107 protein-coding genes and 1 riboswitch (1 of these 108 cut by a window edge) are annotated in these 111,619 nt (G+C 59.9%); of the genes, 46 read left to right on the top strand and 61 right to left on the bottom strand.

Going from position 1 to position 111,619, the window contains the following annotated elements:
• On the bottom strand, positions 1-299 hold the 5' portion of the coding sequence (gene yihA, locus ACJ8IJ_RS23070; protein WP_004931258.1) for a ribosome biogenesis GTP-binding protein YihA/YsxC. Its footprint begins 346 nt before the window's first position; only the first 299 of its 645 coding nucleotides appear in the window; the start codon lies at positions 297-299; its stop codon lies off the left edge, out of view.
• Between the two features lie 734 nt (positions 300-1,033).
• Here yihA and yihI point away from each other — a divergent pair.
• Both yihI and hemN read left to right on the top strand, forming a co-directional pair.
• Positions 1,034-1,576: a Der GTPase-activating protein YihI gene (gene yihI, locus ACJ8IJ_RS23065; protein ID WP_015379455.1), complete on the top strand. Its 543-nt coding sequence runs from the start codon at positions 1,034-1,036 to the stop codon at positions 1,574-1,576.
• Between the two features lie 182 nt (positions 1,577-1,758).
• The gene (hemN, locus tag ACJ8IJ_RS23060; RefSeq protein WP_049187757.1) at positions 1,759-3,132 is read left to right on the top strand and encodes an oxygen-independent coproporphyrinogen III oxidase; all 1,374 of its coding nucleotides are present in this window, start codon (positions 1,759-1,761) and stop codon (positions 3,130-3,132) included.
• A 34-nt stretch (positions 3,133-3,166) separates the two neighbouring features.
• Here hemN and ACJ8IJ_RS23055 read toward each other — a convergent pair whose 3' ends face one another.
• From ACJ8IJ_RS23055 to glnA, 4 genes are all read right to left on the bottom strand, one after another.
• Positions 3,167-3,289, bottom strand: a complete 123-nt coding sequence (locus tag ACJ8IJ_RS23055; protein WP_004931250.1) for a YshB family small membrane protein — start codon at positions 3,287-3,289, stop codon at positions 3,167-3,169.
• Between the two features lie 112 nt (positions 3,290-3,401).
• Positions 3,402-4,814 (bottom strand): nitrogen regulation protein NR(I), encoded by a 1,413-nt coding sequence (gene glnG, locus ACJ8IJ_RS23050; RefSeq protein WP_015379452.1) that lies wholly within the window; start codon positions 4,812-4,814, stop codon positions 3,402-3,404.
• Positions 4,815-4,822: 8 nt separating this feature from the next.
• Positions 4,823-5,872: a nitrogen regulation protein NR(II) gene (gene glnL, locus ACJ8IJ_RS23045; RefSeq protein ID WP_004931246.1), complete on the bottom strand. Its 1,050-nt coding sequence runs from the start codon at positions 5,870-5,872 to the stop codon at positions 4,823-4,825.
• Between the two features lie 194 nt (positions 5,873-6,066).
• Positions 6,067-7,476 carry a glutamate--ammonia ligase gene (glnA, locus tag ACJ8IJ_RS23040; protein WP_004931244.1) on the bottom strand — a complete coding sequence of 470 codons (1,410 nt, stop codon included), beginning with the start codon at positions 7,474-7,476 and terminating at the stop codon, positions 6,067-6,069.
• 370 nt (positions 7,477-7,846) lie between these two features.
• On the opposite strand from glnA, the gene typA reads away from it, so the two are divergent.
• The 5 genes from typA (at position 7,847) to fabY (ending at position 12,775) form a co-directional block, all read left to right on the top strand.
• Positions 7,847-9,670: a ribosome-dependent GTPase TypA gene (gene typA / locus ACJ8IJ_RS23035; RefSeq protein WP_004931243.1), complete on the top strand. Its 1,824-nt coding sequence runs from the start codon at positions 7,847-7,849 to the stop codon at positions 9,668-9,670.
• 166 nt (positions 9,671-9,836) lie between these two features.
• Positions 9,837-10,427 (top strand): glucose-1-phosphatase, encoded by a 591-nt coding sequence (gene yihX, locus ACJ8IJ_RS23030; RefSeq protein WP_004931242.1) that lies wholly within the window; start codon positions 9,837-9,839, stop codon positions 10,425-10,427.
• A 51-nt stretch (positions 10,428-10,478) separates the two neighbouring features.
• Complete coding sequence (locus ACJ8IJ_RS23025) at positions 10,479-11,372, top strand: virulence factor BrkB family protein (protein ID WP_004931239.1); 894 nt, start codon at positions 10,479-10,481, stop codon at positions 11,370-11,372.
• Positions 11,369-11,806 (top strand): D-aminoacyl-tRNA deacylase, encoded by a 438-nt coding sequence (gene dtd, locus ACJ8IJ_RS23020; protein WP_025304712.1) that lies wholly within the window; start codon positions 11,369-11,371, stop codon positions 11,804-11,806. Before ACJ8IJ_RS23025 ends, dtd begins: the two co-directional genes overlap by 4 nt.
• Positions 11,807-11,827: 21 nt before the next feature.
• The gene (gene fabY, locus ACJ8IJ_RS23015) at positions 11,828-12,775 is read left to right on the top strand and encodes a fatty acid biosynthesis protein FabY (protein ID WP_004931235.1); all 948 of its coding nucleotides are present in this window, start codon (positions 11,828-11,830) and stop codon (positions 12,773-12,775) included.
• A gap of 37 nt (positions 12,776-12,812) precedes the next feature.
• On the opposite strand, the gene ACJ8IJ_RS23010 is transcribed toward fabY, so the two are convergent.
• Positions 12,813-14,474 (bottom strand): AsmA family protein, encoded by a 1,662-nt coding sequence (locus ACJ8IJ_RS23010; RefSeq protein ID WP_442518941.1) that lies wholly within the window; start codon positions 14,472-14,474, stop codon positions 12,813-12,815.
• Between the two features lie 128 nt (positions 14,475-14,602).
• Complete coding sequence (locus ACJ8IJ_RS23005; RefSeq protein WP_049278597.1) at positions 14,603-16,003, bottom strand: nucleobase:cation symporter-2 family protein; 1,401 nt, start codon at positions 16,001-16,003, stop codon at positions 14,603-14,605.
• Between the two features lie 240 nt (positions 16,004-16,243).
• On the opposite strand from ACJ8IJ_RS23005, the gene gltS reads away from it, so the two are divergent.
• Complete coding sequence (gltS, locus tag ACJ8IJ_RS23000; protein ID WP_131165377.1) at positions 16,244-17,455, top strand: sodium/glutamate symporter; 1,212 nt, start codon at positions 16,244-16,246, stop codon at positions 17,453-17,455.
• 46 nt (positions 17,456-17,501) lie between these two features.
• Here gltS and recG read toward each other — a convergent pair whose 3' ends face one another.
• The 6 genes from recG to ACJ8IJ_RS22970 all read right to left on the bottom strand — a co-directional run bounded on the left by recG (position 17,502) and on the right by ACJ8IJ_RS22970 (position 24,192).
• Positions 17,502-19,583, bottom strand: a complete 2,082-nt coding sequence (recG, locus tag ACJ8IJ_RS22995; protein ID WP_049240868.1) for an ATP-dependent DNA helicase RecG — start codon at positions 19,581-19,583, stop codon at positions 17,502-17,504.
• Positions 19,580-20,275, bottom strand: a complete 696-nt coding sequence (gene trmH / locus ACJ8IJ_RS22990) for a tRNA (guanosine(18)-2'-O)-methyltransferase TrmH (protein ID WP_442518940.1) — start codon at positions 20,273-20,275, stop codon at positions 19,580-19,582. The genes recG and trmH overlap by 4 nt, the downstream gene beginning before the upstream one ends.
• 5 nt (positions 20,276-20,280) lie before the next feature.
• A complete protein-coding gene (gene spoT, locus ACJ8IJ_RS22985) occupies positions 20,281-22,392 on the bottom strand; it encodes a bifunctional GTP diphosphokinase/guanosine-3',5'-bis pyrophosphate 3'-pyrophosphohydrolase (RefSeq protein WP_004931224.1) in 2,112 nt (703 codons plus the stop codon).
• Positions 22,393-22,410: 18 nt separating this feature from the next.
• Complete coding sequence (gene rpoZ / locus ACJ8IJ_RS22980; RefSeq protein WP_004931221.1) at positions 22,411-22,686, bottom strand: DNA-directed RNA polymerase subunit omega; 276 nt, start codon at positions 22,684-22,686, stop codon at positions 22,411-22,413.
• Between the two features lie 54 nt (positions 22,687-22,740).
• On the bottom strand, positions 22,741-23,364 hold the full coding sequence (gene gmk / locus ACJ8IJ_RS22975) for a guanylate kinase (protein WP_004931218.1): 624 nt from the start codon (positions 23,362-23,364) through the stop codon (positions 22,741-22,743).
• A gap of 210 nt (positions 23,365-23,574) precedes the next feature.
• Positions 23,575-24,192, bottom strand: a complete 618-nt coding sequence (locus ACJ8IJ_RS22970; protein ID WP_025304704.1) for a trimeric intracellular cation channel family protein — start codon at positions 24,190-24,192, stop codon at positions 23,575-23,577.
• Between the two features lie 253 nt (positions 24,193-24,445).
• Here ACJ8IJ_RS22970 and ACJ8IJ_RS22965 point away from each other — a divergent pair, with 253 nt between their 5' ends.
• Entirely contained in the window at positions 24,446-24,883 is a 438-nt protein-coding gene (locus ACJ8IJ_RS22965) for a DUF3574 domain-containing protein (RefSeq protein ID WP_049240852.1), read from the top strand.
• A gap of 34 nt (positions 24,884-24,917) precedes the next feature.
• Here the strand turns inward: ACJ8IJ_RS22965 and ACJ8IJ_RS22960 are convergent, their stop codons facing one another.
• Positions 24,918-26,102, bottom strand: coding sequence for a NupC/NupG family nucleoside CNT transporter (locus ACJ8IJ_RS22960; RefSeq protein WP_004931212.1), 1,185 nt, complete (start codon positions 26,100-26,102; stop codon positions 24,918-24,920).
• 371 nt (positions 26,103-26,473) lie between these two features.
• On the opposite strand from ACJ8IJ_RS22960, the gene ACJ8IJ_RS22955 reads away from it, so the two are divergent.
• Positions 26,474-26,863 carry a hypothetical protein gene (locus ACJ8IJ_RS22955; protein ID WP_049187748.1) on the top strand — a complete coding sequence of 130 codons (390 nt, stop codon included), beginning with the start codon at positions 26,474-26,476 and terminating at the stop codon, positions 26,861-26,863.
• Between the two features lie 55 nt (positions 26,864-26,918).
• Here ACJ8IJ_RS22955 and ACJ8IJ_RS22950 read toward each other — a convergent pair whose 3' ends face one another.
• Positions 26,919-27,782: a YicC/YloC family endoribonuclease gene (locus ACJ8IJ_RS22950; protein WP_015379441.1), complete on the bottom strand. Its 864-nt coding sequence runs from the start codon at positions 27,780-27,782 to the stop codon at positions 26,919-26,921.
• A 126-nt stretch (positions 27,783-27,908) separates the two neighbouring features.
• On the opposite strand from ACJ8IJ_RS22950, the gene rph reads away from it, so the two are divergent.
• Positions 27,909-28,625 (top strand): ribonuclease PH, encoded by a 717-nt coding sequence (gene rph, locus ACJ8IJ_RS22945; RefSeq protein WP_025160305.1) that lies wholly within the window; start codon positions 27,909-27,911, stop codon positions 28,623-28,625.
• A gap of 96 nt (positions 28,626-28,721) precedes the next feature.
• The gene (pyrE, locus tag ACJ8IJ_RS22940; protein WP_004931204.1) at positions 28,722-29,363 is read left to right on the top strand and encodes an orotate phosphoribosyltransferase; all 642 of its coding nucleotides are present in this window, start codon (positions 28,722-28,724) and stop codon (positions 29,361-29,363) included.
• Between the two features lie 31 nt (positions 29,364-29,394).
• Here the strand turns inward: pyrE and slmA are convergent, their stop codons facing one another.
• From slmA to coaBC, 3 genes are all read right to left on the bottom strand, one after another.
• On the bottom strand, positions 29,395-29,991 hold the full coding sequence (gene slmA, locus ACJ8IJ_RS22935; RefSeq protein WP_004931203.1) for a nucleoid occlusion factor SlmA: 597 nt from the start codon (positions 29,989-29,991) through the stop codon (positions 29,395-29,397).
• A 251-nt stretch (positions 29,992-30,242) separates the two neighbouring features.
• Positions 30,243-30,701, bottom strand: a complete 459-nt coding sequence (gene dut, locus ACJ8IJ_RS22930) for a dUTP diphosphatase (protein WP_049187746.1) — start codon at positions 30,699-30,701, stop codon at positions 30,243-30,245.
• Positions 30,679-31,896 carry a bifunctional phosphopantothenoylcysteine decarboxylase/phosphopantothenate--cysteine ligase CoaBC gene (gene coaBC, locus ACJ8IJ_RS22925; RefSeq protein WP_442518939.1) on the bottom strand — a complete coding sequence of 406 codons (1,218 nt, stop codon included), beginning with the start codon at positions 31,894-31,896 and terminating at the stop codon, positions 30,679-30,681. Before coaBC ends, dut begins: the two co-directional genes overlap by 23 nt.
• 183 nt (positions 31,897-32,079) lie before the next feature.
• Here coaBC and radC point away from each other — a divergent pair, with 183 nt between their 5' ends.
• From radC to mutM, 4 genes are all read left to right on the top strand, one after another.
• The gene (gene radC, locus ACJ8IJ_RS22920; RefSeq protein ID WP_025304698.1) at positions 32,080-32,763 is read left to right on the top strand and encodes a RadC family protein; all 684 of its coding nucleotides are present in this window, start codon (positions 32,080-32,082) and stop codon (positions 32,761-32,763) included.
• 262 nt (positions 32,764-33,025) lie between these two features.
• A complete protein-coding gene (rpmB, locus tag ACJ8IJ_RS22915) occupies positions 33,026-33,262 on the top strand; it encodes a 50S ribosomal protein L28 (RefSeq protein WP_004931195.1) in 237 nt (78 codons plus the stop codon).
• A gap of 11 nt (positions 33,263-33,273) precedes the next feature.
• A complete protein-coding gene (gene rpmG, locus ACJ8IJ_RS22910) occupies positions 33,274-33,441 on the top strand; it encodes a 50S ribosomal protein L33 (RefSeq protein WP_002442576.1) in 168 nt (55 codons plus the stop codon).
• Between the two features lie 81 nt (positions 33,442-33,522).
• On the top strand, positions 33,523-34,332 hold the full coding sequence (gene mutM / locus ACJ8IJ_RS22905) for a bifunctional DNA-formamidopyrimidine glycosylase/DNA-(apurinic or apyrimidinic site) lyase (RefSeq protein ID WP_442518938.1): 810 nt from the start codon (positions 33,523-33,525) through the stop codon (positions 34,330-34,332).
• A 3-nt stretch (positions 34,333-34,335) separates the two neighbouring features.
• Here mutM and coaD read toward each other — a convergent pair whose 3' ends face one another.
• From coaD to waaA, 3 genes are read right to left on the bottom strand one after another with little or no spacing between them, the layout of a single operon-like run.
• A complete protein-coding gene (gene coaD / locus ACJ8IJ_RS22900; RefSeq protein WP_004931181.1) occupies positions 34,336-34,821 on the bottom strand; it encodes a pantetheine-phosphate adenylyltransferase in 486 nt (161 codons plus the stop codon).
• 3 nt (positions 34,822-34,824) lie between these two features.
• Positions 34,825-35,598, bottom strand: a complete 774-nt coding sequence (locus ACJ8IJ_RS22895; protein ID WP_015379437.1) for a glycosyltransferase family 2 protein — start codon at positions 35,596-35,598, stop codon at positions 34,825-34,827.
• On the bottom strand, positions 35,599-36,876 hold the full coding sequence (gene waaA, locus ACJ8IJ_RS22890) for a lipid IV(A) 3-deoxy-D-manno-octulosonic acid transferase (RefSeq protein ID WP_049187741.1): 1,278 nt from the start codon (positions 36,874-36,876) through the stop codon (positions 35,599-35,601).
• A gap of 125 nt (positions 36,877-37,001) precedes the next feature.
• Here waaA and ACJ8IJ_RS22885 point away from each other — a divergent pair, with 125 nt between their 5' ends.
• Positions 37,002-38,015: a glycosyltransferase family 9 protein gene (locus tag ACJ8IJ_RS22885; protein ID WP_442518937.1), complete on the top strand. Its 1,014-nt coding sequence runs from the start codon at positions 37,002-37,004 to the stop codon at positions 38,013-38,015.
• A 41-nt stretch (positions 38,016-38,056) separates the two neighbouring features.
• Here the strand turns inward: ACJ8IJ_RS22885 and ACJ8IJ_RS22880 are convergent, their stop codons facing one another.
• Genes ACJ8IJ_RS22880 through rfaQ form a run of 3 tightly spaced genes read right to left on the bottom strand, consistent with a single transcriptional unit; the run spans position 38,057 to position 41,369 of the window.
• Positions 38,057-39,160, bottom strand: coding sequence for a glycosyltransferase (locus ACJ8IJ_RS22880; RefSeq protein WP_131165381.1), 1,104 nt, complete (start codon positions 39,158-39,160; stop codon positions 38,057-38,059).
• Positions 39,161-39,162: 2 nt separating this feature from the next.
• Complete coding sequence (locus tag ACJ8IJ_RS22875) at positions 39,163-40,290, bottom strand: glycosyltransferase family 4 protein (RefSeq protein ID WP_004931172.1); 1,128 nt, start codon at positions 40,288-40,290, stop codon at positions 39,163-39,165.
• Positions 40,287-41,369 (bottom strand): putative lipopolysaccharide heptosyltransferase III, encoded by a 1,083-nt coding sequence (gene rfaQ / locus ACJ8IJ_RS22870; RefSeq protein ID WP_442518936.1) that lies wholly within the window; start codon positions 41,367-41,369, stop codon positions 40,287-40,289. Before rfaQ ends, ACJ8IJ_RS22875 begins: the two co-directional genes overlap by 4 nt.
• A 210-nt stretch (positions 41,370-41,579) precedes the next feature.
• On the opposite strand from rfaQ, the gene ACJ8IJ_RS22865 reads away from it, so the two are divergent.
• A complete protein-coding gene (locus ACJ8IJ_RS22865) occupies positions 41,580-42,536 on the top strand; it encodes a polysaccharide deacetylase family protein (protein WP_004931169.1) in 957 nt (318 codons plus the stop codon).
• An 8-nt stretch (positions 42,537-42,544) separates the two neighbouring features.
• On the top strand, positions 42,545-43,639 hold the full coding sequence (locus ACJ8IJ_RS22860; protein ID WP_171454984.1) for a glycosyltransferase family 9 protein: 1,095 nt from the start codon (positions 42,545-42,547) through the stop codon (positions 43,637-43,639).
• Positions 43,640-43,675: 36 nt separating this feature from the next.
• On the opposite strand, the gene ACJ8IJ_RS22855 is transcribed toward ACJ8IJ_RS22860, so the two are convergent.
• Genes ACJ8IJ_RS22855 through rfaD form a run of 6 tightly spaced genes read right to left on the bottom strand, consistent with a single transcriptional unit; the run spans position 43,676 to position 50,049 of the window.
• Entirely contained in the window at positions 43,676-44,653 is a 978-nt protein-coding gene (locus ACJ8IJ_RS22855; RefSeq protein ID WP_442518935.1) for a glycosyltransferase, read from the bottom strand.
• Positions 44,650-45,891 (bottom strand): O-antigen ligase family protein, encoded by a 1,242-nt coding sequence (locus ACJ8IJ_RS22850; RefSeq protein WP_442518934.1) that lies wholly within the window; start codon positions 45,889-45,891, stop codon positions 44,650-44,652. The genes ACJ8IJ_RS22855 and ACJ8IJ_RS22850 overlap by 4 nt, the downstream gene beginning before the upstream one ends.
• Before the next feature lie 28 nt (positions 45,892-45,919).
• Positions 45,920-47,086 carry a glycosyltransferase gene (locus ACJ8IJ_RS22845; RefSeq protein ID WP_442518933.1) on the bottom strand — a complete coding sequence of 389 codons (1,167 nt, stop codon included), beginning with the start codon at positions 47,084-47,086 and terminating at the stop codon, positions 45,920-45,922.
• Positions 47,083-48,048, bottom strand: coding sequence for a lipopolysaccharide heptosyltransferase RfaC (gene rfaC, locus ACJ8IJ_RS22840; protein ID WP_171454981.1), 966 nt, complete (start codon positions 48,046-48,048; stop codon positions 47,083-47,085). Before rfaC ends, ACJ8IJ_RS22845 begins: the two co-directional genes overlap by 4 nt.
• Before the next feature lie 2 nt (positions 48,049-48,050).
• Positions 48,051-49,097, bottom strand: coding sequence for an ADP-heptose--LPS heptosyltransferase RfaF (gene rfaF, locus ACJ8IJ_RS22835; protein ID WP_075684472.1), 1,047 nt, complete (start codon positions 49,095-49,097; stop codon positions 48,051-48,053).
• A gap of 22 nt (positions 49,098-49,119) precedes the next feature.
• Complete coding sequence (gene rfaD / locus ACJ8IJ_RS22830; RefSeq protein WP_442518932.1) at positions 49,120-50,049, bottom strand: ADP-glyceromanno-heptose 6-epimerase; 930 nt, start codon at positions 50,047-50,049, stop codon at positions 49,120-49,122.
• A 240-nt stretch (positions 50,050-50,289) separates the two neighbouring features.
• Between rfaD and kbl the strand changes: the two genes are divergently transcribed.
• Both kbl and tdh read left to right on the top strand, forming a co-directional pair.
• Positions 50,290-51,486, top strand: a complete 1,197-nt coding sequence (gene kbl, locus ACJ8IJ_RS22825; protein WP_033645197.1) for a glycine C-acetyltransferase — start codon at positions 50,290-50,292, stop codon at positions 51,484-51,486.
• A 9-nt stretch (positions 51,487-51,495) separates the two neighbouring features.
• Entirely contained in the window at positions 51,496-52,521 is a 1,026-nt protein-coding gene (gene tdh, locus ACJ8IJ_RS22820) for an L-threonine 3-dehydrogenase (RefSeq protein ID WP_004931152.1), read from the top strand.
• A gap of 41 nt (positions 52,522-52,562) precedes the next feature.
• Here tdh and ACJ8IJ_RS22815 read toward each other — a convergent pair whose 3' ends face one another.
• The 3 genes from ACJ8IJ_RS22815 to gpmM are packed head-to-tail and all read right to left on the bottom strand — an operon-like array spanning position 52,563 to position 56,407.
• The gene (locus ACJ8IJ_RS22815; RefSeq protein WP_442518931.1) at positions 52,563-53,516 is read right to left on the bottom strand and encodes a divergent polysaccharide deacetylase family protein; all 954 of its coding nucleotides are present in this window, start codon (positions 53,514-53,516) and stop codon (positions 52,563-52,565) included.
• A gap of 2 nt (positions 53,517-53,518) precedes the next feature.
• Positions 53,519-54,853: a murein hydrolase activator EnvC gene (gene envC / locus ACJ8IJ_RS22810; protein WP_028128084.1), complete on the bottom strand. Its 1,335-nt coding sequence runs from the start codon at positions 54,851-54,853 to the stop codon at positions 53,519-53,521.
• Between the two features lie 9 nt (positions 54,854-54,862).
• The gene (gene gpmM / locus ACJ8IJ_RS22805) at positions 54,863-56,407 is read right to left on the bottom strand and encodes a 2,3-bisphosphoglycerate-independent phosphoglycerate mutase (protein WP_440484849.1); all 1,545 of its coding nucleotides are present in this window, start codon (positions 56,405-56,407) and stop codon (positions 54,863-54,865) included.
• Between the two features lie 297 nt (positions 56,408-56,704).
• Here gpmM and ACJ8IJ_RS22800 point away from each other — a divergent pair, with 297 nt between their 5' ends.
• From ACJ8IJ_RS22800 to cysE, 5 genes are all read left to right on the top strand, one after another.
• Positions 56,705-57,139: a rhodanese-like domain-containing protein gene (locus ACJ8IJ_RS22800; RefSeq protein ID WP_004931146.1), complete on the top strand. Its 435-nt coding sequence runs from the start codon at positions 56,705-56,707 to the stop codon at positions 57,137-57,139.
• Between the two features lie 28 nt (positions 57,140-57,167).
• Positions 57,168-57,416: a glutaredoxin 3 gene (gene grxC / locus ACJ8IJ_RS22795; RefSeq protein ID WP_004931142.1), complete on the top strand. Its 249-nt coding sequence runs from the start codon at positions 57,168-57,170 to the stop codon at positions 57,414-57,416.
• A 57-nt stretch (positions 57,417-57,473) separates the two neighbouring features.
• Positions 57,474-57,944: a protein-export chaperone SecB gene (gene secB / locus ACJ8IJ_RS22790; RefSeq protein ID WP_004931139.1), complete on the top strand. Its 471-nt coding sequence runs from the start codon at positions 57,474-57,476 to the stop codon at positions 57,942-57,944.
• Positions 57,944-58,963, top strand: coding sequence for an NAD(P)H-dependent glycerol-3-phosphate dehydrogenase (gpsA, locus tag ACJ8IJ_RS22785; RefSeq protein WP_442518930.1), 1,020 nt, complete (start codon positions 57,944-57,946; stop codon positions 58,961-58,963). Before secB ends, gpsA begins: the two co-directional genes overlap by 1 nt.
• Positions 58,964-59,069: 106 nt before the next feature.
• Positions 59,070-59,891 (top strand): serine O-acetyltransferase, encoded by an 822-nt coding sequence (gene cysE / locus ACJ8IJ_RS22780; RefSeq protein ID WP_004931135.1) that lies wholly within the window; start codon positions 59,070-59,072, stop codon positions 59,889-59,891.
• A gap of 61 nt (positions 59,892-59,952) precedes the next feature.
• On the opposite strand, the gene ACJ8IJ_RS22775 is transcribed toward cysE, so the two are convergent.
• From ACJ8IJ_RS22775 to cpxR, 5 genes are all read right to left on the bottom strand, one after another.
• A complete protein-coding gene (locus ACJ8IJ_RS22775) occupies positions 59,953-60,624 on the bottom strand; it encodes a DUF3313 domain-containing protein (protein ID WP_004931134.1) in 672 nt (223 codons plus the stop codon).
• A gap of 104 nt (positions 60,625-60,728) precedes the next feature.
• Positions 60,729-61,502 (bottom strand): CHAD domain-containing protein, encoded by a 774-nt coding sequence (locus ACJ8IJ_RS22770; protein WP_049187719.1) that lies wholly within the window; start codon positions 61,500-61,502, stop codon positions 60,729-60,731.
• 50 nt (positions 61,503-61,552) lie between these two features.
• Positions 61,553-62,026, bottom strand: a complete 474-nt coding sequence (trmL, locus tag ACJ8IJ_RS22765) for a tRNA (uridine(34)/cytosine(34)/5-carboxymethylaminomethyluridine(34)-2'-O)-methyltransferase TrmL (RefSeq protein ID WP_004931130.1) — start codon at positions 62,024-62,026, stop codon at positions 61,553-61,555.
• A 43-nt stretch (positions 62,027-62,069) separates the two neighbouring features.
• On the bottom strand, positions 62,070-63,464 hold the full coding sequence (cpxA, locus tag ACJ8IJ_RS22760) for an envelope stress sensor histidine kinase CpxA (protein WP_442518929.1): 1,395 nt from the start codon (positions 63,462-63,464) through the stop codon (positions 62,070-62,072).
• Positions 63,461-64,159: an envelope stress response regulator transcription factor CpxR gene (gene cpxR / locus ACJ8IJ_RS22755; RefSeq protein WP_004931124.1), complete on the bottom strand. Its 699-nt coding sequence runs from the start codon at positions 64,157-64,159 to the stop codon at positions 63,461-63,463. The genes cpxA and cpxR overlap by 4 nt, the downstream gene beginning before the upstream one ends.
• Positions 64,160-64,307: 148 nt before the next feature.
• Here cpxR and cpxP point away from each other — a divergent pair, with 148 nt between their 5' ends.
• The 4 genes from cpxP to ACJ8IJ_RS22735 all read left to right on the top strand — a co-directional run bounded on the left by cpxP (position 64,308) and on the right by ACJ8IJ_RS22735 (position 68,192).
• Complete coding sequence (cpxP, locus tag ACJ8IJ_RS22750) at positions 64,308-64,787, top strand: cell-envelope stress modulator CpxP (RefSeq protein WP_004931122.1); 480 nt, start codon at positions 64,308-64,310, stop codon at positions 64,785-64,787.
• 132 nt (positions 64,788-64,919) lie between these two features.
• On the top strand, positions 64,920-65,822 hold the full coding sequence (gene fieF, locus ACJ8IJ_RS22745) for a CDF family cation-efflux transporter FieF (RefSeq protein WP_004931119.1): 903 nt from the start codon (positions 64,920-64,922) through the stop codon (positions 65,820-65,822).
• Positions 65,823-66,053: 231 nt separating this feature from the next.
• Entirely contained in the window at positions 66,054-67,016 is a 963-nt protein-coding gene (gene pfkA / locus ACJ8IJ_RS22740) for a 6-phosphofructokinase (protein WP_004931116.1), read from the top strand.
• Positions 67,017-67,202: 186 nt separating this feature from the next.
• Positions 67,203-68,192 carry a sulfate ABC transporter substrate-binding protein gene (locus ACJ8IJ_RS22735; protein ID WP_049187718.1) on the top strand — a complete coding sequence of 330 codons (990 nt, stop codon included), beginning with the start codon at positions 67,203-67,205 and terminating at the stop codon, positions 68,190-68,192.
• A 65-nt stretch (positions 68,193-68,257) separates the two neighbouring features.
• Here ACJ8IJ_RS22735 and tpiA read toward each other — a convergent pair whose 3' ends face one another.
• Positions 68,258-69,025 (bottom strand): triose-phosphate isomerase, encoded by a 768-nt coding sequence (tpiA, locus tag ACJ8IJ_RS22730; protein ID WP_004931113.1) that lies wholly within the window; start codon positions 69,023-69,025, stop codon positions 68,258-68,260.
• Between the two features lie 127 nt (positions 69,026-69,152).
• Positions 69,153-69,737 carry a DUF1454 family protein gene (locus ACJ8IJ_RS22725; protein WP_021504458.1) on the bottom strand — a complete coding sequence of 195 codons (585 nt, stop codon included), beginning with the start codon at positions 69,735-69,737 and terminating at the stop codon, positions 69,153-69,155.
• Positions 69,738-69,936: 199 nt separating this feature from the next.
• Here ACJ8IJ_RS22725 and ACJ8IJ_RS22720 point away from each other — a divergent pair, with 199 nt between their 5' ends.
• Positions 69,937-70,356 carry a DUF805 domain-containing protein gene (locus ACJ8IJ_RS22720; RefSeq protein WP_004931108.1) on the top strand — a complete coding sequence of 140 codons (420 nt, stop codon included), beginning with the start codon at positions 69,937-69,939 and terminating at the stop codon, positions 70,354-70,356.
• An 8-nt stretch (positions 70,357-70,364) separates the two neighbouring features.
• Here the strand turns inward: ACJ8IJ_RS22720 and fpr are convergent, their stop codons facing one another.
• Together fpr and ACJ8IJ_RS22710 are read right to left on the bottom strand one after the other, a co-directional pair.
• On the bottom strand, positions 70,365-71,111 hold the full coding sequence (fpr, locus tag ACJ8IJ_RS22715; protein WP_004931107.1) for a ferredoxin--NADP(+) reductase: 747 nt from the start codon (positions 71,109-71,111) through the stop codon (positions 70,365-70,367).
• A gap of 3 nt (positions 71,112-71,114) precedes the next feature.
• On the bottom strand, positions 71,115-71,726 hold the full coding sequence (locus ACJ8IJ_RS22710) for a helix-turn-helix transcriptional regulator (protein WP_004931104.1): 612 nt from the start codon (positions 71,724-71,726) through the stop codon (positions 71,115-71,117).
• A gap of 297 nt (positions 71,727-72,023) precedes the next feature.
• Here ACJ8IJ_RS22710 and emrD point away from each other — a divergent pair, with 297 nt between their 5' ends.
• Entirely contained in the window at positions 72,024-73,208 is a 1,185-nt protein-coding gene (gene emrD / locus ACJ8IJ_RS22705; protein WP_004931102.1) for a multidrug efflux MFS transporter EmrD, read from the top strand.
• Positions 73,209-73,402: 194 nt separating this feature from the next.
• On the opposite strand, the gene glpX is transcribed toward emrD, so the two are convergent.
• The 3 genes from glpX to ACJ8IJ_RS22690 form a co-directional block, all read right to left on the bottom strand.
• Positions 73,403-74,413: a class II fructose-bisphosphatase gene (glpX, locus tag ACJ8IJ_RS22700; protein ID WP_016929713.1), complete on the bottom strand. Its 1,011-nt coding sequence runs from the start codon at positions 74,411-74,413 to the stop codon at positions 73,403-73,405.
• Between the two features lie 128 nt (positions 74,414-74,541).
• Entirely contained in the window at positions 74,542-76,050 is a 1,509-nt protein-coding gene (glpK, locus tag ACJ8IJ_RS22695; RefSeq protein ID WP_004931097.1) for a glycerol kinase GlpK, read from the bottom strand.
• A gap of 42 nt (positions 76,051-76,092) precedes the next feature.
• Entirely contained in the window at positions 76,093-76,938 is an 846-nt protein-coding gene (locus tag ACJ8IJ_RS22690; protein ID WP_015379417.1) for an MIP/aquaporin family protein, read from the bottom strand.
• Positions 76,939-77,461: 523 nt separating this feature from the next.
• Between ACJ8IJ_RS22690 and zapB the strand changes: the two genes are divergently transcribed.
• Entirely contained in the window at positions 77,462-77,701 is a 240-nt protein-coding gene (gene zapB / locus ACJ8IJ_RS22685) for a septal ring assembly protein ZapB (RefSeq protein WP_004931092.1), read from the top strand.
• A 60-nt stretch (positions 77,702-77,761) separates the two neighbouring features.
• Here the strand turns inward: zapB and rraA are convergent, their stop codons facing one another.
• The 7 genes from rraA to priA form a co-directional block, all read right to left on the bottom strand.
• Positions 77,762-78,247 carry a ribonuclease E activity regulator RraA gene (gene rraA, locus ACJ8IJ_RS22680; RefSeq protein ID WP_004931090.1) on the bottom strand — a complete coding sequence of 162 codons (486 nt, stop codon included), beginning with the start codon at positions 78,245-78,247 and terminating at the stop codon, positions 77,762-77,764.
• 75 nt (positions 78,248-78,322) lie between these two features.
• Entirely contained in the window at positions 78,323-79,240 is a 918-nt protein-coding gene (locus tag ACJ8IJ_RS22675; RefSeq protein WP_049187716.1) for a 1,4-dihydroxy-2-naphthoate polyprenyltransferase, read from the bottom strand.
• Between the two features lie 82 nt (positions 79,241-79,322).
• The gene (gene hslU / locus ACJ8IJ_RS22670; RefSeq protein ID WP_004931086.1) at positions 79,323-80,657 is read right to left on the bottom strand and encodes an HslU--HslV peptidase ATPase subunit; all 1,335 of its coding nucleotides are present in this window, start codon (positions 80,655-80,657) and stop codon (positions 79,323-79,325) included.
• Between the two features lie 12 nt (positions 80,658-80,669).
• Positions 80,670-81,200: an ATP-dependent protease subunit HslV gene (hslV, locus tag ACJ8IJ_RS22665; RefSeq protein WP_004931085.1), complete on the bottom strand. Its 531-nt coding sequence runs from the start codon at positions 81,198-81,200 to the stop codon at positions 80,670-80,672.
• A gap of 102 nt (positions 81,201-81,302) precedes the next feature.
• Positions 81,303-82,238 carry a cell division protein FtsN gene (ftsN, locus tag ACJ8IJ_RS22660; RefSeq protein ID WP_131165394.1) on the bottom strand — a complete coding sequence of 312 codons (936 nt, stop codon included), beginning with the start codon at positions 82,236-82,238 and terminating at the stop codon, positions 81,303-81,305.
• A 65-nt stretch (positions 82,239-82,303) separates the two neighbouring features.
• The gene (cytR, locus tag ACJ8IJ_RS22655) at positions 82,304-83,332 is read right to left on the bottom strand and encodes a DNA-binding transcriptional regulator CytR (RefSeq protein ID WP_004931082.1); all 1,029 of its coding nucleotides are present in this window, start codon (positions 83,330-83,332) and stop codon (positions 82,304-82,306) included.
• 291 nt (positions 83,333-83,623) lie between these two features.
• Complete coding sequence (gene priA, locus ACJ8IJ_RS22650) at positions 83,624-85,819, bottom strand: primosomal protein N' (protein ID WP_442518928.1); 2,196 nt, start codon at positions 85,817-85,819, stop codon at positions 83,624-83,626.
• Between the two features lie 200 nt (positions 85,820-86,019).
• On the opposite strand from priA, the gene rpmE reads away from it, so the two are divergent.
• Positions 86,020-86,235: a 50S ribosomal protein L31 gene (rpmE, locus tag ACJ8IJ_RS22645; protein ID WP_004931078.1), complete on the top strand. Its 216-nt coding sequence runs from the start codon at positions 86,020-86,022 to the stop codon at positions 86,233-86,235.
• Positions 86,236-86,312: 77 nt separating this feature from the next.
• Here the strand turns inward: rpmE and metJ are convergent, their stop codons facing one another.
• A complete protein-coding gene (gene metJ, locus ACJ8IJ_RS22640; RefSeq protein ID WP_004931076.1) occupies positions 86,313-86,630 on the bottom strand; it encodes a met regulon transcriptional regulator MetJ in 318 nt (105 codons plus the stop codon).
• Positions 86,631-86,934: 304 nt separating this feature from the next.
• Between metJ and metB the strand changes: the two genes are divergently transcribed.
• From metB to metF, 3 genes are all read left to right on the top strand, one after another.
• The gene (metB, locus tag ACJ8IJ_RS22635) at positions 86,935-88,095 is read left to right on the top strand and encodes a cystathionine gamma-synthase (protein WP_325962833.1); all 1,161 of its coding nucleotides are present in this window, start codon (positions 86,935-86,937) and stop codon (positions 88,093-88,095) included.
• Positions 88,096-88,097: 2 nt separating this feature from the next.
• Complete coding sequence (locus ACJ8IJ_RS22630) at positions 88,098-90,533, top strand: bifunctional aspartate kinase/homoserine dehydrogenase II (protein ID WP_004931073.1); 2,436 nt, start codon at positions 88,098-88,100, stop codon at positions 90,531-90,533.
• 228 nt (positions 90,534-90,761) lie between these two features.
• On the top strand, positions 90,762-91,658 hold the full coding sequence (gene metF, locus ACJ8IJ_RS22625) for a methylenetetrahydrofolate reductase (RefSeq protein ID WP_019452242.1): 897 nt from the start codon (positions 90,762-90,764) through the stop codon (positions 91,656-91,658).
• Positions 91,659-91,761: 103 nt separating this feature from the next.
• On the opposite strand, the gene ppc is transcribed toward metF, so the two are convergent.
• Entirely contained in the window at positions 91,762-94,398 is a 2,637-nt protein-coding gene (gene ppc / locus ACJ8IJ_RS22620; RefSeq protein ID WP_004931070.1) for a phosphoenolpyruvate carboxylase, read from the bottom strand.
• 257 nt (positions 94,399-94,655) lie between these two features.
• Positions 94,656-95,801, bottom strand: a complete 1,146-nt coding sequence (gene argE / locus ACJ8IJ_RS22615) for an acetylornithine deacetylase (protein WP_004931068.1) — start codon at positions 95,799-95,801, stop codon at positions 94,656-94,658.
• A 216-nt stretch (positions 95,802-96,017) separates the two neighbouring features.
• Here argE and argC point away from each other — a divergent pair, with 216 nt between their 5' ends.
• The 4 genes from argC to argH all read left to right on the top strand — a co-directional run bounded on the left by argC (position 96,018) and on the right by argH (position 100,504).
• Positions 96,018-97,022 carry an N-acetyl-gamma-glutamyl-phosphate reductase gene (argC, locus tag ACJ8IJ_RS22610; protein WP_442518927.1) on the top strand — a complete coding sequence of 335 codons (1,005 nt, stop codon included), beginning with the start codon at positions 96,018-96,020 and terminating at the stop codon, positions 97,020-97,022.
• Positions 97,023-97,042: 20 nt separating this feature from the next.
• Complete coding sequence (gene argB / locus ACJ8IJ_RS22605; RefSeq protein ID WP_015379408.1) at positions 97,043-97,816, top strand: acetylglutamate kinase; 774 nt, start codon at positions 97,043-97,045, stop codon at positions 97,814-97,816.
• 25 nt (positions 97,817-97,841) lie between these two features.
• Positions 97,842-99,062 carry an argininosuccinate synthase gene (locus ACJ8IJ_RS22600; RefSeq protein WP_004931061.1) on the top strand — a complete coding sequence of 407 codons (1,221 nt, stop codon included), beginning with the start codon at positions 97,842-97,844 and terminating at the stop codon, positions 99,060-99,062.
• Between the two features lie 68 nt (positions 99,063-99,130).
• A complete protein-coding gene (gene argH, locus ACJ8IJ_RS22595; protein ID WP_015379406.1) occupies positions 99,131-100,504 on the top strand; it encodes an argininosuccinate lyase in 1,374 nt (457 codons plus the stop codon).
• Between the two features lie 36 nt (positions 100,505-100,540).
• Here the strand turns inward: argH and ACJ8IJ_RS22590 are convergent, their stop codons facing one another.
• The 4 genes from ACJ8IJ_RS22590 to ACJ8IJ_RS22575 form a co-directional block, all read right to left on the bottom strand.
• On the bottom strand, positions 100,541-100,867 hold the full coding sequence (locus tag ACJ8IJ_RS22590) for a type II toxin-antitoxin system HicB family antitoxin (RefSeq protein ID WP_033652204.1): 327 nt from the start codon (positions 100,865-100,867) through the stop codon (positions 100,541-100,543).
• Positions 100,854-101,114 carry a hypothetical protein gene (locus ACJ8IJ_RS22585; RefSeq protein ID WP_004931055.1) on the bottom strand — a complete coding sequence of 87 codons (261 nt, stop codon included), beginning with the start codon at positions 101,112-101,114 and terminating at the stop codon, positions 100,854-100,856. The genes ACJ8IJ_RS22590 and ACJ8IJ_RS22585 overlap by 14 nt, the downstream gene beginning before the upstream one ends.
• Positions 101,115-101,275: 161 nt before the next feature.
• On the bottom strand, positions 101,276-102,724 hold the full coding sequence (locus ACJ8IJ_RS22580) for a dihydrolipoyl dehydrogenase (protein ID WP_131165396.1): 1,449 nt from the start codon (positions 102,722-102,724) through the stop codon (positions 101,276-101,278).
• A 72-nt stretch (positions 102,725-102,796) separates the two neighbouring features.
• Positions 102,797-103,528 (bottom strand): glutathione peroxidase, encoded by a 732-nt coding sequence (locus ACJ8IJ_RS22575; protein WP_004931051.1) that lies wholly within the window; start codon positions 103,526-103,528, stop codon positions 102,797-102,799.
• A gap of 151 nt (positions 103,529-103,679) precedes the next feature.
• On the opposite strand from ACJ8IJ_RS22575, the gene oxyR reads away from it, so the two are divergent.
• Positions 103,680-104,597 (top strand): DNA-binding transcriptional regulator OxyR, encoded by a 918-nt coding sequence (gene oxyR / locus ACJ8IJ_RS22570; protein ID WP_004931048.1) that lies wholly within the window; start codon positions 103,680-103,682, stop codon positions 104,595-104,597.
• On the opposite strand, the gene sthA is transcribed toward oxyR, so the two are convergent.
• On the bottom strand, positions 104,580-105,977 hold the full coding sequence (gene sthA / locus ACJ8IJ_RS22565; RefSeq protein WP_004931047.1) for a Si-specific NAD(P)(+) transhydrogenase: 1,398 nt from the start codon (positions 105,975-105,977) through the stop codon (positions 104,580-104,582). The genes oxyR and sthA overlap by 18 nt on opposite strands.
• A gap of 218 nt (positions 105,978-106,195) precedes the next feature.
• Between sthA and fabR the strand changes: the two genes are divergently transcribed.
• Both fabR and ACJ8IJ_RS22555 read left to right on the top strand, forming a co-directional pair.
• Complete coding sequence (gene fabR, locus ACJ8IJ_RS22560; RefSeq protein WP_004931044.1) at positions 106,196-106,828, top strand: HTH-type transcriptional repressor FabR; 633 nt, start codon at positions 106,196-106,198, stop codon at positions 106,826-106,828.
• Between the two features lie 15 nt (positions 106,829-106,843).
• Positions 106,844-107,215, top strand: coding sequence for a YijD family membrane protein (locus tag ACJ8IJ_RS22555; protein WP_004931042.1), 372 nt, complete (start codon positions 106,844-106,846; stop codon positions 107,213-107,215).
• A 34-nt stretch (positions 107,216-107,249) separates the two neighbouring features.
• Here ACJ8IJ_RS22555 and trmA read toward each other — a convergent pair whose 3' ends face one another.
• Positions 107,250-108,353 (bottom strand): tRNA (uridine(54)-C5)-methyltransferase TrmA, encoded by a 1,104-nt coding sequence (trmA, locus tag ACJ8IJ_RS22550; RefSeq protein ID WP_044030092.1) that lies wholly within the window; start codon positions 108,351-108,353, stop codon positions 107,250-107,252.
• Between the two features lie 122 nt (positions 108,354-108,475).
• Positions 108,476-108,688: riboswitch (cobalamin riboswitch) on the top strand.
• 69 nt (positions 108,689-108,757) lie between these two features.
• Here trmA and btuB point away from each other — a divergent pair.
• Positions 108,758-110,650, top strand: coding sequence for a TonB-dependent vitamin B12 receptor BtuB (gene btuB, locus ACJ8IJ_RS22545; protein ID WP_442518926.1), 1,893 nt, complete (start codon positions 108,758-108,760; stop codon positions 110,648-110,650).
• Positions 110,595-111,458 carry a glutamate racemase gene (gene murI / locus ACJ8IJ_RS22540; RefSeq protein ID WP_033631312.1) on the top strand — a complete coding sequence of 288 codons (864 nt, stop codon included), beginning with the start codon at positions 110,595-110,597 and terminating at the stop codon, positions 111,456-111,458. Before btuB ends, murI begins: the two co-directional genes overlap by 56 nt.
• The last annotated feature ends 161 nt before the right edge of the window (positions 111,459-111,619 follow it).

Below are 111,619 nucleotides of genomic sequence, written 5' to 3'. Positions count from 1 at the left end.
GCGCGTTGCCATTTGCGCTTCATTTCTTCCGGCACTTCGGCGTAGCCATAACCTGGCAGGTCGACCAGACGAATGCCGTCTTCCACTTCGAACAGGTTGATCAGCTGGGTGCGCCCCGGCGTCTTACTGGTGCGCGCCAGGCTTTTTTGGTTGGTCAGCGTATTCAGCGCGCTGGATTTACCGGCGTTGGAACGGCCGGCAAAGGCGACTTCAATTCCTGCATCCCCCGGCAGATGGCGAATATCGGGTGCGCTGGTGACGAAATGGGTCACATGATAGTTGTAGTTCTTGCTGGTCAAAATTTTTCGTCTCCGTGAGGATGGCTAACTGGTTGGCGATTATAACTGCATCAGCGGTAAAAATGGCGTGTTTCTCCGTTTTTAAGCGGCGGGGCGCGATAAAACGACAGTTAAGCCGACCGTACGTTGTGAGACATTTGCCATTCGAATCGCGGGTAATGTCGCTTTATTCGAAAGTAATATTTCTGTTTTTATTTTAAAAACAACATGTTGTTTTTTCGTTGTGTGGAAATGTCAGTCAAATCGGCGTCAGGTGCCTTGAGCCTTCGCAACAATAACGTAAAGTACTCGTTAACGCAGGGTTGCGCAGGATTAGGGAACATCCGGGAAGGATGACAAATCTCAGGGAATGCACAGGGTGTGCAATGAGTGCCAGGATGAACGCAAAAGGAAGTGACCCTTTCGCACCGGAATAGGCGGCAGGCACATCGGATGGTGAAGTATCGGCAGTTTGGATGCCCGCAGGAAGCGCGCTCGGGAAGAGCGGATGCGAATGGATTGCGCCATGGACGATTTTCCTTTCAGGATGAAGGACGTAGTGGCAGGGAATGCGGTTATAGCAGAAGGAAAAACCGGGATGTTGCATGTACGCAAGGAGCGCGTAACAGGAATACCCTTCGCAAGAAGGTGCGAAATAGGCGGCAGGTTTAACCTGCCGCCTTTTTTCTTTGTCCGCTTTCTGCTAGATTCCGCCGCAATTCTATACTGAATCTACATACCTAAGAGCACACGCTATGAACCAGCCATCAAAAGCACCTCGCGGCAGCGCGGCGAAGTCAAAAACGAAAAAGAAAAGCCGTATGGAGCTCGATCAGGAAGCGCGCGAGCGCAAACGCCTGAAAAAACGCCGCGGCCACGCTTCCGGTTCACGCACCCAGGTTGAGTCCGGCAGCCAGAAAAACAAATCGGCGGCGGAAGCCAAAGATCCGCGTATCGGCAGTAAAGTGCCGGTTGCGCTGGTGGTCGACGAAACCAAAGTGAAGGCCAAACCGCAGCCGAAGCCAAAGGCCGAAGCGAAACCGCGCCTGTCGCCGGAAGAAGAGCTGGCGAAGCTGGAAAATGACGAACGCCTGAACGCGCTGCTGGATCGCATCGACGATGGCGAAACGTTGAACGCGCAAGAGCAGGCGTATGTCGACAAGACGCTGGATCGTATCGATGTGCTGATGGACGTGCTGGGCATCGAGCTGGGCGATGAAGACGACGAGGAAGAAGAAGAGAAGCAGGAAGATATTCTGAAGCTGCTGAAAGGCGGTAACCCGAAGGACGCCTTTTAACGCGCCATGTGGCTGATCCCGACAATAGCCCTACTCTTGATGTGTTATCTGCTGTGGTTATTCGGTAAACTATGGCGGCTGTCTAAGCGCAAAGCGCGTTTTCGCAGCGCTTCCGTGGCCAGACAGCGCAGACAACCGCCTCTCTCCCGGCCCGGTAGAAAAAGATATCGGAAGGAGTGAGCATGTCAGAGCAGACGATTGTCTGGGATTTGGCCCTGATCCAAAAATATAACTACTCAGGGCCGCGTTATACCTCATACCCCACGGCGCTCGAGTTTAACCAGCGCTACGACGAAGCGGCGTTTCAACGCGCCGCGGTGCGCTACCCTGAGCGGCCGCTGTCGCTGTACGTGCATATCCCTTTCTGCCATAAGCTGTGCTATTTCTGCGGCTGCAACAAGCTGGTGACGCGCCAGACGCACAAGGCCGACGAATACCTGAACGTTTTGGCGCAAGAGATCGCCAGCCGTGCGCCGCTGTTCGCCGGCCGCAAGGTTGGCCAGATGCACTGGGGCGGCGGTACGCCAACCTACCTGGACAAAGCGCAAATCAGCCGGCTGGTGGCGCTGCTGCGCGAACATTTTGATTTTCTGCCCGATGCGGAGATGTCGATCGAAGTCGATCCGCGCGAGATAGAGCTGGATGTGCTCGATCATTTACGCGCCGAAGGCTTTAACCGTTTGAGCATGGGGGTGCAGGATTTCAACAAGCAGGTGCAGCAGTTGGTCAATCGCGAGCAGGATGAAGCCTTCATTTTCGCCCTGATCGAGCGGGCCAAAGCGCTGGGCTTCCGCTCGACCAATATCGATCTGATCTACGGCCTGCCGAAACAGACGCCGGAAAGCTTCGCCTTCACCCTGCAGCGGGTAGCTGAACTGAATCCCGATCGCCTCAGCGTGTTCAACTACGCGCATATGCCGAATTTATTCGCCGCCCAGCGCAAAATCAAAGACGCCGATCTGCCCAGCGCGCAGCAGAAACTGGATATCCTGCAGCAGAGCATCGCGTTCCTGACTGACGCCGGCTATCAGTTTATCGGCATGGATCACTTTGCACGTCCGGACGATGAGCTGGCGATTGCGCAACGAGAAGGCAAGCTGCACCGCAATTTCCAGGGCTACACCACCCAGGGCGACAGCGATCTGCTGGGGTTGGGCGTGTCGGCCATCAGCATGCTCGGCGACAGCTATGCGCAGAACCAGAAAGAGCTGAAGCGTTACTATGACAGCGTACCGGCGCAGGGCAACGCCCTGTGGCGCGGGCTGGCGCTGACGGACGACGATTGCCTGCGGCGCGATCTGATCAAAACGCTGATCTGCAACTTCCGGTTGGCGTATCAGCCGCTCGAACGGCAATACGGCATCAATTTCACCGCTTACTTCGCCAAAGACCTGCAGCTGCTGGCGCCGTTTGAACGCGATGGGCTGGTGGAGCGCGACGAGCAGGGCATTCGCGTGACGCCGCGCGGGCGCTTGCTGATCCGCAATATCTGCATGTGTTTTGACCGCTATCTGCGGCAACAGGCGCGCAGCCAGCAGTTCTCACGGGTGATCTGAGGATGAAAAAACAGCCGCTGATGCGGCTGTTTTTTTAACTGAAGAAGTTAATCAGCGCGGCGCACAACACCGCGGCAACCGCCGCCTGCGGGGTGTGGCTGGCGGCGGAGCCCAGCTCCGCGCCCTGAGAAATGAATGCGATGAATGAGTCCAGCATCGTCAACCTCCAGAGTGTGCGACACGATCATACTGCGCCCGCACCGGCTGTAAAGCCTGAGGTTGGCGTTTTTTTGTGCGCCGGACTGCGTTTTTCATCATCCACCCCGTTCCTATTCCATGCCCAGTTCTTTAAGCTTGCGGGTCAGGGTATTGCGCCCCCAGCCCAGCAGGCGCGCGGCTTCCTGTTTGTGCCCTTGGGTGTGGCGCAGGGCGGTGGTGAGCAGCGTGCGCTCCATTTCCGGCTGCGCTTCCGACAGCAGATTTTGATGACCGGAACGCAGCGCGCGATCGGCCCACTGCGCCAGCAGCGTGGCCCAGCTGTCCGGCAGACTGTGGCTGGGGCTTTCCGGCGCGGCGGTTTCGAACAGTTCGCCCGGCAGATCCTGAATCAGCACCTCTTGCCCGGCGGCCATCACCGTCAGCCAGCGGCAGGTGTTCTCCAGCTGGCGCACGTTGCCCGGCCAGGGCAGGCGGGTCAGCGCGGTTTCGGTTTCCGGATGCAGGTTCTTGGCCTCGACGCCCAGCTCCTTGGCGGCGATCTGCAGGAAGTGGCGCGCCAGCCGCGGGATGTCTTCACGGCGTTCGCGCAGCGGCGGCAGGTGTACGCGGATCACGTTCAGGCGGTGGAACAGATCCTCGCGGAACTTGCCTTCTTGTACCCGCAGCTCCAGGTTCTGGTGCGTGGCGGCGATGATGCGTACGTCGACCTTCACCGGCGCATAGCCGCCGACCCGGTAGAACTGGCCGTCCGCCAGCACCCGCAGCAGGCGCGTTTGCACGTCGAGCGGCATATCGCCGATCTCGTCGAGGAACAGCGTGCCGCCGTCGGCCTGTTCAAAGCGCCCCTGACGGATTTGGTTAGCGCCGGTGAAGGCGCCTTTCTCGTGGCCGAACAGCTCGGACTCGATCAGATCCTTGGGAATAGCGGCCATATTCAGGGCGATGAACGGTGATTTGGCGCGCGGGCTGTGGCGGTGCAGCGCATGTGCCACCAGCTCTTTACCGGTGCCGGATTCGCCGTTGATCAGCACGCTGATCGACGAACGCGAGAGCCGGCCGATGATGCGAAACACGTCCTGCATCGCCGGCGCTTCGCCGATGATGTCCGCCGCCGGATCGCTGGCCGGCTGGCTGCGCACCGGCTGCTGCTGTTCCTGATAATGGCTGATGGCGCGCTCGACCAGCGCCACCGCTTCGTCGATGTCGAACGGTTTCGGCAGGTAGTCGAAGGCCCCTTGCTGATAGGCGCTGACGGCCGCGTCCAAATCCGAATGCGCGGTCATGATGATCACCGGCAGCATCGGGTGGCGCTGTTTGATCTGCTTGAGCAGCGCCAGACCATCAATGCCCGGCATGCGGATATCGGACAGCAGCACGTCGGGGGTTTGCGTGGCCAAGGCTTCCAGCACGTCATTGCCGCCTTCGAAGGTGGCGCAGCTCAGGCCCGCGCCGGTGAGCGCGCGCTCAAGCACCCAGCGGATGGAGCTATCGTCATCGACGATCCAGACTATCCCTCGTTGCATTGCAAACCTCACTGGCGAATGGGCAGGTAGACCGAGAATTCGGTATGACCTGGCCAACTGTTGAACTCAATTTTTCCGCAATGCTGATCGATCAGATTGCGGGCGATGGATAATCCCAGGCCGGTACCGCCTTCACGGCCGCTGACCATCGGGTAGAACAGCGTGTCCTGCAGCTGCGCCGGCACGCCGGGGCCGTCGTCTTCGACGTCGATGCGCGCCGCCAGGCGGTAGCGGGTGCCGTGCAACGTAATCTGAAACGCGGTGCGGGTGCGCAGCGTGATGGTGCCGCCCGCCTCACCCAGCGCCTGCAGCGCATTGCGGGTGATGTTCAGCAGCACCTGTTCTATCTGATCCGGGTCGTGGGCCATTTCCGGCAGGCTGGGATCGTAGTCGCGCACCAGCGTGACGTTATCCGGCATTTCCAGCGACACCAGCTGGCAGACGCGCTCTGCGACCTGATGGATGCTCTGGGTGATGTGCTGGCCGGGCCGCTGCGGCCCGAGCAGACGATCCACCAGATTGCGCAGCCGATCGGCCTGCTCAATGATCACCTTGGTGTATTCGGTCAGCGCCGGATCGGGCAGCGCTTTGGCCAGCAGCTGCGCCGCGCCGCGCAGGCCGCCCAGCGGGTTTTTAATTTCGTGCGCCAAACCGCGCACCAGATCGCGGGCCGCCACCTGTTGGGCATGCTGCAGCTGTTCCTGGCTCAGGCGGCGCTGATTGTCCATCGGTGCCAGTTCGACCAAGATATAGCCTTCCGGCAGCGCCTGAGCGGTCAGGGAAAGGATATGCGCGCGGCCGTCGACCACCAGAGTCACTTCGTTGTCGGTGAAGCCCTGTCCGGCGCGCAGGCTTTCGCGCATCAAAGAGACGTTCAGCGAAAAATAACCGAGCAAATCGGGCAGCGGCGTGCCGAACAGCTTGCGGGAGCTTTGCGCCAGCAACTGCTGTGCCGCCGGGTTGGCGTAGTGAACCGCCAGTGAGTCATCCAACAGCAGGATGCTGTTGATGAGTGAATTGAGGATCTGCCCAGCATCGGGCAGCTTGCCAGTTGCCATACAGCAGACTCCTGCACCTTTTTAGTGCATCTATCCTACTCCATCCGGGATCGGCGCGGTATGGAATAGTTTTGCAGAAAATACGGTGGAGAAAAAAACCCATCCGAAGATGGGCTGAAAGTTTCCACGGCAACAAAAAAGCGATAACAAAAATTGTGGGCGCCGTCCGCCAGGGCAGACGGCGCGGGTAGAACTTAGACGCTGTAGTACAGTTCGAACTCAACCGGGTGTGGCGTCATGCGAATGCGGTCCATCTCTTCTTTGCGCAGTTCGATGTAGGCATCGATCGCATCGTCGGTGAACACGCCGCCACGGGTCAGGAACTCGCGGTCTTCGTTCAGTGCGGCCATCGCCTCGTCCAGCGAGCCGGCCACTTTTGGGATCTCGGCTTCTTCTTCCGGCGGCAGGTCGTACAGGTTTTTGTCCATGGCGTCGCCAGGATGGATCTTGTTGATGATGCCGTCCAGGCCGGCCATCAGCAGCGCGGCGAAGCACAGGTATGGGTTAGCCGCCGGATCCGGGAAGCGGGCTTCGATGCGGCGCGCTTTCGGGCTGGCGACCACCGGGATACGGATGGACGCGGAGCGGTTACGGGCGGAGTAAGCCAGCATCACCGGCGCTTCGTAGCCTGGCACCAGACGTTTGTACGAGTTGGTGGTCGGGTTGGCCAGCGCGTTGATCGCCTTGGCGTGCTTGATGATGCCGCCGATGTAGAACAGTGCGGTTTCAGACAGGCCGCCGTATTTGTCGCCGGCGAACAGGTTGGTGCCGTTCTTGGACAGCGACATGTGGCAGTGCATGCCGGAACCGTTGTCGCCGAACATGGGTTTCGGCATGAAGGTCGCGGTCTTACCGAAGGCGTGCGCCACGTTGTGCACCACGTACTTGTAGATCTGAATTTCGTCGGCTTTCTTGGTCATGGTGTTGAAGCGGGTCGCCACTTCGTTCTGACCGGCGGTCGCCACTTCGTGGTGGTGCGCTTCAACCACCAGGCCCATCTCTTCCATGGTCAGACACATGGTGGAACGCAGATCCTGCGAAGAGTCGACCGGTGGAACCGGGAAGTAACCGCCTTTCACCGCCGGACGGTGGCCTTTGTTGCCGCCGTCGTATTTTGTGCCGGAGTTCCAGGCGCCTTCGATATCGTCGATCGCCACGTGGGAACCGCGGATGCTGCTGCCGAAGCGGATGTCGTCGAACAGGAAGAACTCAGGCTCTGGCCCGAACAGCACGGTGTCCGCGATGCCGGAGGAGCGCAGGAAGTCTTCGGCGCGTTTGGAGATGGAACGCGGGTCGCGATCGTAGCCTTGCATGGTGCCCGGCTCGAGAATGTCACAGCGAATGATCAGCGTAGGTTCTTCGAAGAACGGATCCAGAACCGCCGTGCTGGCGTCCGGCATCAGCACCATGTCAGATTCGTTGATGCCCTTCCAACCACCGATAGAGGAGCCGTCAAACATTTTACCTTCTTCGAAGAAGTCGGCGTTTACCTGGTGAGCCGGGATAGTCACGTGCTGTTCCTTACCCTTGGTGTCAGTGAAACGCAGGTCTACGAATTTCACTTCATGCTCATTCAGCATCGTCAAAACGTGTTCAGCGGACATACTTAACTCTCCCGGTTTATCATTGTCGTCGTCGTGGAACGAATCTGTGGAACTGGCTTTTTTTCGCCTTGAAAAGACTAAAGCGAAAAGCGTGCCAACTTTTAAAAAAGGCTTTCATCGCCTTTCTGTGCGGGTTTTACCCAACCACAGTATGCACCATCAGTGATAAATTGCACTGAAATGGTGCAATTGGGGTGAGTGTGGGCACTGAAATGGTGCAAAAGTGCAACGATTGCGGCTTTTTGCACCGTGAAAGGGATCACAAACTGACCGGTACGCGGTTGTTTATAAGAGATGGTTGTGATCTTGTTTAGTCCCTCGCTTAATACGTGTACAATAGCGCGCTATTTCTAATGCCCGAGGCAAAGCTGTGATCGAAAATTTGCGTAACATCGCCATTATTGCCCACGTTGACCATGGTAAAACCACCCTGGTTGATAAGCTGCTGCAACAATCCGGTACTTTCGGAGAGCGTGCGGAAGCCACCGAACGCGTAATGGACTCCAACGATTTGGAGAAAGAGCGTGGGATTACCATCCTCGCAAAAAACACCGCCATTAATTGGAACGGTTACCGTATCAACATCGTGGATACCCCGGGACACGCCGACTTCGGCGGCGAGGTAGAGCGCGTGATGTCGATGGTTGACTCGGTGCTGCTGGTTGTGGATGCAATGGATGGCCCTATGCCGCAAACCCGCTTCGTGACCAAGAAGGCCTTCGCCAACGGTCTGAAGCCGATCGTGGTCATCAACAAGGTTGACCGTCCTGGCGCGCGCCCTGACTGGGTTGTGGATCAGGTGTTCGACCTGTTCGTGAACCTCGACGCGACCGACGAGCAGCTCGACTTCCCGATCATCTACGCTTCTGCGTTGAACGGCATCGCCGGCGTCGACCACACCGACATGGCGGAAGACATGACCCCGCTGTATCAGGCTATCGTCGACCACGTGTCTGCGCCGCAGGTTGAGCTGGAAGCGCCATTCCAGATGCAGATCTCCCAGTTGGACTACAACAACTACCTGGGCGTTATCGGCATCGGCCGCATCAAGCGCGGTAAAGTGAAGCCGAACCAGCAGGTCACCATCATCGACAGCGAAGGCAAAACTCGCAACGGTAAAGTGGGTAAAGTGCTGGGTCACCTGGGTCTGGAGCGTATCGACAGCACCCTGGCGGAAGCGGGCGACATCATCGCCATCACCGGCCTGGGCGAGCTGAACATCTCCGACACCATCTGCGACACCAACGCCGTAGAAGCGCTGCCGGCGCTGTCCGTCGACGAACCGACCGTAACCATGTTCTTCAACGTCAACACCTCGCCGTTCTGCGGTAAAGAAGGCAAGTACGTGACGTCGCGTCAGATCCTTGACCGTCTGAACAAAGAGCTGGTGCACAACGTGGCGCTGCGCGTCGAAGAAACCGACGATGCGGATGCCTTCCGCGTATCCGGTCGTGGCGAGCTGCACCTGTCGGTGCTGATCGAAAACATGCGTCGCGAAGGTTTCGAGCTGGCGGTTTCCCGTCCGAAAGTTATCTTCCGCGAAATCGATGGCCGCAAGCAGGAGCCATTCGAGAACGTAACGCTGGATATCGAAGAGCAGCATCAGGGTTCCGTGATGCAGGCGATGGGCGAGCGTAAAGCCGACCTGAAAAATATGGATCCGGACGGTAAGGGCCGCGTGCGTCTCGACTACGTGATCCCAAGCCGCGGTCTGATCGGCTTCCGTAACGAATTCATGACCATGACTTCGGGTACCGGCCTGCTGTACTCCACCTTCAGCCACTACGACGACGTGCGTCCGGGCGAAGTGGGCCAGCGTCAGAACGGCGTGCTGATCTCCAACGGCCAGGGCAAAGCGGTCGCGTTCGCGCTGTTCGGCCTGCAGGATCGCGGCAAGCTGTTCCTGGGCCACGGTGCGGAAGTGTATGAAGGCCAGATCATCGGTATTCACTCACGTTCCAACGACCTGACCGTAAACTGCCTGACCGGTAAGAAGCTGACCAACATGCGTGCTTCCGGTACTGACGAAGCGACTACCCTGGTTCCGGCCATCAAAATGACCCTGGAGCAAGCTCTGGAGTTCATCGATGACGACGAACTGGTAGAAGTAACGCCAACCTCGATCCGTATCCGTAAGCGTCACCTGACGGAAAACGATCGTAAGCGTGCCAGCCGCGGTCCTAAAGACGCTTAATCGCTGATTGAGTGTCTCATGCTTAGGGCGCGGTTCTCGCGCCCTGAGTTTTTTCCTCTGTTGTTCCCCGTTTGTGCGGCGCGCTATGCGCTTTTCCGTTCGCTCCCTGTTCAGCTGTTCCTTTTCCCGCTACAGTGAAATCTCACCGGCCCATCAGGAGAGGACTATGCTGTATATCTTTGATTTAGGTAATGTGATCGTCGATATCGATTTCAAGCGTGTGCTGGGCGTGTGGAGCAATTTGAGCGGCACGCCGTTGGCGGTGCTGTCCGATCGTTTCGCCATGGGTGAGGTGTTCCAGCAACATGAGCGCGGTGAAATCAGCGATGAAGACTTCGCCGGCAAGCTGTGCGATGAAATGGGCATTGCGCTCAGCTTCGAACAATTCGCCACCGGCTGGCAGGCGGTATTTGTCGCGCTGCGCCCGGAAGTGATCGACATCATGCAGCGCCTGCGCAACGAAGGCCACCGGGTGGTGGTGCTGTCGAACACCAACCGTCTGCACTGCAACTACTGGCCGCAGCACTATCCTGAAGTGGCCGCCGCCGCCGATCATCTCTATTTGTCGCAAGATCTCGGCATGCGCAAGCCGGAGGCCGATATCTATCAACATGTGCTGGCCGCGGAAAACACCGCCGCCGCCGACGCGGTGTTCTTCGACGATCACCCGGCGAACGTCCTCGCCGCGCAGGCGCTGGGGATCAAGACGGTGCACGTCACCGATCGCGACGTGGTGCCGGCCTATTTTGCTCAATGAGCGCAGGGCGCGTTAAGCTTAAGGCGTATCAACGGACATCAAGGAGTGACCATGTCGTTTTTCCGCCGCAAGAAGCTGCCCTCTGCGATTAAGCCCGGCGTCACCTTCGGACGGCTGCTGTACCAGCGTATCGATCATGATGGCCTGACGATGTTGGCGGGCCATCTCGCCTATGTTTCCCTGCTGTCGCTGGTGCCGCTGGTCACCGTGGTGTTCGCGCTGTTCGCGGCTTTCCCGATGTTTTCCGACATCAGCGAGCAGCTGAAGAGCTTTATCTTTTCCAATTTCGTGCCGGCCGCCGGCAACGTGATCCAGAACTACCTGGAACAGTTCGTCGCCAATTCCAACAAGATGACCGCCGTCGGCACCTGCGGGCTGATCGTCACTGCGCTGTTGCTGATTTCCTCGGTGGACAGCGTGCTGAACACCATCTGGCGCAGCAAGAACAAACGGCCGATCGTCTTCTCCTTCGCCGTGTACTGGATGGTGCTGACGCTGGGGCCGCTGCTGGTGGGCGCCAGCATGGCCATCAGTTCTTACCTGCTTTCGCTCAACTGGCTGGCGCAGACCGGTGTCAATGGCCTGGTGGATCAGGTGCTGCGCATCTTCCCGTTGATTTTGTCGTGCATCTCCTTCTGGCTGCTGTATTGCATCGTGCCGACGGTGCGCGTGCCGCCCAAAGACGCGCTGATTGGCGCGGTGGTGGCCGGATTGCTGTTTGAGCTGGGCAAGAAGGGATTCGCGCTGTACGTCACCATGTTCCCTTCCTATCAGCTGATTTACGGCGTGCTGGCGGTGATCCCGATTTTATTCCTGTGGGTCTACTGGAGCTGGTGTATCGTGTTACTCGGCGCGGAAATTACCGTGACCATCGGCGAATACCGCGACTACCGCCGGCAGAAGGCGGAGCAACAGGAACCAAAACCAGAAGGGCAGCAGGAATGATTGCGTTAATTCAACGGGTGTTAAACGCCAGCGTCACGGTGGGTGGCGAGACGGTAGGCAAAATTGGCCCCGGTTTGTTAGTGTTATTGGGCGTGGAGCAGGGCGATAACGAGCAAAAAGCGCAGCGCCTGTGCGAACGCGTGTTGGGATACCGCATTTTCGGCGACGAGAACGACAAGATGAACCTCAACGTCCAGCAGGCCGGGGGCAGCGTGCTAGTCGTTTCGCAGTTCACCCTGGCGGCGGACACCCAGAAAGGCATGCGGCCCAGCTTCTCGCGCGGCGCCGCGCCGCAAGAAGCCGATCGGTTGTATCAATATTTTGTTGGCCAGTGCCGCGAACGCGGCGTAGAGACCCAGACCGGCGAGTTCGCCGCCGACATGCAGGTGGCGCTGGTCAACGATGGTCCGGTGACATTCTGGCTACAGGTCTAAGCATTCGGAGAACAGGCGTCTATGTATCACCTACGAGTACCCGTAACAGAGCAAGAACTGAAAGAGTATTACCAGTTTCGCTGGGAAATGCTGCGCAAGCCGCTGCACCAGCCGGTGGGTTCGGAAAAGGATGCCTATGACGCCATGGCCCATCACCAAATGGTGGTGGACGAGGCCGGTAAAATCGTCGCCATCGGGCGGCTGTACATCAATGCCGACAACGAGGCGGCGATCCGTTTTCTGGCGGTAGACCCGACGCTGCAGGATAAAGGGCTGGGGACGCTGGTGGCGATGACGCTGGAGTCCGTCGCGCGGCAGGAAGGCGTGAAGCGGGTGGTGTGCAGCGCCCGTGAAGATGCGGTGGATTTCTTTGCCAAGCTGGGGTTCGTTAATCAGGGCGAGATCACTGCGCCGCAGACCACCCCGATCCGCCACTTTTTGATGATCAAACCGGTAGCGACGCTGGACGATATCCTGCATCGCCCCGACTGGTGCGGCCAATTGCAGCAGGCCTGGTATGAACATATCCCCCTGAGCGAAAAGATGGGCGTGCGCATCAGCCAGTACACCGGCCAGCGCTTCGTCACCACCATGCCGGAGATCGGCAACCAGAACCCGCACCATACGCTGTTTGCCGGCAGCCTGTTCTCGCTGGCGACGCTGACCGCCTGGGGGCTGATTTGGCTGCTGCTGCGCGAGCGCCATCTCGGTGGCACTATCATTCTGGCGGACGCGCACATTCGCTACAGCAAACCGATCACCGGCAGGCCGCGGGCGGTGGCGGATCTCGGTTCGCTAAGCGGTGATTTGGCGCGTCTGGCGCGAGGCCGCCGCGCGCGCGTGCACGCCGAAGTGCATCTGTTCGGCGATGAGGATAAGGGCGCGGTGTTCGAAGGCACTTACATGGTGTTGCCGGCCGAGCCGGATGTGCCGCTGGATCAGGGCGGTTCCGAAGCGCTGGAAGAGTAAAACGGCGGCCTTGCCTGGCGGCGGGCCGCGCGATAGATTACGGCAGCTGTTGGTTCACCGTCTGGCCGTCGCCGGCGGTGGCTTGCAGAGTCCCCTTCAATGAAGCTTTGAACGGCCCGTCGCTGTTCAGCAGCCCTTTCAACTGCAGCTCAAGGTTGCCGTCACCCGTCAGCGGCACCGGCTGCCATCCCCATTGCTGCAAGGTGTTGATCGGTACTGAACGGCCGTGCAGCGTCAGCTGGAACGGCTTGCCCGGCAGCTGATCGACGGTCGCTTTGGCCTCAAGCAACCCATTGGGCATAAAGGCGCTGAGCTCGGTGACGGCGATCTGGTTGGCGTCGGCGTTCAGCGCCAGCGAAGGGCGCCGCACGTCGATTTTGTTGAAGGTGGCCTCGCTGCCGTTCAGGTTTAGCGAACCGGACCAAATGCCCCACTGGTGGTCGCGCGCCAGCAGCAGGTTGCTGCCGTAACCGTCCAGCGCGGTGATCTGGAACGGGAATGCCGGGTTGATATCGATAATCAGATTGCGGTTGGTGGTCAGCTTGGTGACGTACACCTCCGCCAGCCAGTCCGGCAGCGGTTTCAGCCACAGCTCGCGCCAGTCGATAGGCAGGGGGTACTCCAGCGCCGCCATGGCCACTTCATCCAGCTGCAGGCGTTTGCCGGCGCGCAGCCAGTTGCCGGAGGTGCGCAGCAGCCCGCCTTCCCAGCGGGTGGTGAACTGCTGAATGGCGATGCCGGCGGAGGAGAGTCGCAGGGTGGCTATCGGATCGATCAGGTGGAAACCGCCGTTGACCACATCGCTGGCGTTGAAGTTGAGCGAGCCGTCTTCACTGCGCCAGTCGCCTTTTTCGATGCTGACGTTTTGCAGCGACAGGTCGAGATCGTTAACCGCCCACGCCTTGCCTTCCAGGCGCGCATCGATCAGATCGAAACGCTTGAGGGTGACCGGCGGCAGAGCGGTGAAGCGCCGCATGAATTCCGCCAACGTCATCGGGGTCTGCATGCGCACGCCGCTCAGCCGCAGGCGATCTACCTGCCAGCTGCCGTCGGTGGCGCGGCTGGCCACGCCGGTCAGGTCGCCCTGCGCCAGATCGGCGCCGAAGTTGTTCAACAGCAGCTGGCCCTGTTTTTGCTCCCCCTGCACCAACACCTTCGAGGCGGGGATGCCGTTCAGCGTCATCGAACCGGCGCTGAACTGGAACTGGTTGTTGTCCCCCAGCAGATGGCCGGCCAGCGGGCGCCACGGCGTGATGCCGGCATTGACCTGCTGCGCGTTGAGCTGCCACTCGCTATCGTTGGACTGCAGCGCCATGTTGCTCAGCTGCAGCACGTCGGCCTGTACAGGCAGCGCAGCAGTCTGTGGCTGCACGTTCAGCGTGCCGTCGCGCAGCGTGACGCTGTGAAAATAGCGCGGTTCGGTGATTTGGCGCAGGCTGAGGCCGAGATCGACGCGTTTGGCGGCCAGCGCCTGCGGCTGGCCGCTGCGCGCCAGCTGCACCTCTTCCAGACCGATCTGGCCCGGCTGATTCCACGAGTGGGTGATTTTTCCTATCGACAGGCGGTATTCGCTGTTATCGCTGATCCAGGCGCTCAGACGGCCTGCCGCCCAGCGGGTTTGCCCCACCAGATACAGCACCACCGCCGCCAGCACGATCAGCAGCAGCAACGTCAGCAACAGCTTTCCGATAAATTTCATCGTCTACATCCGCATCGGTCAAAAAAGATACCCTGTTTATGCCGCAATTGGCCGGGCATCTCAAGGGCAATGGTCTGATAGACAATAAAAAACGGCCGCAAGCGGCCGTTTGAACGCCAATGGGCGGGTTACTTTTTCTCGTGTTCCTGCGGGAACACCAGGTTCAGCACGATGGCGGTAATGCCGCCGGCGGCGATACCGGAAGAGAGCAGGGTTTTCAGCCAGTCCGGCGCGAACTGCAGGATCAGCGGCTGCTGGGAGACGCCCATGCCGACGGCCAGCGACAGCGCCATGATCATGATGGCGCGCCGGTTCAGGCGCTCGCGCGACACGATGCGCACGCCGGAGGCGGCGATGGTGCCGAACATCACGATGGTCGCGCCGCCCAGTACCGGCTCGGGGATGTGCTGCACGAAGCCGGCCACCGCCGGGAACAGCCCCAGCGCGATCAGCATTAGCGCCACCACGAAGCCGACGTAGCGGCTGGCGACGCCGGTCAGCTGGATCACGCCGTTGTTCTGGCCGAAGCAGGAGTTAGGGAAGGTGTTGAACACCGCCGACAGCATCGAGTTCAGGCCGTTGGCCAGTACGCCCCCTTTCAGACGCTTCATGTACAGCGGCCCGCTGACCGGCTGTTCGGAGACGTCAGAGGTGGCGGTGATGTCGCCGATGGTTTCCAGCGAGGTGACCATAAAGATCAGCATCAGCGGCAGCAGCAGGTTCCAGTCGAAGCCCAGGCCGTAATAGAGCGGCGTGGGGATGGTGATCGCCGCCGTGGGGGCTGCCGATGCGTCGGCGGGCAGCATGTCCATCGCCCAGGCCAACAGATAGCCGACCGCCATGGCGATCACCAGCGAGGCGACGCGCAGGTAAGGGTTACGCTGGCGGTTCAGCAGGATGATGACCGCCAGCACTGCGCCGGCCAGTAGCAGGTTTTTCGGTGAGCCGAAGCTGTGATCGTTCATCGCGGCATAACCGCCGCCGATCGAGGTCAGACCGACCTGAATCAGTGACAGGCCAATAATCATCACCACGATGCCGGAAACCAGCGGGGTGATGATGCGGCGCGCCAGATGCAGCACGCGCGACAGCAAAATTTCGGTGCAGGAAGCGACCATCAGCGTGCCGAACAGCGCGGCCATCATGGTCGGCACGTCGGCGCCGCCGTTTTTCAGCGCCAGACCGCCCATGATCAGCGGCGAAACGAAATTGAAGCTGGTGCCCTGAATCGACAACAGCCCGGAACCCACCGGTCCCCAGGTTTTGATTTGCAGAATGGAAGCCAGACCGGAGGCGAACAGCGACATGCTGATGATGTGCTGGGTATCCTGTGCCGGCAGGCCCAGCGCCTGGCAGATCAGCAGAGCCGGTGTGATCACCGCGACGAACATCGCCAGCAGATGCTGGCCGGCGGCAAACAGCGTTTGCGGCAGCGGCGGGCGATCTTCCAGGCGATAAATCAGTTCACTGGCGCGGGGTTCTGAGGCGGCTTGGCGCGCGGCATCAAGCTCGGAGGATGACATGCTCATGGTGTGGCGTTTCCAGATACGGCAAAGCAGGCATTTTAATGCCCCGCCCCGCAAAAGCAAACGGTTGCGCGTAAATATTATGTTGCCGACTTTCCCGTTTATGTCGCATTTTCATTCATTTTTTCTTGTCATCTCAGCGTTTTTTACTTCTAATCCTGCACTCATCAAGTTTAAAAACTAAGTGGTTTTCTATAACTTATTATTTTTATTTGGATCTTTTCCCTTACATGGAGTACCTGGATGTTTCATCTTGATACTTATGGCACGTTAGTCGCGGCGACGCTGGTTTTGCTCCTCGGGGGCAAGTGCGTCAGAACCATTCCCCTGCTGCGAAAATATACCATTCCTGCTCCCGTCGCCGGCGGTTTGCTGGTGGCCCTCCTGCTGTTAGCCCTGAAAAAGCTCGTCAACTGGGAAGTCAGTTTTGACATGTCGCTGAAGGATCCGCTGATGCTGGCCTTCTTCGCCACCATCGGCCTGAACGCCAACCTGGCGCGGTTGCGCGCCGGCGGCAAGGTGCTGGTAGTGTTCCTGTTCGTGGTGCTGGGGCTGCTTATCGTGCAGAACGCCATCGGCATCGGCATGGCGAAAATGCTGGGGCTGGATCCGCTGATGGGCCTGATTGCCGGATCGATCACCCTGTCGGGTGGCCACGGCACCGGGGCGGCCTGGAGCAAGCTGTTCATCGAGCGCTACGGTTTTGAAAACGCGACGGAAGTCGCCATGGCCTGCGCCACCTTCGGCCTGGTGCTGGGCGGTCTGATCGGCGGCCCGGTGGCGCGCTATCTGGTCAAGCACTCCTCCACGCCGGAAGGTACCCCGGAAGACAGCGTGCAGCCGAGCGGCTTCGAGAAGCCGGAAAGCGGCCGTCTCATCACCTCGCTGGTGATGATCGAAACCATCGCCATGATCGCCATCTGTCTGAGCCTGGGGCAGTTGATTGCCGGCCTGCTGAGCGGCACGGTGTTTGAACTGCCGAACTTCGTTTGCGTGCTGTTCGTCGGGGTGATCCTCAGCAACACGCTGGCCTTCACCGGTTTTTATACCGTGTTTGAGCGGGCGGTATCGGTGCTGGGCAACGTCAGCCTGTCGCTGTTCCTGGCGATGGCGTTGATGAGCCTGCGCCTGTGGGAGCTGGCCTCGCTGGCGCTGCCGATGCTGGCGATCCTGGCGGTGCAGACGCTGGTGATGGCGCTGTACGCGATATTCGTCACCTACCGGGTGATGGGCAAGAACTACGACGCGGCGGTGCTGGCCGCCGGCCACTGCGGCTTCGGCATGGGCGCCACGCCGACGGCGATCGCCAACATGCAGGCGATCACCGATCGTTTCGGCCCGTCGCACGTGGCGTTTTTGGTGGTGCCGATGGTGGGGGCGTTCTTTATCGATATCGCCAATGCCATCGTCATCAAGCTGTATCTGCTGCTGCCGGTGTTCCCGGCGGTGGGGTGATATCGCGAGCCAGAAAAAAAGAAGAGGGCGCCTGCGGCGCCCTTTTTTATGCGTTGGAGTAGCGCGCCTTCTCCGGCAGCCAGCGTTCAATCAGCGCCTGGGCGTGTTCCGGGTAGTGCTGGTGGAGGTGGCGAGCGACGCGCTGCACTTCGGGGATCATCGCCTGGTCGCGCAGCAGGTCCGCCACTTTGAATTCGGCGCTGCCGGTCTGGCGGGTGCCGAGCAGCTCGCCCGGGCCGCGGATCTCCAGATCGCGCTGGGCGATGACGAAGCCGTCGTTGCTGTCGCGCAGCACCTGCAGGCGCGTTTGCGCGGTTTTGCTCAGCGGCGTTTTGTACAGCAGCACACAGTGTGAGGCCACCGCGCCGCGCCCTACGCGGCCGCGCAGCTGGTGCAGCTGCGCCAGGCCCAGCCGTTCCGGGTTTTCGATGATCATCAGGCTGGCGTTCGGTACGTCGACGCCGACTTCGATCACCGTGGTGGCGACCAGCAGCTGCAGCTCGCCCTGTTTAAACGCCTGCATCACCGCCTGCTTCTCCTGCGCTTTCATGCGGCCGTGCACCAGCGCCACCTTCAGCTCCGGCAATGCGGCTTTCAATTCCTCCCAGGTGGCTTCCGCCGCCTGCGCTTCCAGCAGCTCAGATTCCTCGATCAGCGTACACACCCAGTAAGCCTGCCGCCCCTCTTCCAGGCAGGCGCTTTTCACCCGTTGAATGATGTCGGCGCGGCGGGTATCGGGAATGGCGACGGTGGTCACCGGCGTGCGGCCCGGCGGCAGCTCGTCGATGACCGAGGTATCGAGATCGGCATAGGCGGTCATTGCCAGCGTGCGCGGGATCGGCGTGGCGGTCATGATCAGCTGATGGGCGTGGAAGCCTTGCTCTTCGCCTTTCTCCCACAGCGCCAGCCGCTGATGCACCCCGAAGCGGTGCTGCTCATCGATGATCACCAGCGCCAGGCCGTTGAACTGCACCTGCTCCTGGAAGATGGCGTGAGTGCCGACCACCATCGACACCTGGCCGCTGGCGATGGCTTCCTGCTGTGCGATGCGCGCCTTGCCTTTCTGCTTGCCGGCCAGCCAGCCGACCTCCAGCCCCAGCGGTTCAAACCACTGGCGGAAATTGTTGGCGTGCTGCTCGGCCAGCAGCTCGGTCGGCGCCATCAGCGCCACCTGTTTGCCGTGCGCGATAGCACGCAGCGCCGCCAGCGCCGCCACCAGCGTTTTGCCGGAGCCGACGTCGCCCTGCACCAGCCGCATCATCGGGAAGTCTTTTTGCATATCGGCTTCGATGTCGGCCACCACGCGCGTTTGCGCGCCGGTCGGCGAGAACGGCAGCTGGGCGAGAAAACGGTTTTTCAGCCGATCGTCCGGCAGCAGCGGCTGCGCCCGGTAACTCTGGGCGCCGGCGCGTACCGCCAGCATGCTGAGGTTATGCGCCAACAGCTCTTCGAGGATCAGGCGTTTTTGCGCCGGGTGTTTGCCCAGCTCCAGATCCGCCAGCTGGATGTCCGGCGGCGGGCGGTGCAGGGTGTGCAGCGCCTGCGGCAGGCTCATCAGGCCGCCGCTCAGCTCCGGCGGCAGCAGCTCGGCGATGGCGCAGGTATCCAGCAGCGCCAGCGCCTGATCGGTCAGCTTGCGCAGCGTGGCCTGCCGCACCCCTTCGGTGGTGGGGTAGACCGGCGTCAGCGACTCCTGCAGCTCAACCTCGCTGGCTTCGCCCTGAATGCGGTATTCCGGATGGATGATCTCCGCGCCGTGGTTGCCACGTTTGATCTCGCCGTAGGCGGTCACGCGGCGGCCGGTGGCCAGGCTGTTTTTCATCGCGGCGTTGAAGTTGAAGAACCGCATGGTGAGGATGCCGGTGCCGTCGCTGATCTGGCAGGTCAGCATGCGGCGGCGGCCGAAACTGATGTCGCTGCGCAGCACTTCCCCCTCTACCGTGGCGTAGATGCCAGGCAGCAGATCGTTGATCGGATAGAGGCGGGTGCGATCTTCGTAGCGCAGCGGCAGGTGCAGCAGCAGATCCTGAATGGTGTCGAGGCCGAGTTTGGCCAATTTGCCCGCCTGGCTGGCGCCAACCCCGGAAAGCGTGGTGAGTGGGACAGCATCCAGCAGGCGGCCTTTCATTTGCGCACCGTCGCCTGCATGGCCGCCCACCATTCGGCGCTGGCGATCACCTGGCCCTGTTCATCGATCTGCGGGCGCGGCAGCCCTTTGCGCTTGGCCACGTTGGCCAGCACCGGGTAACCGCCTTCGAACAGCAGACGCTGCTGCTCTTCTTCGTCCAGCATACTGTTGTCGCGACGGTACAGGCCGGCGTTTTGCCGCTGGCGCTGCGCTTCATACAGGATCAACGCCGAAGCCACGGAGACGTTGAGCGATTGCACCATGCCGATCATCGGAATGACGATGTCCTGATCGGCCAGCGCCAGCGCTTCTTCGGTGATGCCTGTTTTTTCCTGGCCGAGCAGCACGCAGGTTGGCCGGGTGTAGTCCACCTCGCGGAAATCGACCGCGCGCGCAGACAGGTTGGTAGCCAGAATTTGCATGCCCTGCGTTTTCAGGTGCCCGACCGCGTCGCCGATGGTGCGGTGGGTTTTAACGCTGACCCAGCTGTTGCTGCCGGCGGCGGAGGAAACCAGGGTGCGCATGCGGGTAGTGGGCCACACGGCATGGACCTGATGCACGCCGACGGCGTCGGCGGTGCGGATAATGGCGGAGACGTTATGCGGCTTGTGCACTTGCTCCAGGCAGACCGTCAAATCCGGCTGCCGGGTCGCGAGCATTTCACAAATCCGCGCATAGCGTTCAGGACTCATAAGCGCTAGTTTCGGTTGCGGTTAACTTTGATCACATCCGGCATGATACGGATTTTACGCATAATGTTTGCCAAATGGATGCGATCGCGGGTGGTCAAGCGGATAAAGGCGCTATACACCCGACCGTCTTTCTCTTCGGTGTTCAGGCTCTGAATATTGGACTCGGCCGCGTTGATCGCCGCCGTCAGGTTGGCCAGCGCGCCCTGGTGGTTAAACATATCCACCTTGATCTCGGCGATGAACTCCTGCTCGGTCTCTTTATCCCACTCGACCGCCATGAACTTCTCAGGCTCTTTCTGATAGCCGCGAATATTGCGGCAGGATTCATGGTGGATCACCAGCCCTTTGCCCGGGCTGACGTGAGCGATAATCGGGTCGCCCGGAATCGGACGGCAGCACTTGGCGAAGGTGATCAATACGCCGTCGGCGCCCTTGATGGCCAGGTTGCGCACGCCGGAAGAGGTGCCCAGGCTGGACTGATCGCCCTGCAGGTTCTTCGCCACCACCACGCTCATGGCGTTGCCGAGGCCGATTTCCGCCAGCAGATCGTCCAGCGTCGCCAGCTTCATGCGATCCAGCTCGTGCTGAATGTTTTCCTGCGGGATTTCGGCCAGTTTGCGGCTGCCGCCCAGCGCATGGTTGAGCAGACGGCGGCCGAGGCCGACGGAGTCGTCGCGCTTGAGGTTCTTCAACATCTGGCGAATCTTGGCGCGCGCTTTCGAGCTCACCACGAAGTTCAGCCAGGCGGCGTTGGGCCGTGCGCCCGGCGCGGTGATGATCTCGACGGTCTGGCCGCTGGTCAGCGACTGCGACAGCGGGTACGGCTGACGATCGACGCGCGCGCCGACGCAGGCATGGCCGATATCGGTATGCACCGCATAGGCGAAGTCGACCGGCGTGGCGCCGGCGGGCAGCTCGACGATGCGGCCTTCCGGGGTGAAAACGTAAATCTCATCCGGGAACAGATCGGATTTGACGCTCTCGATAAATTCAAACGAACTGCCGGCACTTTGCTGCAGCTCCAGCAGGCTTTGCATCCAGCGCTGGGCGCGGATCTGCGCCGTGGTGCCGGTTTCGCCCTGTTCTCTTTCCTTGTAAGCCCAGTGCGCGGCCACCCCCATCTCAGCCATCTGATCCATGTCTTCGGTGCGGATCTGCACTTCGACCGGCACGCCGTGCGGGCCGATCAGCGAGGTATGCAGCGATTGATAGCCGTTGGCCTTGGGAATGGCGATGTAATCTTTCACCCGCCCCGGACGCGGTTTATACAGGCTGTGCACCTGGCCGAGCACGCGGTAGCAGGTATCGACCTCTTTGACGATCACCCGGAACGCGTAGATATCCATGATGGAATGGAAACGCTGTTCTTTCAGGTGCATCTTGAGGTAGATGGAGTAAAGGTGTTTTTCCCTTCCGCTGACGCGGCAGGCGATGCCGGCCTCGGTCAGCCGCCCTTCGATCTCGGAGAGGATTTTTTGAATCATCTCTTTGCGGTTGCCGCGCGCGGCTTTCACCACTTCCTTGATCACGCGATAACGGTTTGGGTACAGCGCCTCGAAGCCCAGCTCTTCCAGCTCGGTTTTCAGGTGATGAATACCCAGGCGGTGGGCGAGGGGGCTGTAGATTTCCAGGGTTTCACGCGCGATGCGCCGGCGTTTGTCGGGGCGCAGCGAACCGAGGGTGCGCATGTTGTGCGTACGGTCGGCCAGCTTGATCAGCACGACGCGGATATCCTGCACCATCGCCATGATCATCTTGCGGAAGTTTTCCGCCTGCGCTTCTTTCTTGTCCTGGAACTTCAGCTTGTCGAGCTTGGAGACGCCCTCGACCAGTTCGGCGACGCTCTTGCCGAACAGCTGTTCCATATCTTGATAGGTGGCCGGGGTGTCTTCGATGACGTCGTGCAGCAACGCCGCCATCAGCGTCTCGTGGTCGAGGCGCATTTCCGCCAGGATGCAGGCCACGGCGACCGGGTGAGTAATGTAGGGCTCACCGCTGGAGCGTGTCTGGCCCTCGTGCGCGTCGCGCGCGACGAGGTATGCCTGTTTGAGGCGCTTAATCTGCTCCTCGGGCAGGTAACGTTGAATCAGCAGATTCAGGCTTTCAAACAGGTACAAGGCGGACTCGCTGTCTAATTAACGACGACCTTCAGCAATCGCGGTAACCGCTTGAATCTCTGCGGCTTCCTGCTCTTGCTGTTCCTGGCGCTCACGCACGTCGAGGATCTGGCTGGTGATCAGGCCTTCTTCGATTTCGCGCAGGGCGATAACGGTGTACTTGTCGTTCTCTTCCGGAACCAGTGCATCTTTGCCGCCGGTCTGGATCTGACGCGCCCGACGAGCAGCGACCAACACCAGGTCAAAACGGTTACCAATTTTCTCTACAGCGTCTTGAACAGTTACGCGTGCCATATTTGTGCTACTCCACAGGTGACGAAAAGACTGGGCATGATACTGAAACTGCCTTCAGTCTGCCAATAGTTTGCTGATTAAAGCGTCATGCCGCAGCAACTGGCGGCCCAAACGCAGGCGTTCGGCGCGAATGATGGTCTTCAGATCGGACAGCGCCAGATCGAAATCATCGTTCACGATCAGGTAATCGTACTCCGCGTAATGCGTCATTTCCGCCACGGCCTGGGCCATGCGTTTGGCGATCACCTCTTCGGAATCCTGCCCGCGCCCGCGCAGGCGGCGGCCCAGTTCTTCCTTCGATGGCGGCAGAATGAAGATGCTGCGCGCCTGCGGCATTTTGGCGCGGATTTGCTGCGCGCCCTGCCAGTCGATATCCAGAAACACGTCTACGCCGGTCGCCAACACTTGTTCGATGGCGGCGCGCGAGGTGCCATAATAGTTGCCGAACACTTCGGCGTGCTCAAGAAACGCATCCTGCTCGATCATCCGGCGGAATTCGTCTTTCGAGACGAAGAAATAGTGCTCGCCGTGATTTTCACCCGGGCGGCTGTCGCGCGTGGTGTGCGAAACCGAAACCTGCGTGTCGTACAGCGGTTGCGTCTTTAACAAAGCCTGAATCAGACTTGATTTACCTGCGCCACTGGGAGCAGAGACAATATAAAGCGTGCCTTGAGCCATGATGATGTTCGTTGATAACGGTTGATATGCCAAAAACAGCGGATGTGTATTTTCTCCGCACAGTATACACGGCTAACGCGCCGGGTGCAGCGTTAGCTCGCATTTTGCCCGTGGCTTTGCGCGGAAAAAGCGTCGAATGCGCGAATATGCGCGCTGAAGAGCGATATTTTGGCAGTTTTGGCCCAGCGGCGGCGCGCTGCCGCCCCGGGATCAGTGATCCGGATGTTGGTAGTTGAACACTGGCAGACCGAGGCGGAAGCGCAGGGCGATCAGACGCGCGCTCAGGCCGGCGACCAGCGTGAGGATCACCACCAGATTGTGCGGCAGGCTGAGGTGCTGCAGGCCGATATACAGCCAGGCGGCGCTGAAGGAGATGCCGGCGTAGATCTCTTTCTGGAAAACCAGCGGGATACGGTTGCAGAACATATCGCGCAGCACCCCGCCGAAGACGCCGGTGATCACCGCGGCGATGGCGGCGATAATGGCGCTGTGCCCCATATCCAGCGCCACCTGCGCGCCGATGATCGAGAAGACAATCAGGCCGACGGCGTCGAGCACCAGGAACAGGCGGCGCAGATGGCGCATCAGAGGAGCCACCCAGGTGGTGACGATTGCCGCTATTGCGACGATGACGATGTATTCCGGGTGTTTGACCCAGCCCAATGGAAAATGCCCGAGCAACATATCGCGCACCGACCCGCCGCCGATCGCGGTGACCGAGGCGATGATGATCACGCCGAACATGTCCATTTGGCGGCGGCCGGCCGCCAGCGCGCCGGTCATGGCTTCGGCGGTGATGCCGATGATATAAAGGATGCTCAGTAACATAAGGGATTCACAGCGTACTTGCGTCAGAATGATGGCCGGCAGGGTAATCGCCGCCGAGGACGCGCGCCACTGAGTTTTTTTCACCGATGGCATTTCGGATTAATATAGCTAATCCAAACACTATTTTTATTGCCGATAACCAGCCTTTTTTAACATCTTGCTGTTAATGAAAGCATTAGAAATTTCGCGCTAATTTCCATCGCTGACTATGATTTTTGCAGCGAATCCTTCAACCGAAAAATCGAGATTGCAGATGAAAAACTCCCCGAAACTGGCCGTCTGCGCCGTGATGGCTGCCGCCCTGCTGCTGAGCGGCTGCGTGGCGCCAGGCCACCAGACAACGTCACCCGCCCCGGCTTGCCGCACCGGCGATCCGCTGGTGCAGACAACGCTCTACTTCGGCCTGAACCGGCCGGCGGGGCCGGCGATCACCGCCGCCGAGTGGCAAACCTTCGTCGACAGCCAGGTGACGCCGCGTTTTAAAGACGGGCTGACGGTGTTTGATGCCAAAGGGCAGTGGCTGGGCCACGACGGCAAACTGGCGCGCGAGAACAGCAAGGCGCTGCTGCTGATCCATGCGCCGGGCAAAGAGAGCGAGGCGAATATCGAGGCGCTGCGCAGCGGCTATAAGCAGCAGTTTGCGCAGGATTCGGTGATGCGGGTGGATGCGCCGGTGTGCGTGGCGTTTTAAAACGCACTCCCGGCCGCCTGGCCGGGAGTGGAGATTACAGCACCAGGCCGGCGATGGCTGCCGACAACAGGCTCACCAGCGTCGAACCGTAAACCAGCTTCAGGCCAAAGCGGGAAACTACGTTGCCTTGCTGCTCGTTCAGTCCTTTGATGGCGCCGGCGACGATGCCGATGGAGGCGAAGTTGGCGAACGATACCAGGAACACCGACAGAATGCCCAGCCCGCGCGGCGACAGCTCCGCCGCGATCTTCTTCAGTTCAATCATCGCCACGAATTCGTTGGCCACCAGTTTGGTCGCCATGATGCTGCCCGCCTTCAGGGCCTCTTCCGCCGGGATGCCGATCAGCCAGGCCAGCGGATAGAACACGTAGCCGAGGATCTGCTGGAAGCTGATGCCGAGCACCGCCGAGAACAGCGCGTTGACGGCGGAGATCAGCGCGATAAAGCCGATCAGCATCGCCGCGATGATCATCGCAATCTTGAAGCCGGCCAGAATGTACTCGCCCAGCATTTCGAAGAAGCTCTGATCTTCGTGCAGCTTGTTCAGCTTCAGCTCCGGCTCGTCTTCGACCTGATACGGGTTGATGATCGACAGGATGATGAAGGTGCTGAACATATTAAGGATCAACGCCGCCACCACGTACTGCGCGTCGATCATCGACATGTAGGCGCCGACGATGGAGAGCGATACCGTCGACATGGCGGTTGCGGCCATGGTGTACATGCGGCGCGGCGAGATGTCGCCGATGATGCCCTTGTAGGCGATGAAGTTCTCTGACTGCCCCAGCACCAGCGTGCTGACGGCGTTGAACGATTCCAGCTTGCCCATGCCGTTGACCTTGGACAGCAGGGTGCCCACCAGGCGGATGATCAGCGGCAGGATGCGGAAATGCTGCAAAATGCCGATCAGGGCGGAAATAAAGATGATAGGGCACAAAACGCCGAGGAAGATAAACGCCAGGCCATCCTTGCTCATGCCGCCGAATACGAACTCCGATCCTTGGGCGGCGTAGGCGAGCAGGGTGTCGAAGAAGCCGGCGACGTGTTTGATCACGCTGAGCCCGCTGGCGGAGTGCAGGAAGAAGTAGGCCAGCGCGCCTTCGATCACCAACAGCTGGATGATATAGCGCAGGCGGATTTTCTTGCGATTATTGCTGACCAGCAGCGCCAGGGCGATGATCACCACCAGGGCCATAATAAATTGCAGAATTTGTGGCATAAACGGTCCGTACGGTTCACGGGCAGGAAAAAAACACATTTAGCCACAGCATCGCCGTCCTTTCATTACCTTGCGTGATAATTAGAACAAAATACTTATGGCGTGCGGGATATCTTGCCGAATGTCATCCACACGCGCTGCTCGGCAGTTTTTCATAAGCCCCCGAAGTGCCTTAGTGAGCCGTCTTCCATGATGCCTGCCGGCTCGCAGCCTGATGCAACCACCGTCCCGCACGTTCAGACGCCTGGAATCTGGATCGCAATGGGGGATTTTTCCCGGCGCAAAATGTGGTTTTCTCGGCTAAGGCGGAGAAACATGTTTGGGCAAGGCGCCGCGACTGGCGCGCATTTTCTCAAACCAGGGGGCGAATGATGAATACCGGCATGTTGCTCAGGGCGCTGGCCAACGGCGTTAATCCCGACACCGGCGAGCTGTTGAGACCGGCTTCGGCGGCCTGCGCGCCGGAGGCTATCCGCCTGCTGTTCGCGTTGGCCAACGAGTTCGACGGTGAAGCCGAACCGCAGAAAAAAGCCCGGCTGACGCCGGAGGAGAAGCGGCAGAAGAATCTGGCCGAGGGGCGGCCGGCCAATGCCTACTTCCCCTGGCCGGAAGAGGAAAAGCTGCGGCTGCGCGAGAGCCATGCGGCCGGGGCGACGCTGGAAGCGCTGAGCGATGAGTTCGAGCGCTCAACCTGGAGCATTGCGGTGCAGCTGCAGAAAATGGGGTTGATCGGTGAGGAGCAGGCGGCCGCCTATCGCTGATCTGCCGCCATAAAAAAGCCCGCTTGGCGCGGGCTTGATGGCGTGCAGAGCGGGATCACTCGATGTTCTGGATCTGCTCGCGCATCTGTTCGATCAGCACCTTCAGCTCGATGGCGGAGGCGGTGACGTCGGCATTGATCGACTTGGAGGCCAGGGTGTTCGATTCGCGGTTGAACTCCTGCATCATAAAGTCGAGGCGGCGGCCGACGGCTTCTTTCTTCTTCAGGATGTTGTGCGTCTCTTTCACGTGCGCTTCCAGGCGGTCCAGCTCTTCGGCGACGTCGATGCGCTGCGCCATCAGCACCAGCTCCTGCTCCAGGCGGGTGTTTTCCAGCTGCACCTGCGCCTCTTCCAGCTTGCTGACCAGACGCTCGCGCTGCCATTGCAGGATGTTCGGCATCTGGGCGCGCACTTTGACCACTTCGGCGCTGACGCCGTCGAGGCGCTGTTCGATCAGCGTTTTCAGCGCGGCGCCTTCGCTTTCGCGTGCGACGATAAAGTCATCCAGCGCGCCGTCCAGCGCCTGCATCAGCTCGGCGCTGATGGCGTCCAGATCCTGCTCCTGCGCGGACATTACGCCCGGCCAGCGCAGCACGTCGATCGGGTTGATTTCCCCTTCGTCGCTCTGCATTTTCACCCAGTTGGCGGCTTCGACCAGCTGTTTGGCCAGTTTTTCGTTCAGGATCAGCGAGCTTTGCGCGCTTGGATCCAGTTCGAAACGCAGGTTGCATTCGACTTTGCCGCGGGTCAGGCGGCCACGGATACGTTCACGGATCACCGGCTCCAGGCTGCGGAATTGTTCCGGCAGGCGGATGTAGGTTTCTAAGTAGCGCTGGTTAACGGAACGCAGCTCCCAGGCTGCGCTGCCCCATTCACCCTTGATTTCACGCCGGGCGTAGGCGGTCATGCTGCGGATCATTGATGCGTACCCGTAATAGGAAAAGATGGGGCGATTATAGCGTCGCGGCTGCGGGCAGGATAGGCATTACGTCACGAAGCCCGTATAATGCGCAGCCAATAGTTGATTTGAAGCCGGAGAGAGCCCATGCGTCCTGCAGGCAGAGCACCACAGCAAGTTCGCCCCCTGACACTGACTCGTCACTATACCAAACACGCTGAAGGTTCAGTGCTGGTTGAGTTTGGCGATACCAAAGTCTTGTGCACCGCCACGGTAGAAGAGGGCGTTCCGCGCTTCCTGAAAGGCCAGGGGCAAGGTTGGATCACCGCCGAGTACGGCATGCTGCCGCGCTCCACCCACAGCCGCAACGCCCGTGAAGCCGCCAAAGGCAAACAGGGTGGCCGCACGCTGGAAATCCAGCGTCTGATCGCCCGCTCGCTGCGTGCCGCGGTGGATCTGAAAAAGCTCGGTGAATTCACCATCACCCTCGACTGCGACGTACTGCAGGCCGACGGCGGTACCCGCACCGCCTCCATCTCCGGCGCCTGCGTGGCGCTGGCCGACGCGCTGAACACCCTGGTGGCCAACGGCAAGCTGAAAGCCAACCCGATGAAGGGGATGGTGGCGGCGGTTTCCGTCGGCATCGTCAATGGCGAAGCGCTGTGCGATCTGGAGTATGTGGAAGATTCCGCCGCGGAAACCGACATGAACGTGGTGATGATGGAAGACGGCCGCATGATTGAAGTGCAGGGCACCGCCGAAGGCGAGCCGTTCAGCCACGATGAGCTGTTGGCGCTATTGGCGCTGGCCCGAGGGGGCATCGAAACCATCTTCCAGGCGCAGAAAGCGGCGCTGGCGGACTGATTTTCCAAGGCGACTGAGAAGTCGCCTTTTTTATGCCCGGCGATCGGGCGGTAGTAATGACAAGACCCAAGCAGATTCAGACGAGGAGAAGCAGTAATGAAAGCCTATCAGCGCCAGTTTATCGAGTTCGCGCTTAACAAGCAGGTATTGAAGTTCGGCGAGTTCACCCTGAAATCCGGCCGCACCAGCCCGTATTTCTTCAACGCCGGCCTGTTTAATACCGGGCGCGATCTTGCGCTGTTGGGGCGCTTCTACGCCGAAGCCCTGATGGATTCCGGCATCGATTTCGACCTGCTGTTTGGCCCGGCCTATAAAGGCATTCCTATCGCCACCACCACGGCGGTGGCGCTGGCGGAACACCATGAGCGCGACGTGCCTTACTGCTTTAACCGCAAGGAAGCCAAAACCCACGGCGAGGGCGGTTCGCTGGTGGGCAGCCCGCTGCAGGGCCGCGTGATGCTGGTGGATGATGTGATCACCGCCGGCACCGCGATCCGTGAGTCGATGGAAATCATCGGCGCCAGCGGCGCTTCGCTGGCGGGTGTGCTGATCTCTCTCGACCGCCAGGAACGCGGCCGCGCGGATATCTCCGCCATCCAGGAAGTGGAACGCGACTATCACTGCAAGGTGATTTCGATCGTGACGCTGAAAGACCTGATTGCCTACCTGGAAGAGAAACCGGAGATGGCGGACCACCTGGCGGCGGTGCGCGCTTACCGCGAGCAGTATGGAGTGTAAATAACAACGCCGGGCATGCCCGGCGTTTTCGTTATTGCAGCTGTGCCGCTAATAGCGGCCAGCGGGCGTCGAATTCCTGCGTGGGGCGATAGCGGAATTCCGAACGCACATAGCGCGACAACATGCCTTCGCAGAAGGCCAGCAGCTGGCTGGCCAGCAGCGTTTCATCGACGATAAAGCCTTTGCCTTCGCGCAATTTGCGCTCTTTCAGCACCTGACGCAGCTGCGCCTCGATGCGCTCGAACAGCTGGTTGATGCGGCCCTGCAGGCGATCCTGTTCAAACATCAGCGCGTGGCCGGTCATAATGCGCGTCAGCCCTGGGTTGCGCTCCGCAAAGCCCAGAATCAGCAGCAAAATCAGGCGCAGACGATTAAACGTCTCTTTCTCGTCCTGCAAGATCAGGTTGATGCGGGTGATCAGGCTGTCTTCGATAAACTCGATCAGACTGTCGAACATCCGTGTCTTGCTGGGGAAATGCCGGTACAGCGCAGCTTCAGAAACACCCACGTTCGCGGCGAGCTTGGCGGTGGTGATGCGTTGGCTGCCGTCGCTGGATTCCAGCATCTGGGCTAACGCCTGCAATATTTCCTCGCGCCGATTCCTTTTCGTCTTTTCTTTTTCTGCCATGTCTGATTAGACCCTTGCTAAAACTTAACTGACGGAAACCCGCGCACCGGCCGCTGCAGAGCAGGCTCTGTGCGGCTTATGTGATAGCTTTTTTACGATGCTGGGGTCAGCGGCCTTAACGGCCTTTTTCCGCGCTGCCTGGTGTGCGCTGCAATTGTCACGGTAAAACCTTGCCGCAGAGACATCCTTCTCCCCGGAAAGGCAAGGTTCAGGCGACGTTTCCCTGCCGGCCATCGTGCATTGGGTGGCGCTTAGTGGCGCCCCGAGTGGCCGAAGCCGCCTTCGCCGCGTTCGCTGCTGTCGAACTCTTCCACCAGGTTGAATTCGGCCTGCACCACCGGCACGAAGACCATCTGCGCGATACGTTCGCCCGGCTCGATGGTGAAGTGCTTCTGGCCGCGGTTCCACACGGACACCATCAGCTGGCCCTGGTAATCGGAGTCGATCAGGCCGACCAGATTGCCCAGCACGACGCCGTGCTTATGGCCCAGGCCCGAGCGCGGCAGGATCACCGCCGCCAGGTTAGCGTCGGCGATGTGGATCGCGAGGCCGGTAGGCAGCAGCGTGGTTTCACCCGGCGCCAGCTCCACCGCGCTGTCCAGGCAGGCGCGCAGGTCGAGACCGGCAGAGCCCGGAGTGGCGTAGGTCGGTAGCGGGAAATCCTGACCGATGCGTGGGTCGAGGATCTTAACGTCGATTTTTTTCATCATAACGGCTGACTATCTCGTCTATTAAACGTTGGCCAAGGAGTGCCTTGTCGCTCAGCGCCAGGCGCTTTTCTCCATCCTGCCAAAAAAGGTGCAGGGCATTGGTGTCGCTGTTGAACCCGTGCTCTGCAAGCGAAACATCGTTAGCGCAAATTAAATCCAGCTTCTTACGCGCCAGTTTTTGCCGCGCGTATTCTTCCACATTCTGGGTTTCGGCGGCAAACCCCACGACAAAGGGGCGATTTTTGGTCATCGCCGCCACGCCGGCGACGATATCGGGGTTTTTTACCATCTTGAGGACGATTTCATCACCCTGTTTTTTTATTTTTTCATCGGCGATCCGCTCGGGGCGATAGTCGGCCACGGCGGCGCAGGAGATGAAAATCTGCTGCTGCGCGGCGCGTTGCTGCACCGCCTGCTCCATCTCCAGTGCGCTGGTAACGTCGACTCGGGTGACTGATGGCGGCGTCGGCAAATTGACCGGCCCGGCGATCAGCGTCACCTGCGCGCCGCGAGCGGCGGCTGCGCGGGCAATGGCGAAGCCCATTTTGCCGGAGCTGTGATTGCTGATGAAACGTACCGGATCCAGCGCTTCACGCGTCGGGCCGGCGGTGATCATAACCTGCAAATGTTGCAGATCCTGCGTGACAGAGAAATAGCCGTTCGCCAGCTCGACGATGTCCAGCGGATCCAGCATGCGGCCCGGGCCGACGTCGCCGCAGGCCTGGCTGCCGCTGTCCGGCCCCCAGAGCAGCATGCCGCGCGCCTGCAGCGTTTGCAGGTTGGCCTGCGTGGCGGCGGCGCGATACATCTGCTGGTTCATGGCGGGCGCGGCTGCGATAGGGGCGTCGGTCGCTAGGCAGACGGTGGTCAGCAGATCGTTGGCCATGCCGGCGGCGACGCGCGCCAGCAGATCGGCGGTCGCCGGCGCCAGAATCACCAGATCCGCCCATTTGCCGAGCTCGATGTGGCCCATGGCGGCTTCGGCGGCGGGATCCAACAGATCGTCGGACACCGGATAGCCGGAAACGGCCTGCAGCGTCAGCGGCGTAATGAACGCCTTGGCGGCGTGGGTCATCACCACGCGCACTTCCGCGCCCCTGTCGCGCAGGCGGCGCACCAGCTCTGGGCATTTGTAGGCGGCGATGCCGCCGCTGATGCCAAGCACAATATGTTTGCCGGAAAGTCCCGTCATCATCATTGTCCGATTGAAAGCCGAAAGATGCGCCATTTTAGCATATCCGCCGTTCAGGTGAGCGATTCCGCAATGGCTGCAGGGCGTTACATTGTGCTTTGCGAAACACTTCGCAATGTTATCAAACACCTGTCGAACGCGCCGGGTGGCACATGGCATGCTGTGGCCCTTTCAGGGAGGAACACGATGAGCAACCCGATTGTGGCGTGCTGGCCGGGCGCGCTGGCACCGCGTGAAAAGCTGTTGATGCAGGGGGCGGCGGCGCTGTCCGACGCAGAACTGTTGGCCATTTTCTTGCGCACCGGGCTGCCCGGCGTGCACGTGATGCAGCTGGCGGAGCAGCTGCTGCGCCGGTTCGGCTCGCTTTATCACCTGATGTCGGCCGATCATCAGGCTTTTTGTAGCCAAAAAGGCCTGGGCGACGCCAGCTATACGCAGCTGCAGGCGATTGCCGAGCTGGCGCTGCGCTTCTTTTCCAGCCATTTGTCGCAGGAAAACGCCATGCTCAATCCGCGCGTCACCCAGCATTATCTGCAAAGCTTGCTGGCGCATCGCGAGCGGGAGGTCTTTTTGGTATTGTTTTTAGACAATCAGCACCGGGTTATTCGCCATCAGGAGATGTTTGCTGGTACCATCAGCAGCGTCGTCGTCTACCCGAGAGAAATTGTGCGCGAAGCGTTGAAGGCTAATGCCGCCGCGCTGATTCTCGCGCATAATCACCCTTCGGGTAAGGCTGAACCCAGTCATGCCGACCGTTTGATAACGGAACAGGTGGTGAAAGCCTGTCAGTTATTGGAGATCCGAGTGCTTGATCATTTGGTGATCGGTCGGGGTGAATGCGTCTCTTTTGCCGAGCGCGGATGGCTTTAAGCGATTTTTTCGCGATCCTTGTGGGATCTTTAGCTGTTCGGGACTTGAGCACTTACGCTTCAGAGCGTATACTACGCCACCTTTGAGAATCTTGGGTTTGGCGCAAGAGCCTATCTCAGCAGGTTTCTGACCTGATGTGTGGTTTCTACCTGATGACGAGAGTCTCCTCAGTATGAAGTTTGCTGAGATGGGCTCTAAAAGCCTGACGAGGCGGCCATACCCTATACGAAGCTCGAGCTGATTTGATTTTTGGAGAATAGACATGTCCCGAGTCTGCCAAGTTACTGGCAAGCGCCCGGTGAGCGGTAACAACCGTTCCCACGCAATGAACGCGACCAAACGCCGTTTTCTGCCTAACCTGCACTCACACCGTTTTTGGGTTGAGGCTGAGAAGCGCTTTGTAACTCTGCGTGTATCTGCTAAAGGTATGCGTGTTATCGATAAGAAGGGTATTGAGACGGTTCTGGCCGATCTGCGTGCCCGTGGTGAGAAGTATTAAGGAACTGAATCATGGCTAAAGGTGTTCGCGAGAAGATCAAGCTGGTTTCTTCTGCTGGTACTGGTCACTTCTATACCACCACGAAGAACAAGCGTACTAAGCCGGAAAAATTGGAACTGAAGAAATTCGATCCAGTTGTCCGTCAGCACGTAGTATACAAAGAAGCTAAAATTAAATAATTTTAGTGGATTAATGAAAAACCCGGCCTTGGCCGGGTTTTTTGTTTTATAAAGGGTAGAAAACGTCGGAGGGGAAGCCAGATGCCTGAATTACCGGAAGTTGAGACGAGCAGACGCGGTATAGAGCCTTATCTTGTCGGCCACAGCATTCAGTATGCGGTGGTGCGCAATGCGCGCCTGCGCTGGCCGGTTTCCGAGCAGATCCTGACGCTGAGCGATCGGCCGGTGCTCAGCGTGCAGCGCCGGGCCAAATACCTGCTGATCGAGCTGGAGAACGGTTGGATTATCGTGCACCTGGGCATGTCGGGCAGCCTGCGCATGCTGCGCGAGGAAAACGAAGCCGGCAAACACGACCACGTCGATCTGGTGATCAGCAACGGCATGATCCTGCGCTATACCGATCCGCGCCGTTTCGGCGCCTGGCTGTGGTGCGAAGACCTGGCGACCAGCAGCGTGTTGGCGCATCTGGGGCCGGAACCGCTGAGCGAAGCGTTCAACGGCGACTACCTGTATGAAAAATCACGCAATAAGCGCACACTGATCAAACCGTGGCTGATGGATAACAAGTTGGTGGTTGGCGTTGGTAACATTTACGCCAGCGAATCGCTGTTCAGCGCCGGGATCCTGCCCGATCGTCCGGCGGGATCGTTGAGCAAAGCCGAAGCGGAACTGCTGACGAAGACCATCAAGGCGGTGTTGCAGCGCTCTATCGAGCAGGGCGGCACGACATTGCGCGACTTTTTGCAGTCGGACGGCAAACCGGGGTATTTCGCGCAGGAGCTGCAGGTTTACGGGCGGGCGGGAGAACCGTGCCGCGCATGCGGCACGCCGATTGAATCCGCCAAGCACGGGCAGCGCAGCACCTTCTTTTGCCGCCGCTGCCAGCGCTGAGCATCACTCGGCGGCGAGTTTCGCCATCAGCGCCTGGGTGACCACATCGGGCAGGAAAGGCGCGATATCGCCGCCGTGGCGGGCGACCTCCTTCACCAGTGAGGAGGAGATGAACGACCACTCTTCGGAAGGCATCAGAAATACGCTTTCCAGCGTTGGCATCAAGTGACGGTTCATGTTCGCCAGCTGCAATTCGTATTCAAAGTCAGACACCGCACGCAGCCCGCGCACCAGGATATTGGCGTTCTGGTGGGCGGCGAAGTGCGCCATCAGCTCACTGAAGCCCAGCACTTCCACATTGTCCAGATGCGAGGTGACCTGCGTCGCCAACGCCACGCGCTCATCCAGGCTGAACAGCGGTTTTTTGCTCGGGCTGGCGGCGATGGCCAGAATCACGTGATCGAACATCAGTGATGCGCGCGTTACTAAATCCAGGTGGCCGTTGGTCATGGGATCGAAGGTCCCGGGATAGATGGCTTTGCTGGTCATGATTCACTTCTCTGAGTAGTTGCGGCCCAATGCCCATAATGCGGCATATTTATTGAAGGTATATTGCGCGTTGACCACCGCTAACAGCAACCCCTGTTTACCGTCCAGGAAGCCGGCGCGCAGCAGCCAGGTTTTGACGAAGGCGCCGAGCGTGTGGGTCAGGATGGACAGGTAGCCGCAGCGCTTGCCGGCCCGGTGGCGCTGGGTGGCCCACTCTTCGGCATAGCGCAGCTGTTTGCGCTGGAAGGCGAAGAAATCGCGGCAGGTCAGGTGCAGCATATCGCCGCTGAGAGGGATGACTTTGGCGCCGCCGATGTTCAGCGATTCGTGCACCAGATCGTCGTTATAGCGATAGCGTTGGTTGGCGTACAGGCGGTTGACGCGGTCGGGATACCAGCCGCTGTGGCGCATGAAGCGGCCAAGGAACAGGTTGCGGCGCGCGCAGCTGTAGACGGCGCCGTCGTCCGGCGCGTTCAACACCTGTTCGATGGATTGCCGCAGCTCGGGCGTGACGCGTTCGTCGGCGTCGATCATCAAAACGTAGTCATGGCTGGCGTAGCTTTGCGCCAGCTGACGCTGCTTGCCAAACCCTTGCCAGTCGGTGTGGGTGAAGACTTTGGCGCCCAGGCTTTCGGCGACGGCGACGCTGTCGTCTTCGCTGCCGGAGTCCAGCACGATGATTTCATCGGCCCACTCGACCGAGCGCAGACAGTCCGGCAACAGCCCGGCTTCGTTTTTGGCGATCATCACCACCGACAGGCTTTTGCGGCTGCTCATTCAGTGACTCCGGGGCGGCAGGTGCGGTTCCAGCAGCTGCAGCAGGCGCTGCAACGCTCCCTGATTCTGATACAGCACTTCCACCGCATGGCGGCCGTAGTAACGGCGGTAGTCTTCGTCGGTCAGCAGGGTTGCCACTTCCTTCACCAGCGAATCCACGTCGGTCACGGTGATCAGGCCTTCGGCCTGCGAAAGCTTGGCGCAGATGTCTTTAAAGTTGAAAGTATGCGGGCCCATCAACACCGGGATGGCGTGCGCGGCGGCTTCCAGCGGGTTGTGCCCGCCGCGTTCCACCAGGCTGCCGCCGACAAAGGCCAGATCGGCGATGCCATACAGCAGCATCAGTTCGCCCATGGTATCGCCGATCACCACCTGGGTGCTGCCGGACGGGATTTCGCCACTGCTGCGCAGGGTGTAACTGAAGCCGGCCTTCTGCACCAGCTCTTTGGCGGTCGGGAAGCGTTCCGGGTGACGCGGCACCAGGATCAGCAGCAGGTCAGGGTGTTTTTCCAGCAGTTTGCGGTGCGCTTCCAGCAGGATGGTCTCTTCACCGTCGTGGGTGCTGGTGGCGATCCACACCGGGCGGCGCGGCGCCCATTGGCGGCGCAATGTAACGGCGCGGGCGGCCAGCTCCGGGGTGACGGAGATATCGAATTTCAGGCTGCCGGTGACGGCCAGCTGCGAGCGTTTCAGGCCCAGTTCGATAAACCGATCGCCATCTTCCTGATTCTGTGCGGCGATCAGCGTGATGCGGCGCAGCATATCGCGCATGAATCCGCCAATTTTCTTATAGCCGGCGGCGGATCGCGCCGACAGGCGTGCATTGGCGATCACCAGAGGGATTTGCCGCTGATGCAGCGAGTTGATCAGGTTAGGCCATAGCTCGGTTTCCATGATGATCACCAGCTTGGGATTCACCTGGTCGAGGAAGCGGTTCATGGAACCGGGCAGATCGTAGGGCAGATAGACATGATGCACGTCTTTGCCGAAAGCGGACTGGACGCGTTCTGAACCTGTCGGGGTCATTGTGGTCACAGTTATCGGCAAAGCGGGGTAACGGTGGCGCAGCGCCCGCACCAACGGGATGGCCGCCAGCGTTTCGCCGACGGAGACGGAATGCAGCATGATGCCGCCTGGCACGACTTTCCCGGCGCAGAAGCCATAGCGTTCCGCCCAGCGTTTACGGTAGGCTGGAGCTTTGCGGCTGCGCAGCAGTAAGCGGAGCCAGATCAGGGGTTGGATGAGGTAGAGTAGTACCTGATATAAACGCAGCAACATTCTATCAATTTCATTTATATGGGTTATTCGGAATAGTACCATAACTGGAAGGGAAAGGCGCTAATTTGGTAACCTTGGGTGTCAGTTTCAGACAACCGGCGAGCGATTTCGCCGACAGGCTCGGAATGAAGAATATTTTAATTATTCGCCGCGATAACATCGGCGATCTTGTTTGCACCACGCCCTTGATTGAGGGGGTGAAAATTGCCTATCCGGACGCAAAAGTTTATCTGCTGATCAATAAAGTTAGCCAGGATGTTGTTAAAAACAATCCTCATCTTGAGAAAGTCTTTGTCTATAAAAAGGCCAAACACAAGGCGAAAAATGAGACCACGTTGGGCGTTTATTTCGAACGCATGATGATCTTCCTGAAGCTGCGCAAAATAAAGTTCGATGCGGTCATTCTGGCCAACCCGGTGCCTTGCAAATACAGCCTGCGTTTAGCGAAAATGGCCGGCGCCACCCATATCATCGGCGCCGATTTGGGCACGAAAGATATTCATCGCCCGTTCCGCAAGGACGATTTCCGCGGCCTCCATCAGGTCGAACACACCTACAGCTATTTATCGGCGATAACCGATCAATCCATTCCTATCCCGCCGGTGCGGGTGTTTCTGGCGCCTGAAGAGCGGCAATTGGCGGCGCAGCGGCTGCAGGAACGTCTGCCGCCGGTCGAACGAGTCTGCGCCGTGCATATCAGCAGCCGCAGCCCGAAACGGCGCTGGCCGGTTGAGCGCTATGCCGAAATCATCAACCGTCTGACTGCCGATCCCCATACCGGCGTGCTGATCTTTTGGTCGCCGCAGGGCACGCTGGCGCCGGACGACATCGGCGATCAGCAGCGCGCTGAACAGCTGCTGGCGCTGTGTCAAAACGAACGCGTCGCGCTTTATCCGACGGCGTCGGTGCGTGAGCTGTTGGGCGGGTTTGATTTATGCGACCGGGTGCTGTGCAGCGATGGTGGGCAGATGCATCTTGCCGCTGCGTTGAATAAGGACATGGTGGTGTTCTTTGGCGATACCGATAAAGTGTCCTGGCATCCATGGACTGGCCGCCATCATATTTTGCAAAGTGAATCGGGGCACTGTGAAGATGTTTCTGTCGATGAGGTTTGGCAGAAAATGCAGGCGCTCAACTAACGAAGAAAATAAGGCAGGCATCCCCTGCCTTATTTATTTTTTTATTGTTCTTCTTTCAGCTCAATATATTGATGGCAAATAGGCTCAAGCCCATAGCTCAGCAATTGCTGTTGATTTATCTGCGGCGGGTTGGCGTAAACCTCCGCCATTTTTTCTGCCAGCGACGCTTCGTTTAATTCCGCCAGCGCGTTAGCCATGCCGGCTTTTTCCAGAATTTCCGCAGGGCCGCCCGGGCAGCGAGTGCTGACCACCGGTGTGCCGCACAGCAGCGATTCTACCAGTACGTTGCCAAACCCTTCGCTGTCGGAGCTGAGCACCAGCTGCGAGGCATGGCGAATAAACGGGTAGGGATTGCTCTGGAAACCGAGGAACAACACGCGCTCTGCGATGCCCAAGTCTGTCGCCAGACGTTTGACCTCGTCGACTTTGGCGTCGTCACCGGACCCGATCAAGGCCAGCGGTGCCTGAATGCCGGAGAGCGCATAGGCTTTCAACAGGCGGTCATGCCGCTTGGTGGTGTGAAAGCGGCCGACGTGCACCAGATAGTCCTGGCCGGCCAGTTCGCAAGGCGCCGCCGCCTGTTGCTGAATGGCGTCGATGTCGAACGGGTTGTTGATGACCGCCAACCGGCGCGGGCGGATCGGCAAATTCTGCTGCAGATCGCTGCCGACCGCCTGTGAAACGGCGACGATATTTCTTCCCTGGTAAACGTTGGCGATTTTGCGTTGCTTCAGCCAGCGGTCCAGACCCTTGCGGTGACCGAGGTAGGAAGTGGAGAGAATGCCGTGAATGCAGAACCACAGGCGATCCGCGGCCAACCGCTTGCTGCGGCTGACGATGCGATCGGTTTTATGCAGGTTGGAGAACACCAGATCGAACGCGCCGTGTTGGCGCTCGTGTTCGGCTATCGCGCGATCCAGCGCGGCGGCGCGGCGCGACAGCTCGGTCAGCTTGCGCCAGGGGGCACGGCTGCGATCGGCCAGCACCTGATAATCAATGCCCGGTGGAATAGGGTAATTGCAGACGTCGCGCAGCGAGATCAGACTGACGTCGTGCCCCTGTTGCTGCATGCCCTGACACAGGGTCAGCACCACTTTTTCCGCGCCGCCTCCCGGCAGGCCATCGATGATCATCAGAATACGCATAGCTAATCCAGTAACCGGTTATAGAGGGAAATCAGCTGTTCGGACAGATGCGCCGGCGTAGCCGTCATAATGCGCAATCTCGCCGCTTCGCCCATGGATGATCCCAGCGCCTGGCGCGGCAGCGCCCGAATAGCCTCCGTGATGGCCGGTACATCGAGCGCGTCGGTCACGAAGCCGTTCTGGCCTGGGGTGATAAACTCGGCGCCGCCGCAGGTGGTGCTGGTGATAACCGGCAGGCCGCACGACATCGCTTCCAGAATCACATTCGGGAACGGATCGTACAGCGTCGGCAGCAGTAGCGCGTCCGCGGCCTGATAGAACGGCAGGGTCTGCTTCTGCACGCCCATAAAGTGAATGCGATCGCCGCAGCCCAGCGACTGCGCCAGCGCCCGGTAGCGTTTTTCGGCTTTGTCTTTACCGATCACCAGGAGGTGGCTGTCGGTCGCCGCCACGGCGCGGATGGCGGCGGCCAGCCCTTTGCGCTCGAAACCGGAGCCGACGAAGATCAGGCAGTGCGCCTGTTGCGGGATCTGATATTGCTCGCGCAGACGTTGACGCAGGGCCTCGTCGGCGGGCGGGAACTTTTGATTGTCGATGGCGTTATAGATCACCGTGATCTTGTCGGCGGGCACGCCAAAGTCGGCGATGATTTCCTGCTTGATCATCTCGGCGTTGCATATGACGGCTTTCAGCTCGGGCGCGGCGTACATGGCGCGTTCGGCGCACATCACATAGCGATGATAGCGATTGGAGAACAGCCACTTGCGGCGCCATTCCGGCAGCAGACGCGCGCGTTGCAGCAGCCAGCGGCGGTGTACGCCGTCGCCGGCGCGATAGATGTCGCAGCCGGGAATGCGCTCGTGGCTTTGCACCAGATCGAAGCGCTCTTTCTGCCACAGCGCCCTGGCTGCCACGGCGAAGCCTCGCTCGCGGCTGATGCGGCCGAGCTTTAACGGGTTACACAGGTGGATATGCCAGTTGGGATTGGCGTCGCCCTGCCATTCGCGAGTGATGACGTTCAGATCGAGATCCTGTTGCTCCAGCGCTTCCAGGGCGCGGGAAACGAAACGTTCGGCTCCGCCGTCCGGGCGATATTTTTGGCGAACGATCGCCAAACGAAATGCTTTCATGCCAGCGTGCTCCGCGCGGCTGCAATCACCGCGTCTGTAGGAATAAGGTCGAGATACCGTTCGTCGGTGCCGGTATCGATGGCGTCCGGATCGGGCAGTTCGCCGAAGTCGCCGGCCCAGATCACGGCGCCGGTAGCTTGCCACGGCCGCCAGAAAGTCAGCTTGGAAGGGCCGAACAGCGCCACGCACGGCGTTTGCAGCGCGGCGGCCATGTGCATCGGCACCGAATCCACGCCGATAAACAGCTTGGCGTGGTCGATCAGGGCGGCCAGTTGGCGCAGCGTCAGCTGGCCGGCCAACGAGATCACGCCCTGTGGCGGGCAGAGCGCCAAAATGCGCTCGACCATGGCTTGTTCTCTGGCGTCGGGGCCGGAGGTGATCACCAGCTGGTGGCCGTCGGCCTGCAAGGCGGTGAGGGTGGCGGCCATTTTCTCTTCGCTCCAGCATTTGAAGAACCAGCGCGAGGTGGGCTGCACCACAATATAACTGCCGGCGACGCCCTGTTTCTGCAACCGTTGCTCACAGGTCTGCCAATCCTGCGGATCGTAACTCATGGTCACATGCTCATTGAGCGCGGGCAGGTTCAGCGGCACCAGCAGCGAAAGATTCTGTTCGACGGTATGCAAGTGGGCGTGATTGTCGACCGGCACCAGCTGGGTGTGGCAATGGCGCCACAGGAAGCCGCGGCGTTTGGGGAAATCGAAGCCCAGACGGATACGCGCACCGGTCAGGCGCGTGAGGATGGCGCTGCGCCACTGATCGGCCAGGTTGACCACCAGATCGTAGCGTTGCGCCTTCAGGCGGCGCAGCAGCGCCAGTTCGTGCCCCAGGTGCGCGCGGGCGCCCTGTTTTTTCCATTGACGGTCGATGGCGAACAGCGTCGACAGTTCCGGATTGCTGGCCAGCATCTCCTGCGTTTCCTGATACAGCAGCACATCGATCTGCGCCTGCGGGTAGTTTTGCCGCAGGCTGCTGATGACCGGCGTGACCAGCAGCATATCGCCGTGATGGCGCAGTTTTATGATCAGAATACGCTGTACGGATGGGGCGGAAGTTGGGGCTGGCGCGTCGTTCATCATGAGTCGCTTTCTGGGAAACCAATCTTTGATTCTAAATGACCCGATCGCATGTGGCTACTGTTGCAAGGTTTTCTTGCCTGGGCGTAAAAAAATCGCCGAGCCGGGGACGAATGCGCTTCAACGTTGTCCAAACCAGGCAGCAAAGTCGTTTGCCCTGGCGAAACGGCCTGCGTAACATAGTGCATTCTGTTGATATCAGGCTCGATATTCATGACTAAACCGGCGTTTCTCATCACCATTGATACCGAAGGCGATAATCTGTGGCAAAACCACGATCGCATCGCGACCGAAAACACGCGTTTCTTGCCGCGCTTTCAGGCATTGTGCGAAAAATACGCCTTCAAACCGGTTTATCTCACCAACTATGAAATGGCGGTGGACCCGGCTTATGTCGAGTTCGCGCGCGACGTGATCGCTCGCGGCACGGGTGAAGTGGGCATGCACCTGCATGCCTGGAACAGCCCGCCGCTGACGCCGCTCACCGACGACGACTGGCGCCACAAGCCTTATTTGATCGAGTATCCCGCCGATCAGATCCGCGCCAAGGTCGATCACATGACCAAGCTGCTGGAAGACGCCTTCCAGACCAAAATGCTCAGCCATCGCGCCGGCCGTTGGGCGTTCAACGAATACTATGCCTCGCTGCTGCTGGAATACGGCTATCAGGTGGACTGTTCGGTGACGCCGCGGGTCAACTGGCAGTTTTCGCCGGGCAATCCACAGGGCAACGGCGGCACAGATTACAGCCGGTTCCCGTCGCAGGCCTATTTCATCGATCCGCAGAACATCGCCAAACCGGGCGCTTCGTCGCTGCTGGAAGTGCCGATGAGTATCCAGTACAAGCACTCGGCGCTGATGAATGCCTTCAAGCAGGGCTATGACCGGCTGCGCGGCAAGCGGCGCTCGCCGTCCGTCAACTGGCTGCGGCCGAGTGGCGGCAACGTGGCCAAGATGATAAGCGTGGCCGAGACGTCGTTGGCGCAGGGGCATGACTACGTCGAGTTTATGCTGCACTCCTCCGAGTTTATGCCGGGCGGCAGCCCGACGTTCAAAACCGAGCAGGATATCGAAGGGCTGTACCGCGATCTGGAGCAGCTGTTTGACTGGCTGCAGCAGCGCACGGTGGGCATGACGCTGGCCGAGTATTATCAACTTAAAGCGAATTAAGCACGCACATGTCGAAGAAATGGAAAATCAAGGTTGCCGACTGGTTCTTGCGGCGCTATACGGCGAAGTACGGCCGTTTTCAGGACAAGGCGACGTTCGACGGCGCCCAGCAGTTTGACAATATCGTCATCTATTCCACCACGGCGTTGGGCGACTTCATGTTCAACACGCCGGCACTGCGGGCGATGCGGGAACGCTACCCCAACGCGCACATCACGCTGGTGGTGCACAAGAAAAACCGCGAGCTGGTGGAAAACGGCCGCTATTACGATCGCGTGGTGTATTGGGACAGCAAGATCAAGACGATGCGCCCGTTGCTGAAATCGCTGCGCGAACATCAGCCGGATTTGGCGCTGATCCTGCATTCTCATCTGCCTTATGACATCATCAGCGCCGTACTGGCCGGGGCGAAGTACATTATCAGGGATAACTACAGTTCAGGCATTTGCGGGCTGGAGCCTTGGCTAACCAACTACGTCTTCCATTATTACGGCCACTTCGTGCGCCGCAAGCTGGAGCTGATTTCCATTTTGGGCTGCCGCAGCGACGATCCGACGATGGAAATTCCCGTGGATTATCAGCGCGGCGTCAAAAGCAGCGAGCATCCCACCATCGGTTTTCAGCTGGGGGCGTCAACGGAGTCGCGTTGCTGGCCGGTTGCGCACTATGCGCGGCTGGCCGATGAGCTGGTGGCGAAGCACCCAAAAGTACGCATCGTGCTGATTGGCGCACCGTTTGACGACGGCAAGGCCAAACAGTTTTTGAGTCTGATCGGCCCGCAAACGCAGGCCTGCGTGGATAACCAGATCGGTAAAACGGGGCTGCAAGGTTTGCTGACGTTGCTCGACAGTTTCCATGTTCTGGTTACCGGCGATACCGGGCCGTTGCATCTGGCGGTGGCATTGAAGGTGAAAACCATCAGTCTGTTCGTGACCGCCGACTCACGCTCCACCGGGCCGATTCAGGATCCTGAACTGCATCGCATCATTCAGGTGTCTCGTACCGGCTATACGATGCCGCTGGAGGCGGAAAGCCCGATGGGGGTTATCCAGCCGCAGCGGATTTATGACGAGCTGGTCGCGCACGTGCCTTTAGCGCGCTAAAGGCAAGACGACGCATCGGCCGCCCGGCCGATGCGATTAGTGCGGCCTGCGCCCGCGCAGCTTCGAAAGAAAGGTATCCACTCGCGCATAGCGCATCTGGCGGACTTTTTTGCCCGGCACGTCGCTGTTGCGGCAGACAGCGGCGGCGCGGCGCAGGATATGCAGCGTTGCCGGCGCGTAATGGTAATAGCCGTATACCGCCTTCGACATGCTTTTCACCTCGGAAAAGCAGTTGGCCAGCATCAGGGCGGCTAACCGGCGCAGCGGCTCATCCCCGGGATGCTGCGCCACAAAACGCAGCATCTTCTCCATGGCGAACAGCAGATCTTCAATATCTTTGGGTTTGATATTGCGGGTGATGCCCTGGCTGTTGTCCCGATAGAAGTAGAGCTCGCAGTCAAGATGGGCGATGCGGCGAGTTTTGAAATACTGAAAAGGCGTGAAAATCACGTCTTCGTAGCGCCTGCCGTCTTCGAACGCCTCCCCTTCCAGCAGCGTGCGTTTATATACCCGGCTCCAGAGATGCCACATCGAGCGTGCAAACAGCGGTTGCAGGCAGCCGAGCCCCAACTGTGAAAAGTCGTAGGCTGCGGGCTGCGCCGCGCGGTTATCCGGTGTCGACGGATGTTCGGTGAACTTCTGATAATTAAAATCGATCAGGTCATATTCACCGGCGATCAGCAGGGGCCGCAGGATCGCCAGATAGTCGTCGCTCAGCAGATCGTCGCCGTCGAGAAAGGTGATATAGCGCCCGGTGGCCCACTGTAGGCCGACGTTGCGGGCGTGCGCAATGCCGCCGTTGGCCTGCGAAGTAAGGACCGCGCGCGGGTGCTGCCGCTGCGCCAGATAGTGGCTGACCAGCGCCCCTGACGCATCGGTAGAGCCATCGTCGATGATCACCACCTCGATATCGTCGCTAATCTGTACAAATAACGAATCCAGCGCAGCGATGACGAACGCTTCGTTATTGTAAAACGGCACGATAACGCTGAGCAGCGGTGGCTGTGTCTTCACGCGGTTTGCTCCTGAGCGGAAGGCTGTTTCGCCACGGAGAGCACGGCGGCGATCAGTGCCAGACAGAACATGACGGTGCCTTCCGTGCTGAAGAAGATGACGTCGCTCAGGCCGTAAACGAACAGGCTGGCGCTGACGCTCAGCAACAGCGCGTTGCGTTGCGGCCGGAATGAAGAGCAGAACAGGCCGATATACAGCGCCAGCAACAGCAACGTCCCCCAGACCCCCTTGAGCGAGTAGGTTTCCAGCAGCTCGTTGTGCAGGTGGACGTTGATGTAGGGCATGACGCCAGACAGGCGAGGTTGCTGCGCGACCATCGCACGGATCTCCTCGCCGCGCTGTTCGGCGGATTGGCCCCAAGGGGCTTGTGAACCGGTACGCCATGCCAGCGTTTGCATCGACAGCCGGGAAATGATCGAGTTTTCAGTCTGCGGCTGGTCCATCAGGCGCATGTCGGTCTCAAAAGCCTGAATGCGCTCTTCTATCTGCGGTTTAAACACCAGGCCGCAGGCGACGAGCAGCAGCGGTACCGAGGCCACCAATGTGAGCTTGTGTTTCCTGGAAACCAACTGCTTGGTCGCCAGCAGCGACAGGCAGACCGCTACCGGGTAGACCAACATGGCCGCGCGCGTGCCGGTGAGCACCAGCGCAGAAAAGGACAGCAGGAACGCCGCGATGTACAACACCAGGCGGTAGCGGGTGCGCAGCATCAGGATGGCTTGCATCATCACCAGATCGATGGCGGTCATCAGGTAGGCGGCGACCGTAGCGCGATCGAAGTTGAGCTCCACGCGCGGAATATCCAGGCGCAGCCCCTGATAGAGAGAATAACCGTTGATCGCCAGACCGGTGACGAGAGCCACAACGATCAGCAGGCGCTGTACGCACAACCGCTCATTGAGCGCAATCAGTAAGATGAAAGCAGTTGCGAGCTGCAGTTTGCCGGTCGACATATAAGAGCGATAAATATTGATGTAGTCACCCGGCTGTTTGAAGTGATGCATCCAGAGGATGGTTCCCATGCCTACGCTGAACATCAGCGCGGGCAGCAGCAGATTTCTAACGTTGCTGAAGTAGTAGCGCGGGTACAGGCAAACGGCGATAAAGGCGATGTAGCTGGAAACGTAAAACAGATTGCGTCCGGTCGCGGAACCGAAAGGAATGGTGCAAAAAGCGATGGCGCACCCCAGATAGATTAAATAGCTGAAGGCAGGGTGCGGCGTTCTGAGTTTTAGCATCGGGCGTGTTTTCCGGCTCACGTTTCAATTAAGCGATAAAGGATCGCAGCGTGTCGTCGAATTCAACTTTGAACTGAGCATAGTTGAAATGTTCCGCAGGATAGCGCTGCGCATTTCGGCTCAAAGCCTGGTAGGTTTCTCGCTCCAGCAATTTCTCAACGGCATCCGCACAGTCGATATGCGACAGCAGCTTGGGCGCTACCAGGCTGTCGGTCTGCGGATCGTAGACCTCATGCGGGAAGTCGACCTCGATATCGGTGAGCTGCCGGTGTTGTTCGATGGTGACCGACGGCGTCAGGCCAAGGCCGCAGACGCCGTCCCTGACCGCTTCCGGCTGACCGTCGACCTGCGGGAAGATGACCGGCACGCCGAAATAGAGCGATTCCATGCAGGACAAGCCGAACGGCTCGGTGATCGGCGTGCTCATGTAGATGTGCGTGCGATTGAAGAAACCGGCGACGTCATCCTGATAACCGCTGAAGGTGACGCGATCGCCGAGCTGCAGCCGTGCCGCCAGCGCTTCGAACGCCGCGCGATCCGGCCCTTTGCCGGCCACTTCCAGCGTGACGTCATGCCCGCGCCGCAGCAGTTCCTGCATCATCAATAATGAAACGCTGATGCCTTTCAGGCTGACCAGGCGTGAGGCAGTGCCGATCCTGACAGGCTGCGACAGCGTTTTCGGCGCAGCGTCGATCCCCGCCGGCGTCTTGATGCGGTTGATCACCACGTGATTTGGGCAAGGCAGATTAAAGCGCAGCTCCATCACCCGCTTCGACGCGTGTGAGGCGGAAATGACGCCGTCCAGCATTGCGAAGAAACGCAGCGTCTTTTTATTCTTGGGGTAACGCCAGGAGCAGCCGTGATCGTAGTAAACCAGCTTGCCGCGCTTGGGTTTGGCCGCCAGCCCCGGCACCAGGTCCCAGACGATCACCACGTCGGCATTCGCCCGTTCAATTTTCCATTTCAGCAAAAATTTGCGCAGGAACTGCGGGCAACGCAACGGCAGCGCATTGATAAGGCGGTTGGCGAAGGCGACGGGCTGATGCGCCGGCAACTGGCGGCGGATCTCTTCGCCAATGTCGCCGCTGATGCACAGGACCTGGTTGCTGCCGTCGGTGGTATCGTTGATGTACTGCAGGAACAGGCGCTCGACGCCGCCCATTTTACCCAGGTTGATAATGTGCAGTTTTTTCATGCTATAACCTTTTGCAACGCCTGCCATGCCGTATCGGCGTCGATTGTCGCCATGCTTTTTTCCGGCGAAATCAGCGAGTGCTGATTTTGCCCGTAACCGCCGATCAGGCCGGGATCGGTCGGCCCGAACAGCGTGATGTTCGGTTTGTCGAGCGCGGCGGTCAAATGGCTGAGCCCGGTGTCGACCGAGACCACACCCCTGGCGCCGGCCAGCACCTCGGCCACCTGCTGCAGGCTGAGTTTCGGCAGCACCTCGACATGTGGAAAACCTTCCGCCAAGCGAAGCGCGCGCTGATGTTCATGCTCTGCGCCCCACGGCAGTTTGATCTTCAGCCCGCTGTCCGCCGCCAGCGCGATCAGCTCACGCCAGTTTTGCTCTGGCCAATGCTTATCGTCACGGGTCGTCGCGTGCAGAAACACCAAATACTGCCCGGCATCGGCCGGCGGGCGGCTGATAAAGCGTGCGGCGATGGCGTAATCGCCGTAGCTGCCCGGTTTATCGTAGCCGAGGCTTTTGGCGAACAGTTCGCGCGTGCGTTCCACCGCGTGCTGCTGTTTGTCTACCTCATGGCGCACGTTGTAGAACCAGCTGGCGAACGGCTCGCGCGCGCTCTTGCAGTCCGGGCCATGTTTGTTGCCTTTGGCGATGCGCGTGATCAGCGCGGCGCTTTTGATCAGGCCCTGCGCGTCGATCACCACGTCGTAACGGCGTTCTTGCAGCGCGCGCTTGAAGTCGCAGCGCTGTTGCCGAGTATCGTTGCCGAACCAGTTTTTTCGCCAGCGGCGAATGGCTACCGGGATCACGCGATCTACCGCCGGGTGCCAGGTGGGGATTTGGCTGAAGCCTTCTTCCACCACCCAGTCGAAGCGGATATCGGGAATGGCCTGCAGCGCGTCGGTCAGGGCGGGCAGCGTATGCAGCACGTCCCCCATCGAGGAGGTTTTTACAATTAACACCTGCATGACTATTCCTCGCTGGCGACAAGTAACGGCGTCAGCGCATCCAACACTTGCTGCGGCTGAATATCGATCAAACTTTGGTGGTATCCCTGCTCGGCATCGCCCTTACGCACCTTGTGGTAGCCGCTGATCAGGCGAATGACCCGCGCCTTGTCGGAAAGCGGCGGCGTGAAGTCGGGGCTGCTTGGGCCGTACAAGGCTATCAGCGGTTTGTTCAACGCTGCGGCAACGTGCATTAAACCGGAGTCGTTGCTGACCACCGCCCGGCAGGCTGCGATCAGGATAACTGCTTGCTCCAGCTGGGTTTTCCCGGCCAGATTAAGGCAGAAATCGCGCGCGTCTTCCTGCAATGCGGCGCGGATCTGTTCGCCGGCCTCATGGTCTTTTGCCGAACCGAACAGCGCGATTTGATAGCCGCTCTCGATCAGCCGCTGAGCCAGAGCTGCGTAGTGATAGTGCGGCCAGCGCTTGGCGGGGCCGAACTCCGCGCCTGGACAGAAGCCGACGATCGGGCGGCTGTCGGTCAGGTTAAAGGCCGCGGTGGTGTCGGCGATCTCTTCGTCGCTCACCTGCAGCCGCGGCCACAGCAGCGGCTGCGGCAGATCGTCGGCGCGCTGAATGCGGCCTTTGTCATAGGCCAGCGCCACATAGCGCTGCACCATCAGCGGGAAGGCGGTCTTGTCGAGCACGCGGACGTCGTTCAGCAGGCCGTAGCGCATTTCTCCCCGCCAGCCGGTGCGCTGCGGGATATCGGCGAAGAAGGGCACCAGCGCGGATTTGAACGAGTTGGGCAGAACGTAAGCGCGATCGTAACGGTTGGCGCGCAGAGCGCGCCCCAGGCGGCGGCGCTCGCCGAGCCCCAGCGCGCCGTGGCCCAGCGGCATCGCCAGCGCCTGATTGACTTCCGGCATGCGCGCCAGCAACGGGCGGCACCAGGCCGGCGCCATCACATCGATCTCCGCCGACGGGTATTCGGCCTTCAGGGTGCGATAGAGACTTTGCGACATCATCATGTCGCCAACCCAAGAAGGGCCGATAACCAGTATTTTCATACCCAGCGTTAATTCCTTCAGCTTATGCGGTGCGGTTCAACCAGGCCATGTACTCTTTCACGCCTTCGGCGACCGTTTTGAACGGTGCGTCGTAGCCGGCGGCGCGCAGCTTGGTCAGATCGGCCTGGGTGTACGCCTGATAGCGGCCTTTCAGCTTCTCCGGGAACTCGATGTATTCCACAGCGCCTTTCTGGTGGAAGTCCACCACCGCGTCGGCTACCGCCTGGAAGGTTTCCGCTCGGCCGGTGCCGCAGTTGAAGATGCCGGATTTGCCGGTTTCCCAGAACCACAGGTTAACCGCCGCCACGTCGCCGACATAGATGAAGTCACGCTTGAAGTTTTCGCTGCCGGCGAACAGTTTCGGGTTTTCGCCGCGGTTGATCTGGGTATTCAGGTGGAAGGCGACGCTGGCCATGCTGCCTTTGTGGCCTTCGCGCGGGCCATAAACGTTGAAGTAGCGGAAGCCGCAGATCTGCGAGTCCGCTTCCAGCAGGATCTCGCGCACGTACTGATCGAACAGGAATTTGGAGTAGCCGTAAACGTTGAGCGGCGCTTCATACTCACGCTCTTCGATGAACTCTTCGCGGCCGCCGTAAGTGGCGGCGGAGGAGGCATACAAGAACGGGATTTCGCGATCCAGGCAGTAGTGCAGCAGGTCTTTGGAGTACTGATAGTTATTGTCCATCATGTACTTGCCGTCCCACTCGGTGGTCGCGGAGCAGGCGCCTTCGTGGAACACCGCTTCGATATCGCCCAGATCGTCGCCGGCCACGATGCTGGCGATAAAGTCTTCTTTATCGATATAGTCGGCGATATCCAGATCGACCAGGTTGACGAACTTGGTGCCGTCTTTCAGGTTATCCACCACCAGGATATCGCGATATCCCTTGTCGTTCAGTGCCTTAATGATGTTGCTGCCGATCATGCCGGCGCCGCCTGTGACGATAATCATTGGGTTACCCCTGCTAAGCTGCCTGGCGGGGCACGATGCCCCACGCTCAATGGCGGTTATAATAGCATTTCATGCCGCGGCAAACAGCGGAAGGGCTCCGAATATCCCGCATTGCCATTGAAGTCCGCCGTTTGCCGTGATATCTGCTGCAATTTTAATATTCTCTCCCGCGCATTCTCGTCAGTTTGGTTACAAATCAGTAAAATATGCCGCAAATAGCCCAATCCTGGAGATAACCGAATGTCAGCGTCTTTTTATCAGCAGTTGGAACAACAGCTTGCCGCCACGCGCAGTGAAGGGCTGTTCAAGGAAGAACGCATCATCACCTCCGCGCAACAGGCGGATATCGCCGTCGCCGACGGCAGCCATGTGATCAACTTCTGCGCCAATAACTACCTGGGCCTGGCCAACCACCCGGCGCTGATCGCCGCCGCCAAGTCGGGCATGGACAGCCACGGTTTCGGCATGGCGTCGGTGCGCTTCATCTGCGGCACCCAGGACAGCCACAAGCAGCTCGAACAGAAACTGGCGGCCTTTTTGGGCATGGAAGACGCGATCCTGTACTCCTCTTGCTTCGACGCCAACGGCGGGCTGTTCGAAACCCTGCTCGGCCCGGAAGACGCCATTATCTCCGATGCGCTGAACCACGCGTCGATCATCGACGGCGTGCGCCTGTGCAAGGCCAAGCGCTATCGCTATGCCAATAACGACATGGCCGAGCTGGCCGCGCAGCTGAAGCAGGCCAAAGCCGACGGCGCGCGTCACATCCTGATCGCCACCGACGGCGTCTTCTCGATGGACGGCGTGATCGCCAACCTGAAAGGGGTTTGCGATCTGGCGGACGAATACCAGGCGCTGGTGATGGTGGATGACTCTCACGCGGTGGGCTTTGTCGGCGCCAACGGGCGCGGCACCCATGAATACTGCGAAGTGATGGGCCGCGTCGATATCATCACCGGTACGTTAGGCAAAGCGCTGGGCGGAGCGTCCGGCGGCTACACCGCCGCCAAGAAAGAAGTGGTGGAGTGGCTGCGCCAGCGTTCGCGCCCGTACCTGTTCTCCAACTCGCTGGCGCCGGCGATCGTCGCCGCGTCGATCAAAGTGCTGGAACTGCTGGAAGAGGGCGATGCCCTGCGCGATCGCCTGTGGGCCAATGCGCGTCTGTTCCGCGAAAAAATGACCGCCGCCGGCTTCACGTTGGCCGGCGCCGATCACGCCATCATCCCGGTGATGCTGGGTGAGGCGAAGCTGGCGCAGGAATTCGCCAATGCGTTGCTCAAGGAAGGCATCTATGTGACCGGTTTCTTCTATCCGGTGGTGCCGAAAGGCCAGGCGCGCATCCGTACCCAGATGTCCGCCGACCACACCCCGGAGCAAATCGAACGCGCAGTGGCGGCGTTTACACGTATCGGTAAGGATCTTGGCGTTATTGCATAAGGTAAAACCATGAAAGCACTGTCAAAACTGAAAGCGGAAGAAGGGATTTGGATGACCGACGTGCCTCAGCCGGAGCTGGGCCACAACGACATCATGATCAAAATCCGCAAAACCGCGATCTGCGGCACTGATGTGCATATCTACAACTGGGACGAGTGGTCGCAAAAAACCATTCCGGTTCCGATGGTGGTCGGCCATGAATACGTGGGCGAAGTGGTGGCGATCGGTCAGGAAGTCAAAGGCTTCAACATCGGCGATCGCGTGTCCGGCGAAGGGCACATCACCTGCGGCCACTGCCGCAACTGCCGCGGCGGCCGCACGCACCTGTGCCGCAACACCGTCGGCGTGGGCGTGAACCGCCCGGGCAGCTTCGCGGAATACCTGGTGATCCCGGCGTTCAACGCCTTCAAGATCCCGGATAACATCTCCGATGAACTGGCTTCGATCTTTGATCCGTTCGGTAACGCGGTGCATACCGCGCTGTCGTTCGATCTGGTTGGGGAAGACGTTCTGGTGTCCGGCGCCGGCCCGATCGGCATCATGGCGGCGGCGGTGTGCAAACACGTCGGCGCCCGCCATGTGGTGATCACCGACGTTAACGAATACCGTCTGGAACTGGCGCGCAAGATGGGCGTGACACGAGCGGTGAACGTCAGCAAGGAAAACCTCAGCGACGTGATGGCCGAACTGGGCATGACCGAAGGGTTCGACGTCGGCCTGGAAATGTCCGGCGCGCCGCCGGCGTTCCGCACGCTGCTCAATGCGATGAACCACGGCGGGCGCATCGCCATGCTGGGCATTCCGCCTTCGGATATGTCGATCGACTGGAATCAGGTCATCTTCAAAGGGCTGTTTATCAAAGGGATTTACGGCCGCGAAATGTTCGAAACCTGGTACAAGATGGCGGCGCTGATCCAGTCCGGTTTGGATTTGACCCCGATCATCACCCACCGTTTCTCGATCGACGAGTTCCAGCAGGGCTTTGACGCCATGCGCTCCGGCAAATCGGGCAAAGTGGTGCTGAGCTGGGATTGATCTCGGCAGGCGTGAAAAGGGCCGGAATCCCGGCCCTTTTTTTATGCTTGCGGTTTGGTTTGCGTCCAGTGCTGCCAATGACGCTTGATGAAGGTCACCGGCGGCGAGGTGGCAATGCTGTCGGCGATAATGCCCAGCGCGGTGCCAGCGTTGGCTTTTTCCTTCGGCGGTTTGACCTTGCACTGCTTGATGCCGCCGCTGAACGGGTTCTTCGGCTGCGGTTTTTGCGGTTTGACCGGCGGCGGGACGTAGCTGCCACCGCCGTTGCCCTGCGGTTCGTTCAGCAGCGCGCTCGGTTTGACCAGCACGATATCGGCGGGCAGCGACGGCAGCATCTGCTGCAGCACTTTCACCGTCGCCGGGCGCGGGTGGCCGATGGCGATGGCGGAACCGTTGCGCCGCGCCAATTCGACCGCGCGGTTGAACTGGCGGCGGATGTCGGCTTCGTTTGCGGTATCGTCGAGGAACACCCTGCGTTTGATCACTTTCACGCCGGTGCCGGCCGCGGCGCGGGTCGCCTGGCTGCTGCCGATGGTCATGCTGTCGAGGAAATACAGACGATAGCTTTCGAGCGCCTGCATCACTTTCTGCATGCCCGGCAGGCTGGAGGTCATGGCGCTGCCCATGTGGTTGTTCATGCCGACCGCGTAGGGCACGTTGTTCACCGCGTTGCGGATGATGCGCTGGATCTCGTCGCTGCTCATGGAAGGCTGCAGGGTATCGCGTTCCAGCGGCTGCTTGCTGAGCGGCGCCATCGGCATGTGGATCAAGACTTCGCGGCCCTGGCTGTGGGCGCGGGTGGCCATCAGGCGGGCATGCGGCGCGTTGGGCAAGACTGCGACCGAGATCGCCGTCGGCATTTGCAGCACTGCGTTTTCTTCGTGAGGGCGGTAGCCCACGTCATCGATGACGATGGAGAGTTTTCCTGCCTGCGCAGCGTAAACCTGCAGCAGACAGCCGATTAACAAAGCTGTACGGGTTTTGACATAACGCAAATCTATCTTCCCAACCACGGCAGTGGGTTAACCGCCTGTCCCTGACGACGGATTTCGAAATAGAGCGACGGCGTTCCCTGGCCGCCGCTGGTGCCGACCAGAGCGATCGGCTGGCCGGCTCGCACCTGCGCCCCGACGTTGACCAACGCGCTTTGGTTGTAGCCGTACACGCTCATGTCGCCTTTACCGTGTTCGACCACCACCATCAGGCCATAGCCTTGCAGCCAGTCGGCCAGCAGCACGCGGCCATCGGCGACGGCTTTCACTTCGCTGCCTTCGCGGGCTTCGATCACCATGCCTTTCCAGCGTAGCTCGCCCTGCTGCTGCTCGCCAAAGCCGTGCAGCGTGCGGCCGCGCACCGGCCACATCAGCTGGCCGGCCGGACGGCCGAGGCCGCCGGTTCGCGCCATCAGCGAGCGATCGGCTTCGCTAGGTTTGTAGGTGGTGCCGGTTTTCTTCGCCTGCTGTTCCTTGATGCGCACCTGTTCGCGCACCTTGGCCGCTTCACGCGCTTCGCGTTCGGCGCGCGCACGGGCTTCGCGCTCCGCCCGAGCGATCTTGTCGCGCATGCGGGCTTCGTTCTGGCGCAGTTCCACCAGGCGTTGTTGGTCTTTTTCCAGCGAGGCTTCCAGAGCGGTCAGCGTTTTCTTGCGGGCGCCGCGCGCCTGCTCCAGCTTCTGCTGCTGCGTCTGTTGTTCGCTCAGTAAGGATTTTTGCTGGCCCTGTTTGGCCACCAGCGTGGTTTTTTGCTTCGCCAGCTCGGCGCGGGTCTGTTTCAGCTCTTCGATGGTTTTCTGGCGCGCTTCGTTCAGATAACCGAAATAGGCCAGAATACGTTCGCTGCGTTGGCTTTCTTCACCGCTGAGGATCAGCTGCACGGCGCTGTGCTGCCCTTGCCGGAAGGCGGCGTCGAGCTGTTTGGCGAGGAGATTTTGCTGGGTCGATTGCTGCTTTTGCAGTTTGGCTATCGAGGCGTTCAGGCCGGAAATGTCCTTGCCCAACTGGGTGAGCGTGCCCTGGGTGTCGCGCAACTGGCGGCTGGCCTGGGCGATGGTTTTTTCCTGCTGCCGCAGCTGATCCTGCAGCGAGCTGCGCTGCTGTTGCTGCTGCTTCACCGCTTTTTCTTTCTCGGCGATGCTCTGCTGGATGTCTTTCAGCTGGGATTTATTGTCTTCCGCCGCCTGGCCGGCGAGCGGCAACAGCAAGACGCCAGCGCAAAATACGCTGGCGCACATGGCGGTGAACGTCCTTGGCGCGGTGCGTTCAGGCAGCGGCCGGCTGCCTGCGTTTGCGCTTCGGGTTACCCTTGATAGTGCAAAAAACGCCTTCTCCCTCATGGAGAAGGATTATTCCACGATGAACAGCGGCTTACCAGTCATCTCTTGCGGGATTTCCATTCCCATCAGCGTTAACAGGGTTGGCGCGATGTCCGAAAGCTTGCCGCCTTCGACCGCGCGCGCCGGTTTGCCGACGTAAATCAGCGGCACCGGCAGGCTGGTGTGGGCGGTGTGCGCCTGGCCGGTGGCCGGATCGCGCATCTGCTCGGCGTTGCCGTGATCGGCGGTGATCAGCAGTTGGCCATCGACGTCGCGCACCGCATCAACCACCTGGGCGATGCAGGCGTCCAGCGTTTCCACCGCTTTGACCGCCGCTTCATACACGCCGGTATGCCCCACCATGTCACCGTTCGGGTAGTTGCAGATGATGGCGTCGTATTTGCCGCTGCGGATGGCGCTCAGCAGCTTGTCGGTCAGTTCGGCGGCGCTCATCTCCGGCTGCAGATCGTAGGTGGCGACCTGCGGCGAGTTGACCAGCACGCGGTCTTCCCCTTTGAACGGCGCTTCCACGCCGCCGTTATAGAAGAAGGTGACGTGGGCGTATTTTTCGGTTTCCGAGATGCGCAACTGGGTTTTGTCGTGCTTCATCAGCCATTCGCCGAAGGTGTTGGCCAGCGGCGCCGGCGGATAGGCGCAGGCGGTCGCGATGTCGGCGGCGTATTCGGTCAGCATCACGAAATCGCCGAACTGCACCTGCTTGGCGCGCGGGAAACCGTCGAAATCCGCGTTCACGAAAGCGCGGGTGATCTGGCGCGCGCGGTCGGCGCGGAAGTTCATGAAGATCAACGCGTCGCCGTCCTGCATTGCGGCATCGGCCTCACCGGCGGCGCGGATCACGGTCGGTCTGACGAACTCGTCGTTTTCACCGCGCTGATAAGCGGCCTGCAGGCCGGCGATCGCATCCTCGGCCACGGAATCGCCTTTGGCCGCGGTCAGCAGGTCATAGGCCAGCTGCACGCGATCCCAGCGGTTGTCGCGGTCCATCGCGTAGTAGCGGCCGATCAGCGAGGCGATGCGCCCGACGCCCAACGCGGCGAAGGCCTCGCGGCAGCGTTGCAGCGGGGCTTCGGCGCTGCGCGGCGGCGTGTCGCGCCCGTCAAGGAAGGCATGCAGATAAATGGCTTTGGCGCCGCGTTGAGCGGCCAGCTTGATCATGGCCAGGATGTGCTCGTCATGGCTGTGCACGCCGCCCGGCGACAGCAGGCCCATGATATGCACCGCCTTGCCGGCCGCTACGGCCTTATCGACGGCGGCGGTCAGCACCGGGTTGGTAAAGAAGTCGCCGTCGGCGATCGCTTTGTCCAGCCGGGTCAGATCCTGGTACACGATGCGCCCGGCGCCCAGATTGACGTGGCCGACTTCGGAGTTGCCCATTTGCCCATCGGGCAGGCCGACATCCAGCCCGGAGGCGGCGATCAGCGTATGCGGCTGCTCCTGCCACAGACGATCCATCACCGGGGTGCCGGCGTTCAGGATCGCGTTGTCCTGCCGCTCTTCACGGTGGCCGTAACCGTCCAGGATCACCAGGACCATCGGTTTTTTGTTGTTCGACATTGCATTGACCTCTTATGAACTTTTTAAGCTGCGAATAGCCATGCGCCCGCCGCAAGCATGGCTATTCGCCCTCGAAAAACCGGCTGATTTTACACCGCCGCCGGCGATAAATAGCCCAAAGAGATCAAGGTTGCGGCGAATCGCGCGGGCTTTTATGCTCTGACGTCGGGAATTTCTCAGCGCAGCCCGCAGTTTCTACAATCGCGCTTGCTTATTGGCTGTATTTGCCGCACTCGGCAGGTATACTCTGGAACCTTGACTTATTTATCCCTTAACTAACGGGAGTTGTTACACCCCATGCTGCAAGAAATTATGCCATTCGTAAGCAGACACCCTATTCTGAGCCTGGCTTGGATCGCTCTGCTGGTCGCCGTGATCGTCATGACCTTCAAAAGCCGTTTCTCCAAGGTCAAAGAGATCGCCCGCGGTGAAGCTATTCGCTTGATCAACAAAGAAGAAGCCGTGGTGGTCGACACCCGCAGCCGCGACGATTTCCGCCGTGGTCACCTGGCCAACGCCATCAACCTGACCGCCAGCGAAATCAAAAGCGGTAGCCTGGGCGAGCTGGAAAAACACAAAGCGCAGCCGATCATCGTCGTATGCGCCAACGGCACCGCCTCCCGCGAGCCGGCGGAGAACCTGAGCAAGGCCGGTTTTGAAAAGGTGACGATGCTGAAAGACGGCATCGCCGGCTGGAGCGGAGAAAACCTGCCGCTGGTGCGCGGTAAGTAACCGTTTAACCTATTTGAGGTGGCAATCCATGGCTAACATTGATATCTACACCAAAGCGACCTGTCCGTTCTGCCATCGCGCCAAGGCGCTGTTGAACAGCAAGGGCGCGGCGTTTAACGAGATCGCCATCGACGGCGATAACGCCAAGCGCGAAGTGATGATCGAGCGCAGCGGGCGCACCACCGTGCCGCAGATTTTCATCGACGGCCGGCATATCGGCGGCTGCGATGATTTATATGAACTCGATGCTCGCGGCGGCCTGGATCCGCTGCTTTAAGCAGCTTGCCGGTTCACCGAGTGTCAATAAGGACGTTTAACCAAGGGTATTACTCACATGTCAGAACAAAACAGCACCGAAATGGCTTTCCAGATCCAACGTATCTATACCAAGGATATCTCCTTCGAAGCGCCGAACGCGCCGCAGGTTTTCCAGCAGGAATGGCAGCCGGAAGTTAAACTTGATCTGGATACCGCGTCCAGCCAGCTGGCTGACGAAGTGTATGAAGTGGTACTGCGCGTAACCGTGACGGCGACCCTGGGCGAAGAGACGGCGTTCCTGTGCGAAGTGCAGCAGGCGGGCATCTTCTCGGTAGCAGGCATCGAAGGCACGCAGCTGGCGCATTGCCTGGGCGCATACTGCCCGAACATCCTGTTCCCGTATGCGCGCGAGTGCATCACCAGCCTGGTTTCCCGCGGCACCTTCCCGCAGCTGAACCTGGCACCGGTCAACTTTGACGCGCTGTTCATGAACTATCTGCAGCAGCAGGCGGAAGGCGAAGGTGCCGCACCACATCAGGATGCCTGATGAACACCGTCAATGCTTCAATGACTGTTATCGGTGCCGGCTCGTACGGCACCGCATTGGCCATTACGCTGGCGCGTAACGGCCATCCCGTGGTGTTGTGGGGACATAACCCCGCGCAAATTCAAACGTTGCAGCACGATCGCTGCAATCAGGCGTTTCTGCCCGACGTTCCCTTCCCCGATACCCTGCTGCTTGAAGCCGATTTGGCGCGTGCGCTGGCCGCCAGCCGCGACGTGCTGGTGGTGGTGCCGAGCCACGTGTTCGGCGACGTGCTGCGCCAGCTGAAGCCGCATCTGCGCCCGGATGCCCGCATCGTGTGGGCCACCAAGGGGTTGGAAGCGGAAACCGGCCGCTTGCTGCAGGACGTGGCGCGTGAGGCGTTGGGCGAGACGATCCCGCTGGCGGTGCTCTCCGGGCCGACGTTCGCCAAAGAGCTGGCCGCCGGCCTGCCGACGGCGATCGCGCTGGCGGCGACCGATGCGCAGTTCGCCGACGATCTGCAACAGCTGCTGCACTGCGGCAAGAGTTTCCGCGTCTACAGCAATCCCGACTTCATCGGTGTGCAGCTTGGCGGCGCGGTGAAGAACGTGATCGCCATCGGCGCCGGCATGTCCGACGGCATCGGTTTCGGCGCCAATGCCCGTACCGCGTTGATTACGCGCGGGCTGGCGGAAATGAGCCGTCTGGGTTCTGCGCTGGGCGCCGATCCTTCGACGTTCATGGGCATGGCGGGGCTGGGGGATCTGGTGCTAACCTGCACGGACAACCAGTCGCGCAACCGTCGCTTCGGCATTATGCTGGGGCAGGGTAAAGGCGTGCAGGAAGCGCAGGACAGTATCGGTCAGGTGGTCGAGGGCTATCGCAATACCAAAGAGGTGTTGGCGTTGGCGCAGCGGCACGGTGTGGAAATGCCGATCACCGAACAGATTTATCAGGTGCTTTACTGCCACAAGGACGCCCGCGAAGCGGCGCTGAGCCTGCTGGGGCGAGCCCGAAAGGACGAAAAACCCAGCGCGTGACATAAAACGATATGTCGGGGCAGCGGAATGTTGACCCCGCAAATGACCTGGGCCGCTTCGCGCTACCGTGTGAAGCGGCCCGTTTGGCAAGGTAAAGGGGTATGTGATGTCGTCAGAAGAGTTGGAACAGGTCTGGAACAGCATTAAATCAGAAGCGCGAGCACTGGCTGATTGTGAACCGATGCTGGCCAGCTTTTTCCATGCGACGTTGCTCAAGCACGAGAACCTGGGCAGCGCGCTCAGCTATATGCTGGCCAACAAGCTGGCCACGCCGATCATGCCCGCCATCGCGGTACGCGAGGTGGTGGAAGAGGCCTACAAGTCTGACAACCAGATGATCGTTTCGGCGGCGCGCGATATCCTCGCGGTGCGCCTGCGCGACCCGGCGGTCGATAAATACTCCACGCCGCTGCTTTACCTGAAGGGGTTCCATGCGCTGCAGGCTTACCGCATCGGTCACTGGCTGTGGCAGCAAGGGCGGCAGGCGCTGGCTATCTACCTGCAAAATCAAATTTCCGTCGCCTTCGGCGTGGACATCCATCCGGCGGCGACCATCGGTTGCGGCATCATGCTCGACCACGCCACCGGCATCGTGATCGGTGAAACGGCGGTGGTGGAGAACAACGTCTCTATCTTGCAATCGGTCACCCTGGGCGGTACCGGTAAAACCAGCGGCGACCGTCACCCGAAAATCCGTGAAGGGGTGATGATTGGCGCAGGCGCCAAAATTCTCGGCAATATCGAAGTGGGCAAGGGCGCGAAGATCGGCGCGGGCTCGGTGGTCTTGCAGGCGATACCGCCGCACACCACCGCCGCCGGCGTGCCGGCGCGCATCGTCGGGCGGCCGGAGAGCGATACGCCGTCGATGGATATGGACCAATACTTCAACGGCACCAACCACGGCTTCGAGTACGGCGACGGCATCTAAGCCGCGCCTGCGGGTCCATTCAGGGGGAGCTTCGGCTCCCCCTGTGTTTTTCAGGCGGCGGTCAGCCCTGTTTCGGGAACGTGACGATGTCGTTGACCATGTCATCGATCGCCGCTTTGACTTCTTGTTCCGTGACTGGCGCACTGTCGTTGTTGACGGTTTTGCCGTAACTCTTGCGCACCACTTCCAGCACCGTTTTACCGCTATCCTGATCGATCAACTGCGCTTCCAGGAACAGCGTGGTGTTTTGCGTCCGGTGGCCAGTGGCGGCCATGGTGCTGGCCACCACGGCCGCTACCGGCACCACTTCATAGAATTTCATATCCTCATCTTCGGCAGACACGGCGGTAATCGCGACTTTGGCTAACAGCACGCGGGAACCTGTCGGGTTATTCAAAACGGTAGTGCGCTCGGCCACCGCTTTTCTCACGCTTTGGTCGGTATAGTTTCTAATTTTGTCCAGCGTTTGTTGGCTGACGCGGGCGGTGGGTTTAGCCGCCGGGTAATAAACCACGGGAGCGACATACACGCCGCGATAATTCGACTCTTTAAAGGTGGGATCGATCCAACGCAGCGTTTTATGGCCGCTTGGCGAGCTGGTTTCCTGTAGCTTGCTGTAGTCCGGCAGGAACCCCGAATATTGATTCGTTTGGGTGACTTTGGACGAGCAGCCCGCCAGCAACAGGCCCGCCGCCAGAACCGCCATGGCAACGCTCAAACGTTGTTTCTTCATATGGTTTCCTATGATGAGTGGTGATTACCCTTACAAAACATAGCGCATTATCTGCGCCTCATCGGGCTTTTTCGGGGCCGGGCGTGCCCTGCTGCGGCCTTTTTTCAGGATCGTGATGCGCCGCCGGTTTTCGCCGCCAGTGCCGGTGATAAGGCGGCGAGCAAGGCGTCCGCGCTGACCAGCGCCTGGCGTTGCTCAGCTTGCCACCGGGGCAACAAGGGCCAGAGATCCGCCTGATGTTCGGCTTGCAGGCACCAAACCTCCCGGTCGTGCCAATCACCGAGGGCGTTCTGCGCCGCTTTCAGGCTCGCCATCGCGGCGGGAGAGAGGGGAAGACGCTGCGGATAGGCTTCAGCCGCGTAACGCAGGCGTTTTATCAGCAGCCGCAGGCGGTGGCGATCGTAGCCGGTATCGGCCAATGCCCGGCGCAATTGCCGTTGTTGGCGCTGCAGGCGTTTATTCAGGCGGTGTTTGGCGACGCGTTGCGCGCTGCGGCGAAAGCGGCGCGGCCAGGCGTGCAAAAGCGAGGGAAAGCCGATGAGCTGCGGATGGGCGAGCAGTTGACGGTAGCGGGCCTGAAATTCGCTCTGGCGCACGTTGGCCTGCCAATCGAGGCGATGTCGCGCCAGTTCGGCGATCAGCACCTCGAGATCGCGCAGCGGCGTCGTGAGCCTGCCCAATTCGGCGGCGGCCCGATCGAGCCGGGTTGCGCCGGGGCAGCCGCGTAACGGGCGCAGCAGGCTGCGAATGCGGCGCAGACAGACGCGCAAGTCGTGCAGCGCTTCGCTGTCTTGCGCCTGTTGCAGCCGCAACAGCGCCTCGTTCAGCGCCGGTTCGAGCCGGCGAAGCTGGGTGACAATCTCTGCGACGAAAGCCATGTGCCGTGCCTGGAAAGGATGACTCTTCCAGTATGGCGCGACGTCGCGGATTACGCCTTGATCAGCGCACCGGCATAGTCCAGCTGCCGCCAGGCTTCATACACCACCACCGATACGGCATTCGACAGGTTCATGCTGCGGCTTTGCGCCTGCATCGGGATGCGGATTTTTTGCTGCGCGGGCAGCGCATCGAGGATGTCGGCAGGCAACCCGCGCGTTTCCGGGCCGAACAGCAGGTAGTCGCCGGCCTGGTAGCTGACGGCGCTGTGCGCCGGCGTGCCCTTGGTGGTGAGGGCAAACAGCCGCTGCGGGTTTTCAGCGGCGAGAAAGGCGGCGTAATCGGCATGGCGGCTGACGCGGGTGAACTCATGATAGTCCAGCCCGGCGCGGCGCAGGCGTTTGTCGTCCCACGGGAAACCCAGCGGTTCGATCAGGTGCAGATTAAAGCCGGTATTGGCGCACAGGCGGATGATATTGCCGGTATTGGGCGGAATTTCGGGTTCAAATAAAACGATGTTCAGCATGTTGCAGGCCCCTCGTGAACGAGGGGCGCAGGATAGCAAACTCTTACTGTTCTGTCTTAGACGATAGGCGTTGATGATGCAGCGGCAGCCACAGCACCAGCCGCAGACCGCCAAGCGGGCTGTCTTCGGCCTTCACCCAGCCGCGATGCTGATTGACCGCCGCCTCGACGATAGCCAGGCCAAGGCCGGTGCCGCCGGACTCACGGTCGCGCGCCTCATCGGTGCGGTAGAACGGACGGAAGATCTGCTCGCGGTCTTCGGCGCTGACGCCGGGACCGTCGTCGTCAACCTGGATAGTCACGCCCTGATTGTCGGCGCTGAACGCCACGGCGATGCGGGTGTGCGAATAACGCAGGGCGTTGCGCACGATGTTTTCCAACGCGCTGTCCAGCGCGCTCGCGTTGCCGAACAGCGTCCACGGACCGGGCGGCGCAGCGATCTCCACCTGCTTGCCCATCTGTTCGGCTTCGAAACGGGCGTTATCCAGCACGTCGGCCCACAGTTCGTTGGCCTTCAACTGCTCGCGCGCCAGCTCGCCCTTCTGCTGCCCGCGCGACAGCGCCAGCAGATCGTTGATCATCGAATCCAGCCGTTGCGCTTCGGTTTCGATGCGCGCCAGCTCGTGGCCTTCGCCGTGGCGGCGGCGCATCAGCGCGGTGGCCAGCTGCAGGCGAGTCAGCGGCGTGCGCAGCTCGTGCGAGATGTCCGAGATCAAGCGTTGCTGGGCGTTCATCATGCGTTCCAGCGCGCTGACCATCTGGTTGAAGCTGGCGCCGGTGGCCAGAAATTCCTGCGGGCCGGCCTCCAGCTCCGGATGCTGCTTCAGGTTGCCGCGCGCCACGTCATCGGCGGCGTTCTTCAGCTTGCGAGCCGGTTTCGCCAGGCTCCAGGCCAGCCACAGCAGCAGCGGGGCGCTGATCAACATGGTGACGATCAGCAGCAGCAGCGGCCGGTCGAACATCAGGTTGATGAAATCGGATTGCGGGCTGTTGGCGGGGCGGATCAGGTACAGCTGGTAGTTGTCTTCGCCGTCGCGCACCGCGAACGGCCCGACCAGTTCGACGCGGCCGTATTTTTTCTTCTTCGGATGATCCGAATTGTCGGATTGGCCGATGAAGTTGCGGACGATCTGCATTTCATTGCGCTGCGCGCCGATCACCCGGCCTTCGCTGGTGACCAGCAGCAGGCGTTGGCCCGGCGGCGCCCATTTGTCGATGGCGCGGAACAGGCGGCGCCACCACATCAGATCGTTGGCCGGATCGTTTTGCAACTCGGCCTCGACGTGCTGTTCCAGCATCAACCCCTGCCGCTGCTCGCTGTCGAGCAGCGAGGTCATTTGGCGGGAGTCGAGCTTGGGCACCATCAGCACCAGCATTAGCACCAGGGCTAACGTGAACCAGAAAATGGCGAAGATGCGTGCCGTCAAACTGTTGATCATGTTGCAGATACCATCAAATAACCACGCCCGCGCAGGGTTTTGAACCACGGATGCCCGTCTTTGCGATCCGGCAGCTTACGCCGCAGGTTGGAGATATGCATGTCGATGGCGCGATCGAATGGGGTCAGGCGTTTGCCCAGCACTTCCTGGCTCAGCAGTTCGCGCGACACCACCTGGCCGAGATGTTGCGCCAGCAGATACAGCAGGGTGAACTCGGTGCCGGTCAGATCCAGCACCTGGCCGTCGAAGCTGGCCTCCTGGCGGCCGGGGTTCAGTTGCAGGCCATCGACATCCAGCGTCGGGGCGCCGCTGTCGACCTGCTGCTGCTGTTCGCTCCAGTTGGAACGACGCAGAATGGCGCGAATGCGCGCGACCAGTTCGCGATCGTTGAAGGGTTTCGGCAGGTAATCATCGGCGCCCAGCTCCAGGCCCAACACGCGGTCCAGTTCGCTGCCGCGCGCGGTCAACATGATGACCGGCGTCTGGTGATGTTGGCGCAGTTCTTTCAGCGTATCGATGCCGTTTTTCTTCGGCATCATGATGTCGAGCAGCAGCAGATCGACGGAGCTGTCCAGCAGCGACAACGCCTGCTCGCCATCGTGCGCGACGACGATATTAAAACCTTCCATTTCAAGCAGTTCTTTTAACAGCGAGGTCAACTCGCGGTCGTCGTCAACTAACAGAATCTTGTTCATTATGATTTACCTCCAGACGCAAAATACGTCATCAACTGTTGCCATTCCATGACTTTACGTAGTTTTACATGCACTGACGCAGGTTTTCAGGTGTGGCGGTACACTGCTCCTCGTTGATTCGCAAAGTGAGAAAGCTTGAGGAGTTGAAATGCGTAAGGTGACCGCATTAGTTATGGCATCACTGCTGGCAATTGGTTCGACCGCTGCCTTCGCTGCCGACACTATACCGGACACAGCCCAACCTCCCGGCAACGACGCGATGACCCGAATACCCGGCCAGCACCATATGTTCGACGGTGTCAGCCTCAGCGAACAGCAGCGCCAGCAAATGCGCGATTTGATGCGCCAGGCCCGGCACGATCTGCCTGGTGTCAATGTAGCTGAAATGGAAGCCATGCATAAACTGGTGACCGCAGAGAAATTTGACGAAGCCGCCGTGTATGCCCAGGCGGAAAAGATGGCCCAACAGCAGGTCAAGCGCCAGGTCGAAATGGCCCGGGTGCGCAACCAAATGTATAACCTGCTGACGCCAGAGCAAAAAAGTGTTTTAGACCAGAAACATCAGCAGCGCATGCAGCAGATGGAGCAACAAATTTCTGGTTTGCAGCAAGCTTCTGCCCAGAAGTGAAGTACGACTGAGTAGTCCCCTGTTTTTCCTTGCCATAGACACCATCCCTGTCTTCCCCGCCATGATGGCGGGGTTTTTTTTATCCGACATTTCGCTATATTGAGCGCCATACCTTTTGACCGGGATCCCTCAATGGAACAGCGCTATGCACGCCTGGTAAAGTCCGCTGCGTTGGCCGCTACCGCGCTGGCGTCGTCGCTGTTGTTGATCAAAATCGTCGCCTGGTACCAGACCGGTTCTGTCAGCCTGCTGGCGGCGCTGGTGGATTCGCTGGTCGATATCGCCGCCTCGCTGACCAACCTGCTGGTGGTGCGCTATTCGCTGCAGCCGGCCGATGCCGAGCACACCTTCGGCCACGGCAAAGCGGAGTCGCTGGCGGCGCTGGCGCAAAGCATGTTTATTTCCGGTTCCGCCCTGTTTCTGTTTCTCACCGGCTTCCAGCATCTGTATGCACCGCAAACGCTGCGCGATCCCGGCGTTGGGGTCGTCGTGACGGTGATCGCGTTAGTCAGCACCCTGATGCTGGTCACCTATCAACGCTGGGTGGTCAGAAAAACGCGCAGCCAGGCCGTGCGCGCAGATATGCTGCATTATCAGTCAGATGTCATGATGAATGGTGCTATTCTTATCGCTCTTGGGCTAAGCTGGTACGGCTTCCAGCGGGCGGATGCGCTGTTTGCGCTGGGCATCGGCGTTTACATTCTGTATAGCGCGCTGCGCATGGGTTATGAAGCGGTGCAGTCGCTGTTGGATCGGGCGTTGCCGGATGACGAGCGCCAGGCGATTATCGCCGTGGTTTCCTCCTGGCCCGGGGTGAAAGGCGCGCACGATCTGCGCACGCGGCAGTCGGGGCCGACGCGTTTCATCCAGCTGCATCTGGAGATGGACGACACGCTGCCGCTGCGCGAGGCGCACCGGTTGGCCGATCAGGTGGAACAGGCGTTGCGGCACCGTTTTGCGGGGGCGGATGTCATCATTCACCTGGATCCGTGCTCCGTGGTGCCGCCGGGTAGGCAGGGGCATTGGGAGCTATAATCATATAGAGGCATAGCGCAAAGTATTATCATGAATATCTGAGTTAGCTCAGCGTGCCATGCGGTGTTTTAACCGTTATATTGCGTGACTTGAATCAATTCAGCTGGGTGTTTTTGATATAATATCCAGCAATAAGCCATAAAGCTGGTTTTCTGCAGCCGGAGAGGTTTCAAGACGATCGGCGGAGACAGAATTCTTAAGAAATTGCATCTACACAGTTCAGAGGTAGTCATGATCAAGAAAATCGGTGTACTGACGAGCGGCGGTGATTCGCCGGGTATGAACGCTGCAATCCGCGGCGTTGTGCGTTCTGCGCTTTCAGAAGGTCTGGAAGTTTTTGGTATTTACGATGGCTACCTTGGCTTGTACGAAGATCGCATGGAGCAGCTGGATCGCTATAGCGTGTCCGACATGATCAACCGTGGCGGCACCTTCCTTGGTTCGGCCCGCTTCCCGGAGTTCAGGGATGAAAACGTGCGCGCCAAGGCGATTGAAAACCTGAAGAATCGCGGCATCGACGCGCTGGTGGTGATCGGCGGCGACGGTTCCTACATGGGCGCCAAACGCCTGACGGAAGAAGGCTTCCCGTGCATCGGTCTGCCGGGCACCATCGATAACGATGTCGCCGGCACCGACTACACCATCGGTTACTTCACCGCGCTGGAAACCGTGGTGGAAGCGATCGACCGCCTGCGCGATACCTCCTCGTCGCACCAGCGTATCTCCATCGTGGAAGTGATGGGCCGTTACTGCGGCGATCTGACGCTGGCGGCGGCGATTGCCGGCGGTTGCGAATTTATCGTGCTGCCTGAAATCGAATTCAACCGCGAAGATCTGGTGTGCGAAATCAAGGCCGGCATCGCCAAAGGCAAAAAACACGCCATCGTGGCGATCACCGAGCACATCTGCGATATCGATGAGCTGGCGCGCCACATTGAGCAGGAAACCAAGCGTGAAACCCGTGCCACCGTGCTGGGCCACATTCAGCGCGGCGGTTCGCCGGTCGCCTATGACCGCATCCTGGCCTCGCGCATGGGCGCCTACGCCATCGAACTGCTGCTGCAGGGGTACGGCGGCCGCTGCGTCGGTATCCAGAACGAAAAAATGGTGCACCACGACATCATCGACGCGATCGAAAACATGAAGCGTCCGTTCAAGGGCGACTGGCTGGAAACGGCGAAAAAGCTGTACTGATACGCCACTTACCGCACGACAAAAAAGCCTCCGCTCCCGGGGGCTTTTTTATGCTCGCCGGTGACATATTCCAGAATCATCTATCCCAAAATTTTTTATTCTTTAGTTGCCGGGAAAGTTTCTGGCAGGCTCTGATGCTAAATCAACCGATTGAGGTTGCGCTTAATTTTCTGGGAGAGCCTGTCGATGCGTAAATGGGGTGTAGGTCTGACATTGGTGCTGTTGGCGTCCGGCGCCATGGCGAAGGATATTCAGTTGCTGAACGTGTCATACGATCCGACGCGTGAGTTCTATCAGGCTTACAACACGGCATTCAGCAAGCACTACCAGGCGGAAACCGGCGACAAGGTGACGGTGCGCCAGTCGCACGGCGGCTCCGGCAAGCAGGCGACGTCGGTGATCAACGGCATCGAGGCCGACGTGGTGACGCTGGCGTTAGCCTATGACGTCGACGCTATCGCCGAACGCGGGCGCATCGAGAAAGACTGGATCAAACGCCTGCCGGACAATTCGGCGCCTTACACCTCGACCATCGTCTTCCTGGTGCGCAAAGGCAACCCGAAACAGATTCATGACTGGCCTGATTTGATCAAGCCGGGCGTGTCGGTGATCACCCCGAACCCGAAAACCTCCGGCGGCGCCCGCTGGAACTACCTGGCCGCCTGGGGCTACGCGTTGCATCACAATAACAACGATAAGGCCAAGGCGCAGGACTTCGTCAAAAACCTGTACAAGAACGTCGAGGTGCTGGATTCCGGCGCGCGCGGCTCGACCAACACCTTCGTTGAGCGCGGCATCGGCGACGTGCTGATCGCCTGGGAAAACGAAGCGCTGCTGGCGGAGAAAGAGCTGGGCAAAGACAAGTTCGAGATAATCACCCCGAGCGAATCGATTCTGGCCGAACCGACGGTGTCGGTGGTGGATAAGGTGGTCGATAAACGCGGCACCCGCGACGTGGCGACCGCCTACCTGAAGTATCTGTATTCGCCGGAAGGGCAGACTATCGCGGCACAGCACTATTACCGCCCGCGCGATGCGGCGGTGGCGGCCAAGTTCGCCGGGCAGTTCCCGCAGTTGAAGCTGTTCACCGTGGATGACACCTTCGGCGGCTGGACCGAAGCGCAGAAGGTGCACTTCGCCACCGGCGGCGTATTCGACGAAATCAGCAAACGCTGATGCCGTTTAAACGGCAATAAAAAACCCCGGCAAGCCGGGGTTTTTTTATGGCAAGCCTAAGGCAATCAGGCTTTTTTCGCTGCGGCAGCGGCTTTGACGATCACGGCGAAAGCGTCGGCTTTCAGCGAGGCGCCGCCAACCAGCGCGCCATCGATGTCCGGCTGGGAGAACAGCTCTGCGGCGTTCTTGTCGTTCACCGAACCGCCGTACTGGATGATGATTTCAGCGGCAACCGCGGCATCGTGCTTGGCGATGTGATCGCGGATAAATTTGTGCACGGCCTGCGCCTGCGCAGGGGTGGCGGATTTGCCGGTACCGATGGCCCAGACCGGCTCATAGGCGATCACGGTGCCTTTCATCGCCGGTGCGCCCAGCGTTTTCAGCACGGCGTCGATCTGGCGCGCACATACTTCTTCGGTTTTGCCCGCGGCGTTTTCCGCTTCGGTTTCACCGATGCACAGCACCGGGATCAGGCCGGCTTCTTTCAGCACGGCGAATTTCTCGGCGATCACTTCGTCGCTTTCTTTGTGGTAGGTGCGACGCTCGGAGTGGCCGATGATGATGTACTGAGCGCCGACGTCTTTCAGCATGTTGGCGGAAACTTCACCGGTGAAGGCGCCGGACAGGTTAACGTCCACGTTCTGCGCGCCCAGCGCGATGCGGCTGCCGGCCAGCGCGTGCTTGGCCTGATCCAGATACATCACCGGCGGGGCGATGGCGACGCCACAGCCGTCAACGCTGCTCAGCTCATTGCGCAGACCGGCGATCAGTTCGTTGACCATGTGAGTGCTGCCGTTAAGCTTCCAGTTACCCATAACTAATGGATGACGCATGTTTTTTCCTCCAACTAGGGAACGCGAGAGTCGAAATGACAACTGCCGGACCGGCAGTTTACCTGCCCAACAGTATAGAGATCATTAAGCGCGAAGGCTTTGCTTTTCGTCATTAAATACCGCGCCGTTACGGCTCGGAAAGCGCCAGCTTAATCGGTTCAACCGCGAAGGTTACGCCTTTATCGCCGTTGTCCGAGACGACATAGCGAATGGCGCCGACCTGCTGTTGGTAAAAGCGCGATCCTTTGCCTTTTTCCAGCAGGCTGTTCACCTTGTTCTGGCTCTGTTCCACCGTCAATGCCGGTTCGAACTGGCGCATCAGCGCCGCCATGTAGTTGATGGCGATGGCGCGCGCGGCTTTTTCTTCATTGGCCTGCTGCAGCGGCAGATGCGTGATCTGCAACGTTTTGATTTTGCCGGTGCCTTTCTCCAGCGCGGTGGAGGCATACAGGTTTTCGTTGAGTTTGCTGGCGGCGCGCGTCAGCAGCGGCGAATCGTCTTCGGCGGCGGGAATGGCGCGGAATTCGCCAATTGGCAGCTTCGGGTTGTCGCGATTGTATTTCTCGCGGAATTTGACCACCGTCAGATCGAAGGTCGGCGCCCCGGCCAGCAGGTAAGGTGCGGTCGGTTTCGCTTCGGCGGCGGGCGGTTCGGCCCAGGCGCTGGCGGCGGCCTGCAGCAGGCAGGCGATGGCGAGGGTTTTTCTCAGCATGGCGTATGGCATCAAGGACAAAGATGGCTCCGATTAAAGCGATAACTCGCGGGCCTTGTCAAAGATCCCACGCCATTATCGGTTCGCTGACGAGAAAGCTGTGCGGCGCGCCGCGTTATGCAAGGCGGAAAACTCGGCCCGGCAGCGCCTATGTTACACTGCGGCGCAGAATATGGGCAGGCTTAGAGCGCAGGAATCGATGACGTTACAACAGTGGTGTTTTTCTTTTAAGGGCCGCATCGGGCGGCGCGACTTCTGGATCTGGATGGGGCTGTGGTTGGTGCTGATGGCGGCGGCGTTTACGCTGGCCAATTATCAATTGATCGCCATCCAATCCATCGCCTTCTTTATCGTGGCGCTGCTGTGGCCGACGGCGGCGGTGCTGGTCAAACGTCTGCACGATCGCAACAAGGCCGGCTGGTGGGCGTTGCTGCTGATCCTGGCGTGGATGCTGGCGGCGGGCAACTGGCAAATGCTGGCGCCGATCTGGCAATGGGGCGTCGGGCGTTTCATCCCGACGCTGATTATCGTGATGATGACTATCGATCTGGGCGCCTTCGTCGGCACGCCGGGAGACAATCGGTTCGGCCCGGAAGCCGAACCGGTGAAGTTCCGCTGATCCTCGGGTTACCAGTAGTGCTCGCTGGTGATGTGGCCCGGTTTGCGGCGCAGGTGCTTGCGCATTTGGCGGTGGTCCTTCAGCGTTTGCTGGGTGTCCCGCACCATCTGCGGGTTGCCGCACAGCATCACGTGGCTGGTTTCGGCGTCGATGGTCAAGCCGATCGCCGCTTCCAGCCGGCCGTCCTCGATCAGCGCCGGCACGCGGCCGGTCAGTGAGCCGGGCGTCTCTTCACGGCTGACGACGGTCTGGATGCGCAGCTTACCGTTGTAACGTTGCTGCAGTTGCTGCATCAGCGGCAGGTAGCTCAGATCGCGCGCAAAACGCGCGGCGTGCACCAGCACCAGGTTGTTAAAGCGCTCCAGGCCGACGCCTTGCTGCAGAATCGATAAATAGGGGCCGATGGCGGTGCCGGTCGCCAGCATCCACAGCGTGTCGCAGTCGGGCACCTCGTCCAGCACGAAGAAGCCGGCGGCTTCTTTGGTCACCATCACGTCCGACCCTGGCCGCAGCTGATTGAGGCGCGGGCTCAGTTTGCCTTCCGGCACCGTCACCAGATAGAACTCCAGGTTGGCGTCATCGGGGGCATTGACGTAGGAGTAGGCGCGTTGCACTCGTTCGCCGTCGATCTCCAGCGCCAGTTTGGCGAATTGCCCTGCGGTGAAAGGATCGATGGGGGCATTGACCACCAGGCTGAACAGCCCGTCGGTCCATTGTTTTACCTGCGTAACCTTGCCGTTTACCCATTCAGCCATACTCTAAAGCTCCCGTGGTCGAATCAAATAAGCACAATGTCGTGAGCCGGAAATGGCGTGCGTGGTGCGCTCTATCCGGTAGTCGTTGCCGAACAGGCGGTGAAACAGCTGCAGCTCGGAATTGCACAGGCTGCTGCAGTTGGAACCGGCCACGCCGATCGGACAGTGGTTTTCCACCAACAGCGCACCGTGCGGATGATCGAGCAATTCGGCCATGTAACCATCATGTTGCCGCAGACGCACCAATCGGGCTAACCGCTCTTGGTGGCTGCGCTCGGCAGACAGCTCTTCGGCATAACGCAGATAAAGCTGCTCTTCGCGCGCGTTCAGCAACGGTTCCACGCCGGCGCCGCCAAACAGCCGCAGCGCGGATGCCCGCAGCCGTTCCTGATCGGCGGCCGCAAAAGCGTGCCCTCGCGCTGTCAGCGACCAGTAGCGCGTCGGGCGGCCGACCTTGCTGCGCGCTTCTTCGTAACAAACCAACTCACGTTTTTCCAGGGATTGCAGATGTTGTCGGATGCCCATCGGCGTGATGTCCAGACGCTCCGCCAGCATTTTGGCCGAGTGCGGGCCGAGAGCCTTTAACTGCAATAAAATCAGCTCAGGTGTTTTCATGAACCAAATCCCTATGGTGTTATTTTATTTCAAGTTGATGAAAATAATTATCGATTAAATGCTAAAGCGCGGCTACTGCAAGGGCGCTATTTTTAACTCCAAAGCGTTAGACGTACAGTTTAATTTACGAGCCTGGTCGGGTTTGCTGCCAGTGTGACCTGGATCAATATCTGCCTGAAACTCGCTAAAAAAATCAGATTTGATTAGTTTATGCCGCCATAGAGGGCTGCTCGCCGTTCTGGCTGCTGCAACGGCCATACCGGGACGCTGTGACGAGTTGAAACGTTAACGAAGATAATGAGAAAACTAGAGAATTTTCACCTGCTGGTGATGCTTATCCTGTTGGTCGCCGTCGGCCAGATGGCGCAAACCATTTATGTTCCCGTTATTGCTGATATCGCCCACGATCTGTCGGTTCGCACCGGCGCCGTGCAACGGGTGATGGCGGCGTATCTGCTGACCTACGGTTTCTCCCAGCTGATTTACGGGCCGATATCGGATCGGATCGGGCGCCGCCCGGTGATCCTGACCGGCATGATGATCTTCCTGGTCGGTGCGCTGGGCGCACTGCTGTCCACCAACCTGACGATGCTGGTCGCCGCCAGCGCGATTCAGGGCATGGGCACCGGCGTGGCGGGCGTGATGGCGCGCACCATGCCGCGCGATCTGTATGCCGGCACCGCACTGCGCTACGCCAACAGCCTGTTGAACATGGGGATTTTGGTCAGCCCGCTGCTGGCGCCGGTGATCGGCGGCGCATTGGCGATGGTGTTCGGTTGGCGCGCCTGCTACGCCTTCCTGCTGGCGCTGTGCGCCTGCGTCGCCTTCGCCATGTTCCGCTGGCTGCCGGAAACCCGCCCGGTGCAAACGGAAAAACGTCGCATGCTGGCCAGTTTCCGCCAGCTGCTGGGTGACAGCACCTTCAGCTGCTATCTGGTGATGCTGATCGGCGCGCTGGCGGGGATTGCGGTATTCGAGGCCAGCTGCGGCGTGTTGATGGGCGGCGTGTTGGGGCTGAGTGGGCTGACTGTCAGCATCCTGTTCATTCTGCCGATCCCGGCGGCGTTTTTCGGCGCCTGGTACGCCGGGCGCGACGGCAAGACCTTCCACACGCTGATGTGGCATTCGGTGATTAGCTGCCTGCTGGCGGGGGCGATGATGTGGATCCCGGGCTGGTTCGGCGTGATGAACATCTGGACGCTGATCGTGCCGGCCGCGCTGTTCTTCTTCGGCGCCGGCATGCTGTTCCCGCTGGCGACCACCGGGGCGATGGAGCCGTTCCCTTACCTGGCCGGCGCGGCGGGCGCACTGGTGGGCGGGATGCAGAACATGGGGTCCGGTCTGGCGACCTGGCTGTCCGCCATGTTGCCGCAAACCGGGCAGTTCAGCCTCGGCTTGCTGATGTTCGCGATGGCGCTGCTGATCCTGCTGTGCTGGTGGCCGCTGTCCAATCGTATGCAGCATCAGGGGCATACCGCATAACGACAGGGCGCCATTCGGCGCCCTCATACCGTTGACAAAGGGGAGAAAAAGCGGGGTTTTTCTCCCCTTTGTGGTTATCAGCCGAAAATCAATAAATTGATTTTCCTTGTTTTTTATTCGCTGTTCTCTGCCAACACGGCAAGGGCATGAGGTTTGTCATCAATCATCAGGGCGCCATTCGGCGCCCTGTTTCGTTACAGCAGAAACTCGTGCAGCGCCGGGTCTTTGCGATCCAGATAGTGGGTCGAACGAATACGGCGGATGGTGCGCGACTTGCCGCGGATCAGCAACGTTTCGGTGGTGGCCATGTTGCCCTGGCGGCTGATGCCTTCCAGCAGATCGCCCTTGGTGATGCCGGTGGCGGAGAAGATCACGTTGTCGTTGCGCGCCATCTGATCCAGACGCAGCGCCTGGCCGGCTTCGATACCCATCTCCCGGCAGCGGGCCAACTCTTGTTCGCCGATGCGGCGGTTTTCGGCGCTGTCGCCTTTCACCTCATGACGCGGCAGCAAACGCGCCTGCATGTCACCGTCCAGCGCGCGGATCACCGCGGCTGAGATCACCCCTTCCGGCGCGCCGCCGATGCCGTACATCACATCGACCTCGCTTTCCGGCATGCAGGTGAGAATGGAGGCCGCTACGTCGCCGTCAGGAATGGCGAATACTCGCACGCCCAGCTGCTGCATCTGCGCGATGACGCCGTCGTGGCGCGGTTTGGCCAATACGATAACAGTCAGCTGCGACAGCGGTTTGCCGAGTCGTTCGGCGACGTTCTGCAGGTTCTCTGCCAATGGCCGGTTGAGATCGATGGCGCCGCGCGCCGCCGGGCCGACCACCAGCTTCTCCATGTACATGTCCGGCGCGTGCAGGAAGGTGCCGCGATCGCCCACCGCCAATACCGCCAGCGCATTGGACTGGCCCATGGCGGTCATGCGGGTGCCTTCGATCGGATCGACCGCGATGTCGACTGCGTCGCCCTGACCGGTACCGACCTGCTCGCCGATATACAACATCGGCGCTTCGTCGATCTCGCCTTCGCCGATCACGATGCGCCCATCGATATCCACTTTGTTGAGCATGATGCGCATGGCGTGGACCGCCGCGCCGTCGGCGGCGTTCTTGTCGCCGCGCCCCAGCCATTTGTAGCCCGCCAGCGCGGCGGCTTCGGTAACGCGGGAGAATTCGATGGCTAATTCACGTTTCATGGCAAACCTGTCTGTGAGAAAGGGAGGAAAATATCGACAAAGTCTATCACAGCGCGGTGGCGGCAGGGCGGGGCAAAAAAAAGCGCCGCCCGCAGGCAGCGCTTGTTGGCGAAACGGCAGCTTCGGGATTACTCGTGATCTTCCCATGCCTGAGCGCGAGCCACCGCTTTTTTCCAGCCGCTGTAGCGGTAGTTGCGTTCGGTGGTTTCGATGCTTGGGCGGAATTCACGCTCAACCACCGCTTTGCTCTTCACTTCATCCAGATCGTTCCAGTAGCCGATGGCCAGGCCCGCCAGGAACGCCGCGCCCAGCGCCGTCGATTCACGCACTTCAGGGCGTTCTACGCGGGTGCCGAGAATATCGGACTGGAACTGCATCAGGAAGTTGTTGGCGACCGCGCCGCCGTCCACGCGCAGCGATTGCAGGCGGGTGTTGGCGTCGGCCTGCATGGCGTCCAGCACGTCACGGGTCTGGAAGGCGATGGATTCCAGCGTGGCGCGGATGATGTGGTTGCTGTTGGCACCACGGGTCAGGCCGAAGATGGCGCCGCGGGCATACGGATCCCAGTAGGGCGCGCCCAGGCCGGTGAAGGCCGGCACCACATAGACGCCGTTGCTGTCTTTCACCTTGGTGGCGAAATATTCGGAGTCGGCGGCGTCGCTGATCAGTTTCAGCTCGTCGCGCAGCCACTGGATAGACGCACCGCCGATGAACACCGCGCCTTCCAGCGCATAGTTCACTTCGCCGCGTGGGCCGCAGGCGATGGTGGTCAGCAGGCCGTTTTTCGAACGCACCGCTTCTTTGCCGGTGTTCATCAGCAGGAAGCAGCCGGTGCCGTAGGTGTTCTTCGCCATGCCCGGTTGAACGCACAGCTGGCCGTACAGTGCCGCCTGCTGGTCGCCGGCGATACCGGCGATAGGAATACGCGTGCCGCCCTTACCGCCGATGTTGGTCTGGCCGTACACTTCGGAGGACGGGCGGACTTTCGGCAGCATGGCGCGCGGGATATCCAGCACTTCCAGCATGCGTTCGTCCCAGTCCAGTTCGTGGATGTTGAACATCATGGTGCGTGAGGCGTTGGTGTAATCGGTGACGTGTACGCGCCCCTGGGTCATTTTCCACACCAGCCAGGTATCCACGGTGCCGAACAGCAGTTCGCCGCGCTTGGCGCGCTCACGGGCGCCTTCGACGTTGTCCAGGATCCACTTCACCTTGGTGCCGGAGAAGTACGGGTCAACCACCAGGCCGGTGTTGTGACGGATGTACTCTTCCAGGCCGTCGCGCTTGAGCTTCTCGCAGATGTCGGCGGTGCGGCGGCACTGCCAAACGATGGCGTTGTAAATCGGCTTGCCGGTCTCTTTTTCCCAGACGATGGTGGTTTCGCGCTGGTTGGTGATACCGATGCCGGCGATCTGATCGGAATTGATGTCGGCTTTCGCCAGCACTTCTACCAGCGTCGAACTTTGCGACGCCCAGATCTCCATCGGGTCGTGCTCAACCCAGCCGGCCTTTGGATAGATCTGCGGGAATTCGCGCTGCGATACTGCAACGATGTTGGCGTCGTGATCGAGCACGACGGCACGTGAGCTGGTGGTCCCTTGGTCGAGTGCGACAATGTATTTTTTTTCTACAGTCATGGTAATTATCCTGCTGTTGTTAACCGTGTAAAACTGCACCCATCACGCTTTACGCTGCTGGGTCTTGGCGTCGGGCTCTTCTTCCGTCACGCAGACGTCGCACGGCAGGTGGCGGCCAATCAGCGCGCGGTAACCGAAAGCGCCCAGGCCACAGCCGACGATAGGGGCGAAGATCGGCACCAGGAAGTACGGGATGTCGCGTGCGCCGGTGAAGGCGACTTTGCCCCAGCCGGCCAGGTAGGCGAACAGTTTCGGCCCGAAGTCACGCGCCGGGTTCAACGCAAAGCCGGTCAATGGTCCCATGGAGGCGCCGATCACGGCAATCAGAATACCGATCAGCAGCGGCGCCAGCGGGCCGCGTGGAATGCCGTTGCCGTCGTCGGTCAGCGCCAGGATCAGGCACATCAGGATTGCAGCGATCACCATTTCTACCAGGAAGGCCTGGCCGACGGAGATGTGCGCGTTAGGGTAAGTCGAGAAGATGCCGGCCAGTTCGAGGCTTTCGTTGCTGCCGCGCACCATGTGGTGGGCCGCTTCGAAGTCGAAGAACAGGTTATAGTACAGCCCGTAGACCAGGGCGGCAGCGCAGAAGGCGCCGGCGACCTGCGCAATGATATAAGGCACCACTTTGCGCCCGTCGAAGCAGGCGAACAGCCACAGGGCGAGGGTGACCGCCGGGTTGAGATGCGCACCGGAAATCGCGGCGGTCAGATAGATGGCCATGGCGACGCCCAGGCCCCAAATGATGCTGATTTCCCACTGGCCGAAGCTGGCGCCCGCCAGTTTCAGCGCGGCAACGCAGCCTACGCCAAAGAAGATCAGCAGCGCCGTGCCGAGGAACTCGGCGATGCACTGGCCTTTTAATGTCGGACTGGTGGTTTGGCTCATAATGTTGGTGTCCTGCAAAACGGCGGTTGTTGGTTTATAGGCTCAGCCAGGTATACATCTGACCTATGGGCACAGTTTTTTCATCTCGTCCAATTATTGAATGAGGACGTGATGTAAATTTATCGTTAACGAACATAAACGAGAAATAGCGAAATCAAAATGTGTGTGGCGCGTCATAAAATTGAGCGATTTCGCGTCGTTTAGTGTTCTTTCTGAGCCATAAAAGTGTGATCTGACCAGTGGTTTAGCGAGGGGCGTTAACAACTCGCGGCGGCGGCGATGGGGATTTTCAGTTTTTGCTGATGGCGAGGGCAGGAAAATTGCAACAGACTGCGCGATGATCCGGTATGTTGCTAGACAGGCGGAGACTGGCTACTTACAATCGTTTTTAACGAATCGAGACCGGCGCGCCTTTCGTAACGGCGCGCGTCACTGAGCGCGATGCAATATTCGCAGTAGCTGCAGCCGACGTTGCGGCCGCTACTTATAGATGTACGCCTTGCTATCATGAGGGGACTGAAGCATGTCATTTGAAGTATTTGAGAAACTGGAAGCAAAAGTACAGCAGGCGATTGATACCATCACCTTGTTGCAGATGGAAATTGAAGAGCTGAAAGACAAAAACAACTCTCTGTCGCAGGAAGTTCAGGCTGCCTCCGGCAACCACGAAGCGCTGGTGCGTGAAAACCAACAGCTGAAAGAAGAACAGCACGTATGGCAAGATCGCCTGCGCGCGCTGCTGGGCAAAATGGAAGAGGTTTGATTCCTTACGCCATGCAGCAACGAAAAGGGCGCCTGAGGCGCCCTTTTTCATGTCCGAAAATCACTCGATGTCGAGCGGGTCTTCGGAGAGGATGATGCCGGTGTTGTCGGCATACAGGTGGTCGCCGGAGAAGAAGGTGACGCCACCGAAGTTGACGCGGATATCGCTTTCGCCCACGCCTTCGCTTACGGCACCCGCCGGGATCGCCGCCATCGCCTGAATGCCGATGTCGAGCTCTTCCAGATCGTCCACCTGGCGCACCGCGCCGTACACCACGATGCCTTCCCATTCGTTCTGGGCGGCCAGGCGCGCCAGTTCGGCGTTGATCAGCGCCCGGCGTACCGAACCGCCGCCGTCGACCAACAGCACGCGGCCGCGGCCGTTTTCTTCAAGCAGATCGAACAACAGGCCGTTATCCTCAAAGCATTTCACCGTGGTGATCTGCCCGCCAAATGAAGTACGCCCGCCAAAATTGGAGAACAGAGGTTCAACAACGTTCACCTCTTCATGATAGATGTCGCAAAGTTCGGAAGTATCGTATTTCATAGGATTTTACGTCTGTTTGCCGCTGGAATGTTCAGTATATCCCTTTATTCGCCCTGTTGGCAAAATCATCAGTTTTTAACTGAGCGCCACGCCGATGGCGAACAGCAGGTTGGCCAGCAACGCCGCCTTGACCATATGCTCCAGCATCGGCCGCATGCCTACCGGCGTCGGATCGCGCAGCACGCGCAGGCCGTGGCGCGCCAGCAGCGGGATCGCCAGCACGAATAGCCAACCCCACGGGCTGTGGAGGTTGAACAGCGTGAACAGCGCGAAACACAGCACCGCGCCGCCGAGCAGCAGGGCATGGTAAATGCGCGCCTTGTGCGGGCCGAGACGCACCGCCAGCGTATTCTTGCCGTTTTCGCGATCGCTTTCGATATCGCGCAGATTGTTGATGTTGAGCACTGCCGTCGCCAGCAGGCCGCAGGCGGTGGCGGGCAGCATCACGACGCTGTCGAAGGTGTGCGTCTGCAGATAGTAGGTACCGGCCACGCTCAGCCAGCCGAAGAACACCAGCACCGAGATATCGCCCAGCCCCAAATACCCGTAGGGCTTGTTGCCGACGGTGTAGGTGATGGCCGCCACGATGGACAGCCCGCCCAGCACCAGGAAACCCACCACGTCGCTGGGTTGCTCACAGGCGACGGCGATCAGCGAACAGCCGGCAAGGGCGATCAGCACCACCGTCACCACCAGCGCCCGTTTCATCTGCGCCTGGGTGATCATGCCTTTCTGCATGCCGCGCAATGGCCCGATGCGATCTTCTTTGTCGCTGCCTTTGACCGCATCGCCGTAGTCGTTCGCCAGGTTGGAGAGGATCTGCAGCAGGCCGGCGGTCAACAGCGCCAGGAGCGCTACTTCCGGTTTCAGGCTACCGTGCCAGGCGGCGATTGCCGAGCCGACCACGATGGAGGCAAAGGCCAGCGGCAGGGTGCGGGGGCGTAGACTTTCCAGCCAGGCGGAAATCGGGGTGGTGGAGGTTGATGAGCTCATGTTTCGCTTCTGTGTCCGTTACAAATAATTGTGGGAGGCAATGCCTCCCACACAGATGACTGACAAGACAATGATTGAGCGATTATAGGATAAAACGACTCAAATCTTCATCCGCCACCAGTTCATCCAGATGACTGCGCACGTAATCCGCATCAATTGTAATGGATTGGCCATTAATTTCACTCGCATCGTAGGAAATATCTTCCATCAGACGCTCCAGCACGGTGTGCAGACGACGCGCGCCGATGTTCTCGGTGCTTTCGTTGACCTGCCACGCGGCTTCGGCGATGCGGCGGATGCCGTCGGCGGTGAACTCGATGTTGACGCCTTCGGTGCCCATCAGCGCTTTGTACTGCTCGGTCAGCGACGCGCTCGGTTCGGTCAGGATGCGCTCGAAGTCTTCGGTGGTCAGCGCCTGCAGCTCAACGCGGATCGGCAGACGGCCCTGCAGCTCCGGGATCAGATCCGACGGATTGGCGGTCTGGAACGCGCCGGAAGCGATGAACAGGATGTGATCGGTCTTCACCATGCCGTGCTTGGTGGACACGGTGCAGCCTTCCACCAGCGGCAGCAGATCGCGCTGCACGCCTTCGCGCGAGACATCCGGACCGGAGCTTTGGCCGCCGCGCTTACAGATTTTGTCGATCTCATCGATAAACACGATGCCGTGCTGCTCAACCGCTTCGATCGCCTGCTCTTTCAGCTCTTCCGGATTCACCAGCTTGGCGGCTTCTTCTTCCACCAGCAGCTTGAAGGCTTCTTTGATCTTCAGCTTGCGCGGTTTTTGCTTCTGGCCGCCGAGGTTCTGGAACATCGACTGCAGCTGGTTAGTCATCTCTTCCATGCCAGGAGGCGCCATGATTTCCACGCCCATCGGCGCGGCGGCCAGATCGATTTCGATCTCTTTGTCATCCAGCTGGCCTTCGCGCAGTTTCTTGCGGAATGCCTGGCGGGCGGCGGACGGTTCCTGATTTTCTTCCGGCTGGCCCCAGTTGTTTTTGGCCGGCGGGATCAGCACGTCGAGAATGCGCTCTTCGGCCAACTCTTCGGCGCGGGTGCGGTTTTTCTCGATCGACTGCATGCGCACCATTTTGATGGCGGCATCGGTTAGATCGCGGATGATGGAGTCCACTTCTTTGCCCACATAGCCCACTTCGGTGAACTTGGTGGCTTCAACCTTGATGAACGGCGCGTTGGCCAGCTTCGCCAGACGGCGGGCGATTTCGGTTTTACCGACGCCGGTCGGGCCGATCATCAGAATGTTTTTCGGGGTCACTTCGTGACGCAGCATCTCGTTGAGCTGCATCCGGCGCCAGCGGTTGCGCAGGGCAATGGCGACAGCGCGTTTGGCCTTGTTTTGGCCAATGATATAGCTGTCCAGTTCGCTGACGATCTCGCGCGGGGTCATTTCAGACATGGTATTCGATCCTTACGCTTTGGAAGGCAATTCTTCAATGGTGTGGAAATGGTTGGTGTAAATACAGATGTCGCCGGCGATGTTGAGAGATTTCTCAACGATGTCGCGGGCGCTCAGTTCGGTATTTTCCAACATGGCGCGGGCGGCAGCCTGGGCGTACGGGCCGCCGGAGCCGATGGCGATCAGATCGTTTTCCGGCTGCACCACATCGCCGTTGCCGGTGATGATCAGCGAGGCGGTTTCATCGGCGACCGCCAGTAGCGCTTCGAGCTTGCGCAGCATGCGGTCGGTGCGCCAGTCTTTCGCCAGCTCGACGGCGGCTTTCACCAGGTGGCCCTGATGCATTTCCAGTTTGCGTTCAAACAGTTCAAACAGCGTGAAGGCGTCAGCGGTGCCACCGGCGAAACCGGCGATCACTTTGTCGTTATACAGGCGACGCACTTTCTTGACGTTACCCTTCATCACCGTATTACCCAGGGTTGCCTGGCCATCACCACCGATGACGACCTGGCCGTTGCGGCGTACGCTTACAATTGTTGTCACGAGCAGACCCTCGTTAAAGACGGAAAGAAGTCCCCGCAGCGCCTGCTTTCGCAGACGCTACGAGGCATATTGAGAGTATAGATGGGGGGGGATTGACGCTTTTCAACCCCCAACGGAGAGGGGAATGCAACTCGACATGCCGACGCCCTTCAGGCGCGAAAGGGTTTTGTCCGCTGCGGCGCGGCTGCTGTAGGGGCCGAGCACCACGCGATTCCAGCCGCCGCCGGCGGTGATGCGGCTCTCGATGCCTTCGAACGCCAGGCGTGCACGCACGGATTCAGCCTGATCGGTGGCGCGGAACGAACCGCATTGCACCATCCACTTCTGTTTCGATTCCGGCTTGGTTTCCTGCTTGGCCGTTTCCTGTTTCACTTCCGGTTTGGGCTCCGGCTTCGGTTGCGGCTTCGGCTCAGGCTGTTTCACCTGCACCGGTTGCTGGGTGGCCGGCTTCGGCTGCTGGTGCTGCTGCACCGGCGCGGTGGTGGCCCCGTTGTTGAACGGGTTGCGCGGCGGCTGAGTGACCTGCTGCTGTTGCTGTACCGGCTGCTGCTGCATTTGCTGTTGTTGCATCTGCTGCTGCTGGCGGTTGCTGCGCGCATTGGCCTGGCCCGGATCGTTATACGGCACTTCATTCAGCTGCGTCGGACGCTGCTGCATGTCGGCCTGCATTTGTTCCAGCAACTGCCGCTGTTCGGCGGTCAGCTGAGTTTTGGAATTGAGCTCGCCGCCGGCCGTCGGTTCGGTCGGGGTTTGCACGCCGATCTGTCGGTTTTCCAGCTCTTTGATATAGCGCCAGCGCTCTTCCGGCTTCGGCGGCAGGCCGTTGCCCGGGCGCGTGGTGTGCGCAGGCAACAACGGCGCGTCTTCCGGCTTGTTGTGCGTAATGAAATAGAGGCCACCGACAAAGACAACCAGCAACGCGACGGCTAACGCCAGCACGGTTTTGGAAACCTTCGGAGAACTGCGTTTTTTACGGCTGGGGGTTTTGCGCTTAGCTCCTGCTGCGCGCCCACGGCTTACATAGTCTTTTTGTGCCACTATTATTCCGCTGTGTCCTGATGAGAGGATAAGTCCGTCATGTTACTGAACCCTAAAATATTTGACTAGCGTTTCGGGGCAGCGGTGCTGCCTCTGATAATCAATTCACTGTCCAATAGCCGGGAGCCGCTGGCCACCGTCTGGCCGTTCAACTGCTCCAGCAGCAGCAACATCGCCTGCTGGCCGATCTGGAAGCGCGGCTGCGCCACCGTGGTCAGCGGCGGATCGCAATACTGCGCCAGCTTGAGGTCGTCAAAGCCGACGATCGACAGATCCTGCGGTACCCGCAGCCCCATTTTCTTCGCCTGGGACAGCACGCCGATCGCCATGACATCGCTGTGGCAGAACACCGCCGTCGGCGGTTTCGGCTGAGCCATCAGCGCCGTCAGCGCTTGCGCGCCGGCTTCGTAGGTAAAATCACCCCGGGTAATATAGCTGCTTTCGACGGTAATGCCATTACGACGTAGCGCTTGAACGTAACCCTGCAGCCGATAATGGCTCAGCGGCATCTGTTCCGGCCCGGCGACGCAGGCGATCTGCCGGTGGCCCAATTGATGCAAATAATGCACGGCTTCAAAGGCGGCGGTCAGGTTATCGATGTGCACCGTCGGCAGTTCCAGCTCAGGGGCAAACTCGTTGGCCATCACCATCGGCGGCAGGTTGCGCTGCTCTTCCTTGCTGGCGTCAAACGGCAGGTTGGAGCCCAGCAGCAGCATACCGTCGATCTGTTTGGTGATGATCAGATTGACGAAGGTGCGCTCTTGCTGATTTTGCTGCGCGCAGTCGCCGATCAGCACCAGATAACCTTGTTGGGCCGCGGTCTGTTCGATCCCCTGGATCACATCGGCGAAAAACGGATCGCAGATGTCGGGCACGATCACCAGGATGGTGCGGGATTCGTTGCGTTTGATATTGCGTGACAGAGCATGAGGAGAATAACCCACGGCCAGCACGGCCTGTTCCACTTTCTGGCGCGTTGGCGTTGACACCTTTTCCGGGTTCATCAGCGCACGCGATACGGTAGCCGTTGAAACGCCCGCCATTTCGGCGACGTCTTTCATGGTCGCCATGGATAACTCTTTCTTGTGTTCCAACGCCTTTCTCCTTGCGTCAGCCCCATGCCGACGCCACTACTGCTGTTTGCTCACAATGTCCGGCATGCGGTGGCGAGATTGTTGTCATTGAGCGCCACTCGCGTTCGGGCACTCCGTCGCGCTGCGATGTGGCGACAAAATTTGCCCTCGCAGACATTCTAAACAGAATACGCCCCGCCTTTGTTACCTAATTTGCATAAAAAATGTGACCTGAGAAGGTTTTTTAGCGTTCGCTCGCAATTTCAAGGGTAAACGTTTGCACTGCGGCAGCTAAATCGGACTTTTCCGGGATCAGCTGTCGATCGGATCGACATCCAGCGTCCATTTCACCTTGCGCGTTTGCGGCAGGGTGCCGATCAGCGGCAGCGAGCTTTTCATCAGCTGTTGCAGGACGCGCCGTGTCGGATGCTGCAGCAGCAGCTGCCAGCGGAAACGGCCGCCGCGTTTGGACTGCAGCGCCGGCACCGGGCCCATCACCCACAGCGAATCGTCCTTAAGCGGGCTGGCTTCCAACAGATTGCGCAGCTGCTGCAGGAACAGCGGGGCCTGTTGGTTATCGTGATCTTCGGCGCGCACGATGATGTGGCTGGTGTAGGGCGGCAGAAACACGCTGTTGCGCTCCGCCAGCGTCTGTTTGGCGAAGGCGTCGTAACCCTGTTGCAGCAGCACCTGCAATAACGGGTGCTCCGGGTGGTGGGTTTGCAGCAGCACTTCACCCTGTTTGCCCGCGCGGCCCGCCCGGCCGGAGACCTGGGTATAGAGCTGAGCGAAACGCTCGGCGGAGCGGAAGTCGGCGGAGAACAGCGCGCCGTCCACGTCCAGCAACGCCACCAGCGTGACGTCGGGAAAATGGTGGCCCTTGGCCAGCATTTGCGTGCCGATCAGAATGCGCGCTTCGCCGCGATGAATATCCGCCAGGTGTTGCTCCAGCCCCCCTTTGCGGCTGGTGGTGTCGCGATCGATGCGGGTGATCGGCGTGTCGGGGAACAGCGGCGCCAGCTCCTGCTCCAGCTGTTCGGTGCCGACGCCGACCGATACCAGGTGGGTGGAGCCGCACTGCGGGCATTGGTGCGGCACCGGTCGCTGGCTGTCGCAGTGGTGACAGCGCAGCTGGCGCTGATGCTGGTGGAAGGTGTAGTAGTGATCGCAGCGCTGGCACTCGGCGATCCAGCCGCACTCGTGGCACAGCAGCGCCGGGGCGTAACCGCGGCGGTTGAGGAACAGCATCACCTGATTGCCGGCTTTTAAATGATGTTGCATGCTTTTCAACAGCGGCTGTGACAGGCCGACCTTCAGCGGCAACCCTTTCAGATCGATCAGGTGCTGCGCCGCCGGTTTGGCGTTGCCCGCGCGTTGGGTGAGCTTCAACTGGCGATATTTGCCCAGCTGCACGTTGTGCAGCGTTTCCAGTGCCGGCGTGGCGGAGCCCATCACCATCGGGATGTCCTCTTCCCGGGCGCGAAACACCGCCAGATCGCGGGCATGGTAGCGCCAGCCTTCCTGCTGTTTATAAGAGCTGTCGTGCTCTTCGTCGATGATGATTACGCCCAGTTGCCGGAACGGCGTGAACAGCGCCGAGCGGGTGCCGATGACGATCGCGGCTTCGCCGCTGCGCGCGCGCAGCCAAACTGCCAGCCGTTCGCTGTCGTTCAGCCCGGAGTGCAGCACGTCCACCGGCGCGTTGAAGCGCTCGCGAAAGCGGGCGATGGTTTGCGGCGTCAGGCCGATTTCCGGCACCAGCACCAGCGCCTGCCGGCCTTTGGCCAACACGTTCTCCAGCACGCTGAGATACACCTCGGTCTTGCCGGAGCCGGTGACCCCGGCCAGCAGCCAGGCGGCGAACTGCTCATCCTCGCTTCTGATCGCCCCGACGGCGGTGGCCTGTTCGGTATTCAGCCGCAGCCGCTCGCCAAGCACCGCGAAATTGGGGCGCCAGTCCTGCGTGGCCGCGACCTGAGCACGCAGGTCGATCAGCCCTTTGGCGCGTAGCGCCTGTAGAGCGCTTTCCGTCAGCTCAAGCTGGCTGACCTGATGGCGATAGACCGGGCGTTGCAACAGCGCCGCCAGCGCCTGCTGCTGTTTCGGCGCGCGTTTCAGACTTTCGGGCGGCGTGGCGCGCCCCTCTTCGGTGGCGAACCACTGCCACAGCGGCGCGGCCTCGGCCGGTTTGCCTTGGCGCAGCAGGATCGGCAGCGCATGAAACAGCACTTCACCGATGGGATAGTGATAGTAATCGCTGGCCCAGCGCAGGATGCGCCACAGGCTGGGAGAGAACAGCGACTCGGTGTCGATCACGCTGTCGATCGGTTTGAGCTTGTCCAGCGGCAGTTCGCTGGTGTCGCTGCAGCCGGTGACGATGCCGATTGCATGCTGCCTGCCCCAGGGCACGCCCACGCGCGCGCCGGCCACCGGCTGCATGCCGGGCGGCAGCAGATAGTCGAAGGTGCGGGCGAGGGGGACCGGCAAAGCAACGTGTACGACGGGCATGATCTCATCCAAATTGAAAAAAAGTGGGCATCAGTTTACACGGCGCATCGGCAAATGTACGGTTCCGATTGCGCGCCCCGACTAATGCTGTATAATTTGCCGCCTTTGGTATAATTCGATACCAAAATTCTATTATCAACCACGTGTGGTGTCTGGCGAAACAGGGCTGGATAGCGACACGGCCTTAACTGAGGTTTCCCATGAAACAAGGTATCCACCCAAAATACGAAGAAGTTACTGCTAACTGCTCTTGCGGTAACGTGATGAAGATCCGCTCCACCGTGGGCCACGATCTGAACCTGGACGTTTGTGGCGCATGCCACCCGTTCTACACTGGCAAGCAGCGTGACGTTGCTACCGGTGGCCGCGTTGACCGCTTCAACAAGCGTTTCAGCGTACCAGGCGCTAAGAAATAAGATTTCTTATCGTCCGATGAAAAAGGCGCCTTTGGCGCCTTTTTTCGTTTCTGCCGCCGGCGTTCGCCGGGCGGTTCTTAATATTCCCAGGTATCGGGATCGACACCCAGTTCGCGCATCAACGCTTTTGCGGCTTCCGGGATTTCATCGCTGCGCTCTTTGCGCAGGTCTTCATCGTTCGGCAGCGGCTGGCCGGTAAAGGCATGCAGAAACGCTTCGCACAGCAGTTCGCTGTTGGTGGCGTGGCGCAGGTTGTTCACCTGGCGACGGGTCCGTTCGTCGGTGAGGATTTTCAGGACCTTCAGCGGAATGGATACCGTGATCTTTTTGACTTGCTCGCTTTTTTTACCGTGTTCAGCGTAAGGGCTGACATACTCGCCGTTCCACTCAGCCATGGGACACCTTAACTTTGTCAGAAAAATTACAAAATTCTAAAAACCGGCCAATTATGCCCGATCTTCACTGTTCTCACTAAATAAATGTCAATTTTACGCGACCAGGGTCACTGAATGCCCCGCTTCGGCCAGGCATTGCCGCTTAACATCTTATCGTCATGTCATATCGGCATAATTTTAGCGGGTATTGCGTCATTGCTCAATCTATACGCAAAGAAGTTTAGATGTCCAGATGTATTGACGTCTATCAATCCTGCGATTACTCTTTAGGCCTCATCCACCGAACCGAGAGCCGAGCGAGCCCATGACGCGTAAACCAGCCACGATTGCCGTACGCAGCGGCCTGAACGACGACGAACAGTACGGCTGCGTTGTCCCGCCGATTCATTTGTCCAGCACCTATAACTTTACCGACTTCAACCAACCCCGAGCTCATGACTACTCGCGCCGCGGCAACCCGACGCGCGACGTTGTGCAGCGCGCGTTGGCGGAGCTGGAAGGCGGCGCCGGCGCGGTGATGACCGGCAGCGGGATGTCGGCGATCCATCTGGTGACCACCGTGTTGTTGAAGCCCGGCGATCTGCTGGTGGCGCCGCACGACTGCTACGGCGGCAGCTATCGGCTGTTCGACAGCCTGAGCAAGCGCGGCGCCTATCGCGTGCTGTTCGTCGATCAGGGTAATGAAGAAGCCCTGCAGCAGGCGCTGGCGAAAAAGCCGAAGCTGGTGCTGATAGAAAGCCCCAGCAATCCGCTGCTGCGGGTGGTGGACATCGCGGCGATCTGCGCTGCCGCGCATGCGGCGGGCGCGTTGACGGTGGTGGACAACACCTTCCTCAGCCCGGCCCTGCAACAGCCGATCGAACTCGGTGCCGATCTGGTGGTCCATTCTTGCACCAAATACCTGAACGGGCATTCGGACGTGGTGGCCGGGGCGGTGATTGCCAAAGATCCCGAGCTGGCGGTCGAGCTGGCCTGGTGGGCGAACAACATCGGCGTGACCGGCGGCGCGTTCGACAGTTATCTGTTGCTACGCGGCATGCGCACGCTGTCGCCGCGCATCAAGGCGGCGCAACAAAACGCTGAAGCGATTGTTGACTATTTACAGCAGCAACCGCTGGTGAAAAAGCTGTATCATCCCTCCCTGCCGGAGAATCCGGGGCATGAGATCGCCCGCCGTCAGCAGCGCGGTTTCGGCGCGATGCTGAGTTTTGAACTGGACGGCGATGAAGCGGTGCTGCGCCGTTTTCTCTCTGCCCTTGAGCTGTTTACTCTGGCAGAATCGTTGGGCGGCGTAGAAAGCCTGATCTCGCATGCAGCGACCATGACTCACGCCGGCATGGCGGCGGAGGCGCGGGCAGCGGCCGGCATCTCCGAGAGCCTGCTGCGCATTTCCGTGGGTATTGAAGACAGTGAAGATTTGATTGCCGATCTGGAACGCGCTTTCCAGGCGGCGGCAACGAGGTAAGCATGAATGCAATTGCTGTAGCAGGGCCGGTGAGCGGGCGTCAACTGCACAAGTTTGGCGGCAGCAGTCTGGCGGATGTGAAGTGTTATCTGCGTGTGGCCGGGATTATGGCGGAATACAGCCAGCCGGGCGACATGATGGTGGTATCGGCCGCCGGCAGTACCACCAACCAGTTGATCAACTGGCTGAAGCTCAGCCAGAGCGATCGCCTGTCTGCGCACCAGGTGCAGCAGACGTTGCGTCGCTATCACAGCGAGCTTATCAGCGGCCTGTTGCCGCCGGAAAGTGCCGAGCCGCTGATCGCCGAGTTCATTCAGGATCTGGAACGTCTGGCGGCGCTGCTGGACGGCAAAGTCGACGAGGTATGCTATGCCGAAGTGGTCGGGCACGGCGAGATCTGGTCGGCGCGCCTGATGGCGGCGGTGCTTAATCAGCTGGATATGCAGGCGGCCTGGCTGGACGCGCGTGATTTCCTGCGCGCCGAGCGCGCCGCGCAGCCGCAGGTGGATGAAGGCCGTTCTTACCCGCTGCTGCAGCAATTGATGGCTCAACATCCGGGCAAACGCCTGGTGGTGACCGGCTTCATTTCGCGCAACGACGCCGGGGAAACCGTGTTGTTGGGGCGTAACGGCAGCGACTACTCCGCCACTCAGGTCGGCGCGTTGGCCGGCGCTGCGCGCGTCACCATCTGGAGCGACGTGGCCGGGGTATACAGCGCCGATCCACGCAAGGTGAAAGACGCCTGCCTGCTGCCGCTGCTGCGTCTGGACGAAGCCAGCGAGCTGGCGCGCCTGGCGGCGCCGGTATTGCACACCCGTACCCTGCAGCCGGTCTCCGGCAGCGATATCGATCTTCAGCTGCGCTGCAGCTATCAGCCGGAGCAGGGCTCGACGCGCATCGAGCGCGTATTGGCGTCCGGCACCGGCGCCAAGATTGTCACCAGCCACGACGATGTGTGCCTGATTGAACTGCACGTCGCCGCTCAACATGACTTCAAACTGGCGCAGAAAGAGTTGGATCTGGTGCTCAAGCGCGCGCAGATAAAACCGCTGGCGGTGGGCATCCACCCTGACCGCAACCTGGTGCAGCTGTGTTACACCTCCGAGGTGGTCAACAGCGCGCTGGTGACGCTGCAGGCCGCGGCACTGCCAGGCGAGCTGCGCCTGCGTGAAGGGTTGGCGCTGGTGGCGATGGTCGGCGCCGGGGTGTGCAAGAACCCGCTGCACAGCCACCGTTTCTATCAGCAGTTGAAAGATCAGCCGGTCGAGTTCATCTGGCAGGCGGAAGATGGCATCAGCCTGGTGGCGGTATTGCGCCAGGGGCCGACCGCGCTGCTGATCCAGGGGCTGCACCAAAGCCTGTTCCGCGCCGAGAAGCGCATCGGTCTGGTGCTGTTCGGCAAGGGCAATATCGGGTCGCGCTGGCTGGAGCTGTTCGCCCGTGAGCAGACCCATATCTCCGCGCGCAGCGGCTTCGAATTTATCCTGGCGGGGGTGGTGGACAGCCGCCGCAGCCTGCTGAACTATGACGGGCTGGACGCCAGCCGCGCGCTGGCATTCTTTGAGGACGAAGCGCAGGAGCTGGATGAAGAATCGCTGTTCCTGTGGATGCGCGCGCACCCGTTCGACGATCTGGTGGTGCTTGACGTGACCGCCAGCGAAGAGCTGGCCGGGCAGTATCTGGATTTCGCCAGCTACGGTTTCCACGTGATCAGCGCCAATAAGTTGGCGGGAGCCTCGTGCAGCGACAGCTATCGCCAAATTCGCGACGCCTTCGCCAAAACCGGCCGCCACTGGCTGTATAACGCCACCGTCGGCGCCGGCCTGCCGGTCAACCACACGGTGCGCGATCTGCGCGACAGCGGCGACAGCATTCTGGCGATCAGCGGCATCTTCTCCGGCACGCTCTCCTGGCTGTTCCTGCAGTATGACGGCACGGTGCCGTTCACCGAGCTGGTGGATCAGGCCTGGCAGCAGGGGCTGACCGAACCGGATCCGCGGGTCGATCTCTCCGGCCAGGACGTGATGCGCAAGCTGGTGATCCTGGCGCGCGAGGCGGGCTACGACATCGAACCGAACCAGGTGCGGGTCGAGTCGCTGGTGCCGGCGGGCTGCGAGCTGGGCTCTGTCGATCAGTTCTTCGAGAACGGTGAGGCGCTGAACCAGCAGATGCAGCAGCGCTTTGAGGCCGCCAGCGAAATGGGCCTGGTGCTGCGCCACGTGGCGCGTTTCGACGCCAACGGCAAGGCGCGGGTCGGCGTGGAGGCGGTGCGCCCTGAGCATCCTCTGGCCTCGCTGCTGCCGTGCGACAACGTGTTTGCCATCGAAAGCCGCTGGTATCGCGATAATCCGCTGGTGATCCGCGGGCCGGGCGCCGGCCGCGACGTGACCGCCGGCGCGATCCAGTCAGACCTTAACCGATTGGCGCAGCTGCTTTAATCCTCTGCGGGCGCGGGCTCACCGCGCCCCTTTGCTTTTCCTGCCATACTTATCCCTGCCGCTGTCATGAAATTTCCTCTTTGAGCGGGTGAGGATTAATCATCTTATTCCCCTCATTTTCCTGTTGACTCTTTAGCCAACATGCGGCATTTTCTATCTAGACGTCTAAACGTATAGACGCTCATCAAGATGAAATAAAAACAGTGATCGATAAGAGGTGAGCAGGGTATGAGTTTTTTCCACGCAAACCAGCGGGAAGCGCTGAATCAGAGTCTGGCGGAGTTGAACGGCCAGATTAACGTATCATTCGAGTTCTTCCCGCCACGCACCAGCGAGATGGAAGAGACCCTGTGGCAGTCGATCGATCGTCTGAGCATCCTCAAACCTAAATTCGTTTCCGTCACCTACGGCGCCAATTCCGGCGAGCGCGATCGCACCCACAGCATCATCAAAGGGATCAAGGAACGCACCGGCCTGGAGGCGGCGCCGCACCTGACCTGCATCGACGCCAGCCCGGCGCAGCTGCGCGACATCGCGACCGATTACTGGAATAGCGGCATCCGCCATATCGTGGCGCTGCGCGGCGATCTGCCGCCGGGCGGCGGCAAGCCGGACATGTACGCGACCGATCTGGTGGCGCTGCTGAAAGACGTGGGCGACTTCGACATTTCCGTCGCCGCCTATCCGGAAGTGCACCCGGAGGCGAAGAGTGCGCAGGCAGATTTAATCAACCTGAAGCGCAAGATCGATGCCGGCGCCAACCGCGCCATCACCCAGTTCTTCTTCGACGTTGAGAGCTACCTGCGTTTCCGCGACCGTTGCGTCGCCGCCGGTATCGACGTGGAAATCGTGCCGGGCATTCTGCCGGTGTCCAACTTCAAGCAGCTGCAGCGCTTCGCCACCATGACCAACGTGCGGGTGCCAAGCTGGATGACCAGCATGTTCGAAGGGCTGGACGACGATGCGGAGACCCGCAAAATGGTCGGTGCCAACATCGCCATGGACATGGTGAAGATCCTGAGCCGCGAAGGGGTGAAAGATTTCCACTTCTATACCCTGAACCGCGCCGAGATGAGCTACGCCATCTGCCACACGCTGGGCGTGCGACCGGTGGCCGCCGCCTGACGGGCTTGCTCCATTGAAAAGGGCGCCGCTTTACCGCGGCGCCTTTTTTTGTGGGGGAGACATAAAAAAACAGCCCCGATAAACGGGGCCGCGATGAGGTTCACTAGCCGGTGTTGCGCATCCCGGCGGCGACGCCGGCGATGGTAACCATCAGCGCCTGCTCCACGCGGGCGTCCGGCTGCTCCTGCTGGCGCGAACGGTGCAGCAATTCGGCCTGCAGGACGTTCAGCGGATCGGTATAGACGTTACGCAGCGCGATGGATTCGGCGATCCACGGCAGGTCTTCCATCAGGTGTGCATCGTTGGCGATGGTCAGCACCACCTTGATGTCGCTTTCCAGCTGATCGCGCAGCTGTTGGCCCAGCGGCCACAGCGATTTATCCACCAGGCGCTGATCGTAGTATTCCGCCAGCCACAGGTCGGCTTTGGCGAACACCATTTCCAGCATGGCGATGCGGGTGGAGAAGAACGGCCAATCGCGACACATCGCCTCCAGCTCCGCCTGCTTGCCGGCTTTCACCGCTTCCTGCAATCCGGCGCCAGCGCCGAGCCAGGCCGGCAGCATCAGGCGGTTCTGCGTCCAGGCGAAGATCCACGGAATGGCGCGCAGGCTCTCTACGCCGCCGTTTGGCTTGCGCTTGGCCGGGCGTGAACCCAGCGGCAGTTTGCCCAGCTCCAGCTCCGGCGTGGCCGCGCGGAAGTAAGGCACGAAGTCCGGGTTTTCACGCACGTAGCCGCGATACATCCGGCAGGAGGTCTCGGACAGGTCGTCCATCAGCGCCCGCCATTCTTTCTTCGGTTCCGGCGGCGGCAGCAGGTTGGCCTCGAGGATCGCGCCGGCATACAGCGCCAGGCTGCTGATGGTGACTTCCGGCAGGCCGAACTTGAAGCGGATCATCTCGCCCTGTTCGGTGACGCGCAGGCCGCCCTTCAGGCTGCCCGGCGGCTGCGACAGCAGCGCCGCATGCGCCGGAGCGCCGCCGCGGCCGATGGAACCGCCGCGGCCGTGGAACAGCGTCAGCGCCACGCCGGCCTTTTCACAGGTTTTGATCAGCGCGTCCTGTGCGCGGTACTGCGCCCAGGAAGCCGCCATCACGCCGGCGTCTTTCGCCGAATCGGAATAGCCGATCATCACCATCTGTTTGCCCTGGATGAAGCCGCGATACCAGTCGATGTTAAGCAACTGGGTCATCACGTCGTCGGCGTTGTTCAGATCGTCGAGGGTTTCGAACAGCGGGGCGACCGGCAGCGCGAACGGGCAGCCGGCCTCTTTCAGCAGCAGGTGCACCGCCAGCACGTCGGAAGGCGTGCGCGCCATCGAAATCACATAGGCGGCGATCGAGCCCTGCGGCGCTTCGGCGATCACCCGGCAGGTTTCCAGCACTTCCTGGGTGTCGGCGCTCGGTTGCCATTTCAGCGGCACCAGCGGGCGTTTGGAGTTCAGCTCGCGGATCAGGAACGCCTGTTTATCGGCTTCCGACCAGCTTTCATAGTCGCCCAGCCCCAGATAGCGGGTCAGCTCGGCGATGGCTTCGGTATGGCGGGTGCTCTCCTGACGCACGTCGATGCGCACCAGCGGCACGCCGAAGCAGCGCACGCGGCGCAGGGTATCCAGCAGTTGACCGTTGGCGATGATGCCCATGCCGCAGGCCTGCAGCGACTGGTAGCAGGCATACAGCGGCTCCCACAGCTGCTCGTTGTTCACCAGCAGGTCGTGCGGTTTCAGCACGCGCTCACCCTTCAGGCGGCCTTCAAGATAAGCCTGGGAACTCATCAGCTGGCTGCGCAGTTGCTTCATGATTTCGCGGTACGGCTCCTGCACCTCATCGCCGCCGGCGCGGGCGCGCAGCTCCGGGGTGCATTCGGTCATCGACAGCTCGGAGACCAGCACCTGGATGTCGCGGGTGAACAGGTCGCAGGCTTTCCAGCGGCTGAGCAGCAGCACATGGCGGGTAATTTCGGCGGTGACGTTCGGGTTGCCGTCGCGATCGCCGCCCATCCAGGAGGTGAAGCGCACCGGCACCGCTTCCACCGGCAGGCTGTAATCGATGGAGTTTTCCAGCTGTTCGTTGAATTCGCGCAGGAACGCCGGCACGCCTTCCCACAGGCTGTTTTCCACCACCGCAAAGCCCCATTTGGCTTCGTCGATCGGGGAAGGGCGGTGTTTGCGAATTTCATCGGTGTGCCACGACTGGGCCACCAGCTGACGCAGGCGGCGCATGATCTTGTTGCGCTCGTAGTCGGCCAGATCGTTGTGATCGAGCTGGCTGAGGCAGGTGTTGACCTCCACCAGCTTGTGGATCAGGGTGCGACGGGTGATCTCCGTCGGGTGCGCCGTCAGCACCAGCTCGATGGAGAGTTGCGATACCGCGTGCTGCAGCTCTTTGTCGCTGAGCTTTTTGTCTTTGAGACGGCTGAACAGTTGAGCCAGCGCTTCCGGGTTGCTGGCGGCCTCGCCGTTGGGCGAAATGCTGTGGTACTGCTCGGCGACGTTGGTCAGGTTGAGGAACTGGCTGAAGGCGCGCGCCACCGGCAGCAGCTCGTCGTTGGACAGGTTCTGCAGGGTGGAGAGCAGCTCCTGGCGATGCGCTTCGTTGCCGGCGCGTGAGGATTTGGAAAGCTTACGGATGGTCTCAACGCGATCGAGAATATGCTCACCCAGCGCTTCTTTGATGGTATCGCCGAGCAATTTGCCGAGCATACTGACATTACTGCGCATTGCCGAATATTGTTCGTTCATATAACCCCTGACCCAGTTCTGTATGATTTTTATCTTGTAAATAAATTTCACGCGTCAGGCGCAGACCGCCTGCCTGATCACATCGCGTTCCTGTCCAATCGTCAATTGACACTATTTTTAGCAAAAAAACATCAAAATCGGCGCATTTTCTGAAATTTAATTACGGCGCGTCGGTTATCAGCACGGCTTATTTCGCCGTTTTCTACTTATTTTGAGTTAGGGGAAGCATAAAGCATTTCCCCTGTTAAATGTCGGGTTTATTGCCGGCAAAAATGTGTGACCAGCTGGCCCAGCAGTTTGCGCGTCGGTTCGATAAACGCGGTATCGATGTACTCGTCCGGCTGGTGGGCCTGATCGATGGAACCGGGGCCGAGCACCAGGGTCGGGCATACCTGTTGCACGAACGGCGCCTCGGTACAGTAGTTGACCACCTGCGTGCGGGTGCCCAGCAGCTCCTCGATCACCGCCACCATGCGGTGGTCGGTCGGGCACTCGTAGCCCGGCACCGACGCGTGCAGCTCTTCGATGGTCAGGCGGCCCGGCCAGCGTTGGCTCACCGGCTCCAGCGCCTGATGCATCAGTTCGTTGATGTTGTCGAGCGTCATGCCGGGCAGCGGGCGGATATCCAGGTGCAGCTCGCAGCAGGCACAGATGCGGTTGGCCGCGTCGCCGCCGCTGATATGGCCGAAGTTCATGGTGGGATAAGGCACGGCGAACGCCGGATTGTTGTAGCGCTCCTGCAGGGTTTTGCGCAGCTCCATCAGGCGGCCGATGGACTCGTGCATCAGATCGATGGCGTTGACGCCGCGCGCCGGATCGCTGGAGTGGCCGGACTGGCCGACGATGCGAATGGCGTTGGCCATGTGGCCCTTGTGCGCGCGCACCGGCTGCAGCGAGGTCGGCTCGCCGATGATGGCGAAATCCGGCCGAATGGCGGTGGAGGCGGCGAAATAACGCGCGCCGGCCATCGTCGTTTCTTCATCTGCGGTCGCCAGAATGTACAGCGGCTTGGTCAGTTTGCTCGCGTCGATGTCGCGCACTGCGTCCAGAATAAAGGCGAAGAAGCCTTTCATGTCGGCAGTGCCCAGCCCGTAGAGCTTGTTGTCGTGCTCGGTCAGGGTGAAGGGATCGCGCGTCCAGCGGCCTTCGTCGTAAGGCACCGTATCGGTATGGCCGGCCAGCAGCAGTCCGCCGCTGCCTTCACCAATGCTGGCCAGCAGGTTGAATTTGTGGCGCGACTCCGGCACCGGCTGCACGTCGACGCGGAAGCCCAGGTCGGCAAACCATCCGGCCAGCAAGTTGATTAACGCCTCATTGCTCTGATCGAGGCCGGCATCGGTGGCGCTGATCGAAGGAGTGGCGATCAACGCCCGGTACAGCTCAATAAATGGAGGTAATTTCATCTTCACTGTTGACAGCCTTAGGTTAGGATAGTATCAATATTCATGCATTTATTTTGAATAAAAATACAGTAAGCCGAAGCGTAAGGGAACCCGATGCCCGGATGTTTATAAAAGCATCAACGCCTGGCTCCGTGGGTGAACGGCGCAACAACGCTGGCTAGCCCTGTTACCTGGGTCGCAAGCGACCGCACGTCAGTTTAGAAGGTGAAAGGCCACATGTTGAATACGCTGATCGTTGGTGCCAGCGGTTACGCCGGAGCGGAGCTCACGGCTTACCTGAATCGCCACCCACACATGAACATAACCGCTTTAGCGGTTTCAGCGCAAAGTGCAGATGCAGGAAAGTTGCTTTCCGATCTCCATCCCCAGTTGAAAGGCATCGTCGATCTGCCGCTGCAGCCGTTGACCGACGTCGCCAAGGCGGCGCAGGGCATCGACGTGGTGTTCCTCGCCACCGCCCATGAAGTCAGCCACGATATCGCACCGGCTTTCCTGGCGGCGGGCTGCGTGGTGTTCGATCTGTCCGGCGCCTTTCGCGTGCAGGACGCCGGTTTTTATAGCCAGTACTACGGTTTCGAACATCAGCATGGCGCCCTGCTGGAGCAGGCGGTGTACGGCCTGGCGGAGTGGCAGAGCGACAAGATCAAACAGGCGCAGCTGATCGCGGTGCCGGGCTGTTACCCGACGGCGGCGCAGCTGGCGCTGAAACCGTTGATCGAAAATCAACTGCTGAACCTCGACCAGTGGCCGGTGATCAACGCCACCAGCGGCGTCAGCGGCGCCGGGCGCAAGGCCAGCATGACCACCAGTTTCTGCGAAGTGAGCCTGCAGCCGTACGGTATTTTCACTCACCGGCACCAGCCGGAGATCGCCGCGCACCTGGGCGTGCCGGTTATCTTTACGCCGCACCTGGGTAATTTCCCTCGCGGCATTCTTGAAACCATCACCTGCCGCCTGAAAGCCGGCGTGACCGCGCAGGACGTGGCCGCCGCCTATCATGCCGCCTATGACGACAAGCCGCTGGTGCGGCTGTACGACCAGGGCGTGCCGGCGCTGAAAGCGGTGGTGGGGCTGCCGTTCTGCGACATCGGTTTTGCGGTGCAGGGCGAGCATCTGATCGCCGTGGCAGTGGAAGACAATCTGCTGAAAGGCGCGGCGGCGCAGGCGGTGCAATGCCTGAATATTCGTTTCGGCTTCCCGGAAACCCAATCACTCCTTTAAACCAGCGTGAGTAAACAGCAATGAACCCGTTAATTATCAAGTTAGGTGGCGTGTTATTAGACAGTGAAGAAGCGCTGGAGCGTCTGTTTACCGCGTTGGACAGCTATCGGCAGCAGCACCAGCGCCCGCTGGTGATCGTGCACGGCGGCGGCTGCGTGGTGGACGAACTGATGAAGCAGCTCGCTTTGCCGGTGGTGAAAAAGAACGGCCTGCGCGTCACGCCGGCCGATCAGATCGACATCATCACCGGCGCGCTGGCCGGCACCGCCAACAAAACGCTGCTGGCGTGGGCGATTAAGCATCAAATCAACGCCGTTGGCCTGAGCCTGGCGGACGGCGGCAGCGCAGTCGTGACCCAGCTCGATCCGGCATTGGGCCACGTCGGCAACGCGCAGCCCGGCTCGCCCGCGCTGCTCAATACCCTGCTGGGCGCCGGCTACCTGCCGGTTATCAGCTCCATCGGCATCACCGCCGAAGGGCAGTTAATGAACGTGAACGCCGATCAGGCGGCGACGGCGCTGGCGGCGACGCTGGGGGCGGATCTGATCCTGCTGTCGGACGTCAGCGGCATCCTCGACGGCAAGGGCCAACGCATTGCGGAAATGACGGCGCAAAAAGCGGAACAACTGATCGCGCAAGGCATCATCACCGATGGTATGGTGGTGAAGGTGAATGCGGCGCTCGACGCCGCCCGCACCCTCGGCCGCCCGGTGGATATCGCCAGCTGGCGCCATGCCGATCAGCTTCCTGCTTTGTTTAACGGCGTGTCGATTGGCACCCGGATCCTCGCTTAATTTTAGAATTAGAAAGGAATAGATCATGCAAAACCAAGGCATCAAAAAAATCGTTCTGGCGTACTCCGGCGGCCTGGATACCTCGGCCATCATTCCATGGCTGAAAGAGAACTACGGCGGCTGTGAAGTGGTGGCGTTCGTGGCGGACATCGGCCAGGAGCGCAGCGATCTGGAAGGCGTGGAGCAAAAAGCCCTGCAGTCCGGTGCCTCTGAATGTCACGTGGTCGATCTGCGTGAAGAATTTATCCGCGATTACGTTTATCCGGTGCTGCAGACCGGCGCCCTGTACGAAGGCAGCTACCTGCTGGGCACCTCGATGGCGCGGCCGATCATTGCCAAGGCGCAGGTCGAGTTGGCGTTGAAAGTGGGCGCGGACGCGCTGTGCCACGGCGCAACCGGCAAAGGCAACGATCAGGTGCGTTTCGAAACCACCTACACCGCGCTGGCGCCGCAGCTGAAAGTGGTGGCGCCGTGGCGTGAGTGGAACCTGCGTTCCCGTGAAGCGCTGCTGGATTACCTGAAAGAGCGCAACATCCCGACTACCGCGTCGCTGGAGAAGATCTACAGCCGCGATGAGAACGCCTGGCACATCTCCACCGAAGGCGGCGTGCTGGAAAGCCCGTGGAATGCGCCGAACAAGGATTGCTGGGTATGGACTGTCGATCCGCAGGAAGCGCCGGATCAGCCTGAGCAGGTGACCGTCACCGTTGAGAAAGGCCGCGTCGTGGCGGTTAACGGTAAAGCGCTGTCGCCGTACCAGTGCCTGGAAACCCTGAACGCGCTGGGCGCCAAGCACGGCGTCGGCCGTATCGACATCGTGGAAAACCGTCTGGTGGGCATCAAATCCCGCGGCTGCTATGAGACCCCAGGGGGCACCATCATGGTGGCGGCGCTGCGCGCCATCGAGCAGCTGGTGCTGGATCGCGACAGCTTCAAATGGCGCGAGCAGCTGGGCCTGGAGATGTCCTATGTGGTGTACGACGGCCGTTGGTTCGCGCCGCTGCGCCGCTCGCTGCAGGCCTCTGCCGAAGCATTGGCTGAAGAGGTGAACGGCGAAGTGGTGCTGCAGCTGTACAAAGGCCAGGTGACGGCGACCCAGAAAAAATCCGCCAACAGCCTGTACTCCGAAGAGTTCGCCACCTTCGGCGAAGACGAAGTTTACGATCACAGCCACGCGGGCGGCTTTATCCGCCTGTTCTCTCTGTCTTCACGCATCCGCGCGTTGAATGAGAAAAAGAATAAATAACCGATTGGCGTGACTCTGCAAGGGCGCAGCATGCTGCGCCCTTTCGCATAAAAATTCAGGAGTAAGGTATGGCACTTTGGGGCGGACGGTTCACTCAGGCGGCGGATCAGCGGTTTAAGCAACTCAACGATTCGCTGCGGTTCGATTATCGCCTGGCGGAGCAAGATATCGTGGGCTCGGTGGCCTGGTCGAAGGCGCTGGTGACCGTTAATGTGTTGACGGCAACGGAGCAGCAGCAGCTGGAGCAGGCGTTGAATGCCTTGCTGACGGAAGTCCAGGCCGATCCTTTGGCGATCGTCCAAAGCGATGCCGAAGACATCCACAGCTGGGTGGAGCAGAAGTTGATCGAGAAGGTCGGCGATTTGGGCAAGAAGCTGCACACCGGCCGCAGCCGCAACGATCAGGTCGCGACCGATCTGAAGCTGTGGTGCAAACAGCAGATCGGCGATCTGCATCAGGCGATCGTCCAGCTGCAGCAGGCGCTGGTGGAGACCGCCGAAGCCAACCAGGATGCGGTGATGCCGGGGTATACCCACCTGCAACGCGCGCAGCCGGTGACATTTGCGCACTGGTGCCTGGCCTATGTCGAGATGCTGGCGCGCGATGAAAGCCGTCTGCAGGACACCCTGAAACGGCTGGACGTCAGCCCTCTGGGCAGCGGCGCGCTGGCCGGCACTGCTTATCCTATCGATCGCGAGCAACTGGCCGGCTGGCTGGGCTTCGCCTCGGCGACCCGCAACAGCCTGGACAGCGTATCCGATCGCGATCACGTGTTGGAACTGCTGTCCAACGCCGCCATCAGCATGGTGCACCTGTCGCGCTTCGCCGAAGATCTGATCTTCTTCAACAGCGGCGAGGCGGCGTTTGTCGAGCTGTCCGACCGCGTGACCTCCGGTTCTTCGTTGATGCCGCAGAAGAAAAACCCGGACGCGCTGGAGCTGATCCGCGGCAAGTGCGGCCGCGTACAGGGCGCGCTGACCGGCATGATGATGACGCTGAAAGGCCTGCCGCTGGCGTACAACAAAGACATGCAGGAAGACAAAGAAGGGTTGTTCGACGCGCTCGACACCTGGATGGACTGCCTGCAGATGGCGGCGCTGGTGCTGGACGGCATTCAGGTGAAGCGCCCGCGCTGCCAGGAAGCGGCGGAGCAGGGCTATGCCAACGCCACCGAGCTGGCGGATTACCTGGTCGCCAAGGGCGTGCCGTTCCGCGAAGCGCACCATATCGTCGGTGAGGCAGTGGTAGAAGCGATTCGCCAGGGCAAACCGCTGGAAGCGCTGCCGCTGGCGGATTTGCAGCAGTTCAGCGCGACGATCGCTGACGATGTCTACCCGATCCTGGCGTTGCAATCCTGCCTGGACAAACGTGCGGCCAAAGGCGGCGTCGCGCCGCAGCAGGTGGCCGCGGCAATCGCCGCAGCGAAACAGCGTTTGGCTTGACGACGACAAGGGCGGCCTGGCGCCGCCCTTGAACCTCTACCCCGCCAGGCGGGCGCAGAGATAACGGTTCAGGCTCACGCCTTCCTCCATCGCGCCAATCGCCAGCCGGCGATGCTGTTCCGGCGTCATGCGCAACACCAGTTTTCCGCTGAAGTTCTTTTCCGCCAGCGCCTGCGGCGGCGTTTCGCCTTGCGCCAGCATATCGGCGATCGTTTCGCTCACGACTTTCTCGATACCCTCCAATGCGCCGGTACGCGTGGCGGCCAGCCAGGACAACGAGGGGAATTCGGCGCACAGCCCGACATATTCACGATCTTGCGCTGACCAGGTGATGCGATAGGTATAGTGTTCATGCTTTTCCATGTTCTTCCTCCATTCTGGCCAGTGCGGCAATGACCTGCTTAACCTGATATGCCTTGGCCGCGCCGTTGTTGCCGCGTTGGATATTAATGCGCGGATCGCCTGGCCAGGGCATGCGATAAACGTGATGGCTGCTACCGTTTATGCGCGGCGGCCCAAACCATCGCGCGCAGATTTTCGCTAACTCGGCGAATTTGATGCTGTTCTGCCGCTGTTGCAAATCAGCGATGTCATCCCTGATCTCGTTCATGCTGCCTCCATTTTAGTATCGTTATTGGTATCATTTCAATGCTGAGCATAAAAAATGAGCGCAGGAGGGCCGTGAGGCAAGAGGAGGGAGGCAAATGTGGAAAGTGCTGCGCAAAAAAGCCGGGCCTGAAGGCCCGGTGGGTATGAACGGAGAATGGGAGGTTATTCGCCCGGGCAGCGCTGGCAGCGCTCGATTTCGGCCGCGCCGAGTTTGAGCTTCGCCTGCAGGTCGCGCAGCGCGGTGCGCAAGCCTTCTTCGATCACTGGATGATAGAACGGCATGTCCAGCATCTGATCGACGGTCATCTGCTGCTGGTGCGCCCAGGCCAACAGATGCGCAATGTGTTCGGCGTCCGGGCCGATCATTTCCGCACCGAGGAAACGGCCGGTGCCCTGTTCGCCGTAAACGTGCAGAACGCCCTTGTTGCGCAGCATCACCCGAGAGCGGCCCTGATTCTCAAACGAGACCTTGCCCACTTCAAAACAGCCGCAGGCGCTGAACTTCTCGCTCAGCTCGCGGAAGGTCGAGCCGACCATGGCGATCTGCGGATCGGAGAACACCACCGAAATCGCGCTGCGGCGCAGACCCGGATTGATCTCCGGGAAGCTGCCGGCGTTGGCGCCGGCGATGCGCGCCTGATCGCTGGCCTCATGCAGCAGCGGTAGCTGGTTGCTGGCGTCGCCGGCGATGAAGATATGCGGCACGCTGGTTTGCATCGTCAGGCGGTCGGCCAGCGGCACGCCTCGGGCGTCGAGCTGCAAACCGGTGTTTTCGAGGCCCAACCGATCGACGTTGGGGCGGCGGCCAGTGGCGGCCAACACGTAGTCCACCAGGATCTCCTGCGGTTGGCCCTGCAGATCCCGATAGCGGATAAACACCTTGTCGCCTTCGCGCTGCATCATCTCCACTTTCACGTCGGCGTCGAGATAGAACTCTTCCCCCAGCGTTTTCGCGGCGTAATCGCGCACGGCGCTGTCGGTGAGCGGCCCTACGGCGCCGCCGATGCCGAAGACCCGGGTGTCGACCCCGAGGCGGTGCAGCGCTTGCCCCAGTTCCAGCCCGATGACGCCGGGGCCGAACACCGCTACGGACTGCGGCAAATCATCCCAGTTGAACAGATCGTCGTTGACGATCAGGCGATCGCCCAGTTCGTTCCACGGCGCCGGCCAGCTGGGGCGTGAGCCGGTGGCGATCACGATGCGCTGCGCCACAATGCGCGTATGCTCATCGACCTGCAGCGTGTTGTCGTCGATAAAGCGGGCATAGCCCTGAATTTTGTCGCCGGCCGGGATCTCGTCCACGCCTTCCAGCACGAAGCCGACGAAACGATCGCGTTCGCGTTTGACGCGAGCCATCACCTCGCGCCCGTCAATGCGCGTTTTGCCGGTTGGGTGCACGCCAAAGCCCGGTGCACGTTCGATTTGATGCACCGCTTCGGCGGCGGCGATCAATAATTTGGATGGCATGCAGCCAACGCGCGCACAGGTGGTGCCATAAGGCCCACCTTCGATCATCACCACGCTGGGGGTAGACAGTTTGGCCGCGCGATAGGCGCCGAGCCCTGCGGTGCCGCCGCCGATGACCGCGACATCAACGTTCAACAGTTTCATATCCGCTCCTGAAAGGTAAAAAAAAGGCGGGCCGTAGCCCGCCAAAGTTCACGTTGGCTTTGTTATTACTTATTAAGCTGACAGGAAGGTTTCCAGATCGTCGCTGCCGCCGATGTGACGGCCGCCGATGAATACCTGCGGCACCGTGGCGCGGCCGCTGACGGCGCGCAGGCTGACGGTGGTGGCGTCTTTGCCCAGCACGATCTCTTCATACTGAATGCCGCGCTCTTGCAGCATCTGCTTGGCTTTGGCGCAGAATGGGCAGCCCGGTTTGGTGAACAGGGAGACCGATTCCTGCACTTTGAATTCCGGCGCCAGGTATTTCAGCATGGTGTCGGCGTCGGACACTTCAAACGGGTCGCCCGGCTTGTTTGGTTCGACAAACATTTTCTCGACCACGCCGTCGCGCACCAGCATCGAGTAGCGCCAAGAGCGTGGACCAAAGCCCAGATCCGCTTTCTCGACCAGCATGTTCATGCCTTTGGTGAATTCACCGTTGCCGTCCGGCACGAAAGTGATGTTTTCCGCATGCTGATCGGCTTTCCAGGCGTTCATCACGAAGGTGTCGTTCACCGAGACGCACAGAATGCTGTCGACGCCGTGTTGTTTGAATACGCTGGACAGCTCGTTGTAACGCGGCAGATGGCTTGAAGAGCAGGTCGGCGTAAACGCGCCCGGCAGCGAGAACACGATAACGGTTTTGTTTTTGAACAGGTCATCAGTGGTCACATCAATCCATTGGTCGCCCTGACGGGTGTGGAAAGTAACCTGAGGAACTTTCTTGCCTTCTTGACTGGTAAACATTGATTAACCCCTTAATTAGGAAAAGTAATTTTTAGCATTTAGCGCGATATCGCTTCGTTGGGACACATTATTGTCGCTGGGGCTTGATAGATCTAATCGCTCATTGCTATCTTATCTATCGCCATGAGCTATCATGGAATGGAGGGAAACAATGAATATTCGTGATTTAGAGTATCTGGTCGCCTTGGCCGAGCACCGGCACTTCCGCCGCGCGGCCGATTCATGCCATGTAAGCCAACCCACGCTGAGCGGGCAGATCCGCAAGCTGGAAGACGAGTTGGGCGTCATGCTGCTCGAGCGCACCAGCCGCAAGGTGCTGTTCACCCAGGCGGGTCTGTTGCTGGTGGAGCAGGCGCGTACCGTGCTGCGCGAAGTGAAAGTGTTGAAGGAGATGGCCAGCCAGCAGGGCGAAGCCATGTCCGGGCCGCTGCACATCGGCCTGATCCCGACCGTGGGGCCTTATCTGCTGCCGCAGATCATCCCGACGCTGCACAAAACCTTCCCGAAACTGGAAATGTACCTGCACGAAGCGCAAACCCACCAACTGCTGGCGCAACTCGACAGCGGCAAACTGGACTGCGCCATTCTGGCGTTGGTGAAGGAAACCGAGGCGTTTATCGAAGTGCCTCTGTTCGATGAACCGATGAAGCTGGCGGTGTATTCCGATCACCCGTGGGCGCAGCGCGAGCGCGTGGCGATGCCGGATTTAGCGGGAGAGAAGCTGCTGATGCTGGAAGATGGCCACTGCCTGCGCGATCAGGCGATGGGCTTCTGCTTCCAGGCGGGCGCGGACGAAGATACTCATTTCCGCGCCACCAGTCTGGAAACGTTGCGCAATATGGTCGCTGCCGGCAGCGGCATTACCCTGCTGCCGTCACTGGCGGTGCCGCCGCAGCGCGAACGCGACGGCGTGTGTTATCTGGATTGCTACAAGCCAGAACCGAAGCGCACCATCGCGTTGGTGTATCGCCCCGGTTCCCCACTGCGCAGCCGTTATGAGCAGTTGGCCGAAGCGATCCGCGAGCACATGCAGGGCTACATCGACAGCACGTTAAAACAGGCGGTTTAAGCCGTTAAGCGCCGCCACCCGGTAGGCTTCGGCCATGGTCGGATAGTTGAAGGTCGTATTAACGAAATACTCGATAGTATTGCCTTCACCTTTCTGTTCCATGATCGCCTGACCGATGTGGATGATCTCCGCCGCACGCTCGCCGAAGCAGTGGATCCCGAGGATCTGCAGGGTATCGCGATGGAACAGGATCTTCAGGCTGCCGACGTTCATCCCGGCGATCTGCGCGCGTGCCAAATGCTTGAACTGGGCGCGGCCCACTTCATACGGCACTTTCATCGCCGTCAGTTCCTGCTCGGTTTTGCCGACGGAGCTGATTTCCGGAATGGTGTAGATGCCGGTCGGGATATCTTCGATTAGGTGACCGCTGGCTTCGCCGGAAGCGATCGCCTGTGCCGCGATGCGGCCCTGATCATAGGCGGCGGAAGCCAGGCTCGGATAGCCGATCACGTCACCGACCGCATAGATGTGCGACAGCGCGGTCTGATACATGCTGTTCACCTTCAGCAACCCGCGGCTGTCTGACTCCAGACCGACGTTCTCCAACCCCAACGAATCGGTGTTGCCGGTACGGCCGTTGGCGTACAGCAGGCAGTCCGCTTTCACCTTCTTGCCGGACTTCAGGTGCACGATCACGCCGTCTTCGGTGCCTTCGATCTTCTCGAATTCTTCGTTGTGGCGGATCACCACGCCGTTGTTCCAGAAGTGATAAGAGAGCGAATCCGACATCTCTTGATCGAGGAACGCCAGCAGCCGATCGCGGGTGTTGATCAGATCCACCTTGACGTTCAGGCCGCGGAAGATAGACGCATATTCGCAGCCGATCACCCCGGCGCCGTAAATGATCACGTGGCGCGGTTCATGGCTCAGTTCGAGGATTGAGTCGCTGTCGTAGATGCGCGGGTGATTGAAATCGACGCTGGCCGGATGGTAAGGGCGCGAGCCGCAGGCGATCACGATGTGATCGGCGCGGATGGTGTCCTGGGTGCCGTCCATGTAGCTGACGCTGACGGTGTTGGCGTCGATGAAGCGCGCGTCGCCGGCGAACAGCTTGCACTGGTTCCGCTCATAGAACCCTTGGCGCATGCGGGTCTGCTGGCTGATGACGTTATCGGCGTGGCGTAAAATGTCAGGGAAGGTCGCGCTAAGCGTGCGCGAATTGTTGTAAAGCGGGTTCTGGTTGAATTCGATAATGCGGCTGACGGCGTGGCGGAGGGCTTTGGAAGGGATGGTGCCCCAATGGGTACATCCGCCGCCTACGTTGTTGTACCGTTCGATAACGGCCACGCGGGCGCCCTGTTTCACCAGCCCCATGGCGGCACCTTCACCACCAGGGCCCGAGCCAATCACTATGGCATCAAATTGATAGTGCTGTTGCATGTAGGAGAGACCTGTTTTTTTATACAAGATTACAACGGTATCTTAACATCATAGCGCTGCTCACCCAATCACCATTAGGCTTTTTGAGTCAAAGCACAATCGGCTCAGGGCGGAAGTGTGATAGAGCGCGTTAGTATAAATGCTGTTGCAATAAAATTTGCTATATTGCCGAGTCTAGGGCGTTAGACTGAGAGAATGGAACCTATCCGGATATGCATATGGGCGTCAGAGCACAACAAAAAGAACGGACTCGTCGTTCCCTGATCGAAGCCGCATTCAGCCAGCTGAGCGCCGAACGCAGCTTCGCCAGCCTGAGCCTGCGGGAAGTTTCACGCGAGGCGGGCATCGCGCCCACGTCGTTTTACCGCCATTTCCGCGACGTGGATGAGCTGGGGCTGACCATGGTGGATGAAAGCGGCCTGATGCTGCGTCAGTTGATGCGCCAGGCGCGCCAACGCATCGCCAAGGGCGGCAGCGTGATCCGCACCTCGGTGTCCACCTTTATGGAATTTATCGGCAACAACCCGAACGCCTTCCGCCTGCTGCTGCGCGAGCGCTCCGGCACGTCGGCGGCATTTCGTGCGGCGGTGGCGCGCGAGATCCAGCATTTCATCGCCGAACTGGCGGACTACCTCGAGTTGGAAAACCACATGCCGCGCAGCTTTACCGAAGCGCAGGCGGAAGCGATGGTCACCATCGTGTTCAGCGCCGGCGCGGAAGCGCTGGATATCGACGTCGAGCAGCGGCAGCAGCTGGAAGAAAGGCTGGTGCTGCAGCTGCGGATGATCTCCAAAGGGGCGTATTACTGGTATCGTCGCGAACAAGAAAAAGCTTCTGTGTCCCACGTATAAAAAAGGTAAAAAATGATGGAAAAACCAGGCCGTGAAAATGGCACCTTACTGCTGGCGTTGATTGCCGGCCTTTCGATCAACGGTTCCTTTGCCGCGCTGTTCAGCTCGGTGGTGCCGTTTTCGATCTTCCCGCTGATTGCGTTGGTGCTGGCGGTGTACTGCCTGCATCAGCGTTACCTGAACCGCGCCATGCCGGACGGCATGCCGAAGCTGGCGGCGGCCTGCTTCCTGCTGGGGCTGTTGATGTACAGCGCCATCGTGCGCGCCGAATACCCGCAGATCGGCTCCAACTTCCTGCCGTCGGTGATCTGTGTGGCGCTGGTGCTGTGGATCGGGGTCAAGCTGAAGGCGCGCAAGGCGCTGGATGCGCCGACTCAAGAGCCGTAATGAAACGGGGCGCCATCATGGCGCCCCTGTCGTATCAGCGGTGTTTTTCCAGCAACACGCCGCATTCCATGTGATGGGTATACGGGAACTGGTCGAACAGCGCCAGGCGGCTGACCCGGTGCGTGGCCTGCAGCGTTTCCAGGTTGGCGCACAGCGTTTCCGGATTGCATGAAATATACAGAATGCGCGGGTAAGCCTGCACCATCTTCACCGTTTCCGCGTCCAGCCCGCTGCGCGGCGGATCGACGAAAATCGTCTCGCAGTTGTAGCCGCTCAGATCGATGCCTTTCAACCGGTTGAATTCGCGTACTCCGTTCATCGCCTGGGTGAAGTCTTCCGCCGCCATGCGGATGATCTGCACGTTGTCGATATGGTTGGCGGCGATGTTGTACTGCGCCGCCGCCACCGACGGCTTGGCGATCTCGGTCGCCAGCACGCGCTCGAAATTGCGCGCCAACGCCAGCGAGAAGTTGCCGTTACCGCAATACAGTTCCAGCAAGTCGCCTTTGGAACCGGCGGTGACCGCCAGCGCCCATTCCAGCATCTGCACGTTCATGGCCGCGTTGGGTTGAGTAAAGCTGTTTTCCACCTGGCGGTAGATCATATCGCGGCCGGCGACCGGCAGCACTTCGTCAACATAATCCTGGTCGAGCATGATCTTGGTCTTCGACGCTCGGCCGATCAGCTGCAGGTCAAAACCCTGCGCGCGCAGCTCGTCGCGCAGTTGCTCGGCGCGCTGCTGCCAAGCGTCATCCAGCTTGCGGTGATACAGCAGCGAGGCGATGATTTTGCCGCTTTGCGTCGACAGATAATCTATCTGGAACAGTTTGTGGCGCAGGATCGGCTCCGGCTTCAGCGCGGCGATCAGGGCGCTCATCAGGCGGTTGATCAGTTCGCTGGCGGCCGGGAATTGATCGACGCGAATACGCTGCTTGGTCTGCTGATCGAACATGATGTGATACATGTCGTCCGCGTCGTGCCAGATGCGGAACTCGGCGCGCATGCGGTAGTGGTCGACTGGCGAGCGGAACACTTCCGGCTCGGGCGCCGCGAACGGTGACATCAACGTCTTCAGGCGGGCGACTTTCTCCGCCAGTTGGTCATCGTAACGTTCAATAGGCAAATTCTCGGGCGTCATGTGTTTCTTCTCGTCAGGCAAATTTGATCAGCGGGGATTGTAGGGAATCAGCCCGTGAAGTCCAGTTTTGTCGCGTTTATTATTTGTAACATTAGTAGCAGTCTAGACATCTATTTGCATTGATCGTAGCATTGCCGTCCGGCCTCAAGCAGCGAGTGAAAAGGGAATCCGGTGTGAATCCGGAGCTGACGCGCAGCGGTAAGGGGAAGTCACGGCGATAGCGTTTCGACGCAGACACTGTCCATTGCAGGATGGGAAGTCATCGCCTGTTGCCGGTCGCGCCCCGCGGCCCGCAAATCCCAAGCCCGAAGACCTGCCGGTGTTACGTCGCAATGTCCGTGGCCGTCGCGAACTACCGGCCATGATCCTGCGGCATCCGCCAATTAAGTTTGGATGCTTTTTTCATGACAATTACAAAAAATACGCTGCTGGCGGTGGTCTCCTCCGTCACGGCTTTTTCTGGATGGGCGCAAGACAACACTACAGCCACGAATGGCGATAACCTGGTGGTGACCGCCAACCGTTTCCCGCAGCCGGTTTCTTCCGTGTTGGCGCCGACCTCCGTCGTCACCCGTAACGATATCGAACGCTGGCAGGCCAAGAGCCTGACCGACGTGATGCGCCGTTTGCCAGGCGTGGACATTGCGCAGAATGGCGGCCTGGGGCAGCAAAGTTCGTTGTTTATTCGCGGCACCAATTCCAGCCATGTGCTGGTGTTAATTGACGGTATTCGCCTTAATCAGGCGGGCGTCAGCGGCTCTTCCGATCTCAGCCAGATCCCGATTTCGCTGGTGCAGAAAGTCGAATACATTCGCGGCCCGCGTTCGGCGGTATACGGTTCCGACGCCATCGGCGGCGTAGTCAACATCATTACCACCCGCGAAAAGAACGGCACGACGCTGGCTGCCGGCGTCGGCTCCAACGGCTATCAATCCTATGACGCGTCGACTCAACAGCCGCTGGGCGACAGCACCGTGGCGACGGTGGCGGGGAACTACACCTATACCAAAGGGTATAATGTTGTCGCGAACTTGCCGGACAGCTTCGGCAATCCTGCACAGCCTGACCGCGACGGCTTTATGAGCAAATCTCTGTATGGCGGCATTGAGCACAAGTTCAATGAGGCGTTCAGCGGCTTTGTTCGCGGTTATGGTTATGACAATCGCACGGCCTATGACGGTAATTACAGTTATTCGGATCCGGCGCATTTAGATGCGTTGCCTGACACTCGCCAACTCTATAGCCAAAGCTGGGATAGCGGTCTGCGCTATCAGGACGGCATCTATGCTACGCAGTTGATCGCGAGCTATAGCCATACCAAAGACTATAACTACGATCCCAAATACGGCCCTTATTCTGCGTCTGCAACCCTGGATGACTCCACGCAATACAATGTGCAGTGGGGCAATACGTTCCAGGTTGCTCAAGGCCATATCAGTACGGGTGTCGATTGGCAGAATCAGAAAATCGAGCCGGGTACGGCTTACATCACTGATAGCAAGAGCCAACGTAATACCGGGCTTTATCTGACGGCGCAGCAACAAGTGGATGCCTTTACTTTGGAAGGTGCTGTGCGCGGTGACGATAACTCGCAGTTTGGTTGGCATGGCACTTGGCAAACCAGCGTGGCCTGGGAATTTGTTGAGGGCTACCGTGCCATCGCGTCTTATGGTACTGCGTTTAAAGCGCCAAATTTGGGGCAGCAGTACGGCAGCTTTGGCGGCAACCCGGATTTGAAACCGGAAGAAAGCAAACAGTGGGAAGGGGGCTTTGAGGGGCTGACCGGCCCGGTCACCTGGCGCGTTACCGGTTATCGCAATGATATAGATAATCTGATCAGCTATGCATCAAGCGGTTCAGGTTCAGCCTATTACAATGTTAATCAGGCAAGGATTAAAGGTGTTGAAGCGACGGCGTCTTTTGATACCGGCCCGCTGACGCATCAGATTGGTTACGATTATGTCGACCCGCGCAACGCAAAAACTAACGAAGTGCTGTTGCGCCGCGCCAAACAGCAGGTGAAATATGAGCTGGACTGGCAGCTGTATGACTTTGATTGGGCGGTAACCTACCAGTATCTGGGAGAGCGCTACGACGGTGATTACAGCGGCTACACCACGCGTACGGTTAAACTTGGCGGCGTGAGCCTGTGGGATCTCGCAGTTTCGTATCCGGTCACATCTCATCTGACAGTTCGTGGTAGAATTGCCAACCTGTTTGATAAAGATTATGAGACGGCCTATGGCTACGCTACTCCAGGAAGAGAATACTACCTCACTGGAAGCTATACCTTCTAACAGCACCGCCACACCTCGCCCGACGGTGCTGGTTTTTGATTCCGGCGTCGGCGGGCTGTCGGTGTATCAGGAGATTCGGCAGTTGCTGCCGGATCTCCACTATATATACGCGTTCGACAACGTGGCGTTCCCCTACGGCGAGAAGTCCGAAGAGTTTATCGTTGAGCGCGTGCTGGAGATTGTCGGCGCGGTGCAGCAGCGTCATCCTCTGGCGATTGTCGTCATCGCCTGCAACACCGCCAGCACGGTCTCCTTGCCGGCCCTGCGCGAGCGTTTCAGTTTCCCGGTCGTGGGCGTGGTGCCCGCCATCAAACCGGCGGCCCGTCTTACCGTCAACGGCATTGTCGGCCTGTTGGCGACCCGCGGCACCGTACAGCGCAGCTATACCCATGAGCTGATTTCCCGGTTCGCCACCGATTGCAAGATTGAGCTGCTGGGCTCTTCTGAACTGGTGGAGCTGGCGGAAGCCAAGCTGCATGGCGAAGCCGTGCCGCTGCCGGTGCTGAAGAAGATCCTGCATCCTTGGCTGAGCATGCGCGAGCCGCCGGATACGGTCGTGCTGGGCTGCACCCATTTCCCTCTATTAGCTGAAGAGCTGATGCAGGTGTTGCCGGAAGGCACCCGATTGGTGGATTCCGGCGCGGCGATTGCTCGTCGCACCGCCTGGCTCATCTCTACGCAGGAAAGCCTGGTCTCGAGCCAGGAAGAGAATCTGGCGTATTGCATGGCGTTAAATGAAGATACTGACGCTTTATTGCCCGTTTTGCAGGGCTACGGCTTTAAATCGTTGAAAAAACTGCCGCTTTAACGGTGTTTTGGTTAAACATTCAACGGTTGGAAAAAATATTGAAATTAGGGGTTGCGGCCTGCCGAGAACTCCCTATAATGCGCCTCCACTGACCGGGAACAACGACTGACAAGCCGCCGGGTCAGCGAGAAGAAAGCGAAATAAACGCTTGACTCTCCGGG

The organism is Serratia sp. CY40230 (assembly GCF_052168835.1).
Classification (GTDB): domain Bacteria; phylum Pseudomonadota; class Gammaproteobacteria; order Enterobacterales; family Enterobacteriaceae; genus Serratia; species Serratia nematodiphila.
This window is presented reverse-complemented; position numbering and strand designations above follow the sequence as displayed.

Bases quoted from the DNA above. Each gene is read 5' to 3' on its own strand.
- ACJ8IJ_RS22960 (WP_004931212.1), bottom strand. From the start codon at position 26,102: ATGCCACAAATTCTGCAATTTATTATGGCCCTGGTGGTGATCATCGCC.
- dut (WP_049187746.1), bottom strand. From the start codon at position 30,701: ATGATGAAAAAAATCGACGTTAAGATCCTCGACCCACGCATCGGTCAG.
- gpmM (WP_440484849.1), bottom strand. From the start codon at position 56,407: ATGTCGAACAACAAAAAACCGATGGTCCTGGTGATCCTGGACGGTTAC.
- glnG (WP_015379452.1), bottom strand. From the start codon at position 4,814: ATGCAACGAGGGATAGTCTGGATCGTCGATGACGATAGCTCCATCCGC.
- yihX (WP_004931242.1), top strand. From the start codon at position 9,837: ATGCTGTATATCTTTGATTTAGGTAATGTGATCGTCGATATCGATTTC.
- slmA (WP_004931203.1), bottom strand. From the start codon at position 29,991: ATGGCAGAAAAAGAAAAGACGAAAAGGAATCGGCGCGAGGAAATATTG.
- glpX (WP_016929713.1), bottom strand. From the start codon at position 74,413: ATGAAACGTGAATTAGCCATCGAATTCTCCCGCGTTACCGAAGCCGCC.
- ACJ8IJ_RS22675 (WP_049187716.1), bottom strand. From the start codon at position 79,240: ATGAGCTCATCAACCTCCACCACCCCGATTTCCGCCTGGCTGGAAAGT.
- ACJ8IJ_RS22770 (WP_049187719.1), bottom strand. From the start codon at position 61,502: ATGGCTTTCGTCGCAGAGATTGTCACCCAGCTTCGCCGGCTCGAACCG.
- ACJ8IJ_RS22885 (WP_442518937.1), top strand. From the start codon at position 37,002: ATGAAGAATATTTTAATTATTCGCCGCGATAACATCGGCGATCTTGTT.
- fpr (WP_004931107.1), bottom strand. From the start codon at position 71,111: ATGGCTGAATGGGTAAACGGCAAGGTTACGCAGGTAAAACAATGGACC.
- trmL (WP_004931130.1), bottom strand. From the start codon at position 62,026: ATGCTGAACATCGTTTTATTTGAACCCGAAATTCCGCCCAATACCGGC.
- hemN (WP_049187757.1), top strand. From the start codon at position 1,759: ATGTCAGAGCAGACGATTGTCTGGGATTTGGCCCTGATCCAAAAATAT.
- cpxP (WP_004931122.1), top strand. From the start codon at position 64,308: ATGCGTAAGGTGACCGCATTAGTTATGGCATCACTGCTGGCAATTGGT.
- mutM (WP_442518938.1), top strand. From the start codon at position 33,523: ATGCCTGAATTACCGGAAGTTGAGACGAGCAGACGCGGTATAGAGCCT.
- ACJ8IJ_RS22580 (WP_131165396.1), bottom strand. From the start codon at position 102,724: ATGAAACTGTTGAACGTTGATGTCGCGGTCATCGGCGGCGGCACCGCA.
- ACJ8IJ_RS22865 (WP_004931169.1), top strand. From the start codon at position 41,580: ATGACTAAACCGGCGTTTCTCATCACCATTGATACCGAAGGCGATAAT.
- rph (WP_025160305.1), top strand. From the start codon at position 27,909: ATGCGTCCTGCAGGCAGAGCACCACAGCAAGTTCGCCCCCTGACACTG.
- rraA (WP_004931090.1), bottom strand. From the start codon at position 78,247: ATGAAATACGATACTTCCGAACTTTGCGACATCTATCATGAAGAGGTG.
- argE (WP_004931068.1), bottom strand. From the start codon at position 95,801: ATGAAATTACCTCCATTTATTGAGCTGTACCGGGCGTTGATCGCCACT.
- metB (WP_325962833.1), top strand. From the start codon at position 86,935: ATGACGCGTAAACCAGCCACGATTGCCGTACGCAGCGGCCTGAACGAC.
- rfaQ (WP_442518936.1), bottom strand. From the start codon at position 41,369: ATGATGAACGACGCGCCAGCCCCAACTTCCGCCCCATCCGTACAGCGT.
- tpiA (WP_004931113.1), bottom strand. From the start codon at position 69,025: ATGCGTCATCCATTAGTTATGGGTAACTGGAAGCTTAACGGCAGCACT.
- ACJ8IJ_RS22710 (WP_004931104.1), bottom strand. From the start codon at position 71,726: ATGAAAACACCTGAGCTGATTTTATTGCAGTTAAAGGCTCTCGGCCCG.
- murI (WP_033631312.1), top strand. From the start codon at position 110,595: ATGGCTACGCTACTCCAGGAAGAGAATACTACCTCACTGGAAGCTATA.
- envC (WP_028128084.1), bottom strand. From the start codon at position 54,853: ATGAGGGAGAAGGCGTTTTTTGCACTATCAAGGGTAACCCGAAGCGCA.
- recG (WP_049240868.1), bottom strand. From the start codon at position 19,583: ATGAAAGGCCGCCTGCTGGATGCTGTCCCACTCACCACGCTTTCCGGG.
- ACJ8IJ_RS23005 (WP_049278597.1), bottom strand. From the start codon at position 16,003: ATGAGCATGTCATCCTCCGAGCTTGATGCCGCGCGCCAAGCCGCCTCA.
- btuB (WP_442518926.1), top strand. From the start codon at position 108,758: ATGACAATTACAAAAAATACGCTGCTGGCGGTGGTCTCCTCCGTCACG.
- glpK (WP_004931097.1), bottom strand. From the start codon at position 76,050: ATGACTGTAGAAAAAAAATACATTGTCGCACTCGACCAAGGGACCACC.
- cpxA (WP_442518929.1), bottom strand. From the start codon at position 63,464: ATGATCAACAGTTTGACGGCACGCATCTTCGCCATTTTCTGGTTCACG.
- ACJ8IJ_RS22585 (WP_004931055.1), bottom strand. From the start codon at position 101,114: ATGAACGAGATCAGGGATGACATCGCTGATTTGCAACAGCGGCAGAAC.
- trmH (WP_442518940.1), bottom strand. From the start codon at position 20,275: ATGAGTCCTGAACGCTATGCGCGGATTTGTGAAATGCTCGCGACCCGG.
- ACJ8IJ_RS22965 (WP_049240852.1), top strand. From the start codon at position 24,446: ATGAAAAACTCCCCGAAACTGGCCGTCTGCGCCGTGATGGCTGCCGCC.
- ACJ8IJ_RS22845 (WP_442518933.1), bottom strand. From the start codon at position 47,086: ATGAAAAAACTGCACATTATCAACCTGGGTAAAATGGGCGGCGTCGAG.
- ACJ8IJ_RS22735 (WP_049187718.1), top strand. From the start codon at position 67,203: ATGCGTAAATGGGGTGTAGGTCTGACATTGGTGCTGTTGGCGTCCGGC.
- glnL (WP_004931246.1), bottom strand. From the start codon at position 5,872: ATGGCAACTGGCAAGCTGCCCGATGCTGGGCAGATCCTCAATTCACTC.
- emrD (WP_004931102.1), top strand. From the start codon at position 72,024: ATGAGAAAACTAGAGAATTTTCACCTGCTGGTGATGCTTATCCTGTTG.
- metJ (WP_004931076.1), bottom strand. From the start codon at position 86,630: ATGGCTGAGTGGAACGGCGAGTATGTCAGCCCTTACGCTGAACACGGT.
- ACJ8IJ_RS22575 (WP_004931051.1), bottom strand. From the start codon at position 103,528: ATGTTTACCAGTCAAGAAGGCAAGAAAGTTCCTCAGGTTACTTTCCAC.
- rfaD (WP_442518932.1), bottom strand. From the start codon at position 50,049: ATGATTATCGTCACAGGCGGCGCCGGCATGATCGGCAGCAACATCATT.
- fieF (WP_004931119.1), top strand. From the start codon at position 64,920: ATGGAACAGCGCTATGCACGCCTGGTAAAGTCCGCTGCGTTGGCCGCT.
- ACJ8IJ_RS22950 (WP_015379441.1), bottom strand. From the start codon at position 27,782: ATGATCCGCAGCATGACCGCCTACGCCCGGCGTGAAATCAAGGGTGAA.
- ACJ8IJ_RS22875 (WP_004931172.1), bottom strand. From the start codon at position 40,290: ATGAAAGCATTTCGTTTGGCGATCGTTCGCCAAAAATATCGCCCGGAC.
- waaA (WP_049187741.1), bottom strand. From the start codon at position 36,876: ATGTTGCTGCGTTTATATCAGGTACTACTCTACCTCATCCAACCCCTG.
- ACJ8IJ_RS23025 (WP_004931239.1), top strand. From the start codon at position 10,479: ATGTCGTTTTTCCGCCGCAAGAAGCTGCCCTCTGCGATTAAGCCCGGC.
- ACJ8IJ_RS22720 (WP_004931108.1), top strand. From the start codon at position 69,937: ATGACGTTACAACAGTGGTGTTTTTCTTTTAAGGGCCGCATCGGGCGG.
- sthA (WP_004931047.1), bottom strand. From the start codon at position 105,977: ATGCAACAGCACTATCAATTTGATGCCATAGTGATTGGCTCGGGCCCT.
- yihI (WP_015379455.1), top strand. From the start codon at position 1,034: ATGAACCAGCCATCAAAAGCACCTCGCGGCAGCGCGGCGAAGTCAAAA.
- argC (WP_442518927.1), top strand. From the start codon at position 96,018: ATGTTGAATACGCTGATCGTTGGTGCCAGCGGTTACGCCGGAGCGGAG.
- tdh (WP_004931152.1), top strand. From the start codon at position 51,496: ATGAAAGCACTGTCAAAACTGAAAGCGGAAGAAGGGATTTGGATGACC.
- ppc (WP_004931070.1), bottom strand. From the start codon at position 94,398: ATGAACGAACAATATTCGGCAATGCGCAGTAATGTCAGTATGCTCGGC.
- ACJ8IJ_RS23055 (WP_004931250.1), bottom strand. From the start codon at position 3,289: ATGCTGGACTCATTCATCGCATTCATTTCTCAGGGCGCGGAGCTGGGC.
- radC (WP_025304698.1), top strand. From the start codon at position 32,080: ATGAGCAACCCGATTGTGGCGTGCTGGCCGGGCGCGCTGGCACCGCGT.
- secB (WP_004931139.1), top strand. From the start codon at position 57,474: ATGTCAGAACAAAACAGCACCGAAATGGCTTTCCAGATCCAACGTATC.
- ACJ8IJ_RS22880 (WP_131165381.1), bottom strand. From the start codon at position 39,160: ATGCGTATTCTGATGATCATCGATGGCCTGCCGGGAGGCGGCGCGGAA.
- coaBC (WP_442518939.1), bottom strand. From the start codon at position 31,896: ATGATGACGGGACTTTCCGGCAAACATATTGTGCTTGGCATCAGCGGC.
- ACJ8IJ_RS22600 (WP_004931061.1), top strand. From the start codon at position 97,842: ATGCAAAACCAAGGCATCAAAAAAATCGTTCTGGCGTACTCCGGCGGC.
- ACJ8IJ_RS22590 (WP_033652204.1), bottom strand. From the start codon at position 100,867: ATGGAAAAGCATGAACACTATACCTATCGCATCACCTGGTCAGCGCAA.
- ACJ8IJ_RS23010 (WP_442518941.1), bottom strand. From the start codon at position 14,474: ATGAAATTTATCGGAAAGCTGTTGCTGACGTTGCTGCTGCTGATCGTG.
- fabY (WP_004931235.1), top strand. From the start codon at position 11,828: ATGTATCACCTACGAGTACCCGTAACAGAGCAAGAACTGAAAGAGTAT.
- ACJ8IJ_RS22800 (WP_004931146.1), top strand. From the start codon at position 56,705: ATGCTGCAAGAAATTATGCCATTCGTAAGCAGACACCCTATTCTGAGC.
- cysE (WP_004931135.1), top strand. From the start codon at position 59,070: ATGTCGTCAGAAGAGTTGGAACAGGTCTGGAACAGCATTAAATCAGAA.
- argH (WP_015379406.1), top strand. From the start codon at position 99,131: ATGGCACTTTGGGGCGGACGGTTCACTCAGGCGGCGGATCAGCGGTTT.
- rpoZ (WP_004931221.1), bottom strand. From the start codon at position 22,686: ATGGCACGCGTAACTGTTCAAGACGCTGTAGAGAAAATTGGTAACCGT.
- fabR (WP_004931044.1), top strand. From the start codon at position 106,196: ATGGGCGTCAGAGCACAACAAAAAGAACGGACTCGTCGTTCCCTGATC.
- zapB (WP_004931092.1), top strand. From the start codon at position 77,462: ATGTCATTTGAAGTATTTGAGAAACTGGAAGCAAAAGTACAGCAGGCG.
- ACJ8IJ_RS22970 (WP_025304704.1), bottom strand. From the start codon at position 24,192: ATGTTACTGAGCATCCTTTATATCATCGGCATCACCGCCGAAGCCATG.
- metF (WP_019452242.1), top strand. From the start codon at position 90,762: ATGAGTTTTTTCCACGCAAACCAGCGGGAAGCGCTGAATCAGAGTCTG.
- kbl (WP_033645197.1), top strand. From the start codon at position 50,290: ATGTCAGCGTCTTTTTATCAGCAGTTGGAACAACAGCTTGCCGCCACG.
- ACJ8IJ_RS22895 (WP_015379437.1), bottom strand. From the start codon at position 35,598: ATGAGCAGCCGCAAAAGCCTGTCGGTGGTGATGATCGCCAAAAACGAA.
- pfkA (WP_004931116.1), top strand. From the start codon at position 66,054: ATGATCAAGAAAATCGGTGTACTGACGAGCGGCGGTGATTCGCCGGGT.
- ACJ8IJ_RS22690 (WP_015379417.1), bottom strand. From the start codon at position 76,938: ATGAGCCAAACCACCAGTCCGACATTAAAAGGCCAGTGCATCGCCGAG.
- trmA (WP_044030092.1), bottom strand. From the start codon at position 108,353: ATGACGCCCGAGAATTTGCCTATTGAACGTTACGATGACCAACTGGCG.
- rpmG (WP_002442576.1), top strand. From the start codon at position 33,274: ATGGCTAAAGGTGTTCGCGAGAAGATCAAGCTGGTTTCTTCTGCTGGT.
- rpmE (WP_004931078.1), top strand. From the start codon at position 86,020: ATGAAACAAGGTATCCACCCAAAATACGAAGAAGTTACTGCTAACTGC.
- ACJ8IJ_RS22775 (WP_004931134.1), bottom strand. From the start codon at position 60,624: ATGAAGAAACAACGTTTGAGCGTTGCCATGGCGGTTCTGGCGGCGGGC.
- pyrE (WP_004931204.1), top strand. From the start codon at position 28,722: ATGAAAGCCTATCAGCGCCAGTTTATCGAGTTCGCGCTTAACAAGCAG.
- oxyR (WP_004931048.1), top strand. From the start codon at position 103,680: ATGAATATTCGTGATTTAGAGTATCTGGTCGCCTTGGCCGAGCACCGG.
- rfaF (WP_075684472.1), bottom strand. From the start codon at position 49,097: ATGAAAATACTGGTTATCGGCCCTTCTTGGGTTGGCGACATGATGATG.
- argB (WP_015379408.1), top strand. From the start codon at position 97,043: ATGAACCCGTTAATTATCAAGTTAGGTGGCGTGTTATTAGACAGTGAA.
- ACJ8IJ_RS22630 (WP_004931073.1), top strand. From the start codon at position 88,098: ATGAATGCAATTGCTGTAGCAGGGCCGGTGAGCGGGCGTCAACTGCAC.
- glnA (WP_004931244.1), bottom strand. From the start codon at position 7,476: ATGTCCGCTGAACACGTTTTGACGATGCTGAATGAGCATGAAGTGAAA.
- cpxR (WP_004931124.1), bottom strand. From the start codon at position 64,159: ATGAACAAGATTCTGTTAGTTGACGACGACCGCGAGTTGACCTCGCTG.
- grxC (WP_004931142.1), top strand. From the start codon at position 57,168: ATGGCTAACATTGATATCTACACCAAAGCGACCTGTCCGTTCTGCCAT.
- rpmB (WP_004931195.1), top strand. From the start codon at position 33,026: ATGTCCCGAGTCTGCCAAGTTACTGGCAAGCGCCCGGTGAGCGGTAAC.
- gpsA (WP_442518930.1), top strand. From the start codon at position 57,944: ATGAACACCGTCAATGCTTCAATGACTGTTATCGGTGCCGGCTCGTAC.
- ACJ8IJ_RS22860 (WP_171454984.1), top strand. From the start codon at position 42,545: ATGTCGAAGAAATGGAAAATCAAGGTTGCCGACTGGTTCTTGCGGCGC.
- ACJ8IJ_RS22725 (WP_021504458.1), bottom strand. From the start codon at position 69,737: ATGCTGAGAAAAACCCTCGCCATCGCCTGCCTGCTGCAGGCCGCCGCC.
- gmk (WP_004931218.1), bottom strand. From the start codon at position 23,364: ATGGCTCAAGGCACGCTTTATATTGTCTCTGCTCCCAGTGGCGCAGGT.
- ACJ8IJ_RS22850 (WP_442518934.1), bottom strand. From the start codon at position 45,891: ATGCTAAAACTCAGAACGCCGCACCCTGCCTTCAGCTATTTAATCTAT.
- ACJ8IJ_RS22955 (WP_049187748.1), top strand. From the start codon at position 26,474: ATGAATACCGGCATGTTGCTCAGGGCGCTGGCCAACGGCGTTAATCCC.
- dtd (WP_025304712.1), top strand. From the start codon at position 11,369: ATGATTGCGTTAATTCAACGGGTGTTAAACGCCAGCGTCACGGTGGGT.
- coaD (WP_004931181.1), bottom strand. From the start codon at position 34,821: ATGACCAGCAAAGCCATCTATCCCGGGACCTTCGATCCCATGACCAAC.
- gltS (WP_131165377.1), top strand. From the start codon at position 16,244: ATGTTTCATCTTGATACTTATGGCACGTTAGTCGCGGCGACGCTGGTT.
- ACJ8IJ_RS22555 (WP_004931042.1), top strand. From the start codon at position 106,844: ATGGAAAAACCAGGCCGTGAAAATGGCACCTTACTGCTGGCGTTGATT.
- rfaC (WP_171454981.1), bottom strand. From the start codon at position 48,048: ATGCAGGTGTTAATTGTAAAAACCTCCTCGATGGGGGACGTGCTGCAT.
- hslU (WP_004931086.1), bottom strand. From the start codon at position 80,657: ATGTCTGAAATGACCCCGCGCGAGATCGTCAGCGAACTGGACAGCTAT.
- priA (WP_442518928.1), bottom strand. From the start codon at position 85,819: ATGCCCGTCGTACACGTTGCTTTGCCGGTCCCCCTCGCCCGCACCTTC.